Source organism: Bradyrhizobium sp. CFUWI (assembly GCF_056429085.1).
Genome location: NZ_JBWJZE010000003.1, coordinates 455047 through 566515, shown reverse-complemented (window position 1 = coordinate 566515; position 111469 = coordinate 455047). Strand labels below are relative to the sequence as shown.

Genomic DNA, 111469 nt, shown 5'->3' with positions numbered 1-111469 from the left:
TGTGTCATGCCCGCCAATCAGCTCGCCGTCGTCACCGGCGCCTCAACCGGCATCGGCCTGGAGCTCGCCAGGTGCTGTGCCAAGGACGGTTTCAACCTCGTCATCGCCGCGGATGAACCCCAGATCGAACGGGTGGCCGTCGATCTGCGCCGGCTCGGCGGCAGCGTAGAGCCGGTCGAGGCCGATCTTTCCACCACCGAAGGCGTCGATAAGCTGTGCGCCGCGGTCGGCGACCGGCCGATCGATGCGCTGCTCGCCAATGCCGGGGTCGGCCTCGGCAAGGCCTTCCTCGACCAGGACTTTGCCAGGGTGAAGCACCTGATCGACACCAACATCACCGGCACGCTGTATCTGATCCACCGCGTCGGCAACGAGATGCTCCGCCGCAAAGCCGGGCGCATCCTGATCACCGGCTCGATCGCCGGCTTCACGCCGGGCAGCTTCCAGGCCGCCTATAATGCCAGCAAGGCGTTTCTGGACTCGTTCTCGTTCGCGCTGCGTGAGGAGCTGCGCGACAGCGGCGTCACCGTCACCTGCCTGATGCCGGGCGCGACCGACACCGAGTTCTTCCGCCGCGCCGGCATGATGGACACCAAGGTCGGCGCCGAGAAGAAGGACGGCGCCTACGATGTCGCCAAGGCCGGTTTCGATGCGATGCTGCGCGGAGAGGCCGACATCGTCACCGGCCTGAAGAACAAGATCCAGACCACGGTCGCTAACATCACGCCGAACGAGATGCTGGCCAGGCAGCATCGCAAGATGGCCGAGCCAGGCACGGCGAAATCGTGACGTAGCGCTCCGCTGCTATCCGTGGCGGCAGGTACGGCCCTCGGCATTTGACGAAAAAGCGCCGGGGGCCGATTCACATACCCTAATGCGGTCGGGCCCCGAGCCGGTCAAGCTGCACCCGCCGGATAGGGGCCGGGGCAATGGATCGCATCGAACAGGCCTTTGTCGCGACCGCAATTACGGGCTTTCTCGTGATGATGGGCGCGCTCGTCTGGATGATGATGAGTTAAAGCATGATCCGGAAAAGTGCGCAGCGCTTTTCCGGAAAGATCATGCTCAAGCAATAACCTGGAGCGCGATGACTAGTCTCCTCATCCCATCGCGCTTAAGGGGCCGGGAGGCTGTCTTGCGCGTTGCGCTGCCTTACGCCGCGGTTCTCCTGTGCCTGGCGGTCACCGCCTGGCTCGCCTTCGCGCGGCTGTTCTGACTGCCAAGTCTCATCCAAATCTTTCTCATCCAGGTCTTCAAGTCTTATCCAGGTCTTATCGTGCCCGGGCCTTGTTCGTCCCGGCGATCGGCAATCAGCGCCGCCAGCTTCCGCGCCATCGCCGCAAGGTCGATCGGCTTTTCAATCAGCGGCACGTCGTGAAATTCCGGGCCGACGTTGATCCTTTCATATCCCGTGGTGAACACGAACGGCACCTTGCGTGCCCTTAGCTCGCGGGCGATCGGAAAGATCATCTCGTTGTGAATGTTCACGTCCAAGACCGCGGCATCCAGCGTGCTGCCGTCGCGCAGGATCTTGAAAGCGTCCTCGATATGCCCGGCGGGACCTGCCACCTCAGCCCCCAGCGCCCGGAATGTCTCGCTGATGTCGTCGGCGAGAAAATACTCGTCCTCGACCACGAAGACCCTGCGCCCGGCGAGAGGCGCAGGCTGCCCGGATGATTTACGCAACATCGTTAGGATGCCTCAGCCTCCGCTTCGCCCCGTAGGAACATAAAACGGGGCGCCGCCTTGGTTGCAAAACGACGCAATCGAAAACGGGTTCCATGAGCAACCGCGATATCATCGTGATCGGTGGCTCGGCGGGAGCGACCCAGCCGCTGAAGCAGATCCTGAGCCGCCTGCCGCCGGATCTGCCGGCATGGCCGGAGCCCTGAAGGCCGCGCGCCGCCCCAGCCGGCGAGATGCCACGCGGCTCCACCCCAGGGCTGAGAGGTCGCGAAACATCGAAGGAGGCTCTGTGCCCTTGTTATCTTTGAACTGTTGGGATCCCGCTGATTTCTGCTATTTGCAGGCACCGGGCACCCGTTGGTGCCGGCCAGTGAGAGAGCTACCCGGTCCATGACTGAAGTGGGCGAGCAAGCAGCCGAAGGAGAGCGCCAGACCAGGTCCCCACTTGTCATCGGCGTTGGCGCCTCACCGGCCGCGCTGGACAGCATCGAGCGCTTCTTCGCCAAGCTGACCCTGGGCACCGACCAGGCGGTCGTGCTGGCGCTTCAGCACCACGAAGCGTTCGACGAGGCTCGGCTGCGCCGGATCGTGCAAAGCTCAAGCGGCGGCAGGCTGTCCGATCCCGGCCATGGTGATCCGATCGAAGGCGGCAGGATCTATCTGTGCCCGCCTGGCACGATCACCACGATCCAGGGCGGGCGTTTCGCGATCCGCAAGGCCGAGCAGGCGCCCGGCGAGCGCGCCTCGATCGACAGCTTCCTGCTGTCGCTGGCGGAGGAGCGCGCCGAGAAGTCCGTCGGTGTGATCTTGTCCGGCACCGGCGGCGACGGCGCGCTGGGCACGGCCACGCTCAAGGACCACGGCGGCCTTGCCATCGCCGAGAAGGTCGCGAGCGAGACGTCGGACCCTTTCAATGCCAACACGCCGGCGGCGATTGCGGACTACGTGCTGCCGCCGGAAGACATTCCCGAGCACATCCAGGTCTATGCCCGCCATCTGCGCCGCCTGGAGGAGAAGCAGGGGTTCGACGAGGTGCCCGCGGCCGCTGCGACCTCGCTGTTCGAGAACGGACCGGCCCCATCGGTCGCGGACGACAACAGCAAGCCCAACACCGTTATTCGCACCGAGCATGTCGAGCGGCTCGAGAGCGAGCTGCGCGCGACGCGTGAGCGGCTCCAGGCCACCATCGAGGAGCTCGAAAGCACGAACGAGGAGCTGAAATCCTCGAACGAGGAATACCAATCGCTCAACGAAGAGCTTCAGTCCGCCAACGAGGAGCTCGAGACGTCACGCGAAGAGCTGCAATCTGTCAACGAAGAGCTGACGACCGTCAACGGCGAGCTGGCGCACCGCGTCCGGCAATTGACCCGCGCCAGCAGCGACCTCAAGAACTTCCTCGAGAGCACCCAGATCGCGACCGTGTTCCTCGACAACGATCTGCGGGTGATGACCTTCACGCCCGCGATCACGCAGGTCTTGCACCTGGTGGAAACCGATGCGGGCCGTCCCATCTCTCACATCAAGGCGCGCGTTCCGATCGAGGAGCTCTATGACGACGTCCGCCGCGTGATGCGCACCCTGGCTAGCGCCGAGCGCGAGCTGACGGCGCCTGACGACGGCAAGAGATATATCGCGCGGGTCTTGCCCTACCGCAGCGTCGACGATTTCATCGCGGGCATCGTCATCACCTTCATCGACGTCACGGCGATGACCCGCGCCGAGGAGCGACAGCGGCTGCTGCTGGCCGAGCTTCAGCATCGGGTTCGCAATACGCTCGGCGTGGTCCGCTCGATCGCCCGCCGCTCGGCGGAGACGAGCTCCACGGTGGAGGAATATGCCTCGCATCTCGACGGCCGGCTGAATGCTTTCGCCCGGACCCAGACGCTGGTCACCCGCGATCCCGATGGCGGCGTCGACCTCGAATATCTCGTGGTCGAGGAATTGCTGGCCTATGATGCGCGCGAAGGCGAACAGATGCGGGTCTCCGGCCCGAAGGTGCGCTTCCAGCCCAAGGCCGCCGAAACGTTCGCACTTGCCATTCACGAACTTGCGACCAACGCGCTGAAATACGGTGCGCTGAGCCAGCCGTCGGGCCGCATCGACGTTTCCTGGCGCATTGACGAAAGCACGGCGCCGGCACAATTGATGTTCGAATGGCGGGAGCGTGGAGGGCCCGAGGTGCCGCCGCCACCGCGAAAGGGTTTCGGCATCGAGCTTCTCGAGCGTACGCTGGCGTTCGAGTTGAAGGGCGAAACCAAGTTGGCCTTCAATTCGGGGGGGCTGCAATGCACGATCGCGATTCCATTGAGCAAGGGCTCCTTCCACACCCCTTCTGCGGTTGACTGATGCCCTTATCGACTGCCGATCGCAGCGTGTTGGAACCGGCGATTCGCCGGTTGAACGCGCTGAGACCGCTGTCGCCGGAAGCGCGCGCCTCGCTTGAATATGCGATGCTCGAGGGCTTGCAGCGCGCTGGAGCCGGCGAGGACCTGATCTCCGAGGGCGATCCTGTCGACAGCGTCCGCATCGTGCTGTCGGGCTGGCTCTGCCGCTACAAGACGCTCGAGGACGGCCGGCGCCAGATCGTCAACTTCATCTTTCCCGGCGAGAGCTGCGACTCTCATGCGTTCCTGCTCTCGACCATGGACCATTCCATCGCCACGTTGACTCCGGTCGTCTACGCCGAGATCAAGCGCGCGCGCTTCGACAGCCTGCTGGCCGCCGACCGTTCGCTTGCCGAAGCATTCTTGTGCGAGATGCTCGTCAACGAGGCGATCCAGCGCGAATGGGTCATCAATCTCGGCCGTCGCGCCGCGCTCGAGCGCGTCGCGCACCTGTTCTGCGAGATCTTCGAGCGGCTTCGCCCCGTCGGAATGGTCGACGGCAACAGCTGCGCGATGCCGGTGACGCAGACGGATCTGGCGGACGCCACCGGCCTGTCGGTGGTTCATCTCAATCGCACGCTGCAGGAGTTGCGCGCCTCAGGGCTGATCGTGCTGCGCGATCGTACGCTGGTGATCAGGGATATCGACGCGCTCAAGAGCACGGCCCTGTTCTCGCCGAGCTATCTGCGACTGTATCGGGGCGGCCGAGAGCACGGATGATGGCGCTGATCGGCGGGAGCGGGCGCCGGCGCGGCCGGATTCTCCGGTCTGTGCACTAGCAACAGAGGCTGACCAGAGCAATCGACGCTGAAGATATAGGGCCTCATCGCGCTCATTTTCAGCCGGTGGCTCAATTTGAGTAACTTGCTTAAATGCGCGCTTCTGCTGGCATGTCAGTATGGCGCCATGCCTGATGCCCTGATATCTCGCGCAACTCGCGCGATCGATGACAGCCGCACGCTGCGGGAGCAGCGTCGGCTACTCATGGAGCGTCACGATCAAATCCTCGGCGATCTGCGTCTGGCTGTCATGGAAAGCGCCATGGTCCGTACGGAGATCAGGGCTCACCGCGACAATCAGGACAAATAGCTCTCGGCAGCTGCGTGAGACGGCGGGACGACGGCTTTTTCGCGGAACGCAGGCAACCGTTCCGCCTCGGGAACGTTGTCGGTTCGCCGCGCCGAACCGGCGTGGCGTGACCGAACCGAGAACGCAACGGCGCGCTCCGACGAACAGGGAGAACGTTCATGTTGACGCGGCGCAAATCCAGGCACACGGATCCGCTCGAGGCGCGGTTGGCTGCTGAGGCTGAGCGGCTGCGCGAAGAAGCAGATTCGCTTCCGCCAGGGGCGGCCCGTGACGAGATGTTGCGCAAGGCACGTCAGGCCGAGACCGGTTCTCAGATGAGCGAATGGCTGCGCTCACCCGGCCTGCAGCCGCCGGACTGACTGACGTCGCGTGTTGCGGCGCGGAAAAGCCGTAGCACGCGCGGGGGTGTGAGGTGCACGCGCCGGGAACGGGTTAGATGTCGGCGCGTACCGATGCGCTGATGTCGTGGGCAGAAACCGGAAAAATGAGCGCCACGTCCATCGTTCCCCGTTGTGTCCGGTTGTCACCCGGCGGTGCCTGTCGTCAACGCCGCTTCGCCGCCTTGGTTCGGCGGTTGTAGGGCGAACGGTTGGCGGGCCGCAGCGAGATGCCTTCGCGCTGTGCCTTGCTGCGGATGGCCGCGACCGGGCGCTGAAGCTTGATGCTCATCACGCCGGTGGGCGTGTTGCCTTTCGCAAGCTGCTTCAACTTGCTCACGTCCGCGGGCGTCCAGGGCTGCCGCGCGCGGCGCTTGTACGCGGGATCGGCCTTGCGTGGTCCCTTGCGGCCGATCGGTGAGCCCGGCCGCTTCCGTGCTACTTTCGCCATCATGATCCTCCTTCAGGTCGTTCTTGAACATACGAATCAGCATTTCGGTTCCGGCGCAGTGCAAAGCGGCGGTCATAAGCGGGGGCGTTCCGCAAAATCACGCAGCGTTAACTTATTGAAATGCTGGAACCGGTTCTCGCGGCGGAAGCTGCGAGGCCGATTTCCTCCATCCGAAATCCGCTGTGAAAGTCCGATGAGCGTCAAACGTAACCGTAGGAAACAGACCCAATCGCTTCAGGAGCGGTTGGCAGCCTTTGCCGAAAGCGCCCGCGAGCGCGCTCGCAGCCTGCCACCGGGCAGGGAGCGCGAGATGCTGCTGCAACGCGCCAAGCAGAACGAGATCACCTCGAGCCTGACGGACTGGCTGAGCGCGCCGGTCTCCCCGAGACGAGGACCATCCTAGTGGGGAGCCTCAAGCATTACCGCGCCTTCCAGATCGATCCGGACGGGCGCGTGTTCGGATGCATCAACCTGGTCTGCGACGACGACGAACAGGCCAAGCGGGAGGCCGCCGCGCTCGTGCTGGTGCATCGCATCGAGCTGTGGCGGCTGGACCGGCGCATCGCGAAGTTCGATGCGCCACCGGACGTGGTTCGTCAGTAGCGTTTCGGGAACCGCACGCTGCGCGCCGGGTTGGTCGGAAAGCCGACTTTGCCGGAGCACGCATGAGGGACGCCGAAATTCGCAAGGGAATGCCGCCCGTCAAGCTGTCGCGCGATGAGTTCGAGCGGCGTTACAAGGGGCAGTTCGTCGATCCCGCCTTTGCGCCGCTCGGGCGCGAGCTCGATGCCATCACCGCTGCGGCCTGGGACGCCTACAGCCATTCGCGCAAGGCGCCGCTGACGCGGAAGGCGGGCCCGGGCTTTGCCGATCCCGACTATGACATCGCCATCGACTGGCTCGATGCGCGCGCAAGAATTCTCGAAGCGCAGCGACGGCACGACGATGCGGACGAGACGCCGCGCATCCTCCTCATCAACGGCTCGGCCCGCAGCGAGCACACCTGTCCCGGCGAGATGTCCAAGACCTGGCGGCTGGTCAAGCTGGCCGAGCCTGTTTTCACCGAGATGGGGTTTGCCGTCGACATCCTCGACCTGTCGCGCCTTGCCTCGGAGTTCGGCAAGACGATTCATCCCTGCAAATCCTGCGTCGGCACCGCGATGCCGCTCTGCCATTGGCCGTGCAGCTGCTATCCGAACTATTCGCTCGGGCAGACCCACGACTGGATGAACGAGATCTATCCGCTGTGGGTCGCCGCTCACGGCATCCTGATCGTGACACCCGTGAACTGGTATCACGTGCCATCAGGCCTCAAGGCGATGATGGACCGCATGGTCTGCGCCGACGGCGGCAATCCCGATCCGACCTCGACCCATGGCAAGAAGGCCGATGAGGCCAAGGCGATGGAGCTGAAGGGCTGGCCCTATCCGCGCCATCTCGCCGGCCGTCATTTCGGCGTCGTCGTTCACGGCGATGCCGTCGGTGCCGAAGGCGTGCGCCGCGCCCTGTCGGACTGGCTGACCGACATGCAGCTGATTTCGGCGGGCCGCTTCGCCGAGCTCGACGGCTATGTCGGCTACATGGAGCCATACGCCACCTCGCATCGCGAACTCGATGAAGACGGAGAATTCCAGCAGGAGGTGCGCAACGCGGCGCATGCGCTCGGCAACGCCGTCCGGCTGGCAAGGAGCGGGCGCCTTCAGGATCCCGGCGACGGTCTTGCGGATCCGAATCCCAAATGAAGCCGGCGCAGTTCGATTGCCTGATCGTCGGGGGCGGCCCCGCCGGATTGATGGCCGCGATCTATCTGGCGCGCTTCCGCCGCAACGTCTGCGTCGTCGACGCCGGCGCGAGCCGGGCCGCGTTGATCCCGCGCAGCCACAACGTTCCCGGCTTCGTCCACGGCCTGTCAGGCGCGGATCTGATTGCCCGCATGTCGGCGCAGCTGGACGAGCTCGCGGTCACGCGCGCGGAAGCAGAGGTCACCGCGTTGCGGCGGCACGATCATGGTTTTGAGGCGAGCTGGAACGGCGATGCGCACGCCGCCGCCACCGTCATTCTCGCCAGCGGCATCGTCGACACCCATCCGCCATTCCGGGAGTGGCGCGGTGCCATCGCGGACGGGGTGCTGCGCTATTGTCCGGTCTGCGATGCCTTCGAGGCGACCGGCCTTCGCATCGCAATCGTCGGCCCGCTTCAACGCGCCGCCGGCAAGGCGCTGTTCCTGCGCGGCTATTCACGTGACGTGACGCTGCTCGCGATCGGACCGGATGACGACCAGAGCGCAACCTCGGAGCTGCTGGATGCCGGCGTCGAGGTCGTGTTCGCGCCCGACCTGCATTTGCGGCGTCGCGGCGGGGGCGTCGCGGCTGTCTTGGCCGACGGCCGGACGCTGCAATTCGACACGGTCTATCCTGCGATGGGGGCCGAGGTGCGTTCGCAGCTCGCGGTGGCGCTGGGCGCCGAACACACTCCCGACCGCTATCTGAAGGTCGACGAGCATCAGCGCACCTCGGTCCGTGGGCTCTACGGCATCGGCGACGTCGTCACCGATCTGCACCAGATCTCGGTCGCGTTCGGCCACGCCGCGGTCGCCGCCTGCAACATCCATCACAGCCTGCCGCGGCGGCTTGCGTGAGGGAACGAAGGGCGCGGCTTTGCCTTGAGTGAGAGGAACGCGCGCGAAGGACGAAGCCCATGCTGGAAGAAAAGCTCAAGGACGCCATCATCGGCGAGCTGCAACGGCAGGCCGCCAACCGGCCGCAAGCGCTGAAGATCGCGGGCGCCCAGGATGCGAAAGGCTCGGAAGAGCTCACTGTCGACGGCAAGATCGATCTCGGCGCGCTGGTCATGGCGATCGCGGGATCGGTTGCGGGCGGGCCTTAGCCTAAAACCGTCCCTTCAGCCGTATTCCTCGCCGATGCCGTACTCTCGGTAGATCTTCAGCGGATCGAGGTCGGGAAACAGGCGGCATTTGGCCTGGGCCAGGTGCAGGCTCACCGCCGCCGGCTCCTTGCCGCTCGAGAGCAGCTTGCGGATGTCGTCCATATGCGCGTTCGGCTGGTGCTTCGGTTCGAGCTGCTCCAGCGCGACCAGGGCGGTCGCGAGGGCCTCGGTCAGAACCCAGTCGTCGTGGCCGGTGATTCCCTTCTTCGGCATCGGCAGACCCCGCATGTGGCGACTGGACCCAGTCTATCGCGACTTCCGCCAGATCGCCATCGAGCCGTTGCGGTATCATGCGGGGCAGCGCCACCGGGCCATGCTCCGGCTTGCCTTATGTCCGTGTCAGGCTAAAAGGCGGCGGGGTGCGGGGCGACAGTATCTTTGTTGAAACGAACTTGGCGTAGACGGGCCGCTACCGCATCCAGGCCGGCCGTTCCGGTCCGGGTCCCCGATCCCGAATTTGCAGCACGATTTGGTTGCACTCCTCAAGGTCCGAGCCAGCATGGGCATTCTCAGCTTCGTCTACCGCTTCCTGACAAATTTTGCCTTCATGGCGGTGGTCTATTTCAGCCTGAACTTCATGGAGAAATATCCGAACCGGGCGACACTGGCGATCCTGGTGCTGGTTTACGCCGCCATGCGCGCGGCCTCGACGCTGCGCGCGTTCTACTTCTTCCAGAAGATCGAGAGACTGGAGGCCGAGACGCGGCGCCTTCAAGGCCCGATCAATGACGGCTCCGGAGGAACGAACACGCGCAAGCAGGTCATTACCGACGTTGCCCGGCTGCGGCGCGACGGCGAGCTCAAGTCCTACATGGACCTGTTCTTCCTGGCGCTGATCGTGCTGCTCTGCGTCGCCGCCATCCTGCGGCCGTAAAGCTCAAGCGCGTTTCTTCAGGCTGGCGACGCGGGTCGGGCGCGGCGGAGCGCTCTTGACCTGCGCGGCATGGTTCGGTGCGGCCGGTGCCGCAAGCGCGGTGTGCCGAGCCTGGGGCTTGGCGGTCTTGCTCTTTGCGACCTTGCTCCTGGCCGCATGCGGCGTCTCGGCCGCCATGGCCAGCCGCGTCGCGGCACGCCGCGACAATGTCGTCGACAGCAGCACCTCGACCGAGCCTTCCGGGATCGCAAAGAGAGCGCGGCCGGGCACGGGCAGGGTGGATGCGATATCCATCTGTCCCCTGGTCCGGCGCGGCAGCAGCGGCTGATGCTCGGTCCGTGCGTTGAGGTCGGCGAGCGAGGGCGCCGGCAGCGTCCGGCTTTCCGCGAACACGAAGTGCGGCACAGCCGGCCAGCGCGCGATCGGCACCGTTTCGGTCGGCGGATGCAGCAGCCACTCCACTGCATTAGTCGGCGTTGCGGGCCGGTCGGCGGTCGCCGGCACCACATGCACGATGCGATAGCCGCGCGCCTTGAGGTCGCGGATGATCTTCGGCAGCGCCGCCACCGTGCGGGCCTGGATGTCGTGCAGCAGCAGGATGCCCTTGCCCTTGGCCTCCAGCCGCTGGATCGCGAGCTGATAGACGCGGTCGGACGACACATGGCGCCAGTCGTCGGCCGGGAAGTCGGCGCTCCAGATCTGGATGCCGCGCGAGATCAGATGGTTCTCGACGCCCTCGGCGCGCATCAGGCCGGGAATGCGAAAGAACGGGGCGAGCTGGGACGGATCGGTCATCGCGGCCGAGGTCCATGCGATGCCGCCGTTGATCTCGGCCTCGGCCTTTTCGATCGGCATCCGGTCGAAGGTCAGCGGATGGTCCATGCTGTGCGTGCCGACGGTGTGGCCTGCGGCGACCAGCTTGCGGACGCCGTCCGGATTGGCCTTGGCCTGGTTGCCGACGATGAAGAAGGTCGCCTTGATGCACTCGTCGGCGAGGATCTTGAGCACCTGGTTCGAATATTTAGGAATCGGACCGTCATCGAAGGTCAGGACGACCTCGCGGTCCTTTAGCGGCAGCGTCTCGCGATACTGCATGGTGCCGATCAGCGGATGCTCGCGCGGATCGACCACGAGGGTGCGGGACGTGCCAAGGGCGTCGGGATTGCCGGGGCAGTCGGCCGCGAGCGCGGCCGGCGAAGCGATGGTCAGAATTCCCAGACAGAGGACGATCCACGATCGCGTCCGCAGAACAACGCTACTTCCGATCATGAACCTCGTCTGCCCCCATGCAATTGCCGCCTAGATAGGTCGGAGATGCCCCAAAACGGTTCAGCCGCAGCCGCCTCATCTTTGCACGGGGTAGCATGAACAGAGTGTTAATTGCCGCCAAATCGCCCCATTTTGCGCCGGCGTGACATTCCGGCATCAGCGCGCATCGGCGCTCTTCTGTGACGTGCCCGCCGGGACGACGTGGACCACCCGATAGCCGTTCTCCTTCAGATACCGCAGAAAGGCCGGCATCATTGCGGCCGTGCGCACCTTGTTGTCGTGGAAGAGGATGATGCCCTTGCCGCTCGCCGCCAGGCGGTCGGTGACGAGTTTCAATTCCTGCTCCGGCGTGATCTCCTCCCAGTCGCTGGCCCATAGATCGGCCCCGAACACGACGATGCCGCGCGACTGGAGCAGGTCGAGCTGTGCCTGCGTCGACTCGAAATAGGGAAAGCGGAAGAACGGCGTCGAGGGTGTCGTGGTCGAGGTGCCGTGCAGCGCCATCTCGTCGGCAGCGATGCCGCGGTCGATATCGGCCTTCGACTTGTCGAACGGGATCCGCGCCATGAACGGATGCGACCAGCTGTGGTGGCCGACGGTATGGCCCTCGCGCGCGATGCGTTTGACCATGTCGGAATGCTCGGCGGCGTGCTGGCCGATCAGGAAGAAGGTCGCGCGCACGCATTCGTGTGCCAGCGCCGCCAGCACCTTGGACGTCGTCGGCGGGAACGGGCCGTCGTCGAAGGTCAGCACGACCTCATGATCGGCCAGCTGCAGCGTCTGCGGAAAGCTCTTCAGGCCCACGCGCGGCGTGGTCCTGGCATCGACGCTCAGCACGCGGGAGGTGCCGAGCGCGTCCTTGCGCGGGCACTCGGCGGCATCCGCCGCGGCGATGCCGGCGAGCGCCGCAACGGCCGCGCCCAGCGACATCGAAGTCCACCTCAGTCGAAGCATCTTTGTCATTGCGCTCGGAGTTGCCTTGTGGGTATTGCCTGAACATCAGCTCAGACCACTGGTTCCAACCTGTCAACCGGCGAGGCGCGCCATGGATGAAAATATGGACGTTGCCCCGCCCGCTGCCGATTCGGTACTCGACCACGTGCCGATGCGCAATGAAGACGGCGATATCAGGCACGAATTCGTCGAAGAAATTGCCCGGGCGATCGAGGCCGGCGACAGCGCATCGCTGCGCGCCTGCGTCGCCGAGTTGCACGAGGCCGATCTCGGCGATCTGATCGGCGCGCTGGAGCCCGACGACCGTGTCCGCCTGGTCGAGCTCACCGGGCGCGATTTCGACTTCTCCGCGTTGAACGAGGTCGACGAGGCCGTCCGCGAGGAGATCCTGGACGAGCTGCCGCCGGAGACGGTTGCCGAGGGCGTCCGCGAGCTCGAATCCGACGACGCGGTCGAGCTTCTGGAAGCTCTCGATGCCGAGGAACAGGAGGAGATCCTCGAGAAGCTGCCGCTCAAGGAGCGCGTCGCGCTCGAGCGCAGCCTGCTGTATCCGGAGAATTCCGCCGGCCGCCGCATGCAGACCGAGTTCATCGCGGTGCCCCAGGATTTCACCGTGGGCCAGGCGATCGACTACATGCGCGAGACGCCGGACCTGCCCGACCGCTTCTACGAGATCTATGTCGTCGACAAGGACCAGCATTGGCAGGGCGCGGTGCCGCTCGACGTGCTGTTGCGCGCGCGCCGGCCGGTGGCGCTGACCGAGCTGACCGACGAGGACCGCCGCCGCGTCTCCGTCCTGGAGGATCAGGAGGAGGTGGCGCGCATGTTCGGCAAGTACAATCTCGTTGCCGCGCCCGTGCTCGACACCCAGGACCGCCTGGTCGGCGTCATCACCGTCGACGACGTCGTCGACGTCATCGAGGAGGAGGCGGACGAGGACCTCAAGGCGCTCGGCGGCGTCACCAGCGACGAAGAGCTGTCGGACACCTTCCTGACCATCGCGCGCGGCCGCTTCAACTGGCTGCTGGTCAATCTCGCCACCGCCTTCCTCGCATCCTCCGTGCTCGGCCTGTTCGAGGGGCAGCTCGAGAAGATGGTCGCGCTCGCCGTGCTGGCGCCGATCGTGGCGAGCCAGGGCGGCAATGCGGCGACCCAGACCATGACGGTGGCGGTGCGGGCGCTGGCGACGCGCGAGCTCGGCGCCTCCAATGCCTGGCGGGTGGTGATGCGCGAGGCCCTGGTCGGCCTCGTCAACGGGCTCGCCTTCGCGGTGATCACGGGGATTGCGGCGGTGGCCTGGTTCAAGATTCCGGGCCTTGGCATCGTCATTGGCCTCGCGATCATCTGCAACCTCGTCGCCGGCGCGCTCGGCGGCATCCTGATCCCGATGGCGCTCGAACGCGTCAGGGTCGATCCGGCGGTGGCGTCGGGAACGTTCGTCACCACCGTCACCGACGTCGTCGGCTTCTTCTCCTTCCTCGGCATTGCGACGCTGTGGTTCGGGTTGAGGTAGGTCTCACCCGCCGTCATTCCGGGGCGCGCCACTTGGCGCGAGCCCGGAATCCATTTGTCGACATTCTCCGGTGCACGATGGATTCTCAGGTGCGCAATTGCGCACCATAGCTCGCGCTTCGCGCGCCCCGGAATGACAGCAACCCATCTTTAATCCGAACTTAAGCGACCTGCCGCATCATCGCACGCGCTTGGGGGACTGGACATGCGGTTGCGGCTGAAGGCGGACGGACGGGTCGTTGAGTTGCGGGACGGACAGGAATTTCCGGTCCAGCCGTCTGCGGTCGAGCCCACGGCCACAATCGCGCCGGCGGACACCTCTTCGCTCGCGGTGCGCGATTTGCGCCGCCGCGCCTGCCTGACCCAGATGGAGTTCGCCGCCAAGCTCGGCGTTCCAGTCGAGACCATCCGCAACTGGGAGCAGGGCAAGCGGGCTCCGCGGGGGCCGGCCCGCGCGCTGCTCGCGGTGATCGCGCACGCCCCGGAAACGGTGTTCCAGGCGCTTGCCAAAGCCTGACGTGGCGGCGTGACGGGCCGACCAGCCCTGACGCAACCTCCCGTTAGTCTTGCGCCAAATATCCCGCCGAACTGCCACGGCCTCCGTTGGCAGTGTCCTGGGCCGGGTCCATAATGCCGTCTGATGGCGTTTGGGGCTGCCGCAACGGAAGGAGTCCTCATGCTGTTCGTCGAGGCCAATGGCGCAAAGATCCCGGCAATCGGGCTCGGGACCTGGGAGCTGAGCGGAAGGCTTGCCGCGCGCGTGGTCGAGCAGGCGCTGCGGTTCGGCTATCGCCACATCGACACCGCGCAGGTCTATGACAATGAACGGGAGGTCGGCGACGGCTTGCGCGCCTCGGGCGTGCGGCGCGACGACGTCTTCCTCACCACCAAGGTCTGGACCAACCATTTCGCGCCTCACGATCTCGAGCGCTCGGTCAAGGAGAGCCTGGCGCGCTTGCGGCTTCCCTCCGTCGACCTGTTGCTGCTGCACTGGCCCAATTCGCACGTGCCGCTGGCGGAGACGCTTGGCGCGCTCTCGCATGCGAAGACGATGGGCCTGACCCGCCACATCGGCGTCTCCAATTTCACGGTGGCGCTGATCGAGCAGGCGGTGGCGGCCTCGCCGGAGCCGCTCGTCTGCAACCAGGTCGAATACCATCCCTATCTCGACCAGGCGAAGGTGAGGGCGGCCTGCGACCAGCATGGCCTTGCCCTCGTCGCCTACAGCCCGATCGCCAAGGGGCGCATCAAGACCGACCAGACGCTGGCCGAGATCGGGCGCGCCCATCACAAGACACCGGCGCAGGTCTGCCTGCGCTGGCTGGTGCAACAGAATGTTGCTGCGATCCCGCGCACCTCGCGCATCGAGCGCCTGTCCGAAAACATCGAGATCTTCGATTTCGAGCTGTCGGACGACGAGATGAGCCGGATCGCCGCGCTCGCCAATCCGAAGGGCCGCCTGACCGACTTTGGCTTCGCCCCGAAATGGGATTGAGGGGAGACCGCGGTATGCTAACAGCAGGGCGGCAATCCAAGATCTGGCGATGGAACTGCGGACAATCATACGGACGGACGTTGCGGCGTCGGCGATCGCCCATCTGACGCTGGTGGCGCTGATCATCCTGATCAGCGAAGTCCATCCGTTCCACGCGACGCCGCCCGAGACCGTCACGGTCGACATCGTCACGCCCGAGGAGGTGAAGCAGGAGGAGGCCAAAGCGGAGGAGAAGATCAAGGAGGAGGTCAAAGACAAGACCCCGGAGCCGCTCGCCGATCTGAAGCTGCCGAAGCTGGATTTCACCGACAAGGCGCCCGCGGCGTCGAAGCCTGCGACCCCGCAGCCGGCCGCATCGCCAACGCCCGAACCGCAACGGCCGGCGCAGCAGCAACAGCCTTCGCCGAAGCCGCGCGAAGCTAACGCACAGCCACAGGCCCCGGCGATGCCGCCGCCGCCCCAAACCCCGCCACAGCAACAGGCCGCGCCGCCGCCGGCCTATCAGGCCCCGCAGCCTGACGTCACCGTCAAGTACGGCGTCATGCTGGGGCTGCCGCCTGAATTGCCGCTGCCGCTGCCGAAAGGCGGCGCCAAGGACGATGGCGGCGACGCCACGGACTCGATCGCAGCCAAGCTGCCGGCCGAGATCATCGCCGCGCTTCGCAGCCATTTGCGCAGCTGTGCCAAATTGCCGGCCGGACTTGCGCCCACCGACAACGTTCACATCAAGCTGCGCGCCGTGTTCGCGACCGACGGCACGCTGGCGCGCGAGCCGATCCTGCTCGAAGCCCCGCCGTCCACGAAAGGGGTCGCCCTCGTGAAATCGGCAACGAGCGCGCTTCAGAACTGTCAACCTTACAAGATGCTGCCCGCCGATTTGTACGAGGAATGGAAGGTGCTCGACCTGCCGTTCAGCCCGCGCGATTTGGGAAGCTAGCCCGTAGCGTAGCCCGGGTGAGCGCAGCGATACCCGGGACGTCACTGGCAAGGTCCCGGATGTCGCTGCGCTCATCCGGGCTACGGCACCCCTTGCTGTGTCGCCCTCTGTCAATCCCAGCTTGCGAAAATATTCCACTTTACCGAAATTCGGTTTTAGCGTATGCGTCGCCCATCCCGGCTCATCCAGGAGGGGCGATCTCGAGGTCGTCTTGTTCGCGAGCCGGGCTTGCGGTGGACGCGGCAGCGTCGGCACGAGATGGTGCGGGCAGGGCGGGTAGTCCCTGTGAGCCCGTGGCCGCGTGCAGACGAACGGCGCTGTTAGGTTTCGTCTCGCCTGTAAGTTTCCGGCTCCGTCGACAGGGCTGGGAAGACTGCGGCGACATGGCGGGCCGTGCGTACGGCAAAACCGTGTGGTCCTGGCCGTCGTTGCTACGGTCAAGCTTCCGCGAAGGTGCGAGCGAGCCCAACCGGGCAGACTGCATCATGCAATTCGCGGGGGCGAGGGAGGCCAGAAGGAAAGTTCGGCTCCCGGGAGAGCACGGCATAAGCCGTCCGACCACCGCGCAGGGAAGGCCGAGTGATTGGCCACACCTGTATGCTGCTGTGCGGTTCTTCCTGCGTGTGCATTTTCGCGCAGCGGACCGCGGGTGCGAGCTGGCACCCGGCCTTCCCTGCGCCCTCTTGGTTTGAGAGGGGCGAAGACGTAAGCAAAGCTCGGGCGAATTAAGCCGCGAGAATGCGAAGGCGTGTCCGCCTTCTAAAGGTCGACAATGCGAACTCAACTCTCTCACCCGTCACCCTGAGGTGCGCGCTCTGCGGCGCATCGCGCCGTAGAGCAAGCCTCGAAGGGCGACGGCCCGGCTGCATCCGGGCCGCTCATCCTTCGAGGCTCCCCATGGGACGCGTTGCGTCCCATGCCTCGCACCTCAGGATGACGGATTGAGCAGTTGCAGTAGGATGGGTAGAGCGAAGCGAAACCCATCACGCTTCCGCGAGGATGGGAGACGATGGGTTTCGCTTTGCTCTACCCATCCTACTTGCTGCGCAGCAACGCTTGCGCGTTGCAGCTTGTCCGGGACACGACAGCGAGGTCCCTAATTCAACACCCGCTTGCTGTCCGGGCTGTCCAGCGAGAACGCCGGCACGTCGATCTCGAAGCGCTCGCCGCTTTCGCTGACCATCTGGTAGCGGCCGGTCATGAAGCCGGAGGCGGTCGAGAGCGGGACGCCGGAGGTGTATTCGAAGCGCTCGCCGGGGGCCAGGATCGGCTGCTCGCCGACCACGCCCTCGCCCTTCACCTCCTGCTGGCGGCCGGAGGCGTCGGTAATGATCCAGTGCCGCGTCTTGAGCTGCACGGTCTCCTCGCCCGAATTGGTGATGACGATGGTGTAGGACCAGAAATAGCGCGAGCGGTCGGCCGACGACTGCTCCGGAACAAAGTTCGGCTCGACGGTTACTTCGATCTGGCGGGTCACGGCGCGGTACATGGTTGCTATAATAGCCAAATCCGTCCCGGGAACCAAACGCCACAGACGGCTTTGGCGACATCGTCCCGCCAGAATTCGAAGGGAAGGACACCCCAGAGGGAGATTCCCTTGAATGATCCGGGCCGCTTTGCGAGACGACGGCGGGACCCTTACATTCTCTCAACGTCGCGTTTTGCGGAAGGGTTTCTAGGCCCCGGATGACCATTGCCGACCAAGTGACGGGATCGACGATCGCGGGGACCGCGGAGGCCAGACCCGCAGGGACCAAGGCGCGCGCGCGGGCGCCGGCCATCACGCTGCCCGCCATCGGCGAGCGCGAGCTTCGGCTCGACCTGTTCCGCGGGCTCGCGCTGTGGCTGATCTTCATCGACCATCTGCCGTCCAGCCTGTTGACCTGGTTCACGATCCGCAATTACGGCTTCAGCGACGCCACCGAGATCTTCATCTTCATCTCCGGCTACACCGCCGCCTTCGTCTACGGCAGGGCGATGCTGGAGAGCGGCGTCGTCATCGCCACCGCGCGCATCCTGCGCCGGGTCTGGCAGATCTACGTCGCCCACGTCTTCCTGTTCACGATCTTCCTCGCCGAAATCTCCTACGTCGCGACCAGCTTCGAGAACCCGCTCTACACCGAAGAGATGGGCATCATGGATTTCCTCAAGCAGCCCGACGTCACCATCGTGCAGGCGCTGCTACTCCGCTTCCGACCCGTCAACATGGACGTGCTGCCGCTCTACATCGTGCTGATGCTGGCGCTGCCCTTGATCCTGTGGTCGATGAAATGGCGGCCCGACGTCACGCTCGGCCTCTCGGTCGTGCTCTACGCGGTGACCTGGGAATATGATCTCTATCTGTCGGCCTATCCGAACGGCTTCTGGGCCTTCAATCCCTTCGCCTGGCAATTGCTGTTCGTGTTCGGTGCATGGTGCGCGCTCGGAGGTGCGCGGCGGATGTCGCGCATCCTGGCTTCGCCGGTGACGATGTGGATCTCGATCGCCTATCTCGTCGCGGCGTTCTACGTGACGCTGACCTGGTACGTGCCGCAGCTCTCCCAGTTCATGCCGAAGCGAATCGAGCAGTGGATGTATCCGATCGACAAGACCGATCTGGACGTGCTCCGCTTCACGCATTTCCTGGCGCTGGCGGCGCTCACCGTGCGCTTCCTGCCCCGGGATTGGCCGGGCTTGAAATCCCGCTGGCTGCGACCATTGATTCTATGTGGGCAGCATTCCCTCGAGATCTTCTGCCTCGGCGTCTTCCTGGCCTTTGCCGGCCATTTCATCCTCGCCGAAGTCTCCGGCGGCGCGGCCATGCATGCCTTGATTAGTCTGTCCGGAGTGCTGATCATGTGGGGGGTGGCCTGGGTGATTTCGTGGTACAAGCGCGTGGCTGACAAGAGCGGTGCGAAGACCAAAAACGCCGTCGGCAATGCCGATCTGGCGGGAGGGGGCTGATGAAGGCGAAGGTTCTCCTGAGCCTGATCCTGCTATGCGGTAGCCTCGCCGCGCCTGTGGCGCGCGCGGGCGATGCTGCGCCTGCCGCCTCCAATGCGCCCGCAGCCTGCGAACTGCCGTCCTATCTGCTCACCAGCGAAAGCCGGCTGCCAAAGGTCGCCGACGTGCTCAAGGCCGGCAAGCCACTCGACATCCTGGTCATCGGCAGCCGCTCGACCACGATTCCGTCCTCGGAGAGCAGCTCCTATCCGGCGCGAATGGAGGCGATCCTCAAGGAGAAGCTGCCGGCGTCCGAGGTGGTGCACGTCTCCGTAGAAATACAGAGCAAGAAGACGGCAGAGGAGACCGCGTCCACTTTCGTTAAGCTGATGGAAGCAAAAACGCCTAATTTGGTGATCTGGCAGACCGGGACCGTGGATGCTATCCGATCCATCGATCCCGACGAATTTCGTAGCGCGGTGACCGAGGGGGTTGTTGCACTGCAAAAGGCAGGGGCCGACGTCGTCTTGATGAACTTGCAATACAGCCCGCGTACGGAGACCATGATCTCGGCGCCACCTTATCTCGACAACATGCGGGTGGTGGCGCAGGAGCACGACATCCCGCTGTTCGATCGCTTCGCGATCATGCGGCAGTGGAATGACCAGGGTCAGTTCGACCTGTTCAGCCCGTCCCGCGGGCCCGAGCTGGCGAAGCAGGTCCATGACTGCCTTGGCCGGGCGTTGGCACAGTTCGTGTTTGATGCAGCCCGTCTGGAGCCGGCCCAGCAGCAAAATTGAGGTCTAGCGTTAATGAGTTCTCTCCGCCCTTTTTGCCCGACGGCATGGCTGGCCGCGCCTGCAGCCGCAGCGCTGTTGTTGCTGATGCCCGCCTCGCCATCGCATGCCCAGACGGCAGCCGCACAGGCGACACCCGCCCCCGCGCAGTCGGCTGATCCCGCTCCCGCTTCCCCCTCCCAGACCACCGTCGCCGCGACCTCGCCCGAGCAGCGCGGCATCACGGCGCGCGCCATCGACAAGGTGAAGCAGGCCGCCAAATCCGCCAGCGACATCTTCAACCGTGTGCCCTGCCAGTCGCCGAAGGACGGTTCGAAGGCGATGGGCTCGCTGCCGCACGTTGCTGGCAAGCTCGTCGCGGGGCTGCCCGTCGTCATCGTCGCGTTCGGCTCGTCGTCGACTCAAGGGTTCGGCGCGAGCTCGCCCGAGTTCAATTACCCCAATCGTCTCGCCGCGCAGCTGCGCCGGCACTATCCGACCGCCGACATCAGCGTCATCAATGCCGGTGTCGGCGGCGAGGACGCGCCCGAGATGATGAAGCGCCTTCAGACGCAGGTGATCGACATGCATCCGGATCTCGTGATCTGGCAGGTCGGCACCAACGCCGTGTTGCGCAATCTCGATCCCGCCGAAACCGCCAAGATGGTGGAGGACGGCATCAGCCGCATCCAGGCCGCGGGCGGTACCGACATCGTGCTGGTCGATCCGCAATATTCGCCGGCCGTCAACCAGCGCGCCGAGAGCGCCGGCAAGATGGTGAAGCTGCTCGGCAAGGTCGCCGAGCTCCGCCACGTCGGAATCTTCCCGCGCTTCGAGGTGATGCGCGACTGGCACGAGAAGCAGGCCATTCCGGTCGAAGGCTTCGTGATCGCCGACGGCCTGCACATGAACGATTGGGGCTATGCCTGCTTCGCCCAGCTGCTCGGCGACGACATCATCCGCTCGGTCGGCCAGATCAGGCTCGGCGTCAACGTGCCGGTGGACGTGCGGACGTATCGGCCGATGTGACGAGGTGCCGTAGGGTGAGTTAGGCGAAGCCGTAACCCACCATGCATCAACGAGTGCCGAACGAAGTTGGTGGATTACGCCGTGCGAACTGCGCTTCGCGCAGTCGCAGGGCTAATCCACCCTACGAGACCTTCGCCGCCTACGCCTTCTCCAGCGCCGCCGTCAGATCCTCGATCAGATCATCGGCATGCTCGAGCCCCGCCGAGAAGCGAATGAAGCCTTCGCCGATGCCGAGGGCGGCGCGGTCTTCCGGCTTCAGGCGCTGATGCGTCGTGGTGGCCGGGTGCGTGACGAGGCTCTTGGCGTCGCCGAGATTGTTCGAGATCCTCGCAAGCTTGAGCGCGTTGAGCACGCGGAACGCGGCCGCCTTGCCGCCCTTGACCTCAAAGCCGACCAGCGTCGAGCCGCCGCGCATCTGCTTTTTCACCAGTGCCGCCTGCGGATGATCGGCGCGGCCGGGATAGACCAGCCGCGAAATCTTCGGGTGGCTCGCCAGCACCTCGGCGATGCGCCCCGCGGTCTCGGTCTGCGCGCGCACCCGCACGCCCAGCGTCTCCAGGCCCTTGAGCAGGACCCAGGCGTTGAACGGCGAGATCGACGGGCCGGTCTGGCGCATGAAATTGTGGATGTGCTCGGCGATGAAGGCTTCCGAGGACAGGATGATGCCGCCGAGGCAACGGCCCTGGCCGTCGATATGCTTGGTCGCGGAATAGACCACGACGTCGGCGCCGAGCGCCAGCGGGCTCTGCCAGATCGGGGTTGCGAACACGTTGTCGACGACGAGCCGCGCGCCGCCCTTGTGCGCGATCTCGGCGATCGAGGGAATGTCGAGCACGTCCAGCGTCGGGTTGGTCGGGCTCTCCAGGAAGAACGTCTTGGTGTTGGGCCGGAGCGCGCGCTGCCATTGGTCGAGGTCGAGCCCGTCGACCAGCGTGGTCTCGATGCCGTAGCGCGGCAACAGGTCCTGGATGACGTAGAGGCACGAGCCGAACAGCGCGCGGGAGGCGACGACGTGATCGCCGGCCTTGAGCGGCGCCAGGATCGCGGTCGTCACCGCGGCCATGCCTGTCGCCGCCGAGCGGGCGGCCTCGGCGCCCTCGAGCTCGATCATGCGGCGCTCGAACATCGCGATGGTGGGATTGGAATAGCGCGAATAGATGAAGCCGGGGTCCTCGCCCTTGAACCGCGCCTCGCATTGCTCGGCGGTGTCGTAGACATAGCCCTGGGTCAGGAACAGCGCCTCCGACGTCTCGCCAAATTGCGAGCGCAGGGTGCCGGAATGAACCAGGCGGGTTTCGGGGCGGTAAGCAGCAGGCGACTTCGACATAGGACCCTCCGACATGACCGTGAATGCGAAAACGGTCACAAAAATACCGGCCTGGATATCTCCACGGGCCGGGATCACAGAGGTCCCCGGCCTGTTTAGCGACTTATTTAACGTGGCTGCAAGCCGGCCGGCTCAAATCACCACGGGATAAGTGATGCTCATATTCGGCAATGCCCTTTCCGTCAAGGCGTCCATCGGATAGCCGTAAAAGACCTGTATTTCCGGCATGTCCGGATGCATTTGACCCTGATGAGGACCCCCCGGTTGACGTTCACGGTCGCGCCCGACGCCAATGGTATCCTGCCCGACCGCATGATCGCGGCGATGGCGGAGGCAGGCCTCATCCTGCCCGCCTATGACTTCGTCGAGAGCCAGATCCAGCCGGCGAGCCTCGATCTGCGTCTCGGCGACATCGCCTATCGCGTCCGCGCCAGCTTCCTGCCCGGTCCCGGCGCCACTGTCGCCGAGCGCATCGACGAGTTGAAGCTGCACGAGTTCAGCCTCGCCGACGGCGCGGTGCTGGAGACCAACTGCGTCTACATCGTGCCGCTGCTGGAAAGCCTCGCGCTGCCGCCGGAGATCGTCGCGGCCGCGAACCCCAAGAGCTCCACCGGCCGGCTCGACGTCTTCACCCGCGTGATCGCCGACGGCACCCGCCGCTTCGACATGATCGGCGCCGGCTATCACGGTCCGCTCTATGCCGAGATCAGCCCGAAGACGTTCCCGGTGCTGGTGCGCGAGGGCTCGCGCCTCAGCCAGGTGCGCTTCCGCACCGGCGATGCCATCCTCAACGCCGACGAGCTCGACGGCTTGCATGCCGCCGAGCGCCTCGTCGACATCGACGATGCCGATCTGTCGGGCGGCGTTGCCGTCTCCGTCGACCTGTCCGGCGAGAAAGCGAGCGGCTTCGTCGGCTATCGCGCCAAGCGGCATACCGGCGTGGTCGACGTCGACCGCCGCTCCGGCTACGCGGTGGAAGATTTCTGGGAGCCGATGTCGGCCCGTCCCGACGGCAGCCTGATCCTCGATCCCGGCGAGTTCTACATCCTCGCCTCCAAGGAAGCCGTGCAGGTGCCGCCCGACTACGCCGCGGAGATGGTGCCGTTCGATCCCCTGGTCGGCGAATTCCGGGTGCATTACGCCGGATTCTTCGATCCCGGCTTCGGCTATGCCGGCGCCGGCGGATTGGGCTCGCGCGCCGTGCTGGAGGTGCGCTCGCGCGAAGTGCCGTTCATCCTCGAGCACGGCCAGATCGTCGGCCGTCTCGTCTACGAGAAGATGCTGGCCCGCCCCGACGCGATGTACGGCCAGCGCATCGGCTCGAACTATCAGGCGCAGGGCCTCAAGCTGAGCAAGCATTTTCGGGTGTAGCCGCACACTCTACTGTCATGCCCCGGCTTGCCGCCTTCGCTGAAGCTTCGGCGCGCCGAGCAACTCCGTGGGCCTCGGCGTAGCCTTGGCGGAGCCGGGACCGGGGCATCCAGTACGCCGCGGCCTATCGGCTCAATCACTGCGGCCTCTGGAATACTGGATCGCCCGCCCCAGTGCGCAAGTGCGCACAAGGCGGGCGATGACACCGAATGTGTGTCGGAGTGCCAGACAAGCTCGCGGACTATGGCGAAGGAAATGACATGAGCAATCCATCCGAACTCGACGCAAGGATCGCCGAAAACGTCGCGGATGCGCTGATCTATTCGGATCGCTCGGGCACGATCATGCGCTGGAACGGTGCCGCGACGGCGCTGTTCGGCTTCTCCGCTGCGGAAGCGCTCGGCCAGAATCTCGATCTGATCATTCCCGAGCATCTGCGCGCCGCGCACTGGAAGGGGTTTGAGGCCGCGCTCGCCAGCGGCAGCATGAAGCTTGCGGGCAGGCCAACGCTGACCCGCGCGCTGCACAAGAGCGGACGCAAGCTCTACATCGAGATGACGTTCGCCCTGGTGCGGGATTCCGGCGGCAACGTCCTCGGGTCCGTGGCGATGGCGCGCGATGTCACCGAACGGGTCGAGCGTGAGCGCGCCGCCAAGGCGCCGCCGCAAACTTCGTGATGCGGAATTGGTGGGCGGCCGCGCAGGGCGCCCTGCATGGGCGTGATGTTGCCTGCCGCAAGGTGTGGTGACACACTCGATCGAAACAACGATCGGGAGCGAACATGGCCGCCGCTTTGGACGCCGCGCCGGAAGCCCAATGGCAGCGCTGGCGCGCGGTCGCCGACCTCTATCACGCTTATTTCACCGGCCTCATCCTCACCGTCGTCACACGGCTCGGCACGGCTGACGCCGCCGAGTTCGTCTTCCGCGTGTTTCGCCGCCAGCAGCAGGAGCGTTTCCTGCCGGGCCTGAGGAAGCTCGGGATCGATCATCTGCCGCCGGCGGTGGCGGCCGCGCAATATCACTACCTCTCCAACTGGATCGGCGGCGTGCATGTCGAATACATGTACGAGAGCGACACCAAGGCCTGGATCCGCTATCCGCCGCCGCGCTGGATCTGGAAGGGCACCGCGATCTGCGGCGTGCCCGGCGAGGTCTCGCGTGCGATGCTGCGCGGCTGGCACGCCAACAATGGCGCAGCCCTCGGCGATCTCAGGCTCGGCTTCGTCTGCACCAAGCAGAGCGTCGACGGCCAGGACGGGCTGGAAGGATACTACCACCAATACGATCATCCGCTCGAGCTGGACCAGCGGCTGGTGTTCGCGCGCCACCTCGAAGCGCCGCTGTTCGATGCGAAGACCGCGCCGGCGCTTCCCGTGGCGAGCTGGCCGAGACCGCGCCTGGAAAAAGCCTATCGCAATTACGCGATGGAATATGTGCGCACCGCGGCGCCCGTGATGGTGCAGCTGTTCGGTCCTGAAGACGCCGGCTACCTGCTGCACCTCACCGGCAAGCTGATCGGGATGCAATACTTTGACGACGTCGCCGCCGCGCTGGCGATGAGCCGCGGCGGGGCAAGCGAATTCGCCGCGTTCCTGAATGCGCTGCTTGCTGCGCAGGATGATGCGGTTGAGACCGCACGATCCGAAAGCGCCTTCGAGGTTCGTCAGGAGACGTGGAAGCTGATGGACGACGTTGCCGACTATCATCCGGCCTGCGCCAAGGTGCTGGAGGGGCTGTTCGAAGGCCTCGCCGCAGGCTGCGGGCGGCATATCGCCGTGCATATGCGCCCCGCCGCTGGTTGCCGCCCGCCATTGGTCTGGACGATCGGATAGACGGCAGTGCCGCAGCGGTTACCACCTCGCCCCGCTTGCGGGGAGAGGTCGGATTGCATCGAAGATGCAATCCGGGTGAGGGGGACTCTCCGCGAGCCCAACTCTCACCGTCCTCGCGGAGACTCCCCCTCACCCCAACCCTCTCCCCGCAGGCGGGGAGAGGGAGATGAGAGAGCCGCAATTCCATCCATCGAAATGCGCTGCCGCAGGGCACGCCTGCATCAGGCGCAGGAGGAATCGGCCATGGCCGTGCTAACAAGCCTCCCGGCGCGCCCCGCGCGAACAAATTGATTGCCACACCCAAGCATTGCCACGCCGCCAAGGGCGCCCGAGCCCGGAGAGGACATGTCCGACATCGCCGAAATCCCGGTCGATGAGCAAGAGCGTCCGCTGCCGCCGCCGCCGGTGCGAAGCGCGCTGACCGACGGACCGATCCTGCGCACGCTGCTCGGCCTCGCCTGGCCCAACGCGATCGCGCTGTCGGCCGGCACCTGCACGGTGATCGCGGAAACCTCCTATATCGGCCGGCTCGGGGTCGAGGCGCTGGCGGCGATGGCGCTGGTGTTCCCGACCATCATCCTGACCATGACCATGTCGGGCGGCGCCATGGGCGGCGCGGTGGCGTCCGCCATTGCGCGCGCGCTCGGTGCCGGCGATCGCGAGCGCGCCGGCACGCTCGCCGCGCACGCGATGCTGATCGGCATCAGCTTCGGCCTCGTCTTCATGCTGGGTATGCTGATCTTCGGCCCCAAAGTGCTCGAGATGCTCGGCGGCCGCGGCGATGTGCTGACGCATGCGGTCGCCTACACGCAGGTGTTTTTCGGCGGCGCCGTGCTGCCCTGGCTGCTCAACACCATGGCCGGCGTGCTGCGCGGCACCGGCAACATGAAGCTGCCCTCGTTCCTGATCCTCAACTCCGCGGCCTGGCAGATCGTGCTCGGCGGCGCGCTCGGCCTCGGGCTCGGCCCGGTGCCGCAGTTCGGCATGCGCGGCGTCGCGGCCGGCGCGCTGATCGCCTATTCCATGAACATCTGCATCATGGGCTGGTACCTGTTCTCCGGCCGCGCGCGCGTCACACCGAAGCTGCGCGGCCTGCGCATCCAATGGGCGATGTTTTTCGACATCCTGAAGGTCGGCGCCATCGCCTGCTTCTCGCCGCTGCAATCGGTGCTGACGATCTCGATCTTCACCCACATGCTGGCGCAGTTCGGCACCACGATCCTGGCCGGCTACGGCATCGGTGCGCGGCTCGAATTCCTGCTGACCTCGATCGCGTTCTCGTTCGGCATCGCCTGTGTGCCGATGGTCGGGATGGCGATCGGCGCAGGCAACATCACGCGCGCCCGGCGCATCGCCTGGATTGCCAGTGCGGCAGCCTTCGTCGCCGTCGGCGCGCCGGCCTGCGTCGTTGCGATGTTCCCCGATCTCTGGATCGACATGTTCACCGACAGCGCGGCCGTGCGCGCGGCGAGCCATCAATATCTCTCGACGGTCGGGCCGTTCTACGCCTTTTTCGGCATCGCCACGACGATGTATTTCTCCTCGCAAGGCGCGGCCAAGGTGATCGGGCCGGTGCTGGCGCAGACGGCGCGGCTGGTCTACATCTCGGCCGTCGGCTGGTGGCTGTCGACCCATGAGGCCACCGCGCAGAGCTTTTTCTGGCTGGCCGCGAGCTCGATGGTCGTGCTCGGCCTGCTCTCATCCTCCAGCGTCGTGCTGACGCGCTGGGGACCGCGCGCGAGCACGCCCGCGATCAGACCAGCGCTATCGGGTGCCACCGACTAAAGCGCGATGCGATTAGGATGAATCGTCATCGCGCTTTAGGTTGCTGTTTGAGCATGATCTTTTCGGAAAACCGCTGCGCACTTTTCCGGATCATGCTTTAGCGATGCCTGTGGCGGCGATGGCCGCTGCCGCCGCCGGCATTGGCGAGCCGCATCAGTTGCGGGATCATTGCCATCATGTCGCCGCCGCCGGCACCGCCGAGCATGCCCATGATGTCGCCGCCGCCCATGCCGCCGAGCCCGGTCGGCATATAGCCGCTACCGCCCATCGGCATGTAGCCGCCGTAGTTCGGCGCGCCGAAGCCGCCGCCCATCATGCCACCGAGCCCGCCGCCGCCGTTCTCCATCATGCGGCTCATCATCGGCCCCATGGTCTGCATCATCATGGCGAAGCGGCGCTTACCCATCTTCGCCTTCATCATCTCCAGCATCGGCGCCATCTGGGTCATCATGTCCTCGCCGCCGGCCCCGCCTCCGCCGAATCCTGCGAGCTGCGCCTTCGCAGGCGTGCTTGCGGCGGAAAACAGCAGCAGCACGGCGGCTGCCTGGCAGATCACCTTGTCCGCACCTCTCATGACGTTCTCCTCGCGTGCGCAGCCCGCCGGGAGAGCGGAGCCAACCGGACGCACGCGACCATGATTGCGGCCGGCGAGGGCGGAGCTCTGTGAGAAAACTCACAGAGGGCAGTCAGGCCGCGGCAGGTGGAAATGCCTTTCGCATCGCGCTGACGGCGTCCCTGGTCTGTCCCTGAACGTAAGACGCAAGCTCGTTCGGCAGCATGTCGATGGTCCAGACCAGGCGGCAACGCGTCTCGCCGTCGGCGATCACCTGCACCGAGGCGCTGTAGTGCTTCAGCCGCTCGTTGCTGATGGCGTAGACCAGACGCCGCCGCGCGTCGTCGCAATCGACCAGCAGCTCCCGCGCCACCGAGCCGTTGGCGAAGGTGACGATGCGCGCATCGCCGTCGAGCGTGCAGGCGGTGACGAAGCCGGGCACCAGCCGTTCATGCAGCGCGCCGAAGTCGCGCACCGCGTCCCAGACGTCGCGCGCGGGGGCGGGTAGGGGGATATCATTGTGGATGGAGGCCATGGGAAGTTCCCTTGATGATGTCGGGGGGTGCCACACACGCCGTCGTTGCGAGCGCAGCGAAGCAATCCAGAGATGTTTCCGCGGCGACAGTCTGGATTGCTTTGTCGCAAGAGCTCCTCGCAATGACGGAGCCAGCGGTCAGAGCGCTTAGCTACAAACCGCCTCGACATTGTTGCCGTCGGGATCGATCAGGAACGCGGCGTAATAGGTCGGGCTGTAATCCTTGCGCGGTCCGGCGCCGCCATTGTCGCGGCCGCCGCTCTTCAGCCCTTCACTGTGGAACGCCTTGACCGCGTCATGGCTGCCGGCGCGAAACGCAATGTGCGCGCCGTCGGCCTTGCGGCCCTTGTCGAGGTGCAGCCACAGCGCCGGTGCGCCCTTCGGCCCGAAGCCGGCATAGCCGTCGCCGCTCGAGCACAGGACGTAGCCGAGCGGCGCCAGCACCGCGGTGTAGAAGCGCGTCGCGGCGTCGAGGTCGGCAACGCGAAGTCCGATGTGGTCGTACATGTTCGTCTCCATGTGCAAAGCGCGCCGAAACTGGCGCGCGCCGGAGACGAAGCTAGTCAGTTGAGGGCAAGCTGCTCTTGGAGAATCTTGCGCATCCCCTTCGAGGCCTGGCGGAACCTGGTCGGCGATACGCCGGCGGCGCGGTGGAAGGTGCGGACGAAGTTGGAGAGATCGCCGAAGCCGACGTCATAGGCGACATCGGTGACGGCGATGTCATCGTCGGCGAGCAGCCGTGCCGCGTGCCGCAGCCGCGAGCGTACCAGATATTGATGCGGGGTGACGCCGAGCACGCTCGAGAACAGCCGCAGGAAGTGGAACGGGCTGAGGCCCGCCTGCTTTGCGGCCTGTTCGAGATCGACCCCTTCATGCGAATTGTCGTCGATCCACAGTGCGGCCTCCACCGCGCGGCGGCGGTCGCGCGCATTGGGCGTGGCCGGCTTGCGCGGCTTGCCCGAGACCAGGTCGACGAAGCGGCCGGCCAGGATCTGGCCGACTTCGTCGAGGCCGATGTCGCTGTTGCCATCTGCCGCCGTCTGGGCGAGCTCGCCCAGCACCATCAGTTCGGGCAGCGGCGGCGTGGCGCCGACCTGCCAGATCTCGCGCCGCCCATTGAGGGCATCGACCATGTCTTCGCTGAAGAAGAATCCCAGGCAGACGTCGCCGCTGACATGCTCATGCGTGCAGGTGTATTCCTCGCCGGGCGCGCCGACCAGCATCGAGCCCGCCACCAGCTCGAAGAACCCGGCGCGGCAATGGCAGCCAAAGCTGCCCGAGCGGACATAGGCGATGGAATGCCCGGTGCGGCATTCGGCAAACGGCGTGTCCTCCGGTCCCGCGTCGCAGCGGAACTCGCAGACCGTGATCGATTGTGACGTCAGCAATGTGGTCGCGTCCATGCCGCCTTATCTAGGTGGACGGCCTCGGCGGAGCAACGGGCAGCAGCACCTCGAACAGCGTCTTGCTGGCGACGGGATGGGCGCCCTCCAGCGCCAGCAGCCGCCGCTTGGAGATCACCCCGCCAAAGGGCGAGAGCCGGTCGGTGTAACTGCCGGCCTCCAGCACCCGGTGGCAGGGCACGATCAGCATGTAGGGATTTTTTGCGATCGCCTGCGCCACCGAATGCGCGGCGCCTGAGGCGCCCAGTGCCTTGGCCACCTCGTGATAGGTGCGCGTTTCGCCGCGCGGAATCGAGCAGGCGAACTCATAGACCCGCCGGTTGAAGCCGGACACGCCGCCGGCATCGAGGCTGACCTCGGAAAAATCGGGATCGCCGCCCTGCAGCAGGGCTGTGATGCCCTCGATCGCCAGCTCGGCGTTCTCGCACGGCCGCTGTTCGCGCGCCTCGGGATGGACCTGGAAGATCCGGCGCCGGGTGTCGATCTCCCGCGCTTCCGGCAATTGCACGGCGACGACGCCGGTAGCACTCCAGATGATGCCGCAGCGGCCTATGGCCGTGTCGAATATCGAATAGCCGCGCCCCACCATGCACACGCCCCACTCAGTGCACGTTTCGCCCCAGACATCCGATCATAACACCGCCACAATCCGGCGCACCTGGAATCTTATCAGGACGTTAACAACCGCCCGGCCGGGCGCGCCAAACCGCTTGGCGGCAGGCGCCGTCTCGGCTAATCAAGACGGGCGCGAGGCGCATCCGCGGGCGTAGTTCAATGGTAGAACGGCAGCTTCCCAAGCTGCATACGAGGGTTCGATTCCCTTCGCCCGCTCCAAGTTTCCCCGATGGCGTTTGCATTTGATCAGGCCGTGGACCGCTCAGGTCCTGCGCAAAGATTCTAATATGTTAGCCTCTGGCTTCCGGCACGCATGCCGCGCCCGCCGTAAGCTCCTCATGCTTGGTGATGCGGTCCCTGCACCGGGCTTAGTTCGGATGAGAGCCGATGGACCAGCAGAAACTCGACCGTGCGATCGGTCGCCGCTTGAAGACGCTGCGGACGCAGGCGGGCATGACGTTGAACGAGCTCGCAAGCCGCTCCGGCGTCAGCCGGGCCATGATCGGGCGGGTCGAGCGCGCCCAGAGCAGCGCCACGGCCGCGCTGCTCGGCAGGCTCTGCGCCGCGCTCGACGTCTCGCTCAGCGATGTCGTCGCGCTCGCCGAGAAGCCGCCGGAGCGGCTGGTGCGGCTCGCCGACCAGCCGCACTGGCGCGATCCCGACAGCGGCTATCGAAGGCGGCACGCATCGCCGCCGGATGCGGCCAGCGGCATCGAGATCATCGTCGTCGACCTTCCGGCCGGCGCCCGCGTCTCCTACAGCCCCTGGGGCCGCAACGCCTTCACCCAGCAGCTGCTGATGCTGGAGGGCGCGATCGCCGTGTACATCGACGCCAAGACGGTACGCCTGCGCGAGGGCGACTGCCTGGATTTCGACGTGATGCGTGCGGTCACCTTCGAGAACGAAACCAAGCAGGACGCGCGCTACGTCATCATCACGCGGCGCGGCTCCTCCTACGGGAAGATGTGATGTCGATGATCGCGGGCGCCCGCGGACGAAACTTGAAATGAGGCTGGCGATGCAGATTCGCACCGGCGACACCTTCGATCCGCGCGTCGTCGCGCTGCTCGATCATCACGTCACGTCCGCGCGGGCCCAGACCGCGCCGGGCAGCGCGCATGCGCTCGACCTGGCGGGCCTTCGCGCCAGCGATGTCGCATTCTGGACCGGCTGGGACGGCGAGCTGCTCGTCGCCACCGGCGCGCTGAAGACGCTCTCGGCCGTCCATGGCGAGGTGAAGTCGATGCATACGCTTCAGACCACGCGGCGGCGCGGCTTTGGCGGCCAGATGCTCCGCCACATCATCGTGGAGGCCCGCGCGCGCGGCCTGACGCGGCTGAGCCTCGAGACCGGCTCGTGGGATTATTTCAAGCCGGCGCATGCGCTTTACCGGGCCCACGGTTTCGTCCCTTGCGGCCCGTTCGAAGGTTATGTCGAGGATCCCAATAGCCTTTTTCTGACGTTGGATCTGACGCAGGGCTGACTGCCGGCGCGGTGCTTGGGTCAACCGAGCTCGAAATTGCAGTCCTGTTCTCAAAATGAGTTGCGTACCTCAAAACACCTCTGCTAGCCTTCAACCATGGCCGAGACCCTGACCGCGAGCGCGCTGACGCTGAAGGACATCGCCCGCGAGGCGGGCGTCAGCCTCGCGACGGTCGACCGCGTCCTGCACAACCGGCCGGGCGTGCGGCCCGAGACGGTGCGGCGCGTCAAGGCGGCGATCGAGCGCAATTCGTTCCAGCCCCACGTCGCCGCCGCCGAGCTCGCCCGCGGCCGCGCCCGCCGCTTTGCCTTCGTGATGCCGTCGGGGCCGAACCCGTTCATGCAGCAGATCGAGGCCTATCTCGGCGAGATGTCCGGCTGGCTCTCGGCCCGCCGCCTCGGCGTCGAGATGGTCGCAACCGACGTGTTCGACCCTTCCGTGCTTGCGGCCTCGCTCGAGGCGCTTTCGGGCGATTACGACGGCGTCGCCGTGGTGGCGCTGGATCACCCCAGCGTTCGCGCCGCGATCAACGACCTCGTCGATGCCGGCACCCAGGTGGTGACGCTGGTGTCGGACGTGCCGTCGTCGCGCCGCCACCATTATGTCGGCATCGACAACATCGCGGCGGGCCGCTCCGCCGGCGCGCTGGTCGGACGACTGGTCGGCCAGAAGTCCGGCAAGGTCGCGATCGTCGCGGGCTCGCAGGGCCTGCGCGACCATGCCGAACGCATCTTCGGCTTCAACCAGGTGATGGCCTCGGAATTCCCTGGTCTCGGCGTCCTGCCGGTGCTGGAAGGGCGCGATGAGGACGATCGCTCCGAGCAGCTGTTGGCGCGGCTGCTCGCCAGGCATGCCGACATCGTCGGCCTTTATAACGTCGGCGCCGGCACGCAAGGTGTCGCCAAGGCGTTGAGCGATGCCGGCCGCGACAAGGTGGTGTTCGTCGGTCACGACGTCACCGTGCTGACGCGCCGCCTGCTGCTGCAAGGCGTGATGGATGCCGCGATCTCGCAGAACCCCGGACATGAAGCGCGCGCCGCCGTGCGCGTGCTGCTCGCGCTCGCCCGCGGCGAGCCGATCTTGCGCGAACAGGAGAAGATCAGGATCGACATCGTGATGCGGGACAATCTGCCCTAGCTATCGAAGGGCCGTGGCGTAAAGCGCGACGTCAAGATCGCGCAGCGCAAATGAGGAAAGAGGGAGGACGATTTGTATCTCGGACTGGACATCGGCACGTCCGGCGTGAAAGCGGTGCTCGTGAGCGAAGCCGGCGCGGTCGTCGCGACCGCCGCGCGCGAGCTCGCGCTGTCGCATCCGGCGCCGCTGTGGTCCGAGCAGGACCCCGATTCCTGGGTCGATGCGACGATCGGCGCGGTCGACGATCTCGCAAGCCGCCATCCGCGCGAGATTGCGCAGGTGGCCGGCATCGGCCTGTCCGGCCAGATGCATGGTGCGACGCTGCTCGACGAGGACGGCAAGCCGCTGCGCCCGGCGATCCTCTGGAACGACGGCCGCTCGCAGGCCGAATGCGCGGTGCTGGAGCGGCGCTGTCCATCGCTGCACGCGATCGCCGGCAATCTGGCCATGCCCGGCTTCACTGCGCCGAAGCTGCTGTGGATCGCGCGGCATGAGCCGAAGATTTTCGAGCGCGTCGCAAAGGTGCTGCTGCCCAAGGCCTATGTGCGTTATCGCCTCACGGGCGAGATGGTCGAGGACATGTCCGATGCCGCCGGCACGCTGTGGCTCGATGTCGGCGAGCGGCGCTGGTCGGCCTTGCTGCTGCACGCCACTGGGCTCGACCTCCATCACATGCCGCGCCTCGTCGAGGGCAGCGCGGCGAGCGCAGTGCTCGCGCCGGATTATGCGCAGCGCTGGGGCATGAGGAAAGACGTCGTAGTCGCGGGCGGCGCCGGCGACAATGCCGCGAGCGCGATCGGGCTCGGCGCGATCGCGCCCGGCGATGCCTTCCTGTCGCTGGGAACATCCGGCGTTCTGTTCCGCGTCACCGATCGCTTCGCGCCGGCGCCGGCCTCGGCCGTGCACGCGTTCTGCCACGCATTGCCCGGCCTCTGGCATCAGATGGGCGTGATGCTGTCGGCTGCCGCTTCGCTGGCCTGGCTCTCCGGCGTGATGGAGGTGCCGGCCGCAACGCTGCTGGCGCCGCTTGGCGAGCGCGTCGATGCGCCCAGCCCGATCAGATTCCTGCCCTATCTCGACGGCGAACGCACGCCGCACAACGATGCCGCCGCGAGCGGCGCCTTTGTCGGTCTGCGCGGCGCCACCGGCCGCAGCCAGATCGTGCAGGCCGTGCTCGAAGGCGTCGCCTTTGCCGCGCGCGACAATCTGGCGGCGCTGAGCGCGGCGAGCGGGCCGATTGCCGAGGTCGATCTCGTCGGCGGCGGCTCGCGCTCGCCGCTATGGGCGCAGATCTGCGCCGACGTGCTCGGCATTCCCGTTCACCGCGTCGAAGAGGGCGAGGTGGGAGCGGCCCTCGGCGCCGCGCGGCTCGGCAGGCTCGCTGCCACCGGCGAAAGACCGGTGGCGGTCTGCACCCGCCCGCGGCGGCTCGCGAGCTTCACGCCCCGCGCTTCCCTCGCTGCCGCCTATGACGAAGCCTATCGGCGGTGGCGCGAGCTTTATCCCGCATTGAAGGAGTCTCCCTAAAGTGAATGCGTCAGCCAAATTCTTCGATGCAAGCGCACCTGTCGCCTTTGCCGGCCAGGACGCGGGACCGGCGCCCGCGTTCCGCTGGTACGACAAGGACCGCATGGTCCATGGCCGCAGGCTCGAGGATCACTTGCGCTTTGCGGTCTGCTATTGGCATTCGTTCTGCTGGCCGGGCGGCGACCCCTTCGGCGGCGAGACGTTCCTGCGGCCCTGGCATCACGGCACCGATGCGATGGCACAGGCGCGGGCCAAGGCCGATGTCGCGTTCGAGCTGTTCCGCCTGCTCGATGTGCCCTACTTCACCTTCCACGACGTCGACGCGGCGCCGGAAGGCGCTTCGCTCGCCGAGTCCGTCGCCAATCTCAACGCGATTGCCGATCTGTTCGAAGCGAAGATGGCATCGAGCAAGGTCCGCCTGCTCTGGGGCACTGCGAACCTGTTCACGCATCGCCGCTACATGGCCGGTGCGGCGACCAATCCCGACCCCGAGATCTTCACCTATGCTGCCGGCCAGGTCCGCGCCGCGCTGGAGGTGACGCACCGGCTCGGCGGCCAGAACTATGTGCTGTGGGGCGGGCGCGAGGGCTACGAGACGCTGCTCAACACCGATCTCAAGCGCGAGCTCGACCAGCTCGGCCGCTTCGTCTCGCTAGTCGTCGAGCACAAGCACAAGATCGGATTCAAAGGCCCGGTCCTGATCGAGCCGAAGCCGAAGGAGCCGACCAAGCATCAATATGATTTCGACGTCGCCACCTGCTACGGCTTCCTCGAACGTTACGACCTGCTGAAAGACGTCAAGCTCAACATCGAGCAGAACCACGCCATCCTCGCCGGCCACTCCTTCCACCACGAGGTCGCGCTCGCCGAGGCGCTCGGCGTGTTCGGCTCGCTCGACATCAACCGCGGCGACGATCTGCTCGGCTGGGATACCGACCAGTTCGCGATGAACGTGCCGGAGCTGGCTCTGGTGTTTCACGAAATCCTGAACCGCGGCGGCTTCACCTCGGGCGGGCTGAATTTCGACGCCAAGATCCGCCGCCAGTCGATCGACCCCGACGATCTGATCCACGCCCATGTCGGCTCGATGGATGCCTGCGCGCGGGCCTTCCTCGCCGCGGCCGACATGGTCGACGCCGGCGTGCTCACCACACCGCTTGCCGAGCGCTACGAAGGCTGGTCCGGCCCCGAGGGCCGGGCGATTCTCGCCGGCCAGCGTTCGCTCGCCGATCTCGCCGACCGCGCGCTTCAGCCCGGCTTCGACCCGCAGCCGCGCTCGGGTCGGCAGGAATATCTGGAATCGCTGGTCAATCGCCATGTCTGAGGGAGAAAGACCGCTGATGGCACATGCTGACACGACACCGGTCCTCGAGCTCACCGGCATCGGCAAGGAATTCGGCGCCATCCGCGCGCTGCACGACGTCGACCTGCATGTCATGCCGGGGGAGGTGGTCGGCCTGATGGGCGACAACGGCGCGGGCAAGTCGACGCTGGTCAAGATCATCGCCGGCAATTTCCGCCCCAGCCATGGCGAGATCCGGTTTGGCGGCAGCGCGGTGCATTTCAGCCGGCCCGTCGATGCCCGCGCGGTCGGCATCGAGGTCGTGTATCAGGACCTCGCGCTCGCCGACAATCTGACGGCGGCGGCCAACGTGTTCCTCGGCCGCGAGCTGAAGCGGAGATTCGGGCCCGTCGCGCTGCTCGACCACAAGGCGATGGCGGCACGGGCGCTGGAGCTGTTCGGCGAGCTGCGCTCGGAGACGCGCCCCGACGATCTCGTCAAGCAGATGTCCGGCGGCCAGCGCCAGGCGGTTGCGATCGCGCGCACCCGGCTCTCCAACGCGCGGCTGGTGATGATGGACGAGCCGACCGCCGCGATCTCGGTGCGTCAGGTCGAGCAGGTGCTGGGCCTGATTCACCGGCTGAAGGAGCAGGGGGTTGCCGTGATGCTGATCTCGCACCGCATGCCCGACGTGTTCGCGGTGTGCGACCGCGTCATCGTCATGCGCCGCGGCGAGAAGCGGGCCGACAAGCCGATCCACGAGACCTCGCCAGAGGAAGTCACCGCCCTGATCACCGGCGCGAAGGAGGCGGCGTGATGGCTATGCCCATGGAATCCCCGATCAGCTTCACCAATGTGGGCCGGATCAAATGGTGGCAGCGCGGCATCTTCGCCTCGCAGACCGGCTACGTGCTGCTCGCACTGGGGGTGCTGCTGGTGATCATGCATTTCGCCAGCCCGTATTTCTTCACTGAAGGCAACATGCAGAACGTGGCGAAGAACTTCTCCTTCATCGCCATCGCCACGCTCGGCGTCGCCTTCGTGATCATCACCGGCGGCATCGACCTCTCGGTCGGTTCGATGATGTGCTTCTCCGCCATGATCACCTCGATGGTCATGACCGAGCTGTCGGCGCCCGGCTCGCCCGCAGGCGCCCTGTTCGTGCACATGGCGGCCGACGGCAAGACCGTGCTGGCCAACGTGCCCGGGCTGATCCTGCTGGTCTCGGTCATGGCCGGTCTCGGCGTGGCGCTGATCGCCGGGCTCGTCAACGGCTTCTGCATCGCCGTGCTCGGCCTGTCGCCCTTCGTCACCACGCTCGGCATGCTCTCGATCGTGCGCGGGCTCGGCTATGTCGTCTCCAACGGCCGCGGCAGCTTTCCGGGCGGGCCGGATGCCGATTATTTCTACGCCGCGACCTCGGGCGACGTGCTCGGCGTGCCCGTGCCTTTCATCTATCTGATGATCCTCGCGCTGACGATGGCCGTGGTGCTGCACCACACCTCGTTCGGCCGCCACGTCTTCGCGCTCGGCGGCAACGAGAAGGCGGCCGAGCTGACCGGCATCCCGGTCGTGCGGGTGAAGATCGAGGTCTATGTGATCTGCGCGCTCGCCGCCGGCCTGCAAGGCATCATCATCTCGGGCTGGCTCGGGTCGGCGCCGGCCAACATGGCGACCTCCTACGAGCTCAACGTGATCGCGGCCGCCGTCATCGGCGGCGCCAACCTTGCCGGCGGCATCGGTGGTCCGCTCGGCGCCATCGTCGGCTGCGTGCTGCTGGAGGTGATCCGCAACGGCCTCGTGCTGGCGCAGGTGTCCTCCTACTGGCAGCAGACGCTGGTCGGCGTGATCATCATCCTGGCCGTGCTGGTCGACCGCATCCGCTCGCGGATGACTTGAATTGACGTCGTTCTCGGGAAGGCAACGAAAACGCCGCCCGTCCGCTTCCCGGACGAATTTGAAAAGGACGGGCACCAAACAAGAGTGGAGGAAACAATGAGGAAACTTCTTCTTGCCGGCATCGCGGTTGCGATGATGGCGACGCCGGCATTCGCCGCGAACTACCGCTTCGTCATCGTGCCGAAGGCGATGAACAATCCGTTCTTCGACTTCGCGCGCGACGGCTGCCTGAAGCGAGCCAAGGAGCTCGGCAACATCGAGTGCATCTACAAGGGGCCGGTCGAGCACGAGCCGGCGACGCAGGCGCAGATCATCCAGGACTTCGTCACCCAGAAGGTCGACGGTCTCGCCATCTCGGTCGCCGACGTCGCGGCCATGACCAAGTCGATCGAGGCGGCGACCGCCGCCGGCATCCCCGTCATCACCTTCGATGCCGACGCACCCGGGTCCAAGCGCCTCGCCTATATCGGCACCAACAACAAGGAGTTCGGCGTCGCGCTCGGCAAGCAACTCTTGAAGATGCGGCCCGACGGCGGCAAATACGCCATGGTCTCCGGCGGGCCCGGCGCCAAGAATCTCGCCGAGCGCGTCGACGGCGTGCGCGAGGCGCTGAAGGGCTCGAAATGGACCGAGGTCGCGGGTTCCCCGACCTTCTGTAACGACGATCCCGCGCTGGCGGTGCAGCAGATGACGGACATGCGCACCGCAACTCCCGATCTCGCCGCGATCGTACCCATCGGCGGCTGGCCGATGTTCGCGCCCGAGGGCTTCAAGGCTTTCGCCAGCAGGAACAAGAAGGATATCGATTCCGGCAAGTTCACCCTTGTCGTCGCCGATACGCTGAAGATGCAGCTCGAGCTGCTGCGCGACGGCTATGCCAATGCGCTGGTCGGCCAGCGTCCGTTCGAGATGGGCGAGAAGGCCATGGATACGCTGCTCGCCATCAAGAAGGGCGAGAAGGTGCCGGAGATCGTCTACACCGGCCTCGATCTCGTCACCAAGGACAACGTCGCGCAGATGTTGAAGTAGGAGCGCCCGCCAGCCCCGGGCGCCTGCGTGCCTCTCCCGCTTGCGGTTTCCGCAAGCGGGAGAGATGATTTGGACTGTTGGAATGAAGACAAGGCAATGGGAATGAAACGGTCGCGGCTCGGCTCGCTCGACGTCACCTCAATCGGCCTCGGTTCCGCCCCGCTCGGCGGATTGTTCAGTCCTGTGAGCGATGCCGATGCGGAGGCGACGATCGCGCGTGCCTGGTCGCTCGGGGTACGCTTCTTCGATACCGCGCCGCTCTACGGCTTTGGCCTCGCCGAACGGCGGCTCGGGGACTTCCTGCGGCAACAGCCGCGCAACTCCTACGCCATCTCGACCAAGGTCGGCCGCCTGCTGCGCGTGCCCGAAGGCGCGGCCGCCGAGGACGAGCACTACAAAGGCACGCCGCGCGAGCGGCCGATGTTCGATTTCAGCTATGACGGCGTGATGCGCTCGGTCGAGGAGAGCCTGGGCCGGCTCGGCCTCGATCGCGTGGACGTCCTGCTGGTGCACGATCCCGACGATCAGTATGACGAGGCGGTCGCCGGGGCCTTCCGCGCGCTGCAGCGGCTTCGCGAGGACGGCACGGTCAAGGCGATCGGCGCCGGCATGAACCAGTCGGAGATGCCGGTTCGGTTCGCGGAAGCCGTGCCGGTCGACTGCTTCCTGCTCGCCGGGCGCTACACGCTGCTCGACCAGGGTGCGCTGGATGCGTTGTTTCCGGTCTGCACGGCCAAGAACATCGGCATCCTGCTCGGCGGCATCTACAACAGCGGCATCCTGGCCAACCCGCACACGAGCGCAAAGTTCAATTATCAGGACGCCGATGCCTCGCTCGTCGCGCGGGCGCTGGAGCTCGACGGGCTCTGCCGCAAGCACGGCACCGAGCTGAAGGCCGCCGCGCTCCAGTTCTGCATGGCGCATCCGGCGGTGACGGTCGCGGTGATGGGCGCGCGCAACGCCGGCGAGGTTGCCGACAACATCGCGATGTCGGAGAAGGCCGTGCCGGCCGCGTTCTGGCAGGAGCTGCGTGCGCAAAACCTCGTCGATGCGCGCGCGCCGCTGCCGACTGGAGCTAAGGCATGATCATCGACGCCCACCAGCATTTCTGGGATCCGGCGCGCGCCGACTATCCCTGGATGGCGGCGGACGAGCTCGCGCCGATCCGTCGCGCGTTCGGTCCGGCTGATCTGGCGCCATTGCTGAAGGCGAACGGCATCGATGCCAGCATCGTGGTGCAATGCCGCTCCTCGCTCGAGGAGACCGAGGAATTCCTGCGCATCGCCCATGCCATGCCGTCGGTGATCGGCGTCGTCGGCTGGGCCGACCTGACCGACGGCGCGCTCGGTGACACGCTCGACCGGCTGCGCGGCTTGCCGGGCGGAGACAAGCTCGTCGGCGTCCGCCACCAGGTGCATGACGAAGCCGACCCCGATTGGTTGCTGCGCGAGGACGTCCAGCGCGGGCTCACGGCATTGTTCGCGCATGATCTTGCCTACGATTTTCTCGTCCGCACCCGCGAGCTGCCCGCCGCGATCGCAACCGCGCAGGCCTTTCCGCAAGCGCGCTTCGTGCTCGACCACGCGGCCAAGCCGCCGATCGCCGACGGCGGCAGCTCTGAATGGTCCGGCCGCATCAAAGCGCTCGGGACCTGCGGCAATGTCTGGTGCAAGATCTCGGGGCTCGCGACGGAGGCAGTCTGGAACGACTGGGATGCGGAGCGCCTGTTTCCGTTCGTCGCCCACGCCGCAAGCTGTTTCGGCGAGGACAGGCTGATCTTCGGCTCGGACTGGCCGGTGTGCCTGCTTGCGGGAAGCTACGGCGAGATCAAGAGCGCGCTGGAAGCCTGCTTGGCGAAGCTTGGCCCGCAGGTGCGGGACAAGGCTTTTGGTGTCAATGCGGCGCGGGCCTATCGACTGGCGATCGCAGCGTAGGGCCTGAGCGCGCGCCTCGTCCTTCGAGACGCGCGCAAGGGCGCGCTCCTCAGGATGAGGCTAAGCGGCATTGCCGCCTGTTGAAGCGACCGACGCGCACTCCGTTCCTCATCCTGAGGAGCCCGCTTAAAGCGGGCGTCTCGAAGGATGGCCGCAGGGCAACCTGGCTCAAATGCGATCGCCCTGCAGCGAGCGGACGGGAGGAGCAGTAGATCCGCGCTATCGCTTACTCCGACATCGGCTTGTCGGAGATGTCCCAGTCCTTGCCGGTGAAGGTGGAGATGAACAGCGTCTTCATAGGCGTGTAGTCCTCGGGCGTGTAGCTGTAGGTGACGCCGTCGAGGAAGTAGGGCGAGTGGAAGCCCGCGAGCGTCGAGGCCTGCTTCAGCACGTTGGCGCGGGTGAGATCGTCACCGCAGCGGCGCAGGATCTCGCCCATGGTGGCGGCCTGGCCGTAGCCGGCAAAGGCGATGGTGTTGTCGGGATCGATCGCCGGCGTGTATTTCTTGCGCAATTCCTCGAACGCCATCACGTCGGGGTCTTTCTCCCATTTTGGCAGGCCGACCTCCTTGTTGTAGCGGATGGCGACGATGCCGGTGGCGTTCTCGAGGCCCGCCGCGCTCAGGATCGAGCGGCCGGTCGAGCCCGCCGACAGCAATTGCAGCGGCTTCCAGCCGAGCTCGGCGACTTTGCGGATCGACTGCGACGAGGCCTTGCCGGTGGAGATGTTGTAGAAGACGTCCGCGCCGGACTTCGAGAGGTTGATGAGCTGGGAATCGACGGTCGGCTCGGTGAGATCATAGGTCTGCTCCATGATCACCTGCGCGGTGCCGCCGGCATCCGCCAGCACCTTCTTGAAGGGACCGAGGAAGTCGCGGCCGAAATCGTCGTTCTGGTAGAGGATGCCGATCCTGGCGTTCGGCTTCACGCTGACGACGTGGCGGGCCAGGATGCGCGCCTCGGTCGGATACAGCGGCAGGCCCGCCATCGTCCATTTGAACTCTTTCGGATTATTCCATTTCGACGCGCCGGTATTGAGCAGCAGCTGCGGCACGCCCTTGGAGTTCAGGTATTTGTGCACGGCAGTCTGCGGCGCGGTGCCGAGCGAGCCGTACAGCGCGAGCACCTCCTCCTGCTCGACCAGACGCCGCGTCGCCTCGACGCATTTCGGCGCGCTGTAGGCATCATCCATGGTGAGAAACTTGATCTTGCGCCCGTTGATGCCGCCCTTCTCGTTCAGCATCTGGAAATAGGCTTCGCCGACGCGCCCCAATACGCCGTAGAGCGAGCCGGGGCCGGAATGCGGCACGGTCTGTCCGATCTTGATCTCGGTGTCGCTGGCACCCGCATCGTATTTTTTCTCGGCGGCCCAGACATAGGGCGCGGGCAAGGTGGATGCGGCGATGGTGGCGAGCGCGGCAGTGCTGAAATCGCGCCGCGATGGATTCTTCGTCATTATTTGTTTCTCCCTGGTGCGCGCATTGTGCTGGGAACGCAGCACGGCTCGCAAGTGGGAAGTCACGGCTTTGCGACGCAATGACGCTTAAATCGCCAGTCTAGCGCCTAGACTCAAGTTTTCTCGGCGATGACGACGAGACCGCGCACCGGCTCGTTGTTCTCGTTGCGCGGCGAGGCCGGCTCCAGCGTCAGCAGCTTCAGGCCCGTTTTGGCGATGGCGCCGCGGACATATTCCGCCGAATGGGCATAACGCAGGCCGTCGCCGAGCACGATGCCGCTGCCGTCATGCGTCTCCAGCGTGAAGGCGAGCACGCCGCCCGATGCGAGCACGCGCTTTGCTTCGGTCAGGACCGGCGCGAGATCGGCGAGATAGACGAATGCATCCGCGGCGACGATCAGGTTCGCGCTCGCGTCACTCTTCGTACGCAGGCCCTCGATCATGTCGGCGACTTCGAGCTCGGCGTAGAGGTTGGTGGCGCGCGCCTGCTTGATCATGCCGGGCGAGAGGTCGATGCCGATGAAATGATCGACCTGCTTGGCGAAGGCGGCGGCCGCAAGGCCGGTGCCGCAGCCGAGATCGATGGTGCGCTTGAAGTAGGCCGGCTTCTTCGCAGCGACGCGTGCGGCCAGCACCGCCTTGAAGATCAGGCTGGGCGCGCGGTAGCCGAGATCGTTGATCAGCGTGTGCTCGAAGCGCGGGGCGTACTGGTCGAACAGCGCCTGCACATAGGCCTTCGGCATCTCCGCCATCTCGGCGTCGCCGAGCCGCATCAGGTGCAGGCCGGCGCCGTGCTGGTCGCCGGGATCGGACCTCCGCGCTTCTCGAAACGCCGCGATGGCCTTGTCGCGCTCACCGAGCTGCTGCCGGATCTCGCCGAGCGTGAACCAGGCCGAGGTGAAGTCAGGCGCCAGCTCGATCGCCTGCTCGAGCAGGTCGGCGGCCGCGGGCAGATCGCCCTTGAGCTGGAGGTCGCGCGCGAATTCGAAGCGGCGGTCGGCCATGAGATCGCCAGAGGTCAGGAACAGACGGAGGGGCATGGGAACCAGGAAGCGCAGGGCGGAATGACTCGAAGCGACGGTAACGCGGCCTATATATCAGGCATGCGACCCCAAGACATCCTGTTGCCAGCTGCTGCCGGCCTGTGCTGCAAGCCCGGCGGCTTCCATATCGACCCCGTCCGCCCGGTCGAGCGGGCCGTGATCACCCACGGCCATTCCGACCATGCCCGCGCCGGCCATGGCGCGGTGCTGGCGACGCAGGAAACGCTGGACATGATGCGGCTGCGCTATGGCGAGAACTTCGCCGGATCGACCCAAGCCATCCGCTATGGCGAGGAGATCCGGCTCGGCGATGTTCGCGTGAAGTTTCACCCGGCCGGCCATGTGCTGGGCTCGGCGCAGATCGCGGTCACCTGCAAGGAGACCTGCATCGTTGCCTCCGGCGACTACAAGGACGCATCTGATCCGACCTGCACGCCGTTCGAGCTGGTGCCCTGCGACGTCTTCATCACCGAGGCCACCTTTGGCCTGCCGGTGTTCCGGCATGGCGATGCCGCCGATGAGGTCAGGAAGCTGCTCGCCTCGGTCGCGCTGTTTCCCGAGCGCGCGCATCTCGTCGGCGCCTATTCGCTCGGCAAGGCGCAGCGCGTGATCAAGCTGCTGCGGCAGGCCGGCTACGACGCACCGATCTACCTGCATGGCGCCATGGAGACGATCACGCATTACTACCAGAGCCGCGGCATCGAGCTCGGCGAGCTCAAGCCGGTGAAGGGCGTGAAGAAGGCCGCGCTCGCCGGCACCATCACGCTGGCTCCGCCCTCGGCGACGTCAGACCTGTGGACGCGGCGCTTTCCCGATCCGGTCACGGCGTTCGCCTCGGGCTGGATGCGTGTGCGCGCCCGGGCGCGGCAGCGCGGCGTCGAGCTGCCGCTGGTGATCTCCGACCACGCCGATTGGGACGGCCTCACCGCCACGATCGGTGCGACCGGCGCCGGCGAGATCTGGGTCACGCATGGCCAGGAAGACGCGCTGGTGCATTGGTGCCGCAGCAAGGGCCTGAAGGCGCAGCCGCTCGACCTCGTCGGCTATGGCGACGAGGAGGAGAGCGAGACGCCTGTTCAAGGTGAGGCTGAGGCATGAACCGCTTCGCCGAACTCCTGGACCGTCTCGCCTACGAGCCCGGCCGCAACAACAAGCTGCGGCTGATCACCGGCTATTTCCGCGAGGTCGGCGACCCCGACCGCGGCTACGCGCTGGCCGCGCTGACCGGCGCACTCAGCTTCAAGCACGCCAAGCCGGCCCTGATCCGCGACCTCATCGCGTCGCGCACCGATGAGGTGCTGTTCGGGCTGAGTTACGATTACGTCGGCGATCTCTCGGAGACGGTGGCGCTGATGTGGCCGCGGGCCGAGCTCGCCGCCCACAACAACCCGCCACCCCCAACCCTCACCGAGGTCGTCACCACGCTGCGCACGCTCGGCAAGACCGAGCTGCCGAAGCAGCTCGAGCGCTGGCTTGACGAGCTCGACGAGACCGGACGCTGGGCGCTCTTGAAGCTCGTCACCGGTGCGCTTCGTATCGGCATCTCGGCGCGCCTCGCCAAGACCGCGGCGGCCGCGCTCGGCGACAAGGATCCGCATGAGGTCGAGCTGATCTGGCCGGGTCTCATCCCACCCTATCTCGACCTGTTCGCCTGGCTGGAAGGCCGCGCCGACAAGCCCGTCAACCGCGATCCCGCGCCATTCCGGCCCGTGATGCTGGCGCATGCGATCGAGGACGCGGATTTCGCCGCGCTCGATCCCGCCGACTACATCGCCGAATGGAAATGGGACGGCATCCGCGTGCAGGCTGTCGCCGGCCGCGACGAGCGCGGCCATATCACGGCGCGGCTCTATTCGCGCACGGGCGAGGACATCACGGGCAGCTTTCCGGACTTCGTGCCGTCGCTGCACCTGCCGGGTGCGATCGACGGCGAGCTGTTGATCCTGCGTGAGGGCCGCGTGCAGAGCTTCAACGTCCTGCAACAGCGGCTCAACCGCAAGGTCGTCTCGCCAAAGCTGATCAAGGAGTTTCCGATCCACCTTCGCGCCTACGATCTGCTCGGCGACGACGAGAACGATCTGCGCGAGCTGCCGTTCGCGGAGCGGCGCGAGCGGCTGGAGACCTTCATCAAGAAGCTCGACGATCCCCGCATCGATCTGTCGCCCACCGTGCCGTTCGCAAGCTGGGAAGCATTGACCGCCGCGCGCGCCGATCCCGCCAGTGCCGGCGCCGGCGAGGATGCGGACGCCGTCGAAGGCGTGATGCTGAAGCGGCGCGATGCGCCCTATCTGCCGGGACGGCCGAAGGGCCAATGGTGGAAGTGGAAGCGCGATCCGCACATCATCGACGCCGTGCTGATGTATGCGCAGCGCGGTCACGGCAAGCGCTCGTCCTATTATTCCGATTACACCTTCGGCGTCTGGACCGCGGGCGAGGGCGGCGACGAGCTGGTGCCGGTCGGCAAGGCCTATTTCGGCTTCACCGACGAGGAGCTGCTGCAGATCGACCGCTTCGTCCGCCGCAACACCACGGAGAAATTCGGTCCCGTGCGTCATGTCGTGCACGAGGGCGACAAGGGATTGGTGCTGGAGGTGGCGTTCGAGGGCCTGCAGCGCTCACCGCGTCACAAATCCGGCGTCGCCATGCGCTTTCCCCGCATCAGCCGCCTGCGCTGGGACAAGCCGCCGAAGGAGGCGGACAGGCTGGAGACACTGGAGCGGATGCTGAAGGTGGAGGCGGCGGAGATTGAAGTGTGAGGCACCTCGATCTCGCCGCGATGGCGGTGCGCTCCCTCTCCCGCTTGCGGGAGAGGGTTGGGGAGAGGGTGTTTCCGCATTGGGACAGTCCCCTAGAGGAGAAAGCCCTCACCCGCACCTTCGGCGCGACCTCTCCCGCAAGCGGGAGAGGTTGGCAACCCGCGGCACGCGCCTGCCCGAATTAAACTCCGGTAATCCGATTGACGCTCGCTTGCGGGTTCCCCATGTGCCTCGCCGTGCCCTATAATGGGGTCGAATCCGCCTGAGGAGTTTGCGATGGTCCAAGACGTCAGAGATTTGCCGGCCGGCCGCAGCGACGGGCTGAACCGTTTTCTCGGCGGCTCGCCGCTGGCGGTCGCGTTTCGTCTGGTCCTGCTCTCGATCCTGGTCGGCGTCGTGCTGGCCGCAATCGGATTCGATCCCTGGAACATCATCTATAGCATCCGCCTCCTGTTCCAGCGTCTGTGGGATCTCGGCTTCGATACCATCAACTGGCTGTGGCGCTATTTCCTGCTCGGCGCGGTCATCGTGATCCCGATCTGGCTGCTGTCGCGCGTGTTCGGCGCGCCGCGCGGCCGGTAAGGCTGGGAGTCCGCAGCCGATGCAACTGCGTTTCGTCGGCTGCGGCGACGCCTTCGGCTCCGGCGGCAGGCTCAACACCTGCTTCCACGTCTCGGGGCGTGCGGCGAATTTCCTGATCGATTGCGGCGCGTCGGCCTTGCCGGCGCTGAAGCGGCTGGAGATCGCGTGCGACGAGATCGATCTGATCCTGATCACGCATTTCCACGGCGACCATTTTGCCGGGCTGCCGTTCCTGCTGCTCGATGCGCAGTTCTCGCGGCGGACGCGGCCACTGACGATCTCTGGCCCGCAAGGCATCGAGAGGCGGCTGCGCGAGGTGATGGAGGCGCTCTTCGAGCATTCCTCGAAGACCAGGCAGCGCTTCGAGCTTGATGTCGTCGAGCTCGCGCCCGGGCAAAGCCGGACTTTCGGCGCCGTGACGGTGATGCCTTATCCTGTCGTGCACGGCGAATCCGGTGGTCCTTTCCTCGCCTACCGCATCGAGGCCGAGGGCCGCACGCTCGCCTACAGCGCCGACACCGAATGGACGGAGACGCTCATTCCGCTGGCGCATGGCGCCGATCTTTTCATTGCCGAGGCCTATATGTACGAGAAGGTGGTCAAGAACCATCTCAGCCTGAAGACCTTGGAACAGCATCTGCCAAACATCGGCGCCAAACGGCTCGTCCTCACCCATATGAGCGACGACATGCTGTCGCGCCTCGAGACGTTGCCCTACATGGCGGCCGAGGACGGCATGGTCGTCGTATTCTGACCATGCACGCGCCCGTCCATCCCAGGGTTGGCACGCGAGACGTGTTCGCCATCGCAGGTCCTGCGATGGTCGCCAACCTGACCACGCCGCTGATCGGCGTGGTCTCGACCACGGCGATCGGCCGCCTCGACGATGCCGCGCTGCTCGGCGGCGTCGCGATCGCGTCGATCATCTTCGACTGCCTGTTCTGGCTGTTCGGCTTCCTGCGCATGAGCACGCTCGCCTTCACCGCGCAATCGCTGGGCGCGGGCGAGGTGCGTGAGCCGACCGCGATCCTGGCGCGCGGCTTCATCGTTGCCGGCCTGATCGGCGCCGCGCTGATCGTGCTGCAATTGCCGCTGGCCGCGGTGCTGTTCGACCTCATGGGCGGCAGCGAAGGTGTGACGCGGGCAGCTCAGACCTACTTCAAGATCCGGATCTGGTCGTCGCCGTTCACGCTGGCCAATTACGTCATCCTCGGCTGGCTGATCGGCCAGGCCCGCGCCAATTCAGCCTTGCTGCTTCAGGTCGTCGTCAACCTCGTCAACATGGCGGCGACGATCCTGCTGGTGCTGGTCTACGACACCGGCATCGCCGGGGCCGCGATCGCCGCGCTGTTCTCGGAAGCGGTCGGGTTCGCCCTCGGCGTGATCGTCTGCCGTCATTACGCCGAAGGCGGCTTCGCGGTGCCGTACAGGACCCTGCTCGACCGCGACAAGCTGCTGCGGATGCTGGCGGTGAATTCCGACATCATGATCCGCACCGCGGCGCTGATCGCGGTATTTCTGTTCTTCACCGCCAAGGGTGCGCAGGCCGGCGACGTCACGCTGGCGGCCAATTCCGTGCTGAACAACTTCCTGTTCATCAGCGCCTTCTTCCTCGACGGTCTCGCCAACGCGGCCCAGCAGCTCTGCGGCCGCACCCTCGGCGCACGCGACGCAAAAGGCTTTGCCGCCTCGACCCGGCTGGTGCTGTTCTGGGGGCTCGGCTTCGCCATCGTCGTCGCGGCGCTGTTCGCGTTGTTCGGGCCGGCCTTGATCAATTTCATGACGGCGAGTGATGACGTGCGCCGCGCCGCGCGCGAGTTCCTGCCCTTCGTCGTGCTCGCGCCGATTCCCGGCGTGTTCGCGTTCGGGTTCGACGGCATCTATATCGGCGCGACCTGGGCGCGCGAGATGCGCAACCTGATGCTGGTTTCGCTCGCGGTCTTCCTCGGCACGTGGTGGGCGCTGCAATCGTTCGGCAATGCCGGGCTGTGGTGGGCGCTGATGGCCTCCTACCTCTCGCGCGGCGGCTTGCAGGCGGCGCGCTATCCGGCGCAGTTCCGGGCGACGTTCTCTTCTCCCTCGCCCCGCTTGCGGGGAGAGGGTCGGGGTGAGGGGGAGTCTCGACAAGGGAAGTGAGAGTTGGGCTCGTGGAGAGTCCCCCTCACCCGGAATTTGCTCTCGCAAACTCCGGCCTCTCCCCGCAAGCGGGGAGAGGCGAAGAGCACCGCCTTACATCCCCGGCCAGTCTTCCGCCGTGAGCGTCGCCGCATCGGCGCCGACGATCTCGGACAGCGAATCCCGCCCGGTGCGGAGCAGCGTCGAGGTGAGGTCGCGCTTGATCTCGTCGACCAGGCCGAGGCCCTTGTAGACCAGCGACGAATAGAGCTGGATCAGGCTCGCGCCGGCGCGGATCTTGGTCAATGCGGCGCCGCCGGAGTCCACGCCGCCGACGCCGATCAAGGGGAACGCGCCCTCGACGCGCACATAGGTCTCCGCGACCATCCGCGTCGACAGGCGGAACAGTGGCCGGCCCGACAGGCCGCCTTGCTCCTTGGCGCGCGTCTCCTCCCGCAGCGTGCTCGGCCGCGCGATCGTCGTGTTCGACACGATCATGCCGTCGACCCGGCGCGAGCGCGCGACCTGCACGACGTCGTCGAGCTGGGCAAGACTCAAATCCGGCGCGATCTTGAGCAGCACCGGCGTGTCGCCGGCCTTCTGCCTGACGCGCTCGCGCGCGTCGATCACGCGGGCGAGGAGATCGTCGAGCAGCGCGCCTTCCTGCAAATTGCGCAGACCCGGCGTGTTCGGCGAGGAGACGTTGACGGTGAAGTAGCTTGCGACCGGCGCAAAGGTCTCGATCAGCTTGACGTAATCGGCGACGCGATCGGCTGAATCCTTGTTGGCGCCGACATTGACGCCGACGATGCCGCCGTGCTGCGCGCGCGCGGCGAGCCGGCGCAACGCGACGTCCGCGCCGTCATTGTTGAAACCCATGCGGTTGATGATGGCCTCGTCGCGCTCGAGCCGGAACAGCCGCGGCCGCGGATTGCCGGCTTGCGGCTTCGGGGTCACCGAGCCGATCTCGACGAAGCCGAAGCCGAGCCGCAGCAGCGCGTCCGGCACCTCCGCGCTCTTGTCGAAGCCCGCGGCCATGCCGATCGGGTTGGGAAAGTTGAGCCCGAAGGCGCGCATCGCGAGCTTGGGGTCGTCGGCGCGCGGCTTGACCGGCGGCAGGAAGCGCAGGCCCTGGATCGCCAGGCGATGCGCGTCTTCCGGATCGAGCCAGCGCAGCACCGGCAGGGAAAAGGCGTCGAAGGCGCGGATCACGGGGCAAGCTCCGGGACGTCGTGGCCGCCGTCGGAGCGGGTGTTGAGGTTCATCACCGCGATCACGGCGCCGAGATCGAGCTCGCCATAGAGATGTGGAAACAGCTCCTCGTTGCGCGAGCGCTCCCAGCGCAGCTCGCTGCCGAGCGCGTCGCCATCGACCTCCACCAGGAACAGCGCGCGCTGCCCGAAATAGTGCTTGCGCAGGGTTTCGGGAACCTGTTCGGCGGTCGAGAAATGGATGAAACCGTCGCGCGCATCATCTGCGCTGCCCCGGTAGACACCCTGCCGTTCCGCCTCACGCCAGGCCGAGGCCGGACAGATTTTGTAGATCTTGACCACCGCTTGCGCAGTCCTGTTTGCTCTTTGAGTCTTTTGGGTTTTTTCGTCTCGTGCGGGTCCGCCAAACCCCCGGCGCGACCGTAAAGGCCGCCCCTGCCGAACTCAAGACCTCAAGACTTTCCGGTCCGATGAAATCGGAACGGAAGGCTCCGGAAGCTTGTTTTGACGCGTTCTTGACGCGAACCAGGACCCACCTCGCTTGAAAACGCTTTCTTTCGCCGCCACTTGCGCGAAAAACGGAAAACCGGTTGATTTGAGGACAATTTTCCTGAGTTGCGACGGGCTGGACCTTGCATGGTCAGACAGGCCAAAGCGCAGAGGATACTCACTCACGACCAGATCTGGATCGCGCTGGATCGGCTGGCGGCGCGCGCCGGTTTGTCGCCGTCCGGCCTTGCCAAGCGCGCCGGGCTCGATCCCACCACCTTCAACAGGTCCAAGCGTGTCACTTCGGACGGCCGCGAGCGCTGGCCCTCGACCGAATCGATCGCCAAGGCGCTGGCGGCGGCAGACGCCTCGTTCGACAGCTTTGCGCGGCTGGTCGACGATGACGCCGGCGACGGCCGCTCGGTCCCGCTGCTCGGTTTCGCGCTGGCCGGCGCGAGCGGGGCCTTCGACGAGTCCGGCTTTCCTGCCGGCAAAGGCTGGACCGAAACCGCGCTTCCGGCCACCGAGGACAGCCACAGCTTCGCGCTGGAGATTTCCGGCGATGAGTTTGCCCCTGTCTACCGCCATGGCGACATCGTGCTGGTTTCACCGGGCGCGCCGATCCGCAAGGGCGATCGCGTGGTGGTGCGAAGCAGGACGGGCGAAGTGACGATCGCAGCGCTGAAGCGCCGTACCGCGAAGGCCCTGGAGCTGCAATTGCTCAATGCATCGCAAGCCGTGCGCACGATGGCGGCGGGCGAGGTGGGGTGGATCGCGCGGATTGTGTGGACGAGCCAGTGACTGCGGCGGCAGTTAGGCGACTTCCGTTGCATCGACACGACGCAACTGAGTGAGCGCATCCACGGCGAGCCTCACAGCACTTCGAAGATCTTGTAGGCGACGGCGCCCTCGACGAGATAACCCTTGCCGACACAGACGATGTCATTGAGCCAGGCGTAGGTCTGCGAGCCGGTTTCGAACAGCGGATTGGTGCGGAAGTAATATCCGGCGGGATCGATCCTGGTGCGCCGCGCCGGGTCCGCCATCTCGGCGCGCAGAGCCTGCGGCGTCACCCAGCGACCGCCATAAGGTCATATAGATCAGCTCGCCGTCATGCGTCCGCAGCGACAGGCGGACATCGAGCGTCATGGCTCCATCGGCGCGAAACAACGCCCAGTCGCCGCCGCCCCGCAGCACCTCGCCGCGCAGGCGTGGGCCTTCGAACGAGCCCTTGGCGGCGCCGAACAGCACGCGCTGCCCGACCGGCCCGGCGCCGAAATTGAGGCGCGGGTCGAGATCGACGACGATGTCGAAGAGATGTCTGGTCTCGAGATCGCCGACGGATTTGACGCGGGGGTCGGTCATGGTCTGGCACTCCTTGATGCCTGGATGGAATTTGCCGGCGGCTAAGCCGCCTGTGTCGCATCGCCAAACAGCTTGCGCCTCGAGAGGCCGGATTGGGCGCACAGCTCGGAGAGATCGAAGACGAAGCGTTCATGCGCGATCTTGTCGTCGCGGAAGGCGAAGGCGATGAACACGGGCAACTCGGCACGGCGCCCATTGGGCGCGCCCCCGAAGCGATCACCCGTCATCGTCATCCGGGCGGTGCCCCAGCAGACCAGCGTGTCGGCGGAATTGGCGTGGCCATCCAGCGTGACGTGATAGTCCGGGAACGACTTGAAGAAGCGCGTCAGGACGCGCTCGTTTTCGGCGAGACCCTGCGCCCTGGTGCCGAAGGCCGGCGTCTCCAGCACCATGTCCGGATGCAGGACCTCCAGCGCCGCAGCGACATCCTGCCGGCTCTTGGCGACCGCCAGCCTTTCCGCCAGCTCGAACATCCGCTTGCCATCCATGGCCTGTCTCAGAGCATTCTACATGAATAATACATACATCGTGTATGTTATATGCGGTTTGATACAAACGCGTCAAGCTTTTAAGTTGCGCGCGATGCGGGCGAAGGATCCTCCGAGAAGTCGTCGGGAAGAGTACAGCGAAGCCACCAGGCAGGCGCTGATCGATGCCGGACGCGAAGCGTTTGCCGCCAATGGATTTCAGGCGGCGGGCATGGAGGCGATATCGCGGGCGGCGCGGGTCACGCGCGGCGCGTTCTACCATCACTTCGAGGACAAGAAGGCGCTGTTCGACGCCGTGGTGGTTGCCATGCAGCGCGAGGCGGCCGCCCGGATCGAGGCCGCGGCGCGGAACGAGCGCAAGATCTGGGATCGTCTCAGCGCCGGCATCGACGCCTATCTCGACGCCTGCGAAGAGCCGGCCTATGCGCGCATCGTCATCCAGGAAGCGCAGGCCGTGCTCGGCGAACCGCGCTATCGCGAGATCGAGGAGACCTACCCGACCGCGCTCCTGATCGCGACGCTGCGGGCGCTGAAGCGCGATGGCGAATTGAACGCGGACGATGTCGATCTGCTCAGCCGGATGATCGACGCGATGATCTGCAAGATCGGGCTGTTGCTCCCCTACGCGGACGATTCCAGAAAGCTGCGCAGAGACGGACAGACGATCGTCGCGGCGGTGCTGGACACCTTTCGCCACAAGGCGTGAATCTTCCTCGATCCCGCGAGCGCCCTCGATGGCCAAATGGGGCGATCTCGACGCGGCCAACAAGGCTTGCGCGGTCGGCCTGCAGCAATCGCCGATCGAGATCGAGGTTCGCAAATCCGATGAATGCGCGCCCGGTGTAGAAGGATAACCGCGCTACGTGCTGAAGTCGATTTGAGCTGGAGTTCTGTAACCCGGATGTCGCTTCGCTCATCCGGGCTACGCATTTTTTGCTGGCCTCACGCGCTCCGCGCCAGCGCCCCGTCGATCATGTTCACCGCGTTCTGCACGCCGTACACGGCGACGAAGGAGCCGAAGCGCGGGCCCTTCTCCTGGCCGAGCAGCACCTGGTAGAGCATGTTGAACCAGTCCAGCGTGACGCCGGGACGGCCGTCCTTGCCCTTCTTGACCTGGTCGAGGAACGGCTCGCGGCGTCCGATCTCGTAGACGACGTTCTGGATCTCCTCGGCCGAGGCGTCCGGCGCAAGCTGCGACAGCGCATCGCGCAGATCCTGCAGCGCCGCACGCTCGGTGTCCGTCGGCACGCGAAACTGCTTCGTGGGCGCGACGAAGTCGCGGTAATAATTGATGGCATAGCCGACCATCGCGTCCAGCTTGGGGTGCGTCTGCGGCGACACGCCGGGGCGATAGCGGCCGATGAAGCCCCACAGCGTCTCGGCATTCTCCGCATTCGACGACGACACCAGCGTCAGCAGCAGCTGGAAGGTCACGGGCATGTCGCCCTTCGGCGGCTTGCCGTTGTGGATGTGCCAGACCGGATTGCCGAGCTGCTGCTTGCCGTCCTGCTTGGCGAAGCCGTCGATGAATTGCTGATAGTCGTCGACGTTGCGCGGGATGACGTCGAAATACAGCCGCTTGGCCGCCTTCGGCTCGCGATACATGAACAGCGACAACGATTCCGGCGAGGCATAGCGCAGCCATTCGTCGATAGTGAGGCCATTGCCCTTCGACTTCGAGATCTTCTGGCCCTTCTCGTCGAGAAAGAGCTCGTAATTGAAGCCTTCGGGCGGCGTGGCGCCGAGCGCCCTGGCGATCGCGCCGGACAGCTTCACGGAATCGATCAGGTCCTTGCCGGCCATCTCGTAGTCGACGCCGAGCGCGACCCAGCGCATCGCCCAGTCGGCCTTCCACTGGCACTTGACGCTGCCGCCGGTGACGGTCGTCTCGACCTCCTCGTTCGTATCAGGGTCGACATAGGTCACCGTGCCGGCAGCGACATCGCGGCGGATCATCGGCACCTGCAGCACGATGCCGGTGGTCTTGCTGATCGGGAGGAACGGCGAATAGGTGGCGCGGCGGTCGGGGCCCAGCGTCGGCAGGATGATCTCCATCACCTTGTCGTAGGCGGCGAGCATCTTGAGCAGCGTCGCGTCGAAGCGGCCCGACGTGTAATAATCGGTCGAGCTCGCGAACTCGTAGTCGAAGCCGAAATGATCGAGGAAGGCGCGCAGCCGCGCATTGTTGTGGTGCCCGAACGAGGGGTACTCGTTGGAGAACGGATCCGGCACCCGCGTCAGTGGCTTGCCGAGATGCGCGGTCAGCATCTCCTTGTTGGGGACGTTGTCGGGCACCTTGCGGAAGCCGTCCATGTCGTCGGAGAAGGCGAGCAGGCGCGTCTTGACCTTGTCCTCGGTGAGCACGCGAAAGGCGTGCCGCACCATCGAGGTGCGCGCGACCTCGCCGAACGTGCCGATATGCGGCAGGCCGGACGGGCCGTAGCCGGTCTCGAACAGCACCTCGTCCTTCGGGCTCTTCTTCAGCCGCGCGACGATGGCCTTCGCCTGCTCGAACGGCCAGGCGTTGGATTGTTCGGCGAGCGCACGCAGATCGCTCGGACTCATGCTGGGATCGATAACGGACATCAATACGGGCCTCCGGGCCGCGGAAAATAGCGATTTCCGGGCAGAATGCAATTTTGCGGGGCGACAGCCACCTCCGCCGTCATTGCGAGCGAAGCGAAGCAATCCAGACTGTTTCCGCAGCAGCAGTCTGGATTGCTTCGTCGCTGCGCTCCTCGCAATGACGGCGAGGAAACAGCGAAACTAGAATCGTAGGGTGGGCAAAGCGAAGCGTGCCCACCATTCATAAGACGTGGGCACGGCGCTTGCGCGCCTTTGCCCACCCTACGGCAGCTCGCGTGCCGCAAGAGCGCGCAGCTAAAACGGGCTCACCGAGAAATAGCGCAGCCACAGATCGGTGTAGCGGCCCTTTTCCCAGACGCGGAACAGCGCCCAGTTCAGGGCCTGGCGCAGTACGTCGTTGCCCTTGCGCACGGCGATGCCGATGCCTTCGCCGAAGAAGCGGCTCTCGACGAAGGGGCCGCCGGAGAAGGCGCAGCAATCGCCGGAATCGGTGCCGTTGATCCAGAACGCCAGCGAGATGGCGTCGCCGAAGATGAAATCGACCTCGCCCTTGCGCAAGGCGGCGCGCATCGCCTCGTCACTGGGATAGGCATGCAGCTCCGCATCGGTGAACATGGCCTTGAGATAGGCCTCGTGCGCGGAGCCGGCGATGACGCCGACCTTCTTGCCCTCGAGATATTCGGGCCGGATTTCCGGCATCACCGCGTCCTTGCGCGAGGCGAAGCGCGCCGGCACGCGATAATAGGGATCGGTGAAGTCGACGCGGGCGCGCAGCTGCGGGCTCACCGCCATCGAGGCGATAATGGCATCGCCGCGGTTGGAGGAGAGCGCATCGACCAGCGTCTCGAAGCGGCGCATCTGCACGGTGCAGGTGACCTTGATCTCCTCGCACAGGCTGCGGGCGAGATCGACGTTGAAGCCGGCCGGGTTGCCGTCGGCGCCGGTGTAGTTGAAGGGCGGATAGTCGGTCTCGGTCAGGAAGCGGATCACGGTCAGGCGCGACAGGTCCGGCCGTTCCGGTCGCCGCCGCGGGTCCCAGAAGCCGGGCACCGCCTGCGGGGCGGCCTGAGGTGTGGCCTGGACCTGCGGCGTGGCCTGGGGTGCCGCCGGGGGGCGCTTGGCGGGAGCCTGGGCCTCGGCGGCGGGGAGGCTCGCGAGCAGGCACGCGGTCGCGGCCAGCCCGGTCAGCAAGCCACGGGCAGATTTGGTCGATTTCGCCTGTTGCGATGGAGCCATCGGCCGGAAATGAACGAATTTCGTTGGGATCGGAGGGCGTTATAGACCATCCCGCCGGGAACGCGAGCGCGGAATGTGGCTGGGTGAAGGTCCCTCGGCCATCATGCCCGGGGCTGTCCCGGCCATGACGATGGGGAAGCAATTGGGCCCGAACGCAGCCTTCAAAGATACTTCTTCAAATCGGCCGCCGCCTCTTCCGGCGTCCGCTTCAGATTGAACGGCGAGACGAAGCGCCCGTCGCGGTCCATCAGGTAGATCAGCGCGGTGTGGTCCATGGTGTAGTCGCCGTCCTTGGTCGGGATCTTCTTGGCGTAGACCCGGTAGGAGGTGATGACCTTGGCGATCTCGGCGGGGTCGCCGGACAGGCCCTCGAGGTGCGGATCGAAGCTCGACAGGTATTCCTTCATGGTCGCCGGCGTATCGCGCTCGGGATCGACCGAGATGAAGACGGCATTGACCTTGTCGGCATCCTTGCCCATGACGCGCAGCACTTCCGAGATCTCGAACAGCGAGGTCGGGCAGACGTCGGGGCAATGGGTGTAGCCGAAGAAGATCAGGGTCGGCTTGCCCTTGAGGCTCTTGTCGGTGACGGCCTTGCCGTTCTGGTCGGTGAGCTGGAACGGGCCGCCGATCGCAGCCGGCTGCGCCACCTTGCTGATGCCGCCCATGGCCCAGAACATGATCAGGAGCCCGACAACGAGGCTTGCCGCGAAGGCGGTCGCGATCACCAGCGGACGGGTGGCGGAGCTCATGAGCGGGAAACTTCCTGTCGCGGATCAGAAGCAGGCGGCGAAGCCGGTCCTGATCATTTCGAAGAACATTTGCGTGCCGTAGTGGAACCACAGCGCCAGCGTGCCGAGCACCAGCAATCCGCCGATCGCCGCACCCGCCCACAGCAGCACGGACGGCGTCCGGCCGGCAGTGGACGAATTGTCCTGTAACGGATGCGTCGGGTGCAGTGGTTGAGCCATGACAACGATCGAGACAACGATCGAGGGCGAAGGCCCCCGGTTCCCAAGCCTTCAGATAGGCTCTGGCCCGCCTGCGGGCAAGACGCCGCCGGCGGGCCAGAACGATCCAGTCAGGTCGAGAACGTCAGTGCAGCAGCTGGCCCCGGGCGGATTCGATCTGGTCCGCTTGCGGGAGAGGCCGGCGCGACGGCTTGATGGTCGAGGCCTGCGCGTCCATGTAGCAGGGCTTGTACATGGCCTGGAGCTGCTTGCCCCTCAGGAACAGCATATTCGGGGTGAGGCCGCCGCGCTGGCTGATCCAGCGCCTCACGTGCGAGGGATACATCGCATAGAGCATCTGGGTCGCCTCGGGATTGGTGACGGCGCGGCCATTGCGGCCGAAATCCCAGGCGGCGTGGAAGCCGAGCGTCGCGCTCGAGGTCACGCAGATGCGGTCATGCGGGATGGCACCGAGGACGATGGTACAGGCGGATGCGCAAAGGCCGTCGATGATGACGGTCTCGCCTGATTGACGCAGGTCCTGGTACTTGTCGACGTAGGTTCCAATCCGGCCACCGCGGTCATCCGCGATCCGAACCACCGCGTGAGAAGCCCCCATGCCAGCGATCAACAGAACCGCCGCAAGCAACCCCGTCAGAAACTTCATTGGCCCCCGCCCCAGTCGAATTCGAATCTGCGTGTCAGGTGGTGATGCACGGCTAGCGTCCGTCGTAACCGAGGTTTTGTCTAGGCAGGCTGGCTGACTCAAAACAAATTCAAATCCAGTGTTGCGTCCGCGCTGCACCCGGTGGGTCTCCATCCCAAAGTGGAACAAGTTAACGAGGTCTTACGCGCCGCACCCTTGATCTCAGTTGCAACCGCCGGCTTCAATCCGGGCAACTACAGGGGGGAAACTCATGGAGGGGGAAGTGCATGGCTGAGGAAACAGACGTCATCGTCGTCGGGGCGGGACTGTCGGGTCTGGTGGCCGCCACCGAGATTGCCGACGCGGGCAAGCGCGTCATCGTGGTCGACCAGGAAGGCGAGCAGTCGATTGGCGGCCAGGCATTCTGGTCGTTCGGCGGCCTGTTCCTGGTCGATTCGCCGGAGCAGCGCCGGCTCGGCATCAAGGACTCCTTCGACCTCGCCATGCAGGACTGGATCGGCGCCGCCGGCTTCGACCGCGACGAGGATTTCTGGCCGCGGCAATGGGCCGAGGCCTATGTCGCCTTCGCGGCCGGCGAGAAGCGCGCCTGGCTGCGGGCGATGGGCCATCGCTTCTTCCCCGTGGTCGGCTGGGCCGAGCGCGGCGGCTACGACGCGATGGGGCACGGCAATTCGGTACCGCGCTTTCACGTCACCTGGGGCACCGGGCCCGGCATCGTCGAGCCGTTCGAGCGCCGCGCGCGCGAGGCGATGAGGAGCGGCCGGCTGAGCTTCAGGTTCCGCCACCGCGTCGACGCGCTCTCGATCACCAACGGCACGGTGGACGGCGTCAGCGGCGCCGTCCTCGCCCCCGACGCCGTCGAGCGCGGCAAGAGCTCTTCGCGCCACGTGGTCGGCGAGTTCGCGCTGAAGGCACAGGCCGTGATCGTGGCCTCCGGCGGCATCGGCGGCAATCACGAGCTGGTCCGGCAGAACTGGCCGAAACGGCTCGGCGATCCCCCGAAATTCATGATCTCCGGCGTGCCCGAGCATGTCGACGGCCGCATGATCGGCATCACCGAGAAATCAGGCGCGCGGCTGATCAACCGCGACCGCATGTGGCATTATGTCGAGGGCATCCAGAACTGGTCGCCGATCTGGCCGCGCCACGGCATCCGCATCCTGCCCGGGCCCTCCTCGATGTGGTTCGACGCAACCGGCACGCGGCTGCCGGCGCCGCTCTTCCCCGGCTCCGACACGCTCGGCCAGCTCAAATACATCATGTCGACGGGCTACGATTATTCCTGGTTCATCCTGACCCAGAGCATCATCAAGAAGGAGTTCGCGCTGTCGGGCTCGGAGCAGAACCCCGACCTCACGGGAAAGAGCTGGCGCATGACCTTGCGCCGCGCCACCAACAAGGGCGCGCCGGCGCCGGTGGAAGCATTCAAGAGCCATGGTGTCGACTTCATCGTACGCGACAAGCTCGAGGACCTCGTTGCGGAGATGAACAAGCTCGCCGGCAGCGACCTCCTCAAGCACGCGCATATCAGGACGCAGATCGAGGCGCGCGACCGCGAGATCACCAATCCTTACGTCAAGGATGCGCAAGTGATGAACATCCACAATGCGCGCCGCTATATCGGCGACAGGCTGATCCGCACCGCCTCCCCACACCGCATCCTGGATCCCGCGCAGGGGCCGCTGATCGCGGTCAAGCTCAACATCCTCACCCGCAAGACGCTGGGCGGCTTCGAGACCGACCTCGAGTCCCGCGTGTTCGGCAGCGAGGGCAGCGTCATTCCCGGCCTCTATGCGGTCGGCGAAGCCGCCGGCTTCGGCGGCGGCGGCGTGCACGGCTATCGCTCGCTCGAAGGCACCTTTCTCGGCGGCTGCCTGTTCTCGGGCCGCAATGCGGGCCGCTCGGCAGCAAAGGCGGTGGGCTGAACCGCACCCTGCGTTGCATCGCTCGCCTCGGATGTAGATCTGCCCGGAAATGCATGCGCGTTCGGCACGCATGCGTGCCGGGCAACGCATGCGTGCCGGGGGTGGCAGAGTGCGAGGTGCTGGGCTAGACAGGGCCGCCATTCCAGTGAGGAGATCCCAATGAGCATCCAGCGTTTCGAAACCGGCCCGCGCATGAGCCAGGTCGTCGTGCACGGCAACACCGTCTATCTCGCCGGCGTCGTCGCCAACAAGGCCGCCGGCGAAAGCGTGACGAAGCAGACCCAGGACATCCTGGCGACCATCGACGGCCATCTCGCCAAGGCCGGCACCGACAAGTCGAAGCTGCTCTCGGCCACGATCTACATCACCGACATGAAGACCTTCGGCGAGATGAATGCGGTGTGGGACGCCTGGGTATCGCCCGGCAACACCCCCGCGCGCGCCACCGTCGAGGCCAAGCTGGCGGCGCCGCAATACACCGTCGAGATCATGGTGACTGCCGCGAAGTAGTCTTCACAACAACTCGCATGCGAGATGGAGCGCGATGACAACATCATCGCGCTCTTTTTTGCGCAACGATGACCTGCGAGGTAATCGATCCTCGCGCGTGAACCTTCGATAGTGCGGTCAGCCGGACAACACGGCGCCATCGAAGGAGAGCATCATGACCGATCCCAACACCATCGCCCGCCGCTACATCGAGCTCTGGAACGAGCGCACGGCCGGCCGGCGCCGCGAACTGCTCAGCGAAAACTGGACGAGTGATGCGAGCTACGTCGATCCCTTGATGAAGGGCGACGGCCGCGACGGCATCGAGGCCCTGATCGCCGGCGTGCAGCAGCGCTTTCCCGATTTCAAATTCCACCTGATCGGCGAGCCCAACGGCTACGGCGATCGCATCCGCTTCTCGTGGGGGCTTGGTCCCGACGGCGACGACAGCCCGATCAAGGGTACGGATTTCGCCGTGCTGAAAGGACGGCCGCATCAGCAGCGTGACCGGATTTCTCGATCAGGTCCCGGCCGGGGCGTGAGACTGCTGGCCTTCCTCGTGCAGGCGGGGAGGGCGGTCGTATCCGGTTCTGAGCGGCATCGGAGCGCACGCCTCGTCCTTCGAGACGACCGCTTTGCGGTCTCCTCAGGATGAGGCTCAGCGGCATCGCGGGTTGTTGAAAACTGCTACCGCGCACTCCGTCCTCATCCCGAGGGCCCGCCAGAGGCGGGCGTCTCGAAGGATGGCCGCAGAGGCAGTCTTCGAGTGCGATAGCTCTGCCGCAGGCGGGGAGGGCGCACCCCCTCGACGAAGCGTTCCCCACGGCTTACCTGTCATGCCGTGCCGCCCCGTATCCTCAAAGCATCGGCCGAGCCCGCCGCACTGCTGCCAAGCCGCTTCCAGCAATGGTTCGCAGGCCGCGGCTGGTCGCCGCGCGCGCATCAATTGGCGCTGCTGGAAAAGGCACGCGAGGACGCCAGCGCGCTGCTGATCGCGCCGACCGGCGCCGGCAAGACGCTGGCGGGATTCTTGCCGACGCTGGTGGAGCTGTCGACGGAGGCGGCCAAACGGACCGCGGGTGCGAAGCAAAGCCTCGTCTCCACCGGCCGCAGCGTGCAACGAACCGGCGGCCTGCACACGCTCTACATCTCGCCCCTGAAAGCGCTCGCCGTCGACATTGCGCGCAATCTGGAGCGGCCGATCGCGGAGATGGCGTTGCCGATCAAGGTCGAGACCCGCACCGGCGACACGCCGGTGTCGCGCCGGCAGCGGCAGCGGCGCTATCCGCCGGATGTGCTGCTGACGACGCCGGAGCAGCTTGCATTGCTGCTGTCCTCGGACGACGCACCGTTCCTGTTTTCCTCCCTGAAGCGCATCGTGCTCGACGAGCTGCATGCGCTGGTGACCTCCAAGCGCGGCGATCTGCTCTCGCTCGGCCTCGCGCGGCTGTGGCGGCTCGCACCGCAGCTGCGTGCGATCGGCCTGTCGGCAACCGTGGCCGAGCCGGAGCAGCTCGCGCGCTTCCTGGTGCCGCAGCTCGACGGCAAGGAGCGAGCAGCCGACATCGTCGTCGCCGGCGGTGCCGCGCCGCCTGTGGTCGAGATGCTCGATACGCGCGAGCGGCTGCCCTGGGCCGGCCACAGCGCGCGCCACGCGCTCCCCGAAATCTACGAGCTGATCAAGGCGAACAAGACCACGCTGGTCTTCGTCAACACGCGCAGCCAGGCCGAGATGCTGTTCCAGAATCTCTGGAGCATGAACGACGACGGCCTCGCGATCGCGCTGCATCACGGCTCGCTCGACGTCGCCCAGCGCCGCAAGGTCGAGGACGCGATGTCGGCAGGAAAACTGCGCGGCGTGGTCTGCACCTCCTCGCTCGACCTCGGCGTCGACTGGGGCGATGTTGATCTCGTCGTCAATATCGGCGCGCCCAAGGGCTCCTCGCGCCTGATGCAGCGCATCGGCCGCGCCAATCATCGCCTCGACGAGGCCTCGCGCGCGGTGCTGGTGCCGGCCAACCGTTTCGAGGTGCTGGAGTGCCGCGCCGCGATCGACGCCATTGCCGAGAACGCGCAGGACACGCCGCCCCTGCGCACCGGGGCGCTGGACGTGCTGGCCCAGCATGTGCTCGGCTGTGCCTGCGGCGAACCGTTCCTTTCCGACGAGCTTTATGCCGAGGTTCGCACCGCAGCGCCTTACGCCGAGCTGTCGCGGCAGGATTTCGACGATGTCGTCGATTTCGTCGCCTCCGGCGGCTACGCGCTCAAGACCTATGAGCGCTTCGCCCGCATCAAGCAGGACAAGGAGGGGCGCTGGCGCGTCGCCAATCCCAAGGTGCGGCAAAGCTACCGGATGAATGTCGGCACCATCGTCGAGGACGACATGCTGAAGGTGCGGCTGGTGCGCTCGCGCGGCGGCGGTAGCGGATCGACCGGCGTGATCGCCCGCGGCGGCCGGCTGCTCGGCGAGATCGAGGAGGCCTTCATCGAGGGCCTCAGCCCCGGCGATACCTTCGTGTTCTCGGGCGAGGTGGTGCGCTACGAGACCCTGGTCGAGGACCAGGTCTACGTCTCGCGCGCGCATGACAAGGACCCGAAGGTGCCGTCCTATATGGGCGGCAAGTTTCCGCTCTCGACCTATCTCGCCGAACGCGTGCGCCGCCTGCTCGATGACGGCCGCGCCTGGGGCGGCCTGCCGGAGCAGGTGCGCGACTGGCTGTCGCAGCAGAAGGACGTCAGCAAAGTGCCGGCGGTGCGCGAGCTGCTGGTCGAGAGCTTCCCGCGCGCCAACAAGCATTATCTGGTCTGCTACCCGTTCGAAGGCCGGCTCGCGCACCAGACCCTCGGCATGCTGCTGACGCGGCGGCTGGAGCGCGCCCGCGCCCGGCCGCTCGGCTTCGTCGCCAATGAATATGCCATCGCGGTCTGGGCGCTCGGCGACATGTCCTTCATGATCCGCGACGGCCGGATCGACCTTGATGCGCTGTTCGACCCCGATATGCTCGGCGACGATCTCGAAGCCTGGCTCGCCGAGTCGGCCTTGATGAAGCGCACCTTCCGCAATTGCGCGATCATCTCGGGCCTGATCGCGCGCCGGCATACGGGCGAGGAGAAGAGCCGCCGCCAGGTGCTGTTCTCGACCGATCTCGTCTATGACGTGCTGCGCAAGCACCAGGCCGATCACGTCCTGTTGCGCGCCGCGCGCGCTGATGCTGCCACCGGCCTGCTCGATCTGCGCCGCCTCAGCGACATGCTGATGCGCATCCAGGGGCGCATCACGCTCCGGGAACTCGACCACGTCTCGCCGCTCGCAGTTCCCGTGATGCTGGAAATCGGCCGCGAGTCAGTTTATGGCGAAGCTGCAGACGAGCTCCTGGCCGAAGCGGCTGACGAGCTCGTCAAAGAGGCGATCTCGTAGACTGCTGCAGCAATGTTTTTTGGGGGCTCAATTCTCTCCACGTCATGCCCGGGCTTGACCCGGGCATCCACGTCTTTGTCTTCGCGGCAAGAACGCGGATGGCCGGGACAAGCCCGGCCATGACGGAGAGTGTGGCGGTATCGATAACTTCGACGCGGCACGTTGACGTCGCAGGCATCGCGCTGCACGCCGATCTCTCCGGCGCGCTGTTCTGGGAAGAGCAGCGCCTGCTCGTCGTCTCCGACCTGCATCTGGAAAAGGGCTCCAGCTTCGCCACGCGCGGCGTGCTGCTGCCGCCCTACGATACGCTGGCGACGCTGAGCCGTCTTGCCGCCGTCATCGCCCGCCACGATCCCCGAATGGTGATCGCCCTCGGCGACAGCTTTCACGACCGCACGGCGCATGAACGGTTGTCGCCGGACGATCGCGAGGCCGTCGGCGCGCTGCAGAGCGGCCGCGACTGGATCTGGATCTCCGGCAACCACGATCCGATGCTGCCGCCTGATCTCGGCGGCACCGTCGCCGAGGAGGTCGCGATCGGCCCGATCACCTTCCGTCACGAGCCGACCGGCGCGCACGGCGAGATCGCCGGCCATCTTCACCCCAAGGCGCGCGTGTCCGCGCGCGGCCGCTCCATGGAGCGCCGCTGCTTCGCCTCCGACGGGATGCGCGCGGTGATGCCGGCGTTCGGTGCCTATGCCGGCGGCCTCAGCATCCGCGACGCCGCATTCGCGAAGATCTTCCCCGCCGATGGCTTCGTCGCCCATCTGCTTGGCGACCGCCGCGTCCACGCCATTGCCGCCTCGCGCTGTTCCTGAGATTTCCGGGTCGTCTCAGAACAAATTAAGAACACTTTAGCAAGTCTTTGATATATCATTGTGATTCGGCGCATCGCCGGCACAATATCTAGCGTCTGTCAGACTTTGCGAGGACTAGATGTCCACCATCGCCTTCGATCAATTCGCCCTCACCCGGATCGCCGATTTCGCGCGCTCGCTGTCGCGGCTGCATCAGGCGGCGCGGCGCCAGCGCATCGACGACGACCAGTTCGACCGCGAGTTCAACGCGGTGTGCCAGTCGATCTGGGGCTATACCATCGACGACATCAGCGACGATCTGTTCTCGACCGAGGATCATCTGTTTCTCGACACGCTGGACGAAGCGCAGGCGCGCAACTTCGCGGCCGAGCAGGGCTACGACCTCGTCGGCGATCACGGCATGCTGACCGACTGGTGGGGCTTCTGCTGGATGATCCTGGCCGAGAAGCGCGGCCTGTTGACGCCGGACAACCGCGCCGCCGCGCGCGCGGCGATCGAGGAGAAATATCTGGCGGCGCCGAACGTGATCGGGGTGATCATCGGGAGGTGATCGCCGTCCTCCGTCATTGCGAGGAGCACTTGCGACGAAGCAATCCAGAGTGCCTCCGTCGAGGGATTCTGGATTGCTTCGCTACGCTCGCAATGACGGCGTGGTGAGAGCTTGGGCTAATCCAACCCCGCCCGCTTCGCCGGTTTCTGCGCCGTCGTCTTCGGCACGGTCACGTCGGGCAGCGCCTCACGCACGATCTCTGCGGCAGGGGCATCTGCCGACACCGTCTCTGCCCGCACCGGGGCCACCTTCATTTCGCCGAGGCGGGCGCGGACCTGGGCGGTGAGGCCGGGATAGGACGCAACCGGGGTGAAGTCCGCGGCCTGGTCGTTGCCGACGCGGATGCCGGTATAGGCAACGAGGCCGTCGGTGGTGGCGATCACGTCGCCGGCCTTCAGCGACGAATCCAGTGCAAGATCGACCGGGGCGAGGCCAACCGGATCACGGCCGTTGCAGGTGCAGTCGGCGCGCAGCGCCTTGCGATAGGCGAACGCGTTCTCGCTGTCGGCGTAGCGCTCGCCGGTCTGCGAATAGGCACCGTCGATGCTGGATCCAAAATAGACCTTTGTCGCGGTGGCAGGGCAGAAGGCCTGACACATCTGCACTGGTGAGACCATGCCTCGCATCAGCGGGAAATACTTGCCATCGCAGCTGCGCACGCAGAAAGCCGGGCCCGAGCCACCGGCTGCGGCCGAGCGTGCCGGCGGTACATATTGCGGATTCTGCTGGCCTGTGGAGGGATCGGAGTAGGAGTTCGGCTGCTGTGGTTGCGGCCGCTGCATTCCGCCGAACAGGAAGTCGAACAGGCCTTCGGCCGAAACCGGGGCCGGGGCCACAAGCATGGGAACCGCAACCATGACGGCTGCGAGCATCACGCGACGCCGCGTATGGGACAACTCTGTACGCACAGCTCACTCCACCCGACGCTACGGAACCGGTCAGGACCGTTCGATGTCTCCAGCACACGATTCACCGTAATGCGCGATGGTAAATGAGCGGTTGCGTGGAGGCGGTTTCAAGACGAGGCGGTGATCTCTTTATGGCCGCGCGCAGCTTCACGGACGGCGTTGCTGCCGGGGCACGCTCGGGCATGCCGACGGAGAAGCAATCGTCCTCTCTTACGCCTTCAAGAATTCCGAGGCCTTGTAGAGCGAGCGGAACGGCAGGCCGGCCGCGCCGAACGTGTCGGTGGCGCCTTCCTCGCGGTCGACCATGGTCAGCACCAGCACCACATTGGCGCCGGCCTCGCGCACGGATTCCACCGCCTTCATCGCCGAGCCGCCGGTCGTGGTGACGTCCTCGACGATCACGACGCGCTTGCCTGCGAGCGTCTCGCCCTTCGGCAGGCCCTCGATCGCGAGCTTGGCGCCGTGCTCCTTTGGCTTCTTGCGCACGAAGAACGCTGCGATCGGATGGCCCTTGATCCAGGAGATCTGCGCCAGCGCACCGGCAAGCGGCACCGCGCCCATCTCGAGGCCGCCGATGAAATCGAGATTGTCGTCCTTCAGCGCCTCGTAAGTCAGCTCGGCGAGCAGGGTCGCGCCCTCGGGGTCGAGCATGGTCGGCTTCAGGTTGAAGTAGAAATCGCTCTTGCGGCCCGACGCGAGCGTCACCTCGCCGCGGCCGAATGAGCGCCGGCGGATGATTTCGAACAGGCGGGCGCGGGAGGCAGATTTCGACACGGCGGTCCCTCGAACAGCTTTTTGGAGGAGGCGGAATTTATCCGCGACGGGAGCGACATTCCAGAGGGTGTGTCCCTCGTCAACAGGGATCGGCCATCCCCGGCCGCCGGTTGTGGGGCCGCGACCTTCTGGAGTAGTTGAGAGCCCGGATCGGGCGCGACGCCTCCTCGGGAAGGAAACGGGATGACCATCGAGCTGCACACCTGGAACACGCCGAACGGCCGCAAGATCTCGGTCGCGCTGGAGGAGATGGGGCTGCCCTACAAGGTGATCCCGGTCAACATCACCAAGGGCGAGCAGATGGCGCCGGAGTTCCTCAAGCTGTCCCCGAACAACAAGATCCCCGCGATCGTCGACCCCGAAGGGCCGGACGGCAAGCCCGTCAGCATCTTCGAATCCGGCGCGATCCTGCTCTATCTCGGTGAAAAGACCGGCAAATTCCTGCCGAAATCGCTTGGTCAGCGGATCCCCGTCTACGAATGGCTGATGTGGCAGATGGGCGGCTTCGGTCCGATGCCGGGCCAGGTGCACCATTTCATTGCGCTCGAGAACGAGCAGGATCGCGCCTACGGCCTGAAGCGCTACATGGCGGAGACGCGCCGGCTCTACGGTGTGCTCGACCGCCGCCTGGACGGACGCGACTTCGTCGCCGGCGAGCTCTCGATTGCCGATTTTGCCATCCTGGGCTGGGCCTGGCGCCACCCTCGCCACAAGGTTGATCTGGCCGACTTCCCCAACGTCAAGCGCTGGTACGAGGCCCTGATGGCCCGGCCCGGGGTGAAGCGGGGGATGGAGGCGAAGCTGGATTGAGCTTCGCTTACCCTCCCCTGGAGGGGGAGGGTCGATCGCGCGAAGCGCGAGCGGGGTGGGGTGATCTCTCCACGCGGGCACTGTTGGACGGGGAGAGACCGTCACCCCACCCCGTCACGCAATCTCGCTCCGCTCGATCGCGCGCCGACCCTCCCCCTCCAGGGGAGGGTGAAGAAAGCGCCTCACACCTTCTTCGCCTCCACCGCCATCCGCACCGCCAGCCCGGCCAGCACGGTGCCCATCAGCCAGCGCTGCACCAGCATCCAGCTCGGCCGGTTCGCCAGGAACAGCGCGATCGAGCCGGCCGCCAGCGCGATCATCGCATTGACGCTGACGCTGATCGCGATCTGGATTGCGCCCAGAATGATCGACTGCGTCAGCACGCTGCCGGCGGCGGGATCGATGAATTGCGGCAGCAGCGCCAGGTACAGCATCGCGATCTTCGGATTGAGCAGGTTGGTGACGAAGCCCATCGCGAACAATTTGCGCGGGCTGTCGATCGCGAGCTTCCTGACCTGGAACGGTGATCGTCCGCCCGGCTTCACCGCCTGCCAGGCGAGCCAGAGCAGATAACCTGCGCCGGCAAAGCGCAGCGCGTCATAGGCAAAGGGAATGGCGAGCAGCAGCGCCGTGATGCCGAACGCCGCGCACAGCATGTAGAACACGAAGCCGAGCGCGACGCCGCCGAGCGAGACGATGCCGGCCGCCGGCCCCTGCGTGATCGAGCGCGAGATCAGATAGATCATGTTCGGTCCCGGCGTGAGCACGAGGCCAAGGCTGACGAGGGCGAAGCCGAGCAGGGCGGAGGTGTGGGGCATGGCTGAACCGGTGCGGGAGATGCACTGGTTCTAATATGCGAGGCCGTGCCGGACCATCGCGCAATTGCTCGGAGGACAATTCAGCATCTCGCTACGCATTCGGCGGTGGGACCTGTACCCCCTCACCCGGATCGCAAGAGCGATCCGACCTCTCCCCGCAAGCGGGGAGAGGTGAAGGAAGAGATCAATGCGCCTCGTCCCAATTGTTCGCCGCGCGCGCGTCTACGTGCAGCGGCACCGAGAGCAGCACCGCTGGGAACGGCGCGTCCTGCATCACGTGCTGCACGACGGGGAGCGTCGCCTCGACCTCGGCGTCGGGCACCTCGAAGATCAACTCGTCATGCACCTGCAGCAGCATCTGCGCCGACAGCTTCTTCGCGGCGAGCGCGTCCTCGACCCGCGTCATGGCGCGGCGGATGATGTCGGCGGCGGTGCCCTGGAGCCGCGCGTTGATCGCAGCGCGCTCATTGAAGGCGCGCACCGAGGCGTTGGAGGCCTTGATGTCGGGGTAGTGGCACTTGCGGCCGAACAGCGTGGTGACGTAGCCGTGGTTGCGGCAGAAGTCCCGCGTCTCGTCCATGTAGGCGCGGATGCCGGGGAAGCGCTCGAAATATTTCTTGATATAGGCCGAGGCTTCCTCGCGGGCGATGCCGAGCTGGTTGGCGAGGCCGAACGCCGAGATGCCGTAGATGATGCCGAAATTGATCGCCTTGGCGCGACGGCGGATCTCGCTCGGCATGCCCTTGATCGGCACGCCGAACATCTCCGACGCCGTCATGGCGTGAATGTCGAGGCCGTCGCGGAACGCCTGCTTCAGCACGGGAATGTCGGCGATCTCGGCGAGCAGCCGCAGCTCGATCTGCGAATAATCCGCCGAGACCAGCTTGTGTCCTGGCGTCGCAATAAAGGCGCGGCGGATCTTTCGGCCGTCCTCGGTGCGCACCGGAATGTTCTGCAGGTTCGGCTCGTTCGAGGACAGTCGGCCCGTCGTGGTCGCCGCCAGCGCGTAGGTCGTGTGCACGCGATGGGTCTGCGGATTGACATAGGTCGGCAGCGCGTCGGTGTAGGTCGATTTCAGTTTCGAGACCTGGCGCCACTCCAGGATCTTCTTCGGGAGGTCGTGGCCCTGCTCGGCGAGTTCGTCCAGCACCTGCGCGGTGGTCGACCACGCGCCGGTCTTGGTCTTGGTGCCGCCTGATAGTCCCATCTTGCCGAACAGGATATCGCCGATCTGCTTGGGGCTGCCGACATTGACCGGCTCGCCCGCGATCTCCTGGATCTCGGCCTCGACGCGCGCGGCGGTCTGGGCAAAGTCGCCGGACAGCCGCGACAGCACCTGGCGGTCGATCGAGATGCCGCGCCGCTCCATGCGCGCGAGCACCGAGACCAGCGGCCGCTCCAGCGTCTCATAGACCGTGGTCATGTGCTCGGCGACGAGGCGCGGCTTCAGCACGCGCCAGAGCCGCAAGGCGACGTCGGCGCCTTCGGCCGACAGCGCGGCGGCCTTGTCGATCGGCACCTGGTCGAAGGTGATCTTGCCCTTGCCGCTGCCGAGCAGCTCGTTCTCCTTCATCATGGCATGACCGAACCAGCGCTCGGACAGCGATTCCGGCGCTTGGGAGCCGCGGCCGGCATCGAGCACGTAGGAGATCAGGAGCGCATCGTCGATGTTGCGCAGGGTGACGTCGTGCTGCGCCAGCATCACGGCGGTGAATTTGACGTCGAAGCCGATCTTGAGGATGCCGGCCGATTCCAGCACCGGCCGCAGCGCTGCGATCGCATCCGCATGCTTGACCTGGTCTGGCGCGAGGCCCGCGTCGAACAGGCCGGCGCCGCCGCCGGACTGCTTGTGCGCCAGCGGCACGTAGCAGGCATCGTTCGGCGCCAGCGCCAGCGCGATGCCGCAGAGATCGGCCTGCATCGGATCGATCGAGTTGGCCTTGAGCTCGATCGCGACATGACCGGCATCGTGGACGCGCGCGATGAAGGCGTTGAGCTCCCCGAGCGTCTTGATCGCCTGGTATTTGCTGCGATCGACTGGAAGCTTGCGCAGCGCCTCTTCACGCGCGGCGGCGAGCGAGATCGGCGCGCCCTTCGGGCTCGCAGCCTTGTCCTCCTTGCTTGCCGACTTGTTGGGGCGGCCAGGTGCGGCTTGCGCCGGCGTGCCGGTCCCCGGTGCGGGCACGACGTCCGAGGGCGGCAGCGGCGTGAACACACTGGCGCCGCGGGCATAGCCCGGGTCGGCATCGACATTGGCGGGATCGATCTGCGCATATTCGGCGACGCGCCGCGTCAGCGTGGTGAACTCCATCGCCTTGAGGAAGGCGATCAGCTTGCGCGCGTCCGGCTCGTGGACGGCGAGGTCGTCGAGCGGCACCTCGAGCTCGACCTTGTCGTCGAGCAGCACGAGTTGCCGCGAGATGCGGGCCTTCTCCGCATTCTCGAGCAGCGCCTCGCGCCGCTTCGGCTGCTTGATCTCGCCGGCGCGGAACAGCAATTGGTCGAGGTCGCCATATTCGGTGATCAGCTGCGCCGCAGTCTTGATGCCGATGCCGGGCACGCCGGGCACGTTGTCGGTGGAATCGCCGGCTAGCGCCTGCACCTCCACCACCTTGTTCGGCGGCACGCCGAACTTCTCGATCACCTCCGGGATGCCGATGCGGCGGTCCTTCATGGTGTCGTACATTGTGACGCAATCGGTCACGAGCTGCATCAGGTCCTTGTCGGAGGACACGATGGTAGCGCTGGCGCCGCGCTCGCAGGCCTGCCGCACATAGGTTGCGATGAGATCGTCGGCCTCGAAGCCGGTCTGTTCCAGGCAGGGCAGGTCGAAGGCGCGCACCGCCTCGCGGATCAGCGCGAATTGCGGGATCAGGTCGTCAGGGGCGGGCGGCCTATGCGCCTTGTATTCGGGATAGATCTTGTTGCGGAACGTGATCTCCGATTTGTCGAAGATGATCGCCAGATGCGTCGGCCGGTTGTCCTCGGGCATCTCGCGGAGCAGCTTCCACAGCATGTTGCAGAAGCCGAGCACGGCGTTGACCTGCAGCCCGTCGGATTTGCGGTTCAGCGGCGGCAGCGCGTGGTAGGCGCGGAAGATGTAGGAGGAACCGTCGACCAGGAACACGTGGTCGCCCTTGCCGGCGGACTTGGCTGCAACCGGCTTGGCAGTAGGTTTGGCAGCAGGTTTGGCAGAAGCGGGCTTGGTATCGGCGGCGGCTTTGGGCGCGGCCTTGGTGTCAGCTTTGGCGGTGGTCTTCGGAGAGGTTTTGGGCATGGCCGCAATGTATGAATTTTTGCGGGCTTTGACAGCCTCAGACAGCGAGTTTTTAAGGCGTCGGCGCAGCTATCCCCACTGTCATTCCCCGGCTTGACCGGGGAATCCAGTACGCCGCGGTGCATCGGTCAATAATTGCTGTCTCTGGAATACTGGGTCGCCCGGTCAAGCCGGGCGACGACACTGAGATCGCGGCTACTCCGCCGCCTGCAACATCGGCGCCGCCTTCTTCGGTGCGATCCAGAACGCGTCGGGCCGCTCGAACAGGAAGCGCGCATTGAGCCGCAGCGCAGCCTGCCAGATCGCGAGCGCACCGATCACCCCGGCGACGGTGACGATCAGCGACACCGTGCCGATGTCAGGGATGATCCCGCTGCGCAGCAGCAGCGTCCGGGTCGCCGCCATCGGCAGGAAGAAGGCGAGATAGATCACGATCGAATGTTCGCCGCAGAAGCGCAGGACGTTCATCCACCGGGCGCGTGCGAGCAGCGTGCCCATCGTGATGATCGCGCAGGCACCGGCAAAGCCGAGCAGCAGCGAGACGAGCGTCCATTCGCTGGCCCCCGACGCGACGAGGCCGGCATTGACCAGCGCCCAGGTCGCGAGCGCCGCGAGCGCAAGCGCCGGATGCTTGCGCGCGCGATCCGACAGCGCGAACACGTAAGGCGCGAACAGATAACCCGAATAGAAATAGATGAAGCGCGCGCAGATCTCGTCGATGACGGTCCAGCCGGTCGTGATGCGGGCCGTCTCGAGCGCGGCGGCGACGAGCCAGATCGCGAGCGGCGGGAGCTTGCGTGTCAGTTTTGTGACGACGAAGAAGATCGGCAGCAGATAGATGAACCACAGCGTGCCGAACGGCTCGATGAAGGATTCGAGATACAAGAGGCCAACGTTGTGCCAGCCCGCCTCGGCCGCGAAAGCCGGCGCCTTGAAGCCGAACTGGATCGTCACCCAGACGACATAGAAATAGGCGAAATGCACCACCTTGCGGTCGAGATAGGTCCGCCAGTCGCGGTCGATCACAAGCGCCAGGAACAGGCCCGAGATCAGGAAGAAATCCGGCATCCGGAACGGCTTTGCGAAGGCTACGAGCACGTGCATGAAACCGGTCTCGCCGGCGGCGAGCTCGACCCCCAGCACCGAATGCATCATCACGACCATGATGATGCAGATGCCTTTGGCATAGTCGACCCAGTCGACCCGCGCGGCAGAAGGGGCCTTGATGCCCCCGCTCCCTGCGATTGCGCCTGATGGTGCCATAGTGTCCCTTTTCGAGGCGCCTTTTCGCCCGTCCTGTCCGGGTGTGGGGCAGTGTGGGCCCCAGCGGTTTCGGACTTCTTTACCGGTTCAATTCCCATGCCGCTTTTTTGCATGCGGACTGTTCCTTCCCCGCGGGAAAATGCTAAACCGCACCGCGCCGGGGTTTCGTTTTCATTAACCAAACTAGAACAGGGATTTTCATGCGTATCGCGATGATCGGCACGGGCTATGTGGGACTGGTGTCCGGAGCCTGCTTTGCTGATTTCGGTCACGACGTCACCTGCGTCGACAAGGACGAGAAGAAGATCGCGGCGCTCCACCGCGGCGAGATCCCGATCTACGAGCCCGGCCTCGACGAGCTGGTTGCGACCAACGTCAAGGCCAAGCGGCTCGACTTCACCACCGATCTGAAGAAGCCGGTCGCGGACGCCGATGCCGTGTTCATCGCGGTCGGCACGCCCTCGCGCCGCGGCGACGGCCATGCCGATCTGTCCTACGTCTATGCGGCCGCGAAGGAGATCGCGCAGTCGCTTTCCGGCTTCACTGTCGTGGTGACGAAGTCGACCGTGCCGGTCGGCACTGGCGACGAGGTCGAGCGCATCATCCGCGAGGCCAATCCCAACGCCGACGTCGTGGTCGCCTCGAACCCTGAGTTCCTGCGTGAGGGCGCGGCGATCCGTGACTTCAAGTTTCCCGATCGCGTCGTCGTCGGCACCTCCGACGAGCGCGGCCGCAAGGTGATGGGCGACATCTATCGGCCGCTGTCGCTGAACCAGGCGCCGCTGATGTTCACCGCGCGCCGCACCGCCGAGATGATCAAATACGCCGCGAACGCGTTCCTGGCGACCAAGATCACCTTCATCAACGAGATAGCGGACCTGTCCGAAAAGGCCGGCGCCAACGTGCAGGAGGTCGCGCGCGGCATTGGCCTCGACAACCGCATCGGCACCAAGTTCCTGCATGCCGGTCCCGGCTTCGGCGGCTCCTGCTTCCCGAAGGACACCAAGGCGCTGATCAAGATCGCGCAGGATTACGACGTCTCCTTGCGCATCGTCGAATCGGTGCTGGCCGTGAACGAAAACCGCAAGCGCGCGATGGCGCGCAAGGTGAGCCAGGTGCTTGGCGGCAATTTGCGCGGCAAGACCGTCGCCGTGCTCGGCCTCACCTTCAAGCCCGATACCGACGACATGCGCGATGCACCGTCGATCCCGCTGGTCACAGGCCTGATCGACATGGGCGCGACGGTCAAGGCGTTCGACCCTGTCGGCATGGAGCAGGCCAAGGGCGAGCTGCCTGACATCACCTATTGCGAGGACGCCTATTCCTGCGCGCAAGGCGCCGATGCGCTCGTCATCGTCACCGAATGGGTGCAGTTCCGCGCGCTCGATCTCGACCGGCTGAAGAGCGTCATGGCGCAGCCCGTCGTCGTCGACCTGCGCAACATCTACCGCCCCGAGGACATGGAAGCGGCCGGCTTCGTCTATGAAAGCGTCGGCCGCCCGCCGGTGCAGGGCTGATTGCTGCACATTCTCTTTGAACGAAACCGTCATGGCCGGGCTTGTCCCGGCCATCCACGTCTTGTTCACTGCCAGATGAAAGAACGTGGATGCCCGGCACGAGGCCGGGCATGACGGGTTGATAGATCTTGCCCCGCAGTTTCGACACGCCCCTCCCGATCGATGCCGTGCTCGACGAGCTCTCGCGCACGCTGGAGGCGCATAATGCCGCCGTGCTGGTGGCGCCGCCCGGGGCCGGCAAGACCACGCGCGTGCCGCTGGCCTTGCTCGATGCGCCCTGGGCCAGGGGCAAGAAGATTATCGTGCTGGAGCCGCGCCGTATCGCGGCGCGTGCCAGCGCCGACCGCATGGCCAAGTCGCTGGGCGAGCGCCCTGGCGAGACCGTCGGCTACCGCGTCCGCTTCGGCTCGAAGATCTCGCGCACGACGCGCATCGAGGTGGTGACCGAGGGCATCTTCACCCGCCAGATCCTCGACGATCCCGAACTGTCAGGCGTTGCCGCCGTGCTGTTCGATGAATTCCACGAGCGCTCGCTCGATGCCGACATGGGCCTTGCGCTGGCCCGCGACGCGCAAACCGGCCTGCGCGAAGATCTGCGCATCCTCGTGATGTCGGCAACGCTCGACGGTGCGCGCGTGGCAAGGCTTCTGGGCGATGCGCCCGTCGTCGAGAGCGAGGGCCGCGCCTTCCCCGTCGAGACGCGCTATCTCGGCCGCAAGGCGGATGCGCCGATCGAGCGGCAGATGGCGGACGCGATCGCAACCGCGCTGCGGGCCGACAGCGGCTCGGTGCTCGCTTTCCTGCCGGGCGCCGCCGAAATCCGCCGCACCCAGAATTTCCTTTCCGAGCGCGTGCAGGACGCTTCGATCGAGATCGTGCCGCTGTTCGGCGCGCTCGACGCCGCCGTGCAGGACCGTGCCATCGCGCCGGCGCCCAAGGGCACGCGCAAGGTGGTGCTGGCGACCTCGATCGCGGAGACCTCGCTGACGATCGAGGGCGTGCGCATCGTGGTCGATTCCGGGCTCGCCCGCGTGCCGCGCTACGAGCCCGACATCGGCCTGACGCGGCTCGAGACCGTGCGCGCCTCCCGCGCGGCGGTGGACCAGCGCCGCGGTCGCGCCGGCCGCACCGAGCCCGGTGTCTGCTACCGGCTCTGGGACGAGCCGCAAACGGCTTCGCTTGCGCCCTACACCCAGCCGGAAATCCTCAGCGCGGATCTATCCTCGCTGGTGCTCGATCTCGCGCAATGGGGCGTCAGCGATCCCGCCACGCTGTCGTTCCTCGATCCGCCGCCCGGGCCGGCCTGGAAGGAAGCGAAGAGCCTGCTGACCGAGCTCAACGCGCTCGATGGCGACGGCCGCATCACCGCGGAGGGCAAGAGCCTGCGCGCACTGGCGCTGCCGCCGCGGCTGGCGCGCATGATCGTGGATTCGCATCGTGCGGGCGAAGGCGAGGCCGCCGCCGAGATCGCCGCCATCATCACCGAGCGCGGGCTTGGCGGCGACAGCGTCGATCTCGAGCACCGGCGGGATCAGTTCCGCCGCGATCGCTCGCCGCGCGCGTCAAGCGCGCGCGACCTCGCGCGGCGCTGGGCCGCGCAGGTGGCGGCTTCCGAGCAGGCCGGGCCGCAGGAAGATCTCTCGACCGGCCTGATGCTCGCCTATGCCTTCCCGGACCGCGTCGCGCGCAATCGCGGCAACGGCAGCTTCGTGCTCGCCAATGGCCGCGGCGCCGCCGTCGAGCAGACCTCCTCGCTCGCCCGCGCGCCCTATATCGCGATCGGCGAGATGACCGGCACGGCGGCGAGCGGGCGGATCCTGCTCGCCGCGCCAATCACCGAGGACGAGATCGAGCGGCATTTTGCCGAGCACATCGAGACCGCCGACGAGATTTCGTTCGACCGCGGCGCGATGGCGCTGCGGGCGCGGCGCAAGCGCGTGCTGCATGCGATCACGCTGTCGGAAGCCACCCTCGCACTGTCGCCCTCCGAGGACACCGCGCGCATTCTCGCCGACGGATTGATCGCCGCCGGTCTCGACCGGCTGCCGTGGTCGAAGGCCGCCAAGCAATGGCGCGACCGCGTGATGTTCTTGCGCAAGGCCGAGGGCGACAGCTGGCCCGATCTGTCCGATGACGGATTGATCGCGCGGCGCGACGACTGGCTGGTGCCGGCGCTCTACGACAAGATCGCGCTCAAGGACATTTCCCCCGGCGATCTCTCCGACGCGCTGATGGCGCTGCTGCCCTGGGAGATGCGCGCGCGGCTCGACCGCGAGGCGCCGACGCATTTCGAGGCGCCCACAGGGAGCGTGCTCGCGATCGACTACGAGGCCGAGCAGGGGCCGACCATCGCGGTGCGGCTGCAGGAATTGTTCGGCCTCAACACCCATCCCTCGATCGCGGCCGGCAAGGTGCCGCTGGTGCTGGAGCTGCTATCGCCGGCACAGCGCCCGGTGCAGGTGACGCGTGATCTCCCAGGCTTCTGGCGCGGCAGCTACAGCGCGGTGCGCTCCGACCTGCGCGGCCGCTACCCGCGCCACCCCTGGCCCGACGATCCGGCCAATGCGCTGCCGACCCGGCGGGCGAAGCCGCGCGGGACGTGACAGAAGCAGACCCTCATGGTGAGGAGCGCGGAACGCGCGTCTCGAACCATGCAGGCCCGGATCTCACGTGGGTCCATCCTTCGAGACGCCCGCTTTCAGCGGGCTCCTCAGGATGACGACCTGGAATGGTTGCGAGCCGCCGCGTTAACCGTCCGCTCATCCTTTTCGCCAAAATGACAGCGCTCCGGCCGCAGCGTCGCTCGCGGTCGGGCGTGCCGCGTGGTGAAATCGGGCTTTCGGCTCGGAAGTGGTGTAATGCGTAACATTATGATCTTCGCGGCCGTCATGATCGGCCTCGGCACCTTCATGGCGCAGATGGCGGACAAGATGAGCTCGGCTTCCGCCACGTCAGCCCCGCGCACCACGGTCGCGGTTGCGTCGACCGCGCCGACCGGCGGCCGCAGCCTCGCCATTACCCGCGACGGCCGCGGTCATTTCCAGACGGAGGGCCGGATCGACGGCCAGCGCATCGGCTTCATGGTCGATACCGGGGCCTCCGTGGTCGCGCTCAATGAGACCTCGGCGGCTCGCTTTGGCCTGCGTCCCTCGCGCGGCGAGTACAACGCCACCGTCTCCACCGCCAACGGCACCATCAAGGCCGCGCGCGCCCGCATCGCCATGCTCGATGTCGGCGGCCTCATTGTGCGCGACGTCGACGCCATGGTGCTGCCCGACGCGGCGCTGTCGGAGAACCTGCTCGGCCTCTCCTTCCTGTCCCGCCTGAAGCGGTTCGAGTATTCCAACGGCCAGATGGTGCTGGAGCAATAGGCAGAGCCGGTTGCGATCAGCCGCAGTTCATTTCAAAAGAGATTTCTTGCCTCGGCCGCCCCGGCGGTAACGTTTCTTCGTTACCAAACTGCCGCAATTATCCGCCATAAGCCTGTATTCCCGCCTTCCGCCGCGGCCTGGCATTCGCTAAGGCTGCCTCATTTCCTGCCCTTTCGCGAGACCGTCTCAATGTTCCCGAAGCCGAAATCCGTACTGTTGCCCAACACCTACGCCTTCGAATCCGAACCGATGGTGAAGCCGACGGGGTTTCGCGAATACGACGCGCGCTGGTTGTTCCAGAAGGAAATCAACCTGATGGGTGTGCAGGCGCTCGGCATGGGGCTGGGTGCGTTGATTGCCGAGCTCGGCGTCCGCCAGGAGATCGTGACCGGCCACGATTTCCGCGGCTATTCGGCCTCGATCAAATATGCGCTGATCTCCGGCCTGATGGCGGCGGGCTGCAAGGTTCACGACATTGGCCTGGCGGTGACGCCGATGGCCTATTTCGCGCAGTTCGATCTCGACGTGCCCGCTGTTGCCATGGTCACGGCCTCGCACAACGACAACGGCTGGACCGGCGTGAAGATGGGCGCCAACCGTCCGCTGACTTTCGGTCCCGACGAGATGACGCGGCTGAAGGAAATCGTGCTCAATGCCGAATTCAAGAACAAGGCGGGCGGCTCCTACCAATTCCACGAGAACTACCCGGCGCGCTACATCGCCGACCTCACCTCTCGTCCGAAGCTGACGCGCAAGCTGAAGGTGGTCGCGGCCTGCGGCAACGGCACCGCCGGCGCCTTCGCGCCGCAGGTGCTGGAGGCGATCGGCTGCGAGGTGATCCCGCTCGACACCGAGCTCGACCACACCTTCCCGAAATACAATCCGAATCCGGAAGACATGGAGATGCTGCACGCGATCCGCGATGCGGTGCTGCACCACAAGGCCGATGTCGGCCTCGGCTTCGACGGCGACGGCGACCGCTGCGGCGTCGTCGACAACACCGGCGAGGAGATCTTCGCCGACAAGGTCGGCGTGATGCTGGCGCGCGACATGTCGGCGATCCACAAGGACGCGCAGTTCGTCGTCGACGTGAAATCGACCGGCCTGTTCGTCACCGATCCGGTGCTGCAGAAGCAGGGCGCGAAGGTCGCCTATTGGAAGACCGGCCATTCCTACATGAAGCGCCGCACCAACGAGATGGGTGCGCTCGCGGGCTTCGAGAAGTCAGGCCACTTCTTCTTCAACAAGCCGTTCGGCCGCGGCTATGACGACGGCCTGGTCTCGGCGATCGCGATCTGCGACATGCTCGACCGCGCGCCCGGCAAGTCGATGGCGGATCTGAAGGACGCGCTGCCAAAGACCTGGTCGTCGCCGACCATGTCGCCGCATTGCGCCGACGAGACCAAATACGGCGTCATCGACAAGGTCGTGAAGCACTTCGAAGGTCTGCAGGCCAAGGGCGCCAAGATCGGCGGCCAGTCGATCCGCGATCTCGTCACGGTCAACGGTGTCCGCGTCACGGTCGAGGACGGCAGCTGGGGCCTGGTGCGCGCCTCCTCCAACAAGCCCGAGCTCGTCGTGGTGGTGGAGAGTCCGGTCTCCGAACAGCGCATGCACGACATGTTCGAGATGGTGAACAGCGTGCTGCGCACGCATCCCGAGGTCGGCGAGTACAATCAGAAGATTTGAGCGCCTGCGCGCGCTCAGCCTCCGGGCGGGCCGAACAGGGTGCGGAGCTTCGCGGCCGCGCCCCGTGCCTTCCGGGCGTCGCCCAGCATCGCAATCCATTCGCCGAGCGCGATCCGGATCGGGTTGAAGGATGGTATGCCGCCGACGAGGCCGAAGCGGAGCGGCTGGTCGGAGGGCTGTTCGGCAAAGGTCCCGAACAGGCGGTCGAACACGATCAGGATGCCGCCATAGTTCTTGTCGAGGCACGGCTCGTTGCAGGCATGATGCACGCGATGGTGGCTCGGCGTGTTGAGCACCCATTCCAGGACCCCGAGCTTCGGCCCGAACTGGCTGTGGATGAAGAACTGATAAAGCAGATTGGTGCCGAGCATTGCCACGATCGCGAACGGATGAAATCCGATCAGCGCCAGTGGCAGGAAGAACAGGAAATTGCCCGAGACGTTTCCGGTCCAGCCGAGCCGGATCGCCGCGGTCAAATTCAGCCGCGTCGTCGAGTGATGCACCGAATGCGTCGCCCACATCCAGCGAATGCGATGCGAGGCGCGATGCTGCCAATAATACAGGAACTCGCTGCCCACGAATAACCCTGCGAGTGCAAGCGGACCGGTCTGCGCGAAGTCGAACAGGCGGTGCTCGTACAGGAACGCGAACGGCATCGCGAGAATGCCTGCCTCGATCGCGCGCAGCAGGTTCTGTCCGAGGGCCACGCCGAAGGAGGCAACGCTCTCGCGCCAGTCGTGGGTATCGCGATGCGCGAGGCGGCCGATGCCGTACTCGAGCAGCATCAGGCCCAGCGCGGTTGCGAGGATCATGCGCCTGAGCGCCGGATCGAGCAGGAGTGAAGCGTAGCCCACGGCATCCTCCTACTTCGGCGCCACGCCGGCACCGTCGCGCAGCGCCTGGGCACGGGGCAACGTTTGGGCGCAGGAGGAGGAGAGCTGGCCGGCTTGGGATTGCAGGCAGGCGAGGACGCGTCCGCCGCCCGGCGTGACGTTGCTGCAAAGCTTGTCGAAGTCGGTGCGGCAGGCCTGCATCAGACGCCTCGCTTCGCTGCGCATCTGCGGCGTGATCTGGGTTTGCAGCTGGGTCTGGGCAAGCGCGAAGGTCGCGGTCGCGGTCGCGACGCCGAGGGCGACGATGGCTGCAAGTCGCGACAGCGCGATGGGATGGAAGATCGATGACACGGCGATGGTCCTTTCTGATCGGGGCAAGTCTCGCCGTCGCCGCGCGGGGCTGACGCGGCGACGGCGGCGCTGCGTCAGCGCGAGATCGTGCCGGTGCGGGTGTAGCTGTTGCCGGCAGGACCGGTGCGCGTCACGCTGCGCGTGCAGCTTCCGTAGGCGCAGCTTCCCGTCGCGGTGACGTGGGAGGTGCCGCGCGGTCCGGTTGCCGTCGCCGACCTCGTCCAGGCGTTGGCGTCGGCCGCCGCGGCGACCGACAGGGTGCCGATGACGAGGGAGGTGAGGAAGAGCTTGGTCATGTCGTCGTCTCCTTGTGGGGGCTGCCGTGAGCGGGAGCCGTACGGGGAGACTGGAGCCGCGGCGTCTGCGCCGCATTGCCCGGACGAAACGATTGTTAGGGCTTTGTCGGCACCATGTAACACTATGTAACAGCGGCGCCGATGCCCTTGCGCGGAACGCGTGGTCGTCCAAAATGCGGGTGATGAACGCGCATTCGGCCACGATCCTCATGGTGGAGGACGATCCCGAGATCAGCCGCCTCGTCGCCGACTTCATGCGGCGCGAGGGGTTCGAGGTCGCCTGCGTCGCCGACGGCAAGGCGATGGATTCGATGCTCCAGCGCCTGCGGCCCGACCTCGTCATTCTCGACCTGATGCTCCCGGGCGAGGACGGGCTTTCGATCTGCCGCCGCTTGCGCGCCGACGATTCCCTTCCGATCCTGATGCTCACCGCCAAGAGCGACGAGATCGATCGCGTGGTCGGCCTCGAGATGGGCGCGGACGACTATCTCACCAAGCCGTTCGGTCCGCGCGAGCTGCTGGCGCGGGTTCGCGCCATCCTGCGCCGTGCCAACGGGACTCCGGCAAAGCCGCTGGTCCGGCGTTTCGCCTTCGACCGCTTCGTGATCGATCTCGATGCGCGCAGTGTCGAGACGCTCGAGGCCGAGTCGCCGGAACTGCAATTGACCAGCGCCGAGTTCGACCTGCTCGGTTGCTTCGTGCAGCGGCCCCGCCGGGTGCTCACGCGCGACCAGATCCTCGACTGGACGCGGGGACGTTCGGCCGAGCCGTTTGATCGCACTGTCGACATGCTGATCTCGCGGCTGCGCCGCAAGCTCGATGGCGCCAGCCCCGGCTCCAACCTGATCACGACGGTGCGCAATGGCGGCTATCTGTTCACCGCGTCCGTCAAGCAGGTGTCGTGATGCTGCGCGTGACACTCGCGGCGCGGCTCGCCCTCATCGGGCTGGTGGGATTCATCCTGGTGAGTACCGTTGTCGTCGCGATCTTCTATCGGACGACCCTCCGCGAAAACGAGCTGACACGGCCTTCGCCGGCGCGCCTCGACGCGCTGGCCACGCTCCTGGAGCGAACGGACGCCGGTTCACGGCAGGCCGTGCTTGATGCGGTGTCTTCGCCGCAGTTTGCGGTGCGCATCGCGCCGTCGGGCGCGCCGGTCGGCGGGGAGACCCCGCCGCAGCAGCAGGAACTGCGCGACACCTATGCGGCCGGCCTTGCGGGCCGTCCGGTCGAGATCGTGTCGCCGCCGAACCATCGCGCCAGTCGATGGTTTCCCCGCCTCGCGCGATTGATGGCCAACGCGGTCGAATTCCGCATCGGTCTGCGCAGCGGCGAGTTGCTGATCATCGATGCCTATACCCGCCTGCCGGTCACCCCGTTCGGCCTGCCCGTCGGCTTCGGGGCAGGCCTGTTCGGGTCGGTCGTGGCGCTGCTGGCGCTGCTCGTCATGCAACGCGAGACGCGGCCGCTGGCGCAACTCGCCGCCGCGGTCGATCGCGTCGACCTGTCGGCCGATCCGCCGCCATTGCCGGATGCGCGACGCAGCGCGCCGGAGATCCGCGCCGTCATCGCCGCATTCAACCGCCTGCAGGGACGGCTTGCCGAGATGCTGCGTGCACGCATGACGCTGGTTGGCGGCATCGCCCACGACGTCAGGACGTTTGCGACACGGTTGCGGCTGCGCGTCGAGCATATCCCTGATGATGCCGAGCGGCAGCGGGCCGTGGCCGATATCGACGACATGATCCGGCTGCTCGACGACGCGCTACTGTCGACGCGGGCGGGCGCCGGCGGATTGTCGCAAGAAATGATCGAGCTCGCCGCGCTGGTGGGGGGCGACGTTCACGACCGCCGCGTCCAGGGCGCAGTCGTCGATCTGGTCGCGGACGAGCGTGCGCGCAACGTCGTCGTGCTCGGCGACCGGCTCGCCCTGCGGCGGGTCTTCGCCAACATCATCGACAACGCGCTCGCCTATGGCCATGCCGCGCATGTGCGCACGGCCCTGAAGGACGGTGCCGTCGTCGTGTCGATCGACGATGAGGGCCCGGGCATCCCCGCCGATCAACGCCAGACCGTGCTGGAGCCGTTCCATCGGATGGAGAAGTCGCGCAATCGCGCGACCGGCGGTGCCGGCCTCGGCCTCGCGGTCGTCCGCAACCTGGTCGAGGCCCATGGCGGAACGATCGAGATCGGCGCGTCACCGGGCGGAGGCACGCGCGTCAGCGTCACCCTGCCGCTGTTTCAGCCGGCTTGAACCGTTTTCGAGCGAAGTGGATACCGGTTCGCGCGAAGAAAACGCGTCAAATGAGGATCGGCGTCAGGCCGCCACCACCGCGGGAATCGGCAATGCGGTGACGGACTTGATCTTCTCCATGGCGAAGCGCGAGGTGACGTTCTTCAGCGGCACGGCGCTGATCAGCTTCTTGTAGAACACGTCATAGGCCTGCATGTCCGCCACCACGACGCGCAGCATGTAATCGACGTCGCCGGCCATGCGATAGAACTCCATCACCTCAGGCATGGCGCTGACGGCTTCGGCGAATTTCTTCAGCCAGGCGTCGGAATGGTCGGAGCTTTCGACCGACACGAACACGGAGATGCCGAGGCCGATCTTGTTCTGGTCGACGAGGGCGACGCGCTTGATGATGACCCCGTCGGCCTCCAGCCGCTGGATTCGCTTCCAGCAGGGGGTCGAGGACAGGCCGACGCGGTCGCCGATCTCGGCGACGGACAGCGAGGCATCCTCCTGAAGCACCATCAGGATCTTGCGGTCGATGGCATCGAGGCGGCGGCTGGTCTCGGGGATCTGCACGGCGACATCAGTCATTTGAAGAACTTTGTTCCATTTCAGGGGCCGATTTTCCTGATATAGAGAAAATCCTTCCACGGCAAGCCTATAATCTCGGCCCATCCCTGGAATTGCTCCAGGGTTAGCTGCGCAAAAGTTGTTCAACTTCAATGCGTTGTGGGGCGGCTTGGCCGCCGCCACGGCGGATGCATTTCAGAGCTGCGGCGACCGCCGCGAATCGCAGTGCCTCCCGTACCTCCGCGCCCTCGGCCAGGCGAAGCGCGAAAGCGCCATGGAAGACGTCGCCGGCGCCAAGCGTATCGACCGCCTCGACCGGGAAGGCCGGCGTCTCCTCGAGCGCGCCTGTCTCGTTCAGCCAGATCGTGCCATTCGGACCGCGGGTGGCGGCGAGGAAGGCGGGCGTCAACCCGGCCAGGCGCCTCAAGGCCGCGCCGTCATCGGCGATGCCGGCGGTCTCCTGCACCTGCTCGCTGGCGAACAACAGATGCGAGGCGGTCGTGAGCAGGCCGTCCTGCAATGACATCGCGCGGTCGACGCCGACGATGACGGGAATGCCGCGCCGCCGTGCCTCGGTGCAGAGGGAGATCGCGAACGCGGCGCAGCGGCTTTCGACCAGCAGTGCCCGGCAATCGGCGAGCAATATGTCGGCGTCGGGCAGCTCCACGGTCCACAGACGGGGATCGCGATAGATCGTGAGCGTCCGCTCGCCCGAGGGCTCGATCATGATCGCGGAAACCGGCGTGGTCACATCGGGCATGCGCACGATGTGCGTGGTGTCGATGCTCTCCTGCGCCATCTGCGCGAGAATAAAGCCGCTCGAGGTCTCGCGAACGTCACCCATCGGTCCCGCGAACGCGACGCGGCCGCCAAGTCGCGCAACGGCGATGGCGGCATTGAGCGCATTGCCCCCGCAGATCTCGGCGAGATGCGTGGCGTTGGCCTTGCTGCCGCGCGCAGGCACGGCCGCGATCCGAAAGGTGAGGTCGCGCACGGGAATGCCGATGCAGAGGATGCGCGGCGCGGCGTCGGATTGCGCCATCGGCGGTCAGCTCTTGTCGTGGACCCAGCGGCCGAGCAGGTGGTGGGCAATGGCGAAGGGATGCGGGCCGGCGAGTCCGTCCGGATGCGTCCGCGTCAGCATCAGGGCGGCCTCCTCGCGCGTGAACCAGCGTGCGTCCTCCAGCTCCATGCGATCGACGACGATGTCCTCGCTCACGGCCCGCGCGCTGCAGCCGATCATCAGCGACGATGGATAGGGCCAGGGCTGGGTCATGTAATATTGCACGTCGGTGCAGCGAATGCCGGATTCTTCCAGGATCTCGCGGCGCACCGCGTCCTCGATGGTCTCGGCTGCCTCGACGAAGCCGGCGAGGCAGGAATACATGCCGGGCGGAAACTGCTTCTGGCGGCCGAGCAGGCACTTGTCGCCTGACGCCACCAGCATGATCACGACCGGGTCGGTGCGCGGAAAGTGCTCGGCCTTGCACGCCGGGCAGTCGCGCTTCCAGCCGCCTTCCTTCATCGCGCTGCGCGTGCCGCAATTGGCGCAATAGCCGTGGCGCTGGTGCCAGCTCACCATCGACTTCGCCATCGCGATCGCCGAAAGCTCGTCGGGGGGGATCGCGCCTTGCATCGCCAAGCCGCGCAGCTCGGTCAATGTGTAGTCCTCGCGTCCCACCAGCTTCTCGGCGCCGGCCTGCGACAGGCCCATGCCGAACATCGCGGCGCCGTCGCGAAGCCCAAGGAAGATCGTGCCGGGATTGGCGCCGCACTTCAGCGCCTCGTCGATCGTGAGCAGCGCGCGGATCTTGTCGCCCTCGCGCCTCACCAGCAGCGAGTCGCGGTGGACGACATAGGCGCGCGAGGTCGGCTTCTGCTCCATCGCGAACAGCTTCTCCTCGTCGCGGCGCAGATGCGCGGCGCGGTCGAGGATGTTGGTGACGAAGGCCGGCTGCCCCAGCGGAAACGCGTCGAATGCTGACATTATCGTTCTTTCAACCCAACCAGATCTTGCGGCGAAGCGCGCTGATGAAATTCTGAACCTCTGCGGCGTCGTGCGCCAATGGCGGCATCACGCCCCAGACCGGCCGCGGCCAGGCGGCGTCACTGGTGCGGCGCGCGATGATGTGGACGTGAAGCTGCGGCACGAGGTTGCCGAGCGCGGCGATATTGAGCTTGTCGCATTTGGTGATCTCCTTCAGCGCGCGCGAGACGCGGGAGATCTCCGTCATCAGCTGCGCCTGCTGCACCTCGTCGAGATCGATGATCTCGACCGCATCGGGGCGCCGCGGCACCAGCAGCAACCAGGGATAATGCGCGTCCTTGATGACCAGCACCTTGGACAGCGGCAGGTCGCCGATGTCGATGGTGTCATCTTTCAGGCGGGAGTGCAGCGACCAGGCGGGTTCGGGCATATGCGTTTCCGGATTGCCCGGCGGGGAACGGGCTTGTTGGTCGCGAGCATACGATAGGGAATTAGCAAGGGGAAGGTTAGCAGCTGCATACGCGGTCGTCGTCCCCGCGAAGGCGGGGACCTATAACCACAGGGAATAGCTGTTGCGCGAGTCGGCGGCTCCGAGTCCTCGCCAAATTCGATCCTGTGGTTATAGATTCCGGGCTCGCGCTGCGCGCGCCCCGGAATACGGAAGATTACGCCTCCGCCAGCACCTTTGCATTGGCGCGGACCGAGGCTTCACTGACGCGAATGCCGAGGCCCGGTCCATCCGGCACCACGACATGGCCGTTGCGATTCGCAACTCGCTCTTCCAGCACGTCCTCGGTCAGCACGTGATGCGGCATGTAGAACTCGCAGCCGAGCGAGATGCCGGGTGTGGCCGCGATCAGCTGCGTGCCGGCGGCAAGGCCAATGCCGCCTTCCCACAGCGTGCCGCCATAGCCGGGCAGGCCGGCGATGTCGGCAATCGCCATGATCGCCTGCGCCTCGAAAAGGCCGCCGGCCTTCATCAGCTTGATCGAGACCGCGTCCGCCGCCTCGCGCCGCACCACCTCCATCATGTCGCGGCGGTCGAAGCAGCTTTCGTCGGCGAGCACGGGCGTTTCCAGCGCCGCGGTGAGCTGCGCCATCACGTCCAGATATTTGCGCGGCACCGGCTGCTCGATGAAGGTCGGCGCAAATTCCTCGACATCGCGCAGGATCTTGATGGCGCCGAACGGCGCCAGCGCCTGGTTGTAGTCGACGCGCAGGTCGACCTTGTCGCCGAACTCCTTGCGGATCGCATCGAGATGATCGAGGTCTTCACGATGCGGCTTCACGCCGGTCTTGACCTTGTAGATGACATTGCCGTCCGGAACCATTTTCCGCATGCGGTCGAGATCGGCGGCAAAATCCGGATCGGCGATCGAGAAGGAGAGCGGGATCGTGTCGCGCACCCGGCCGCCGAGCAGGTCGGCGACCGACAGCCCCGACGACTTGCCGACGATGTCGAGCAGCGCCATCTCGATTGCGACCTTGGCCTCGGCATGCCCCACGAGCGCGCGGTCGAGCTCGGCCATCAGCGCGCGGATGCGGCGGACCGGCTTGCCGAGCACGACCGGGCGCAGATAGATATCAAGCGCCGAGAAGGCCGCTTCCGGCGTTCCCGTAAAGACCTCCCACGGCGCGGCCTCGCCCCAGCCGACCACGCCGTCGCTGGACGTCAGCTCGATCAGCACGCGCTTGACGGTGCCCTTGACGTTGCCGACGCCCTGCAGGCGCGCCATCTTGATCGGGCTTTCGATCAGGAACAGCCTGATGCGTTCGACGGTTGCTTCGGTCATGTCAGGCCTCCATTGACGTGCCAGACCTGGCCGGTGACGTAGGACGCCTTCGGTGACGCCAGGAAGGCGATGATTTCGGCAACTTCCTCCGGCCGCCCGCGGCGGCGCATTGGAATCAACGCCTCGGTGGCAGCGATCTGCTCGGGCGAGAGCCGGCTCTCGCTGGGCTTGTCCTTGACGATCAGGCCCGGCGCGACCGCGTTGACGGTGATGCCGTCGCTCGCGAGCTCGATCGCTGTGAGGCGCACCAGCGCTTCCAGCGCGGCTCGGCTCGCGGCGGTCGCGGCGAACGGCGCGAATTCGGGCCGGATCGCATGTGCGACGAACGACGACACCGCGACGATGCGCGCATCCTGTCCGGCCCGCAATTGCGGAAGCGCTACCTTGACGAAACGTGTGAAGGCGAGGGCGGACTCGTCCATTGCCTGATGGAATTGATCTGTCGGCGTGCCGATCGAACTGCCGCGTCGGGCGTGGCCACCGACCAGGATCAATCCGTCAAGCCGGCCAAAATCGAGATGCGCGGTCGCGCATGCGAGCGTCACAGCCGCTTCATTGCCGAGATCGCCGAGACATGTTGCAACGGCCGCACCCCGCGCTTTGACGTCCGCCGCGGTCGCCCTAAGCCCGTCCTCGTTCGAGCGCGTATGCAGAACGAGGCCAATGCCGGGCGCGGCGAGAAGTTTTGCGGTGGCACGGCCGATGCCGCTGGCGGCACCGGTGACGAGATAGACGCGGTTGATATCAGGCATCACGATGTCGCGTTGGCCGGCGGCAGCGCGCCGGTGCGGTGGAAATGGCTGAGGAAGGCGCGTGTGGCGGCTTCCCTTGGATTGTCGATCAGCTGCCGCGCCGGGCCCTCTTCGACCACGACGCCGTCGCGCATGAAGATCAGGCGGTCGGCGACCTCTCGGGCAAAGGCGATCTCGTGGGTCACGATCACCATGGTCATGCCTTCGGACGCCAGTTGCTGGATCACGTTCAGCACCTCGCCGACCAATTCGGGGTCGAGCGCCGAGGTCGCCTCGTCGAACAGCATGACGTCAGGCTCCATGGCGAGCGCCCGCGCGATGGCGACGCGCTGCTTCTGGCCGCCGGACAGAGTCGCCGGATATTGGTCCGCCTTTTCGGCGAGGCCGACCTTGGCCAGCTGCGCCCGCGCGAGCTTCTCGGCATCGGCCCTGGCCATGCGACGCACCGTGACCGGCCCCTCCATGACGTTCTGCAGCGTCGTCATGTGCGGGAACAGGTTGAAGTGCTGGAACACCATGCCCGTGGTGGCGCGGAATTTTGCCAGAGTCTTCGTGTCAGGAAGCCTCGTACCATCACCGAACGCGAAGCGGGTGTTGCCGACGCGGACGCTGCCGCCGTCCGGCACCACCAGCAGATTGATGCAGCGGAGCAGGGTCGATTTGCCCGACCCCGACGGGCCGATCAGCGCCACGACGCCGCCCTTGGCGACGTCGAGATTGATGTTCTTCAGGACCTCGTTGCTGCCAAAGCGCTTGCGCAAGGCCCGGATCTGGATTTTCGAAGTGCTAGATGACTCGCTCATTCGCTCACCGCCAGTCGCTTCTCGCCGCGGCGGACGATGATGGTGAGCGGGATCAGGATCGCGGCATAGGCGACCGCGACCGCGGTGTAGGTCTCCAGCGGCCGGTAGCTGTCATGCGCCGCGACCTGGCTCTGGTAGACGAGGTCGGGCACCGCCAGCACCGAGACCAGCGAGGTGTTCTTGAACTGGATGATGGACTGGTTCATCAGCGCCGGGATCATGCGCTTGATCGCCTGCGGCAGCACGATGCGCCGCATGCTCTGTCCCGGCGTCATGCCGAGGGCGGCGCCGGCCTCCGACTGGCCCTTGTCGATCGAGATGATGCCGCCGCGGATGATCTCCGAATAGAACGAGCCGCCATAGAGCGAGAGCGCCAGCGCCGAGGCCGTGATCGGCGTCATCTCGACGCCGGCGAGGATCGGCAGCGCGTAATAGAACCAGATCAGCTGCACCAGGATCGGCGTGCAGCGGAACGCCTCGATGAAGGTGAGGGCGAGAAGGCGCAACGCCTTGAAGCGCGACAGGCTGCCGAACGCCCCCAACAGGCCGAACAGCAACCCGCATACGACGATGACGATAGTAAAGCCGACGGTGACGCCGAGCCCGTTGAGAAAGAGCCAGCGATAGCTCCAGAGGATGCCGAAGTCCCACTGATACATGCGTGTGTCTTACTCGTCGTGGGTGCCGTTGGCACCGTCATTCCGGGGCGCCCGAAGGGCGAACCCGGAATCTCGAGATTCCGGGTTCTCGCTGCGCGAGCCCCGGAATGACAGTGGAGAATTACAACGAAACGCCCGGCGGAATGTCCGCCTCGGTCACGCCCACCAGCTCCATGTTGGTGATGATCGCGTTGCGGATGAAGCCGAGGCCCTTGTTGAAGTCGATCCAGGTGTTGACGTAATCGCGCCAGGTCTTGTCGGCCTCGCGGCGGAAGCCGGCATTCGACGTGGTGGCGAAGATCGGCGTGGGCAGCACGAGCTGGCCGAGCGAGGGGTTCTTCTTCAGCACGGTCAGCGACAGCATGGTGATCAGGCATTGCGCATCGACGCGGCCGGTTTGCAGCGCGGCTGTCGCGTCGTCGGCGGTCTTCAGCCGCGTGATCTGCGCCTTCGGCGTCAGGCGGCTGATGACCTGGTCGTGCGAGGAGCCCTGGTCGACCGCGATCTTGATGTCGGGCGAGTTCAAATCGGCCCAGCTCTTCGGCTTGAAGTCCTTCTTGCAGAGGATGGCGAAGGCGTTGTTGAAGACCGGCACCGAGAAGTCGATCACCAGCGCGCGCTTCGGGGTCGGGTTGAGGCCGAAGAAGATGTCGATCTTGTTGGCCTGCAGATCCAGCACCGAATTGCCCCACGTGGTCTCGGTGATCTCGAGCTCGGCCTCCATGTCGTCGGCGAGCCCCTTGGCGATGTCGATGTAGAAGCCCTTCCACTGGCCGCTGGACAGATCCTTCATGTAATACGGCGCGCCGCCGCCGACCGCGCCGATCCGCATCTTCTTGGTGCGGCGGATGCGGGCGAAGGTCGATTCGTTCGGATCGGCGGTCTGCGCCACGGCTGGGGTAGCCAGTGCGGCCGCGGTTACCGCGCCAAGTCCGACAATCGATGCAACATCACGACGTGTAACCATTGGGATCAATCGCTTTTCTGGTTGGGTGGAGTTCCGCATGCGTTTTTAGCAAGGCGGTCCCACCGACGAAAGCACAGCCTATCGGCTGGGCAGACCGGTAATTGCCCGGATGCTGGGCAGGATCAAGTCGTTCGAGCCGATAGCCGCTTGCTTTCCGGCCCTTTTGGCCCCAAATAGGGACCGGGAGATTGGCGGTGGACGAGCCACTCGCCAACCGGGTCAGGTCCGGAAGGAAGCAGCCCTAACGAGGTCCGGATCGGGTCGCTCGTCAGTCTCCTACCTGTTTTTCGAGCGAACCAGCGCCGGCGGCACAGCCGCCAGCGCGCTCCTTTCCGCAAAAGCCGGCCAAGAGACATTTCATTGCGGATCGACCGATGACCGACGCTGGCGCCCCTCCCAATCCCGACAGCGCCGGTCCGGCCGGCAACGCGCCGTACCGGGTGCTGGCGCGCAAATACCGTCCTTCCTCGTTCGACGATCTGATCGGCCAGGAGGCCGTGGTCCGCACCGTCTCCAATGCGTTCGAGACCGGGCGCATTCCGCAGGCCTGGATCCTCACCGGCGTCCGCGGTGTCGGCAAGACCACCACCGCGCGCATCCTGGCCCGTGCGCTCAACTACGAGATGCCGGACGGCTCGGTGAAGGGCCCGACCATCCACATGCCGACCCTGGGCGTGCATTGCCAGGCGATCATGGAAAGCCGGCACATGGACGTGCTGGAGATGGACGCGGCCTCGCACACCGGCGTCGACGACGTCCGCCAGATCAATGACAGCGTGCGCTATGCACCGGCCAGCGCCCGCTACAAGGTCTACATCATCGACGAAGTCCACATGCTGTCGACGGCGGCGTTCAACGCCTTCCTGAAGACGCTGGAGGAGCCGCCGGAGCACGCCAAATTCGTGTTCGCGACGACGGAGATCCGCAAGGTTCCGGTCACGGTGCTGTCGCGCTGCCAGCGTTTCGACCTGCGCCGCGTCGACGCCGACGTGCTGATGAAGCACCTCGCCAGCATTGCCGCGAAGGAAAACGTCGAGATCGAGCCGGAGGCACTCGGCATCATCGCCCGCGCCGCGGAAGGTTCGGTGCGCGATTCGCTGTCGCTGCTCGACCAGGCGATCGCGCATGCGGCAGGCACCGTGAAGGCCGATGCGGTCAGGCAGATGCTGGGCCTTGCCGACCGGACCCGCGTCATCGACCTGTTCGATTCGCTGGCGCGCGGCGACATCGCGGCTGCCTTCAAGGAGTTCCGCGACCAGTACGACGTCGGCGCCGATCCGATCGTCGTGCTCTCGGATCTCGCCGAATTCGTCAATTTCGTCACCCGTGTGAAGATCGTGCCGGCGACCGCCGACAACGTCGCCTATGGCGAGACCGAGCGCGTGCGCGCGAAGGATTTCGCCTCGAAGATCTCGATGCGCGTGCTGTCGCGGATGTGGCAGATGCTGCTCAAGGGCATCACCGAGGTGCAGGCCGCGACGCGGCCCGCGGCGGCCGCCGAGATGGTGCTGGTGCGTATCGCCTATGTCGCCGACCTGCCGACGCCCGATGAAGCCGTCAAGATGCTGGAGCAGAACGGCGGCGGCTCGCCGGTCGTGAGCGGCGGAGCTGCGCGCAGCAGCGCGCCGGCCGCGCCGGTGTCGTCCGCGGCGCCAGTTCGCATGCCGACGTCGTCACCGCCTTCGTTTGGGGGTGGTGGAGCGCGGCCGCAGATGGCGGCGCCGGCGCCGGACCCGCAAGGGGCGGCGCCGCAGCTGCGCATCACGAGCTTCACCCAGCTCGTTGCGCTGGCCGGGCAGAAGCGCGATCTCATGACCAAGGGCGCGCTCGAAGGCGATATGCGCCTCGTCCGTTTCGAGGAGGGCCGGCTGGAAGTCGCGCTCGAGCCGAACGCCTCCAAGACCATGATCTCGGAGCTTGCGAAGAAGTTCGAGCTGTGGACCGGCCGGCGCTGGACGATCGTCGTCTCCAACGAGCAGGGCCAGCCGACGCTGCGCTCGGTGAACCAGGCCGCCAAGCAGGAGCATGCGCGTACCGCCGAGGCCGATCCGCGCGTGCAGGAGGTGCTGTCGCGCTTCCCCGGCGCCAAGGTCGTCGAGGTCCGCAGGCTTGCCCCCGAGACGCCGGAATCCAATATAAACACTGACTATGGCAGTGACGATCCGCCCGACGGTTCCGACGGCGACGATCTCTGAGCCGACCTTTTCAAGGACAGACACCGATGGCTGATTTTCTCGGCATGATGAAGCAGGCGGCGCAGCTGCAGTCCAAGATGCAGGAGATGCAGGAGCAGCTCGCCAACGTGGAAGTCGAGGGCATCTCCGGCGGCGGCCTCGTCGCCGTGCGCATGACCGCGAAGATGGACGTGAAGGGCATCAAGATCGATCCGTCGCTGATGAAGCCGGAAGAGCGCGAGGTGCTGGAAGATTTGCTCGTCACCGCGCTCAGTGATGCCCGCCGCAAGGCGGAGGCCGCCATGCAGGAGAAGATGCAGGCTCTCACCGGTGGGCTCGGCCTGCCGCCGGGGTTGTTCGGCCAATAATATGGGCGCTGTTGCAGGTCCCGAGATCGAACGGCTGGTGCAGCTGCTCGCACGGCTGCCGGGCCTCGGTCCGCGCTCTGCGCGGCGCGCGGCGCTGCATCTGATCAAGAAACGCGAAGCGTTGATGATGCCGCTGGCCTCGGCCATGCAGGTGGCGCTGGACAAGGTCCAGGTCTGCAAGACCTGCGGCAACATCGACACGCAAAATCCCTGCACCGTCTGCACCGATCCGAAGCGCGATCCCGCCATCATCGTCGTCGTCGCCGACGTCGCCGATCTCTGGGCGTTGGAGCGGGCCAATGCGACTCAAGGGCGCTATCATGTGCTGGGCGCGACATTGTCGCCGCTCGACGGCGTCGGCCCGCAGGATCTGACCATCGACGCACTGGTAGCCCGCGCCCATGCTGCCGAGGTGCACGAGATCATCCTGGCGCTGAATGCGACGGTCGACGGCCAGACCACGGCGCACTACATCACCGACCTGCTTCAGGACGCCAATGTGAAGGTGACGCGGCTCGCCCATGGCGTTCCCGTCGGCGGCGAGCTTGATTATCTCGACGAAGGTACGCTATCGGCAGCGATGCGGCAGCGCACCCTGTTCTAGCCATTCACAGATCACGGAACGGACGACATGACGAAACTTTTCGCCACACGATTGGCTTTGGTCGCGACGATGGCGATGCTGGTGACCCCGGCCATCTCCGCGCAGCCGGGTGACGAGGCCCCGCCGCCGTCGAAGCCCGGCAAGCCGATCAACAATGGCGACGTGCTGTCGGGCGAGCTGAACGCCATGAAGGTGCGCGACGTCAAGAACGGCAAGCGGGTTCCGATGTATCAGATCACCTCCGAGCCGCGTCGCCTGCCGGCGCCGAACGGGCTGTGCAATCTCGAGACCGGCCCCGAGACCTTCCAGCTCGTCACCTCCAGCGACGCGCAGGCCACGCAGCTGAAATCGTTCGTCGGCAAGGAAATCTCGGTCAAGGTCGACGAAATCGCCTGCGCCAGCGATGCCGGCCAGATGAGCGAAGCCGTGATCACGAAGTGGAGCATCATCAAGAAGCAGTAGGGCGATATCGCCGGGCCGGTGACGAGGACCGCGCCTTGATCTCCGGTTGTGCGTCGAGCATAGTGCAAGCGATCGAACCGCGGAGAGGTCGCTCAGCCGTGCGTGGAATAGCCCTTGCCGTCCTGCTGGTCTTCGCCGGCGCTGCTCTCTGGCCGGTCTCGGCCGCCCAGGACACCGCGTCTTATCCGACGGCCGCAGCTGCGCTCGAGTCGCTGCGCGCCAAGCCGGGGGTGAAGACGTCCATTCAATCCGGCTGGACCGTGATCGAGGACGCGGCCGCTCTGAGCCTGTGGTCGTTTCCGCCGAAGGGACATCCGGCCTATCCGGCAGCCATTCAGCGCCGCGTCGTGCAGGACGGAAGCGAAGTCGTCATCCGAATGAACGTCCTGTGCGAAGCCTCCAAGGCCGCTTGCGATGCGCTGGTCGCCGATTTCGAGGGGCTCAACGGACGCGTTCGGAAAGAGATGCAGCGCTAAAGCATGATCCGGAAAAGTGCGCAGCGGTTTTCCGAAAAGATCATGCTTGAACAACAACCTAAAGCGCGATGACGCTTCATCCTGATCGCATCGCGCTTTAAGCTTACACTCGCACCTGCTGCTCCAACGTTTCGAAATGGCCACGCTTTTGCAGCCACGCCAACAGCATCAGGCTCGGAATGGCGACGAGGACGGAGATCGCGAAGAACATCGGCCAGCCCGTCGCCTTCGCCAGATAGCCCGCGCCCGATGACAAATAGGTGCGCCCCACGGCGGCGAGCGCCGTCAGCAGCGCATACTGGGTCGCGGTGTGCAGCGGGTTCTGGCACAGCGCCGACAGATAGGCGACGAAGATCACGGTGCCGATGGCGTTGCAGAAATTGTCGGAGGTGATCGCGAGGGTCAGCGCCCATTCATTGACGCCGACCAGTGCCAGCCACGAGAACGACAGGTTGGAGATTGCCTGCACGATGCCGCCGATCCACAGGCTCGTTGCGAGCGAATAGCGCCGTGCCACGAAGCCGCCGGCAAAGCCGCCGGCCAAGGTCGCTGCGATGCCGACGCCCTTCACGATCACCGCGTAGTCGTTCCGCGTGAAGCCGATGTCGATCACGAACGGCACGGTCATGTTGCCGGAGAACGCGTCGGTGAATTTGAACAGCACGACGAAGGCAAGCGCCGCCCACGCTTCCTTTCGCTGCAAGAATTCCGAGAATGCGCCCAATGCGGCATGCAATACCCGCATGAGCGCGTCCTCGTTCTGCGTGGCAGCCTCTGCGCGCTTGGATTGTGCCGGCTCGGTGGCGGCCAGCGCCGTCACCGTGCCAATCAGCACCAGAGCCGCCATCACCACATAGCCCCACATCCAGGCGGCGCCACGAGGGACGATCGTCTCGAAGCCGGTGACGATGAACAAGGCGCCCGCGGTCGATATCAGCATGCCGATGCGATAGGCCGCGACATAGGCGGCCATGCCGGCCGCCTGCTCGCTTTCGGGCAGGCTCTCGACGCGGAATGCATCGACGACGATGTCCTGCGTCGAGGACATCGTCGCGACCAGGAGCGCGCCAAGCGCGACGAACAGCGGCGAGCGCGCCGGATCGGTCAGCGCCAACAGCAGGATCGCGCCGATCAGCAGCAGTTGCGAAAACACCAGCCACCCACGCCGACGGCCAAAGGCGCGCGTGAAGAACGGCACATGCAGCGCATCGACCAGAGGCGCCCACAGGAACTTGAGCGTGTACGGCGTTCCAACCAGTGCAAAGAGCCCGATCGTTCCGAGATCGACCCCCGCCTCGGCCATCCACACCAGCAGCGTGGATCCCGACAGCGCCAGCGGCAGCCCCGAGGAGAAGCCGAGAAACAGCACGATCAGCACCCGCGGCTGCAGGTAAACGGCAAGGCTGTCGCGCCAGGAGGCAGCGGGAGCGCCGGCGGAGGAAGTCGCGTCGGGTGCGGTCATGGGGTGGTGTTAGCAGATTCTGGCCGTGATGCCTCGTCTCCCTCTCGCCGTTCTTACGGGGAGAGGGTTGGGGTGAGGGGCATCTCTCCGCACGGGAGGTCGACGATGGACCTGTACCCCCTCACCCGGATCGCGCCGGACGATGCTCCGCATCGCCGGGGCGATCCGACCTCTCCCCGCAAGCGGGGAGAGGTGAAGACGTCACTCCCCCGCCTGGAGCTTCCGCGGAAACAGCTCGCCCGCATCCGTGGCCACCAGCCGCGGTCCCTCCGGGGCGTCGCTCTTGCTGAAATCCAGCTCCTCGATGCGTCCCGCGCGCTTTTCGATCTTGTCGGCGGAGATCAGCACCTGGCGGACGTCCTCGTTCACGTCGGCGAAATGCTTCTGCAGCTTGAGCACGCGGTCGCGCAGGCGGCCGAGATCGTCGCCGAGCTTGATCACCTCGGTGCGGATCTGGTCGGCGGCATCGCGCATGCGCGCGTCCTTCATGATCTGCTGCATCACCTGGATCGCGAGCATCAGCAGCGACGGCGACACCAGCACGACGCGGGCGCGATAGGCCTTCTGGATCACGTCGTCGAAACCGTCGTGGATCTCGGCGTAGACCGATTCCGACGGCACGAACATCAGCGCCATCTCCTGGGTCTCGCCGGCGACGAGATATTTTTCGGCGATGTCGCTGACATGCTTCATCACGTCGCCGCGCAGCCGCTGCGTGGCGATTCGCCGCTCCTCGTCGGTGCGGGCGTCGTGCAGCGCCGTCATCGCCTCCAGCGGAAATTTCGCGTCGATGCAGAGTGGGCGCTGGTCGGGCAGGAACACGACGCAATCCGGCCGCTTGCCGGTCGAGAGCGTGAACTGGAACTCGTAGGCCCCCTTGGGGAGGCCGTCCTGGACGATCGCCTCCATCCGCGCCTGACCGAAGGCGCCGCGCGACTGCTTGTTGGAGAGCACGTCGCGCAAGGTGGTCACCTGGGTGGTGAGGTCGGTGAGGTTCTTGTGCGCGCTGTCGATGATGCCGAGCCGCTCATGCAGCGCGCGCAGGCTCTCCATGGTGTTGCGGGTCGAATGTTCCATGGACTGGCCGACGCGATGGGTCACCGAATCCAGCCGTTCGTTGACCGCCCGCGCCATCTCGGCCTGGCGGCCGGCCAGCGCCTGGGTCATGGCGTCGACCCGGCCGGAGGATTCGCTCTGGGCCCGCAGCACCTCACTCAGGCGTTCCTCGAGCTCGTCGGCCCGGATCGCGTGCGCCATTGCGAGTTCCGCGCCGCGCCGCCCGGACCGCGCGATGACGATGGCGATCACCACCAGCAGGACGAGGACAAGCGCACCAAAGCCGATCAGCGCGTGGAAGGTGCGCACCGGCCAGTCGTCCAGCATGAAAATGATCTCGTTCATGGCGACCGTTCTAGCCGATTCGCCGGTGCTCGCGAACGAATAGCGAACGTTCAGGGTTAATCGCCCGCTTATTTCTATGGTTAACGGAAAGCGAATTTTTATGGTTAGCGAGGGGTTAACAGGGTTCCGGGCCGCATTGACCGTATCCGGCATGGGGCTTAAATCGCGGCCATGGCCCTCAGAGAAATCATCATCCTGCCCGACAAGCAGCTGCGCCTGGTCTCCAAGCCGATCGAGAAGGTCACCTCGGAGATCCGCAAGCTTGCCGACGACATGTTCGAGACCATGTACGACGCGCCCGGCATCGGCCTCGCTGCGATCCAGGTCGCGCAGCCGCTGCGGCTGATCACCATGGACCTCGCCAAGCGCGACGAGAACGGCGAGACCAAGCCGCTGCCGCGCGTCTTCATCAACCCCGAGATCATCGCCTCCTCCGAGGAACTGTCCATTTACGAGGAAGGCTGCCTCTCGATTCCTGAATATTACGAGGAGGTCGAGCGCCCTGCGAGGGTGCGCGTGCGCTTCACCGATCTCGACGGCAAGGTGCACGAGGAGGACGCCGAAGGCCTCTTTGCCACCTGCATCCAGCACGAGATCGACCATCTCAACGGCGTGCTGTTCGTCGATTACCTCTCCAAGCTCAAGCGCGACCGCGTGATGAAGAAGTTCGAGAAAGCCGCCAAGCGCGCGGCGGAGTAGGCCACGTCCTCCGCCGTCATGCCCGGCCTTGTGCCGGGCATCCACGTTCTTTGCCGCCCCGAGCAGGAAGAACGTGGATGGCCGGGACAAGCCCGGCCATGACGAGTACCTTGCTCGTTGTTCGAGGATTGTCTCGTCACATGCCCCTCCGCCTGATCTTCATGGGCACGCCCGATTTCTCCGTGCCGACGCTGCTCGAGCTGGTCGCGCATGGCCACGAGATCGTCGCCGTCTACACCCGTGCGCCGAAGCCGGGCGGGCGGCGCGGGCTGCAATTGCAGCCGACCCCGGTCGAGGAAGCCGCGCGAAAGCTCGGCGTGCCCGTGCTGACGCCGAAGACGCTGAAGACCCAGGAAGCGCTCGACGAATTTCGTGCCTTCGAGGCCGATGCCGCCGTCGTGGTCGCCTACGGCATGATCCTGCCGCAGGCGATCCTCGATGCGCCCAAGCTCGGCTGCTACAATCTGCACGCTTCGCTGCTGCCGCGCTGGCGTGGCGCCGCCCCGATCAACCGCGCGATCATGGCCGGCGATGCCGAGAGCGGCGTGATGGTGATGAAGATGGATGTCGGCCTCGATACCGGCGACGTCGCGATGGCCGAGCGTCTTGCCATCACCGACAGTATGACAGCGCTCGATCTGCACGACCGGCTCTCGCGTCTCGGTGCCGATCTGATGGTACGGGCGATGGCCGCGCTCGACCGCGGCGGGCTCCAGCTCAAGAAGCAGAGCGCGGACGGCGTCAGCTACGCCGCCAAGATCGACAAGGCCGAGGCGCGGATCGACTGGCGCAGGCCGGCGCGCGAGGTGCTGCGCCACATCCACGGCCTGTCGCCGTTCCCCGGCGCCTGGGCCGAGCTTGAGAACGCGCGCGTCAAGATCCTGCGCTGTGAGCTGGCGCAAGGCGCCGGCGAGCCGGGCGCGGTGCTCGACGATCAACTCACCATCGCCTGCGGCGAGGGCGCGATCCGCATCATCGAGCTCCAGCGCGAGGGCAAGGGCCGGATGCAGGCTGCCGACTTCCTGCGCGGCGTGCCGTTGAAGGCGGGAGCCAAATTCACCTGACACTGTCATACCCCGCGCAGGCGGGGTATCCAGTAAGCCGAGGCTTCTCGGTCGAACCGATAGGCCGCCGCGTACTGGATCGCCCGGTCAAGCCGGGCGATGACAGCAAACTGGAAACCGATGCCCCGCTACAAGCTCACCATCGAATATGACGGCGCGCCGTTTTTCGGCTGGCAGGTGCAGGACACGCTGCCCTCGGTTCAGGGCGCGCTGGAAGCGGCCGTGAAGGCGATGACGGGGGCGGACCTGCGGGTGCATGGCGCCGGCCGCACCGATGCCGGCGTGCACGCGCGCGGCCAGGTCGCGCATGTCGACGTCGACAAGCAATTCCCGCCGGGGCGTTTTCGCGACGGGCTCAACGCGCATCTGCGCCCGAATCCGATCGCGGTGTTAGAGGCCGAGATCGTGCCCGACAGCTTCGAGGCGCGCTTCTCGGCGGTGAAGCGGCACTACCGCTATCGCGTCATCAACACCCGCGCCAATCTCGCGCTCGATGCCGGCCACGCCTGGCGCGTGCCGCGCAAGCTCGATGCCGAGGCGATGCATGCGGCAGCCCAGCGCCTGCTCGGCAGGCACGATTTCACCACCTTCCGCGATACCGAGTGTCAGGCCAAGTCGCCGGAGAAGACGCTCGACCAGCTCGACGTGATGCGCGACGGCCGCGAGATCATAATCGTCACCTCGGCGCGCTCGTTCCTGCACAGCCAGGTCCGCTCGATGGTGGGATCGCTGGTCTGGGTCGGCGAGGGCCGCTGGACCGCCGACGATCTCTCCGCAGCGCTCGCCGCCCGCAACCGCGCCGCCTGCGGCATCGTCGCGCCGCCCGAGGGCCTGTATCTGATGAAGGTGGACTATTGAACGAGAGGCGCGCGCTCACGCTACACCCACCGCCGTCATGCCCCGGCTTGACCGGGGCATCCAGTACGCCGCGGCTTCTCGGTTCAATCACTGCTGTCTCTGGAATACTGGATCGCCCGGTCAAGCCGGGCGACGACAGCGGAATGTGAGGCCGCAGTCGGGCCTCACCCGAAATACCGCGTCAGTATCCCGCGATACACCTTCGTCAGTTTCTCCAGATCGGCAACCGGCACCCGCTCGTCGATCTGGTGCATGGTCTGCCCGACCAGCCCGAACTCGATCACCGGGCAATAGCTCGCAATGAAGCGCGCATCCGACGTGCCACCCGACGTCGACAGCTCCGGCTTGCGCCCGGTCACCTCCTCGATCGCGGCGACGGCGAGATCGGTGAACGGCCCTGGCTTGGTCACGAACACGTTCGAGTTCGAGGGCTCCCAGACGATGCGGGCCTTGATGCGGTTGCCGCAGGCTTTGGCGAGGCGCGTCTCCACCAGCTCGCGCAAGCTCGCCTGGGTGTGATTGTCGTTATAGCGGATGTTGAACCTGGCGCGGGCTTCGCCGGGGATGACGTTGAAGGCCTTGTTGCCGACGTCGACCGAGACGAATTCGAGATTGGAGGCCTGGAACTGCGCACTGCCATGGTCGAGCGGCTCGTCGGAGATCGCCACGATCAGCCGCGAAATGTCCGGCACCGGATTGGAGGCGCGATGCGGGTAGGCGACGTGACCCTGCACGCCGTCGACGACGAGCGTGCCGGATTGCGAGCCGCGGCGACCGACCTTGATGGTGTCGCCGAGCGTCTCGACATTGGAGGGCTCGCCAAGCACGCAATGATCGAACTTCTCGCCGCGCTCGGCGGCCCATTTCAACAGCTTGATGGTGCCGTTGATCGAGACGTCTTCTTCATCGCCGGTGATCAGGAACGAGATCGAGCCCGAGCCTGATTTTTGGCCGTCGGCACGCGGCTTGCCGCCGTTGGCGGCGAGATGCTCCAGCACCGCTGCGACCGAGCAGGCAATGCCGCCCTTCATGTCGACCGCGCCGCGGCCGTGCAGGATCCCGTCCTTCACTTCGCCGGAGAACGCACCGACGCTCCAGGCGCTCTCCTCGCCCGGCGGCACCACGTCGGTGTGGCCGGCAAAGGTGATGTGCGGCCCTTCGCTGCCGATCCGCGCGTAGAGATTGTCGACGTCGGCCGTGCCCGGCTCGCTGAATGTCACGCGGTGACAGGTGAATCCGGCAGCGCCGAGGACTTTTTCGAGCACCCCGAGTGCACCGGCATCGACCGGGGTTACTGAGGGGCATCGGATGAGGTCGCGGGCAATGGAGAGAGCATCGGTCATGCGCCCCGCTTAACATGCATGCCGCCGGGTGGGCTAGCATGAGGCGGGACAATTTCAATCTCGCGGCTCTGGTCCCAGCCTTTTGCGGAGGTCGCCGCGGGCGTGGAATCGTCCTCGGCTTTCGGATCGGGACCGAACCGGTTGGGCCCCTGGGTGCCGCGCAAGAATCCGGTCTCGACAAAAGCGGCGACGGAGAGGATCACGCCTCCCAGCGCGAGCGGCAGCATCCAGTAGGCGTCCGGAAGGCGGTCCTCGAACTGATTGTAGAGGCCCGGAAGCACGAAATAGGCGAGCAGCCACCATGCGCTCTTGTCGCGGTCATGCAGGCGCTTCACGACGATCGCGAGATAGGTCCAGAGCATCAACGCGGTTGCGGCCAACTTGAGCAGCAGCAGCGGCAGATTGTCCAGCAGCGACCATCGGTAGGCTCTGGGATCGACGATCTTGAAGACGTCGTCGGCATTCAGATCGAAGGATCCGACCTCGCCGCCGAGCACGGAGATGATTCCTACGTAGAGCGAGACCAGCAGGATCATGCCGAACAGGACAGAGATCAGGCTGCACCAGAACCCGGTGCGGCGCATGCGGCCGTCGAAGCGGAAGAGATACCAGGTCCAGTGCATCCGAGGGGCTCCGGGCGGGACGGGCCGCCCGAAGATAGGTCGCGATGCAGGGAGGGTGGGTTCGATACAGTACAAACCCGTCATCCCCGCGCAACGGCGAAGCCGTTGTCGCTGGAGGTGCGAGTGGCGCAATGCGAAGCATCGCGCCGGGAGCCTCGAAGGATGAACGGTCTAAAGCGCGATGCGATTGGGATGAATCGTCATCGCGCTTTAGGTTGTTGTTTAAGCATGATCTTTTCGGAAAACCGCTGCGCACTTTTCCGGATCATGCTCTAGGTGTTGCGGCAGCCGGGCCGTCGCCCTTCGAGGGCCGCCGAAGGGGCGGCCACCTCAGGGTGACGGGGATAGATGTGGGTGCGTGGCGCCTATCAGTCCCGCAGCAGCTCGTTGATGCTGGTCTTCGACCGCGTGCGCTCGTCGACGCGCTTGACGATGACGGCGCAGGCGGTGCTGGGGCCGATCTGGCCGTTCTTCATCGGCTTGCCGGGCAGGGCGCCGGGCACCACCACCGAATATTCGGGCACTTCGCCCATGAAGACCTCGCCGGTCTCGCGGTCGACGACCTTGGTCGAGGCGCCCAGGAACACGCCCATCGCCAGCACCGCGCCCTTGCGCACGATCACGCCTTCGGCGACCTCGCTGCGCGCACCGATGAAGCAATCGTCCTCGATGATCACGGGCTCGGCCTGCAGCGGCTCGAGCACGCCGCCAATGCCGGCGCCGCCGGAGATGTGCACGCGCTTGCCGATCTGCGCGCAGGAGCCGACGGTGGCCCAGGTGTCGACCATGGTGCTCTCATCGACATAGGCGCCGAGATTGACGAAGGACGGCATCAGCACGACGTTCTTGGCGATGAAGGCCGAGCGGCGCACCACGGCGCCGGGCACCGCGCGAAAACCGGCATCGCGGAAACGGTTCTCGCCCCAACCCTCGAACTTCGAGGGCACCTTGTCCCACCAGGTCGCCTTGCCCGGGCCGCCATTGATGACGCCCATGTCGTTGAGGCGGAACGAGAGCAGCACCGCCTTCTTCAGCCATTGATTGACCTTCCACTTGCCGTCAGCGCCGCGCTCGGCAACGCGCGCCTCACCCTTGTCCAGGGTCTCCAGCGCCTGGTCCACGGCCTCGCGCACCTCGCCCTTGGTCGAGGTCGAGATGGTCTCGCGCGCGTCGAAGGCGCTGTTGATGGTGGATTCGAGGGCTGCAAGGGACATCGGGATTTCCTCTGGGGAAGGCGTGGTTTCGCGTGAATTGGAGCGCTTTTTCGGGATTTGGGCCGGGAGAGTCAAGCTTGGTTCGGTGTCATCACCCGCGAAAGCGGGTGATCCAGTACGCCGCAGCCGTCGTGATGAATCGAGATGCTGGTGATTACTGGATACCCCGCCTTCGCGGGGTATGACGGCTACGTTGGGTGGGACAACCCAGCCAAAAACCCCGCCAGATCATCCGTGACGTAGTCGACATGGGCGGCGTCCCGCCCCTCCAGTTCCCAGTCCTCGCGCACCACCTCCTTCGTGCCGTCCGGCACCACCAGCACCGTGGTCATGCCGAGCGCGTGCGGGACGGTGAGGTTGCGGGCGAGGTCCTCGAACATGGCGGCCCGGGTCGGGTCGACCGAATGATCGGAGAGGAATTTCCGATACGTCTGCGCCGCCGGCTTCGGCTCGAATTCGGCGGCAATGATGTCGAACACGCCGTCGAAATGCGAGGCGAAGCCGAGTCGCGCCAGCACCGCATCGACATGGTCGACCGAGCCGTTGGTCAGGATCAGCTTGCGCCCCGACAATTTTGCGATGGCTTCGCCGAGTGCCGGGTTCGGCTCCAGCGGCGAGTGGTCGATCTTGTGGACGTAGGCGAGATAGTCGTCGGCGGAAACGCCATGCAGGGTCATCATGCCGCGCATGGTGGTGCCGAAGCGACGGTAATAGTCCTTCTGGATGTTGCGTGCTTCGTCCGGGCCGACATTCAGCCAGTTGCAGACGAACTCCCCGATCCGCGCATCGACCTGCTGCCACAGGTTGACGTGATGCGGATAGAGCGTGTTGTCGAGGTCGAACACCCAGGTGTCGACATGCGCGAAGGTGCGGGGCAGGGTCATTGCAACTCTCTCGCTCACGGCGCGGCAAACCGCAGCGTCTTGCCGCTGCTGGACATGTCGACCGCGCTAAAGCCCGTCGCCGAAAATCCGCGCGCGCCGCAATCGGTCTGCTCATTGGTCTCGAACTTGGTCTCGCGCGTGCACAGCTGCCTGTCGCCGCCCCAGTTCAGCGGTCTGTCCTTCAGCTTGACGGTGCGGTTGTCGGCGTCGACCGCCTCCGCGAAGCTGAAGATCTGTTTCGGCTGGCCGGTCACGTCGGGATGCAGGCAGGTCTTGGGATCGATGCGATACCAGCCGCGGCTGGTCACGGACTTGCCGTCGTCGGTCGCGATCGCCGCCATCACCTTGTGCGGCGTGTCGTTGCACCAGGTGAGGCCGGTCGCAGACGGCGTCTGCAACGCATCGACCATGGTCTTGAAGAAGCCTGGCGAGCCCACGACGTCCGACGACAGGCCGCGGCTCTTCAGGAACGCGGCCAGCGCGGCCTGCGTCTTCGGCCCGTCGACGCCGTCGATCGGCGCGGCGTCATAGCCTGCGATCACCAGCAGCCGCTGGATGCCGGCAAGCCGCGCCTGCTCGTCGTCATATTCGGAATCCTCGGCGAGGTAGGCAACGAGGTTGCCGTCCGCGCCTTGCGTCGGCGTCACTTGCGTGAATGAGGCCTGGGCCTGGCCGGTGCGGCATTGCCGGGCCGCCGCAATGACGAAATTGTCCTGGGCGACACAGAGCATGTCGCTGCCGCTCTGCGGGATCGGGGAGGCGCCATAGACGCCGAGGGCGCGGGCGTTGAGCAAGATGCGGTCGGCGGTCAGCGTACCCTGCACCACCACGCGGCAGGTGGCGGGGTCGATCCTGAACCAGCCGCGCGTTGCGGTCGCCGCCTTGTCGTCGATGCCGATCGCGGCCTCGACCACATAGGACATGCGGTTGCAGATCTTGAGGTCGGCGAAGGCGGGGGCGGAGGAAACGACGAACGAGACGGCCGCGGCCGGCAGCGTCATCAGGAAGCGGGTGAGGCGGGAGCGGCGAGCCCTCGATCCGTCATGCGCGGCCTTGTGCCGGGCATCCACGTTCTTGGCTCCGGACGAAAGATCGTGGATGGCCGGGACGAGCCCGGCCATGACGCCCGTCTGTGTCCGCTCCCGCATCACTTGTGGATCAGCGTTCCCGTGCCCTGGTTGGTGAAGAGCTCGAGCAGCACTGCGTGCTGCATCTTGCCGTCGATGATGACGACGCCCTCGACGCCCTGCTCCAGCGCGTAGATGCAGGTCTCGACCTTCGGGATCATGCCGCCGGAAATGGTGCCGTCGGCGATCAGCTTGCGCGCGTCCTTGACCGACAATTGCGGGATCAGCTTCTTCGACTTGTCGAGTACGCCCGGCACGTCGGTGAGCAGCAACAGGCGCTTGGCCTTCAGCGCGCCGGCGACCGCACCGGCAAAGGTATCGGCGTTGACGTTCAGCGTCTGGCCTTCCTTGGAGGTCGCGAGCGGCGCCAGCACCGGGATCAACTCGTAGCCGATCAGCTGGTTGAGCAGCGTGAGATCGACCTTCTCGGGGTCGCCGACGAAGCCGAGATCGATCGCCTTCTCGATGTTCGAGCCCGGATCGACGATGGTGCGCGTCGTCTTCGACGCCTTCACCATGTTGCCGTCCTTGCCCGACAGCCCGACGGCCTTGCCGCCGGCCTCGTTGATGTAGCCGACGATCTGCTTGTTGACCGAGCCGGCGAGCACCATCTCGACGATCTCGATGGTCGCGGCATCGGTGATGCGCAGGCCGGCCGCGAATTCCGACTGAATGCCGAGGCGCTTGAGCATGGTCGCGATCTGCGGTCCGCCGCCATGCACCACGACGGGATTGATCGCAGTCTGCTCGAGCAGCACGATGTCGCGGGCAAAGTTCTTGGCGGTCTCCTCGTCGCCCATGGCATGGCCGCCATATTTGATGACGATGGTTTCCTCGTCATATTGCTGCATGTGCGGCAGCGCTTCGGACAGGATGCGGGCCTGGTCGAGCGGGGAGATGTCGGTCATGTCGCGGTCTCGCTGGCGGAACGGTCGGTGCGCGTTCTATCCGATTGGCGGGCGCGGCGCAAAGTGTGGTGTTCGCTCTTACCCTCCCCCTCCAGGGGAGGGTAAGAGAGCGTCACTTCCTCGCCACCACCGCGGCCAGCGTCACCGCCAGCCAGCCCGCGATCATCACCGTTCCGCCTGTCGGCGCCGCCATCGGAAACAGCGCGTGTCCGGCATATTGCCGCAAGGTGAGGTCGCCCGCGAACAGCGCGGCGCCGCTCGCCAAGCCGAACGCGGCGACGAGGCCAATTCCGCCGTGCAGAAGGCCGCGGGCGAGTACGGCGATCACGGCGAGTATGGCGGTTGCATGAAACAGCAGCATGGCGCTCGCCGTGGCCAGCCGGCTCGCATCCGCGCCATGGGCAGAGGCCGCGGCCAGCGCGACGCCGGCGGCGCCCATCAATCCGGCAAGCCCAATCAGGAGGCGATGGGCCGCCATTACTTGCTCCGCTCTTCCAGCAGCTTCGCCATCGCGGCGCGCAGGCTCTCCATGCCGGTCGAGCTGCGCGACGATGTCGCGAGCACGTTCGGGAACGCGGCCGGATGTTTGGCCAGCGCGGCCTCGGTCTCGGCGATGCGCGCTTGCAACTCGGACGCCTTCACCTGATCGGCCTTGGTCAGCACGACCTGGTAGCTGACGGCGGAGCGGTCGAGCGTGCCCAGGACTTCGAGATCGACGTCCTTGAGTCCATGGCGTGCGTCGATCAGCACGTAGACGCGGGCGAGCGAGGCGCGTCCGAGCAGGAATTTGTGGATCAGCTCGGTCCAGGACGCGACCTGGCTCTTCGGTGCCTTGGCATAGCCGTAGCCGGGCATGTCGATGAGACGCAGGTCGGACTTCCCTGGGACCTCGAAGAAGATCAGCTCCTGGGTGCGGCCCGGCGTGTGCGAGGTGCGCGCCAGCGCGTTGCGCCCCGTGAGGGCGTTGATCAGGCTCGACTTGCCGACATTGGAGCGGCCGGCAAAGGCGACCTCCAGCCCCGCCATCGGCGGCAGCGTCTGGATCGAGGGCGAGGCCCAGATGAACTGCCAGTCGCGGGCGAATAGCTTGCGCCCGGCCTCGATCAGCTTCGCATCTTTGTCGTCGGTCATGCGAAGCCTCGCTGCTTCCCCGCGTCATTGCGAGCGAAGCGAAGCAATCCAGACTTTCTCAGCGGAAACAGTCTGGATTGCTTCGTCGCTTCGCTCCTCGCAATGACGATTACGTCGCCTTCCGCGCGAACGTCGCCTTGAGATTGTCGAACAGCTCCACCTTCACGCCGTTGCGGCGCATGATGTAGCTCTGCTGGATCACCGAGAGCAAATTGTTCCAGGCCCAGTAGATCACGAGGCCCGCGGGGAAGCCCGCCAGCATGAAGGTGAAGATCAGCGGCATCCAGTTGAAGATGATCTGCTGCGTCGGATCCGGCGGCGTCGGGTTCAGCTTCATCTGGAACCACATCGTGATGCCCATGATGATCGGCCAGATGCCGAGCGCGAGGTAATAGCCGAACACCGGAATCGTGGTCGGATCGAACGGGATCAGCCCGAACAGGTTGAAGAGGTTGGTCGGGTCCGGCGCCGAGAGGTCCTTGATCCAGCCGTAGAACGGCGCGTGCCGCATCTCGATGGTGACGAACAGCACCTTGTAGAGCGCGAAGAATACCGGGATCTGGATCAGCACGGGAAGACAGCCGGCGACCGGATTGATCTTCTCCTTGCGGTAGATCTCCATCATCTCCTGCTGCTGCTTCACCTTGTCGTCGGGGAAGCGTTCTTTCAGCGCCTGGAGCTGCGGCTGGACCGACTTCATCTTCGCCATCGAGGCGTAGGACTTGTTCGCCAGCGGGAAGAACAACAGCTTCACGATCACGGTCACGAGCAGGATCGAGATGCCGAAATTGCCGAAGAAGCGGAAGAAGAAGTCGAGGCCGAGGAACATCGGCTTGGTGAGGAAGTGGAACCAGCCCCAGTCGATCAGCAGATCGAAATGGTTGAGGCCGAGCTCCTTGTTGTAGCCGCCGTGGCCGGCGAGCGGGAAGTTGATGCCGACCACGCCGGCTTCCTTGGCGCCCGCGAACAGCCGCGCGTTCGCCGTCGCGGTGCCGCCGATCGCGACCGTGACGGGGTCGAGCAGATAATCGGTCTGATAGGTGTGAACCTTGCCGACGGGGTTCGACGAGAACCGCGCCTGCAGCCGCGCATTGGTGTCGGGCAGCAGCGCCGAGGCCCAATACTTGTCGGTGATGCCGAGCCAGCCATTGGTGACGTTGTTGAAATTCACCTGCTTGGCTTCGTCGACCTGCTTGTAGGCATATTCCTTCAGCTTCTCGTCGCCGAGATAGCCGATCAGGCCTTCATGCAGGATGTAATAGCCGGAAACTTGCGGCGCGCCGTGGCGCGAGATCAGCGCGAACGGATAGAGCGTGACAGGCGCATTGCCGACGTTGCTCACCTCGTCCTTGACCGTGAAAAGATAATGGTCGTCGACGGCGATGGTGCGGCGGAAGGTGAGGCCGTCGCCATTGTCCCATTTCAGGGTCACGGGCGTCGACGGCGTCAGGCTGCCGCTGCCCTCCTGCTGCCAGACGGTCTGGGCATCCGGCATCTTTGCCGTCACGCCCGTCGCCGCAACCCAGCCGAATTCGGCGTAATAGGGCTCCGCCGTGCCCGAGGGCGAATAGAGGACGATCGGCGGCGATTTGGGATCGACCGTCTCGCGATATTGCACCAGCGCGATGTCGTCGATGCGGCCGCCCTTCAGCGAGATGCTGCCGACGATCCGCGGCGTCTCGATCTTCACGCGCGGGCTGGCTGCAATGGCGGTCTCGCGGGCGACGACCGGCTGGACCTGGTTCACCGCCGGCGTCGACGGCTGGGCCGCGCCGGGCTGCGGCGCGCTGCCGGGCGTCGCCGGCGCGCCGCCTGGCGTCGCGGACGCGCTCGGCTGGGGCGTGCTGCCCTTCTGCAGCTCGGCCTGCGTCTGCTGCTGGGCGCGCTGCTTCTCCATCTGCGGCACGTTGTAGAAATACTGCCACGCGATCAGCACCAGGCCGGACAGAATGACGGCGAGGATGGTATTACGATTGTCGGTCATCTCGATTGTCTCGTCATCAATCTGGTTTGCGGCTGGTCGCTGCGGCGGGACCAGGCCTGTGGCCGCGCGCCTTGGCCGTATGCCGCGCGGGCTTCGTAAACGCTATGCGCAGATCGTCGAGCATGGTGGCGAAGGGGCGCGAGAGCGCGTCCTTTCGGCCAACCAGCACATAATCATGATGGGGCGGGATCGATACCGGATCGAGCCGCTTCACCAATTCGCGAAGCCGGCGCCGGATGCGATTGCGCTCGGGGGCGTTGCCGTTCTTTTTGGTGACGGTGAAGCCGATCCGGATCGGGCCGCCGTCATCGCGGGGACGGCTTTGCAGGACGAACGCAGGACCGTTCACCCGCGCGCCATTGGCAACGGCGAGGAAATCCGCCCGCTGCCTCAGCCGATCCATGATGAAATCCCAAAAGGGGGTCTGGCTCAGGCGCTCAGACGCTTGCGACCGCGCGCGCGGCGGGCGGCGAGAACCTTGCGGCCGCCGGCAGTGGCGAGACGGGCACGGAAGCCGTGACGGCGCTTGCGCACCAGTTTGCTGGGTTGATAAGTCCGCTTCACGGGTTTTTCTCCGCTGACCGGGCAATTTGCCTGTAGAATTGATGGTAAAGTCCGGAAGATGCGGCCCAAAACGGGCCCTTTTCCGGCCCCAAGAGAGCCGCTCCCGGCGTCGCACCGGGTCATCGCGGACAATTTGCGCGGCTTATAAGCGAGCGCCTTGTTTTCGTCAACGCCGCACAAGCGCGCGATTCTGGTGAATATCGCTGTTTGTGCGGGGTTTTTAACCCTTGAGGTGGCGACTCGCGATATCAGCGCTTACATCCCACCTCGGCAGATTAGCGATCTGTAATTTGACCGGACCGGGGCCGGGTCGCATCTTCATTCCGCCAATCCTTCACCCGCCAGGCAGCGAGGGCGAATTTCGTGGCAGTGACAGACCGCCAGCCGATCCAGGATCAGGATCAGCCGGAGCAGCCGGTGATGCGCTCCCGCGGCGGGCTCGGGCTATCGGGCAAGCTGCTGCTGCTGACCGTGCCATTGGTGATGATCGCGGCCGTCCTGCTCTATGTGCCCGCCATTGCCAACTTCTGGGTCAACCGGCTGAACGACCGTGTCGCGGCGGCGAACACGGCGGCGCTGGTGCTGGATGCGGCGCCGCTCGGCATGGTTCCCGATTCGCTGTCGCGCCAGATTCTGAAGAGCATCAATGCCCGCGCGGTTGCCATCAAGATGGGCCAGCAGCGCCGGCTGCTCGCCAGCGACAACATTCCAGCCACCATCGAGCATGACATCGACCTGCGCGACATGACGGCGTGGGAGGCGATCACCGGCTCGTTCCGGATGATGCTGGAGACCGGCAACCAGGCCATCCGGATCGTCGGGCCCGGCGTCGGCACGGCCCAGTTCATGGAGATCGTCACCGACGAGCTGCCGCTGCGGCAGCAGATGTACCGTTTCTCCCGCAACCTCGTGGTGGTCGCGCTGATCATCGCGGCGCTGACCGCCGGCCTCGTCTATCTCGCGCTTCACTATCTCTTCGTGCGCCCGATGCGGCGGCTGACCGCGAGCCTGGTCGGCTTCCACGAAAACCCCGAAAGCTCGGCGGGAATCATCGTGCCGAGCCAACGCAGCGACGAGATCGGGGTCGCCGAGCGCGAGTTGTCGGATATGCAGCGCGATCTGATGTCGATGCTGCATCAGAAGAGCCGGCTCGCCGCCCTCGGTCTCGCCGTGTCCAAGATCAACCACGATCTGCGCAATCTGCTGGCTTCGGCCCAGCTGCTGTCGGACCAGCTCGCCAGCGTGCCGGATCCGCGGGTGCAGCGCTTTGCGCCCAAGCTGGTGCGCTCGCTCGAACGCGCCATCGCCTTCTGCCAGTCCACGCTGTCCTACGGCCGTGCCCAGGAGGCCGCGCCCGACCGCCGCATGATCCTGATCGAGCCGGTCGTGCTGGAGGTGCGCGAGACCGCAGGCCTCGCCTCCGATGCCTCGATTGCCTGGGTCGCCGCGATCGAGCGCGGGCTGGCGGTCGATGCCGATCCCGATCAGCTGTTCCGGGTGCTGCTCAACCTCGTTCGCAACGCCGCCCAGGCGCTGGAGAGTCATGCCTCCGGCGACGGCGGCCCGCAGCAGATCCGGATCACCGGAAAGCGCGAAGGCGCCGTCGCGATCATCGAGGTCTCCGACACCGGTCCCGGCGTGCCCCAGAAGACCAGGGAGCACCTGTTCGAGGCGTTCCAGACCTCCGGGCGTCCCGGCGGCAGCGGGCTGGGCCTCGCCATCGCCGCCGAGCTGGTCCGCGCCCATGGCGGCGATATCCACCTGGTCGAAGGCACCATCGGCGCCACCTTCCGCATCGTCATCCCCGACCGCCCCGTGGAGCTGCTCTCCATCCGCAACGAGCGGGCGAGGGCCTAGTCGGCCAGCGGCCGAGTGATGACGGGGCGATTC

At 65.8% G+C, this 111469-nt stretch carries 111 protein-coding genes, 1 tRNA gene, 1 other RNA gene, 5 pseudogenes and 1 riboswitch; of the genes and pseudogenes, 64 read left to right on the top strand and 54 right to left on the bottom strand.

What is annotated here, in order from left to right; genetic code table 11:
- The first annotated feature begins 6 nt into the window (after positions 1-6).
- Entirely contained in the window at positions 7-789 is a 783-nt protein-coding gene (locus tag AC066S_RS10045) for an SDR family NAD(P)-dependent oxidoreductase (RefSeq protein ID WP_126258654.1), read from the top strand.
- Positions 790-1260: 471 nt separating this feature from the next.
- On the opposite strand, the gene AC066S_RS10040 is transcribed toward AC066S_RS10045, so the two are convergent.
- The gene (locus AC066S_RS10040; RefSeq protein WP_126258653.1) at positions 1261-1689 is read right to left on the bottom strand and encodes a response regulator; all 429 of its coding nucleotides are present in this window, start codon (positions 1687-1689) and stop codon (positions 1261-1263) included.
- 387 nt (positions 1690-2076) lie between these two features.
- Here AC066S_RS10040 and AC066S_RS10035 point away from each other — a divergent pair.
- The 4 genes and pseudogenes from AC066S_RS10035 to AC066S_RS10020 all read left to right on the top strand — a co-directional run.
- Positions 2077-2652: pseudogene (locus tag AC066S_RS10035) on the top strand (chemotaxis protein CheB); the annotation flags it as partial.
- 126 nt (positions 2653-2778) lie between these two features.
- Positions 2779-4032: pseudogene (locus AC066S_RS10030) on the top strand (sensor histidine kinase); the annotation flags it as partial.
- On the top strand, positions 4032-4790 hold the full coding sequence (locus AC066S_RS10025; protein WP_126258651.1) for a Crp/Fnr family transcriptional regulator: 759 nt from the start codon (positions 4032-4034) through the stop codon (positions 4788-4790). The pseudogene AC066S_RS10030 and the gene AC066S_RS10025, both read left to right, overlap by 1 nt.
- Before the next feature lie 527 nt (positions 4791-5317).
- Positions 5318-5518 (top strand): hypothetical protein, encoded by a 201-nt coding sequence (locus tag AC066S_RS10020; protein ID WP_126258649.1) that lies wholly within the window; start codon positions 5318-5320, stop codon positions 5516-5518.
- 184 nt (positions 5519-5702) lie between these two features.
- Here AC066S_RS10020 and AC066S_RS10015 read toward each other — a convergent pair whose 3' ends face one another.
- Positions 5703-5987 carry a hypothetical protein gene (locus AC066S_RS10015; RefSeq protein WP_478269549.1) on the bottom strand — a complete coding sequence of 95 codons (285 nt, stop codon included), beginning with the start codon at positions 5985-5987 and terminating at the stop codon, positions 5703-5705.
- Positions 5988-6180: 193 nt separating this feature from the next.
- Here AC066S_RS10015 and AC066S_RS10010 point away from each other — a divergent pair, with 193 nt between their 5' ends.
- The 5 genes from AC066S_RS10010 (at position 6181) to AC066S_RS09990 (ending at position 8873) form a co-directional block, all read left to right on the top strand.
- Complete coding sequence (locus AC066S_RS10010) at positions 6181-6390, top strand: hypothetical protein (protein WP_126258647.1); 210 nt, start codon at positions 6181-6183, stop codon at positions 6388-6390.
- Positions 6390-6590, top strand: a complete 201-nt coding sequence (locus tag AC066S_RS10005; RefSeq protein ID WP_478269548.1) for a hypothetical protein — start codon at positions 6390-6392, stop codon at positions 6588-6590. Before AC066S_RS10010 ends, AC066S_RS10005 begins: the two co-directional genes overlap by 1 nt.
- Before the next feature lie 62 nt (positions 6591-6652).
- Positions 6653-7729: a flavodoxin family protein gene (locus tag AC066S_RS10000; protein ID WP_126258646.1), complete on the top strand. Its 1077-nt coding sequence runs from the start codon at positions 6653-6655 to the stop codon at positions 7727-7729.
- A complete protein-coding gene (locus AC066S_RS09995) occupies positions 7726-8625 on the top strand; it encodes an NAD(P)/FAD-dependent oxidoreductase (protein WP_478269547.1) in 900 nt (299 codons plus the stop codon). Before AC066S_RS10000 ends, AC066S_RS09995 begins: the two co-directional genes overlap by 4 nt.
- Positions 8626-8684: 59 nt before the next feature.
- The gene (locus tag AC066S_RS09990; protein ID WP_126258644.1) at positions 8685-8873 is read left to right on the top strand and encodes a hypothetical protein; all 189 of its coding nucleotides are present in this window, start codon (positions 8685-8687) and stop codon (positions 8871-8873) included.
- A 15-nt stretch (positions 8874-8888) separates the two neighbouring features.
- Here the strand turns inward: AC066S_RS09990 and AC066S_RS09985 are convergent, their stop codons facing one another.
- A complete protein-coding gene (locus AC066S_RS09985; protein WP_235885026.1) occupies positions 8889-9146 on the bottom strand; it encodes a hypothetical protein in 258 nt (85 codons plus the stop codon).
- 286 nt (positions 9147-9432) lie between these two features.
- Between AC066S_RS09985 and AC066S_RS09980 the strand changes: the two genes are divergently transcribed.
- Positions 9433-9807 (top strand): hypothetical protein, encoded by a 375-nt coding sequence (locus AC066S_RS09980; protein ID WP_126258643.1) that lies wholly within the window; start codon positions 9433-9435, stop codon positions 9805-9807.
- Between the two features lie 3 nt (positions 9808-9810).
- Here AC066S_RS09980 and AC066S_RS09975 read toward each other — a convergent pair whose 3' ends face one another.
- Both AC066S_RS09975 and AC066S_RS09970 read right to left on the bottom strand, forming a co-directional pair.
- Positions 9811-11076 (bottom strand): polysaccharide deacetylase family protein, encoded by a 1266-nt coding sequence (locus AC066S_RS09975; RefSeq protein WP_478269546.1) that lies wholly within the window; start codon positions 11074-11076, stop codon positions 9811-9813.
- A 156-nt stretch (positions 11077-11232) separates the two neighbouring features.
- A complete protein-coding gene (locus AC066S_RS09970; RefSeq protein ID WP_478269545.1) occupies positions 11233-12006 on the bottom strand; it encodes a polysaccharide deacetylase family protein in 774 nt (257 codons plus the stop codon).
- 115 nt (positions 12007-12121) lie between these two features.
- Between AC066S_RS09970 and mgtE the strand changes: the two genes are divergently transcribed.
- The 4 genes from mgtE to AC066S_RS09950 all read left to right on the top strand — a co-directional run bounded on the left by mgtE (position 12122) and on the right by AC066S_RS09950 (position 15974).
- Positions 12122-13543 carry a magnesium transporter gene (mgtE, locus tag AC066S_RS09965; protein WP_126258640.1) on the top strand — a complete coding sequence of 474 codons (1422 nt, stop codon included), beginning with the start codon at positions 12122-12124 and terminating at the stop codon, positions 13541-13543.
- 198 nt (positions 13544-13741) lie between these two features.
- Positions 13742-14059, top strand: coding sequence for a helix-turn-helix domain-containing protein (locus AC066S_RS09960; protein ID WP_126258639.1), 318 nt, complete (start codon positions 13742-13744; stop codon positions 14057-14059).
- 159 nt (positions 14060-14218) lie between these two features.
- Positions 14219-15037, top strand: coding sequence for an aldo/keto reductase (locus AC066S_RS09955; protein WP_126258638.1), 819 nt, complete (start codon positions 14219-14221; stop codon positions 15035-15037).
- A gap of 49 nt (positions 15038-15086) precedes the next feature.
- Entirely contained in the window at positions 15087-15974 is an 888-nt protein-coding gene (locus AC066S_RS09950; RefSeq protein ID WP_126258637.1) for a hypothetical protein, read from the top strand.
- 1096 nt (positions 15975-17070) lie between these two features.
- Here the strand turns inward: AC066S_RS09950 and apaG are convergent.
- Complete coding sequence (gene apaG / locus AC066S_RS09945; protein WP_164718924.1) at positions 17071-17463, bottom strand: Co2+/Mg2+ efflux protein ApaG; 393 nt, start codon at positions 17461-17463, stop codon at positions 17071-17073.
- Positions 17464-17660: 197 nt separating this feature from the next.
- Here apaG and AC066S_RS09940 point away from each other — a divergent pair, with 197 nt between their 5' ends.
- The 3 genes from AC066S_RS09940 to AC066S_RS09930 are packed head-to-tail and all read left to right on the top strand — an operon-like array spanning position 17661 to position 20701.
- Positions 17661-18917: an OpgC domain-containing protein gene (locus AC066S_RS09940; protein WP_126260157.1), complete on the top strand. Its 1257-nt coding sequence runs from the start codon at positions 17661-17663 to the stop codon at positions 18915-18917.
- On the top strand, positions 18917-19696 hold the full coding sequence (locus AC066S_RS09935) for an SGNH/GDSL hydrolase family protein (protein WP_126260158.1): 780 nt from the start codon (positions 18917-18919) through the stop codon (positions 19694-19696). The genes AC066S_RS09940 and AC066S_RS09935 overlap by 1 nt, the downstream gene beginning before the upstream one ends.
- 12 nt (positions 19697-19708) lie before the next feature.
- Positions 19709-20701, top strand: a complete 993-nt coding sequence (locus tag AC066S_RS09930; RefSeq protein ID WP_126260159.1) for an SGNH/GDSL hydrolase family protein — start codon at positions 19709-19711, stop codon at positions 20699-20701.
- A gap of 139 nt (positions 20702-20840) precedes the next feature.
- Here the strand turns inward: AC066S_RS09930 and AC066S_RS09925 are convergent, their stop codons facing one another.
- Positions 20841-22028: an O-succinylhomoserine sulfhydrylase gene (locus tag AC066S_RS09925; RefSeq protein WP_164718893.1), complete on the bottom strand. Its 1188-nt coding sequence runs from the start codon at positions 22026-22028 to the stop codon at positions 20841-20843.
- Positions 22029-22102: 74 nt separating this feature from the next.
- Positions 22103-22182, bottom strand: a riboswitch (SAM riboswitch).
- 95 nt (positions 22183-22277) lie between these two features.
- On the opposite strand from AC066S_RS09925, the gene AC066S_RS09920 reads away from it, so the two are divergent.
- From AC066S_RS09920 to AC066S_RS09905, 4 genes are all read left to right on the top strand, one after another.
- Positions 22278-23399, top strand: coding sequence for a 2'-deoxycytidine 5'-triphosphate deaminase (locus AC066S_RS09920; RefSeq protein WP_478269544.1), 1122 nt, complete (start codon positions 22278-22280; stop codon positions 23397-23399).
- A 260-nt stretch (positions 23400-23659) separates the two neighbouring features.
- Positions 23660-24076 carry a PAS domain S-box protein gene (locus tag AC066S_RS09915; RefSeq protein WP_478269543.1) on the top strand — a complete coding sequence of 139 codons (417 nt, stop codon included), beginning with the start codon at positions 23660-23662 and terminating at the stop codon, positions 24074-24076.
- A 104-nt stretch (positions 24077-24180) separates the two neighbouring features.
- Positions 24181-25233, top strand: a complete 1053-nt coding sequence (locus AC066S_RS09910) for a hypothetical protein (RefSeq protein WP_478269542.1) — start codon at positions 24181-24183, stop codon at positions 25231-25233.
- A gap of 345 nt (positions 25234-25578) precedes the next feature.
- Positions 25579-27018: an MATE family efflux transporter gene (locus AC066S_RS09905; protein WP_478269541.1), complete on the top strand. Its 1440-nt coding sequence runs from the start codon at positions 25579-25581 to the stop codon at positions 27016-27018.
- 97 nt (positions 27019-27115) lie between these two features.
- On the opposite strand, the gene AC066S_RS09900 is transcribed toward AC066S_RS09905, so the two are convergent.
- From AC066S_RS09900 to AC066S_RS09880, 5 genes are all read right to left on the bottom strand, one after another.
- Positions 27116-27592 (bottom strand): hypothetical protein, encoded by a 477-nt coding sequence (locus AC066S_RS09900; protein WP_135168945.1) that lies wholly within the window; start codon positions 27590-27592, stop codon positions 27116-27118.
- A gap of 112 nt (positions 27593-27704) precedes the next feature.
- Complete coding sequence (locus tag AC066S_RS09895) at positions 27705-28106, bottom strand: SRPBCC family protein (RefSeq protein WP_135168944.1); 402 nt, start codon at positions 28104-28106, stop codon at positions 27705-27707.
- 147 nt (positions 28107-28253) lie between these two features.
- Entirely contained in the window at positions 28254-28613 is a 360-nt protein-coding gene (locus tag AC066S_RS09890) for a VOC family protein (protein WP_478269540.1), read from the bottom strand.
- A 56-nt stretch (positions 28614-28669) separates the two neighbouring features.
- On the bottom strand, positions 28670-29509 hold the full coding sequence (locus AC066S_RS09885; RefSeq protein WP_478269539.1) for a helix-turn-helix transcriptional regulator: 840 nt from the start codon (positions 29507-29509) through the stop codon (positions 28670-28672).
- Positions 29510-29519: 10 nt separating this feature from the next.
- Positions 29520-30098, bottom strand: coding sequence for a methylated-DNA--[protein]-cysteine S-methyltransferase (locus tag AC066S_RS09880; protein ID WP_135169098.1), 579 nt, complete (start codon positions 30096-30098; stop codon positions 29520-29522).
- A 171-nt stretch (positions 30099-30269) separates the two neighbouring features.
- Here AC066S_RS09880 and AC066S_RS09875 point away from each other — a divergent pair.
- From AC066S_RS09875 to AC066S_RS09825, 11 genes are all read left to right on the top strand, one after another.
- Positions 30270-30343 (top strand) — tRNA-Gly (locus AC066S_RS09875).
- 168 nt (positions 30344-30511) lie between these two features.
- On the top strand, positions 30512-31093 hold the full coding sequence (locus tag AC066S_RS09870; protein WP_478269538.1) for a helix-turn-helix domain-containing protein: 582 nt from the start codon (positions 30512-30514) through the stop codon (positions 31091-31093).
- Positions 31094-31142: 49 nt separating this feature from the next.
- Positions 31143-31607 (top strand): GNAT family N-acetyltransferase, encoded by a 465-nt coding sequence (locus tag AC066S_RS09865; protein ID WP_164718896.1) that lies wholly within the window; start codon positions 31143-31145, stop codon positions 31605-31607.
- Between the two features lie 96 nt (positions 31608-31703).
- Positions 31704-32744 (top strand): LacI family DNA-binding transcriptional regulator, encoded by a 1041-nt coding sequence (locus AC066S_RS09860; RefSeq protein WP_126260172.1) that lies wholly within the window; start codon positions 31704-31706, stop codon positions 32742-32744.
- Between the two features lie 72 nt (positions 32745-32816).
- Positions 32817-34271: a xylulokinase gene (xylB, locus tag AC066S_RS09855; protein ID WP_478269537.1), complete on the top strand. Its 1455-nt coding sequence runs from the start codon at positions 32817-32819 to the stop codon at positions 34269-34271.
- A 1-nt stretch (position 34272) separates the two neighbouring features.
- The gene (gene xylA, locus AC066S_RS09850; protein WP_135168939.1) at positions 34273-35595 is read left to right on the top strand and encodes a xylose isomerase; all 1323 of its coding nucleotides are present in this window, start codon (positions 34273-34275) and stop codon (positions 35593-35595) included.
- 16 nt (positions 35596-35611) lie between these two features.
- A complete protein-coding gene (locus AC066S_RS09845; RefSeq protein ID WP_126260175.1) occupies positions 35612-36370 on the top strand; it encodes an ATP-binding cassette domain-containing protein in 759 nt (252 codons plus the stop codon).
- Positions 36370-37452 (top strand): ABC transporter permease, encoded by a 1083-nt coding sequence (locus AC066S_RS09840; protein ID WP_478269536.1) that lies wholly within the window; start codon positions 36370-36372, stop codon positions 37450-37452. The genes AC066S_RS09845 and AC066S_RS09840 overlap by 1 nt, the downstream gene beginning before the upstream one ends.
- Before the next feature lie 96 nt (positions 37453-37548).
- Positions 37549-38481: a sugar-binding protein gene (locus tag AC066S_RS09835; RefSeq protein ID WP_164718898.1), complete on the top strand. Its 933-nt coding sequence runs from the start codon at positions 37549-37551 to the stop codon at positions 38479-38481.
- A 102-nt stretch (positions 38482-38583) separates the two neighbouring features.
- Positions 38584-39567, top strand: a complete 984-nt coding sequence (locus AC066S_RS09830) for an aldo/keto reductase (protein ID WP_478269535.1) — start codon at positions 38584-38586, stop codon at positions 39565-39567.
- On the top strand, positions 39564-40415 hold the full coding sequence (locus tag AC066S_RS09825) for an amidohydrolase family protein (protein ID WP_478269534.1): 852 nt from the start codon (positions 39564-39566) through the stop codon (positions 40413-40415). The genes AC066S_RS09830 and AC066S_RS09825 overlap by 4 nt, the downstream gene beginning before the upstream one ends.
- A 226-nt stretch (positions 40416-40641) precedes the next feature.
- Here AC066S_RS09825 and AC066S_RS09820 read toward each other — a convergent pair whose 3' ends face one another.
- Positions 40642-41871, bottom strand: coding sequence for an ABC transporter substrate-binding protein (locus AC066S_RS09820; RefSeq protein WP_164718899.1), 1230 nt, complete (start codon positions 41869-41871; stop codon positions 40642-40644).
- Positions 41872-41984: 113 nt separating this feature from the next.
- Positions 41985-42911 (bottom strand): class I SAM-dependent DNA methyltransferase, encoded by a 927-nt coding sequence (locus AC066S_RS09815; protein ID WP_126260180.1) that lies wholly within the window; start codon positions 42909-42911, stop codon positions 41985-41987.
- A 63-nt stretch (positions 42912-42974) separates the two neighbouring features.
- Between AC066S_RS09815 and AC066S_RS09810 the strand changes: the two genes are divergently transcribed.
- The 5 genes from AC066S_RS09810 to AC066S_RS09790 all read left to right on the top strand — a co-directional run bounded on the left by AC066S_RS09810 (position 42975) and on the right by AC066S_RS09790 (position 48388).
- Complete coding sequence (locus AC066S_RS09810; RefSeq protein WP_478269600.1) at positions 42975-44012, top strand: ligase-associated DNA damage response exonuclease; 1038 nt, start codon at positions 42975-42977, stop codon at positions 44010-44012.
- Positions 44009-45670 (top strand): ATP-dependent DNA ligase, encoded by a 1662-nt coding sequence (locus AC066S_RS09805; protein WP_478269533.1) that lies wholly within the window; start codon positions 44009-44011, stop codon positions 45668-45670. Before AC066S_RS09810 ends, AC066S_RS09805 begins: the two co-directional genes overlap by 4 nt.
- A gap of 276 nt (positions 45671-45946) precedes the next feature.
- A complete protein-coding gene (locus AC066S_RS09800) occupies positions 45947-46252 on the top strand; it encodes a DUF6460 domain-containing protein (protein WP_018644944.1) in 306 nt (101 codons plus the stop codon).
- A gap of 19 nt (positions 46253-46271) precedes the next feature.
- A complete protein-coding gene (locus AC066S_RS09795) occupies positions 46272-47006 on the top strand; it encodes an MBL fold metallo-hydrolase (RefSeq protein ID WP_135168935.1) in 735 nt (244 codons plus the stop codon).
- Between the two features lie 2 nt (positions 47007-47008).
- Positions 47009-48388: an MATE family efflux transporter gene (locus tag AC066S_RS09790; RefSeq protein WP_478269532.1), complete on the top strand. Its 1380-nt coding sequence runs from the start codon at positions 47009-47011 to the stop codon at positions 48386-48388.
- A 93-nt stretch (positions 48389-48481) separates the two neighbouring features.
- On the opposite strand, the gene AC066S_RS09785 is transcribed toward AC066S_RS09790, so the two are convergent.
- Together AC066S_RS09785 and AC066S_RS09780 are read right to left on the bottom strand one after the other, a co-directional pair.
- A complete protein-coding gene (locus AC066S_RS09785; protein WP_135164729.1) occupies positions 48482-49579 on the bottom strand; it encodes a quinone-dependent dihydroorotate dehydrogenase in 1098 nt (365 codons plus the stop codon).
- Positions 49576-49920 (bottom strand): DUF952 domain-containing protein, encoded by a 345-nt coding sequence (locus AC066S_RS09780; protein WP_135164728.1) that lies wholly within the window; start codon positions 49918-49920, stop codon positions 49576-49578. Before AC066S_RS09780 ends, AC066S_RS09785 begins: the two co-directional genes overlap by 4 nt.
- A 294-nt stretch (positions 49921-50214) precedes the next feature.
- Between AC066S_RS09780 and AC066S_RS09775 the strand changes: the two genes are divergently transcribed.
- Positions 50215-50868, top strand: coding sequence for a S24 family peptidase (locus AC066S_RS09775; protein WP_478269531.1), 654 nt, complete (start codon positions 50215-50217; stop codon positions 50866-50868).
- Positions 50869-50939: 71 nt separating this feature from the next.
- On the opposite strand, the gene AC066S_RS09770 is transcribed toward AC066S_RS09775, so the two are convergent.
- From AC066S_RS09770 to AC066S_RS09760, 3 genes and pseudogenes are all read right to left on the bottom strand, one after another.
- On the bottom strand, positions 50940-51140 hold the full coding sequence (locus AC066S_RS09770) for a DUF3237 family protein (RefSeq protein WP_478269530.1): 201 nt from the start codon (positions 51138-51140) through the stop codon (positions 50940-50942).
- A gap of 73 nt (positions 51141-51213) precedes the next feature.
- Positions 51214-51432, bottom strand: a pseudogene (locus tag AC066S_RS09765) (DUF3237 family protein); the annotation flags it as partial.
- Between the two features lie 41 nt (positions 51433-51473).
- The gene (locus tag AC066S_RS09760) at positions 51474-51920 is read right to left on the bottom strand and encodes an ester cyclase (RefSeq protein WP_478269529.1); all 447 of its coding nucleotides are present in this window, start codon (positions 51918-51920) and stop codon (positions 51474-51476) included.
- A gap of 94 nt (positions 51921-52014) precedes the next feature.
- On the opposite strand from AC066S_RS09760, the gene AC066S_RS09755 reads away from it, so the two are divergent.
- Both AC066S_RS09755 and AC066S_RS09750 read left to right on the top strand, forming a co-directional pair.
- On the top strand, positions 52015-52626 hold the full coding sequence (locus tag AC066S_RS09755) for a TetR/AcrR family transcriptional regulator (RefSeq protein ID WP_478269528.1): 612 nt from the start codon (positions 52015-52017) through the stop codon (positions 52624-52626).
- A gap of 25 nt (positions 52627-52651) precedes the next feature.
- Positions 52652-52732: pseudogene (locus AC066S_RS09750) on the top strand (carbonate dehydratase); the annotation flags it as partial.
- A gap of 130 nt (positions 52733-52862) precedes the next feature.
- Here the strand turns inward: AC066S_RS09750 and AC066S_RS09745 are convergent.
- From AC066S_RS09745 to AC066S_RS09725, 5 genes are all read right to left on the bottom strand, one after another.
- Positions 52863-54506, bottom strand: a complete 1644-nt coding sequence (locus AC066S_RS09745; protein ID WP_478269527.1) for a lysine--tRNA ligase — start codon at positions 54504-54506, stop codon at positions 52863-52865.
- A 294-nt stretch (positions 54507-54800) separates the two neighbouring features.
- Positions 54801-55742, bottom strand: coding sequence for a transporter substrate-binding domain-containing protein (locus AC066S_RS09740; RefSeq protein WP_478269526.1), 942 nt, complete (start codon positions 55740-55742; stop codon positions 54801-54803).
- Between the two features lie 161 nt (positions 55743-55903).
- Positions 55904-56494 carry an SCO family protein gene (locus tag AC066S_RS09735; RefSeq protein WP_478269525.1) on the bottom strand — a complete coding sequence of 197 codons (591 nt, stop codon included), beginning with the start codon at positions 56492-56494 and terminating at the stop codon, positions 55904-55906.
- A gap of 24 nt (positions 56495-56518) precedes the next feature.
- Entirely contained in the window at positions 56519-56713 is a 195-nt protein-coding gene (locus AC066S_RS09730; RefSeq protein WP_126260194.1) for a hypothetical protein, read from the bottom strand.
- Positions 56714-56837: 124 nt separating this feature from the next.
- Positions 56838-57359: a hypothetical protein gene (locus tag AC066S_RS09725; RefSeq protein ID WP_164718901.1), complete on the bottom strand. Its 522-nt coding sequence runs from the start codon at positions 57357-57359 to the stop codon at positions 56838-56840.
- 266 nt (positions 57360-57625) lie between these two features.
- On the opposite strand from AC066S_RS09725, the gene AC066S_RS09720 reads away from it, so the two are divergent.
- The 6 genes and pseudogenes from AC066S_RS09720 (at position 57626) to AC066S_RS09695 (ending at position 64559) form a co-directional block, all read left to right on the top strand.
- Entirely contained in the window at positions 57626-59284 is a 1659-nt protein-coding gene (locus tag AC066S_RS09720; protein WP_478269524.1) for an FAD-binding dehydrogenase, read from the top strand.
- Positions 59285-59443: 159 nt separating this feature from the next.
- On the top strand, positions 59444-59794 hold the full coding sequence (locus AC066S_RS09715; RefSeq protein WP_027575148.1) for a RidA family protein: 351 nt from the start codon (positions 59444-59446) through the stop codon (positions 59792-59794).
- Positions 59795-59948: 154 nt separating this feature from the next.
- A pseudogene (locus AC066S_RS09710) lies at positions 59949-60315 on the top strand (nuclear transport factor 2 family protein).
- Between the two features lie 299 nt (positions 60316-60614).
- Positions 60615-63191: a ligase-associated DNA damage response DEXH box helicase gene (locus AC066S_RS09705; RefSeq protein ID WP_478269523.1), complete on the top strand. Its 2577-nt coding sequence runs from the start codon at positions 60615-60617 to the stop codon at positions 63189-63191.
- A 119-nt stretch (positions 63192-63310) separates the two neighbouring features.
- Complete coding sequence (gene pdeM / locus AC066S_RS09700; RefSeq protein WP_126260199.1) at positions 63311-64009, top strand: ligase-associated DNA damage response endonuclease PdeM; 699 nt, start codon at positions 63311-63313, stop codon at positions 64007-64009.
- A 118-nt stretch (positions 64010-64127) separates the two neighbouring features.
- Complete coding sequence (locus AC066S_RS09695) at positions 64128-64559, top strand: hypothetical protein (protein ID WP_478269522.1); 432 nt, start codon at positions 64128-64130, stop codon at positions 64557-64559.
- A 116-nt stretch (positions 64560-64675) separates the two neighbouring features.
- Here the strand turns inward: AC066S_RS09695 and AC066S_RS09690 are convergent, their stop codons facing one another.
- Together AC066S_RS09690 and pyrE are read right to left on the bottom strand one after the other, a co-directional pair.
- Positions 64676-65431: a DUF2865 domain-containing protein gene (locus AC066S_RS09690; protein ID WP_164718925.1), complete on the bottom strand. Its 756-nt coding sequence runs from the start codon at positions 65429-65431 to the stop codon at positions 64676-64678.
- A 246-nt stretch (positions 65432-65677) separates the two neighbouring features.
- Entirely contained in the window at positions 65678-66241 is a 564-nt protein-coding gene (pyrE, locus tag AC066S_RS09685) for an orotate phosphoribosyltransferase (protein WP_126260201.1), read from the bottom strand.
- A 183-nt stretch (positions 66242-66424) separates the two neighbouring features.
- Here pyrE and AC066S_RS09680 point away from each other — a divergent pair, with 183 nt between their 5' ends.
- Positions 66425-67051: a glutathione S-transferase family protein gene (locus AC066S_RS09680; protein ID WP_126260202.1), complete on the top strand. Its 627-nt coding sequence runs from the start codon at positions 66425-66427 to the stop codon at positions 67049-67051.
- A gap of 182 nt (positions 67052-67233) precedes the next feature.
- Here the strand turns inward: AC066S_RS09680 and AC066S_RS09675 are convergent, their stop codons facing one another.
- From AC066S_RS09675 to AC066S_RS09665, 3 genes are all read right to left on the bottom strand, one after another.
- Entirely contained in the window at positions 67234-67869 is a 636-nt protein-coding gene (locus AC066S_RS09675) for a LysE family translocator (RefSeq protein ID WP_126260203.1), read from the bottom strand.
- Between the two features lie 184 nt (positions 67870-68053).
- A complete protein-coding gene (polA, locus tag AC066S_RS09670) occupies positions 68054-71146 on the bottom strand; it encodes a DNA polymerase I (protein WP_478269521.1) in 3093 nt (1030 codons plus the stop codon).
- 195 nt (positions 71147-71341) lie between these two features.
- Complete coding sequence (locus tag AC066S_RS09665; protein WP_478269520.1) at positions 71342-72409, bottom strand: acyltransferase family protein; 1068 nt, start codon at positions 72407-72409, stop codon at positions 71342-71344.
- A gap of 200 nt (positions 72410-72609) precedes the next feature.
- Between AC066S_RS09665 and AC066S_RS09660 the strand changes: the two genes are divergently transcribed.
- The 4 genes from AC066S_RS09660 to AC066S_RS09645 all read left to right on the top strand — a co-directional run bounded on the left by AC066S_RS09660 (position 72610) and on the right by AC066S_RS09645 (position 78986).
- Positions 72610-73926 (top strand): UDP-glucose dehydrogenase family protein, encoded by a 1317-nt coding sequence (locus tag AC066S_RS09660; RefSeq protein WP_478269519.1) that lies wholly within the window; start codon positions 72610-72612, stop codon positions 73924-73926.
- A 128-nt stretch (positions 73927-74054) separates the two neighbouring features.
- Positions 74055-76529, top strand: a complete 2475-nt coding sequence (gene hrpB / locus AC066S_RS09655; RefSeq protein WP_478269518.1) for an ATP-dependent helicase HrpB — start codon at positions 74055-74057, stop codon at positions 76527-76529.
- A gap of 255 nt (positions 76530-76784) precedes the next feature.
- The gene (locus AC066S_RS09650) at positions 76785-77297 is read left to right on the top strand and encodes a TIGR02281 family clan AA aspartic protease (protein ID WP_478269517.1); all 513 of its coding nucleotides are present in this window, start codon (positions 76785-76787) and stop codon (positions 77295-77297) included.
- A gap of 189 nt (positions 77298-77486) precedes the next feature.
- On the top strand, positions 77487-78986 hold the full coding sequence (locus AC066S_RS09645; RefSeq protein ID WP_478269516.1) for a phosphomannomutase/phosphoglucomutase: 1500 nt from the start codon (positions 77487-77489) through the stop codon (positions 78984-78986).
- 14 nt (positions 78987-79000) lie between these two features.
- On the opposite strand, the gene AC066S_RS09640 is transcribed toward AC066S_RS09645, so the two are convergent.
- The 3 genes from AC066S_RS09640 to AC066S_RS09630 form a co-directional block, all read right to left on the bottom strand.
- A complete protein-coding gene (locus AC066S_RS09640; RefSeq protein ID WP_478269515.1) occupies positions 79001-79840 on the bottom strand; it encodes a sterol desaturase family protein in 840 nt (279 codons plus the stop codon).
- Positions 79841-79849: 9 nt separating this feature from the next.
- Positions 79850-80170 carry a cysteine rich repeat-containing protein gene (locus tag AC066S_RS09635; RefSeq protein ID WP_478269514.1) on the bottom strand — a complete coding sequence of 107 codons (321 nt, stop codon included), beginning with the start codon at positions 80168-80170 and terminating at the stop codon, positions 79850-79852.
- A gap of 74 nt (positions 80171-80244) precedes the next feature.
- On the bottom strand, positions 80245-80466 hold the full coding sequence (locus AC066S_RS09630) for a hypothetical protein (RefSeq protein ID WP_126260212.1): 222 nt from the start codon (positions 80464-80466) through the stop codon (positions 80245-80247).
- Positions 80467-80648: 182 nt separating this feature from the next.
- Here AC066S_RS09630 and AC066S_RS09625 point away from each other — a divergent pair, with 182 nt between their 5' ends.
- A complete protein-coding gene (locus tag AC066S_RS09625) occupies positions 80649-81371 on the top strand; it encodes a response regulator (protein ID WP_126260213.1) in 723 nt (240 codons plus the stop codon).
- Positions 81371-82720: a sensor histidine kinase gene (locus AC066S_RS09620; RefSeq protein ID WP_126260214.1), complete on the top strand. Its 1350-nt coding sequence runs from the start codon at positions 81371-81373 to the stop codon at positions 82718-82720. The genes AC066S_RS09625 and AC066S_RS09620 overlap by 1 nt, the downstream gene beginning before the upstream one ends.
- 63 nt (positions 82721-82783) lie before the next feature.
- Here AC066S_RS09620 and AC066S_RS09615 read toward each other — a convergent pair whose 3' ends face one another.
- From AC066S_RS09615 to AC066S_RS09575, 9 genes are all read right to left on the bottom strand, one after another.
- Entirely contained in the window at positions 82784-83293 is a 510-nt protein-coding gene (locus tag AC066S_RS09615) for an Lrp/AsnC family transcriptional regulator (RefSeq protein ID WP_126260215.1), read from the bottom strand.
- 103 nt (positions 83294-83396) lie between these two features.
- Positions 83397-84314: a sugar kinase gene (locus AC066S_RS09610; protein ID WP_478269513.1), complete on the bottom strand. Its 918-nt coding sequence runs from the start codon at positions 84312-84314 to the stop codon at positions 83397-83399.
- 6 nt (positions 84315-84320) lie between these two features.
- Positions 84321-85259, bottom strand: a complete 939-nt coding sequence (nudC, locus tag AC066S_RS09605; protein ID WP_126260217.1) for an NAD(+) diphosphatase — start codon at positions 85257-85259, stop codon at positions 84321-84323.
- A 10-nt stretch (positions 85260-85269) separates the two neighbouring features.
- Complete coding sequence (locus AC066S_RS09600; protein ID WP_126260218.1) at positions 85270-85689, bottom strand: HIT domain-containing protein; 420 nt, start codon at positions 85687-85689, stop codon at positions 85270-85272.
- A gap of 235 nt (positions 85690-85924) precedes the next feature.
- Positions 85925-87052 (bottom strand): muconate cycloisomerase family protein, encoded by a 1128-nt coding sequence (locus AC066S_RS09595; RefSeq protein ID WP_478269512.1) that lies wholly within the window; start codon positions 87050-87052, stop codon positions 85925-85927.
- Positions 87049-87804, bottom strand: coding sequence for an SDR family NAD(P)-dependent oxidoreductase (locus AC066S_RS09590; protein WP_478269511.1), 756 nt, complete (start codon positions 87802-87804; stop codon positions 87049-87051). The genes AC066S_RS09595 and AC066S_RS09590 overlap by 4 nt, the downstream gene beginning before the upstream one ends.
- Positions 87804-88607, bottom strand: a complete 804-nt coding sequence (locus tag AC066S_RS09585) for an amino acid ABC transporter ATP-binding protein (protein ID WP_478269510.1) — start codon at positions 88605-88607, stop codon at positions 87804-87806. Before AC066S_RS09585 ends, AC066S_RS09590 begins: the two co-directional genes overlap by 1 nt.
- Positions 88604-89266 (bottom strand): amino acid ABC transporter permease, encoded by a 663-nt coding sequence (locus tag AC066S_RS09580; protein WP_135164700.1) that lies wholly within the window; start codon positions 89264-89266, stop codon positions 88604-88606. The genes AC066S_RS09585 and AC066S_RS09580 overlap by 4 nt, the downstream gene beginning before the upstream one ends.
- A gap of 121 nt (positions 89267-89387) precedes the next feature.
- Positions 89388-90233, bottom strand: coding sequence for a transporter substrate-binding domain-containing protein (locus tag AC066S_RS09575; RefSeq protein ID WP_135168911.1), 846 nt, complete (start codon positions 90231-90233; stop codon positions 89388-89390).
- A gap of 183 nt (positions 90234-90416) precedes the next feature.
- On the opposite strand from AC066S_RS09575, the gene ffs reads away from it, so the two are divergent.
- The 6 genes from ffs (at position 90417) to AC066S_RS09545 (ending at position 94317) form a co-directional block, all read left to right on the top strand.
- An RNA gene (gene ffs / locus AC066S_RS09570) (signal recognition particle sRNA small type) lies at positions 90417-90513 on the top strand.
- A 94-nt stretch (positions 90514-90607) separates the two neighbouring features.
- Complete coding sequence (locus AC066S_RS09565) at positions 90608-92428, top strand: DNA polymerase III subunit gamma/tau (RefSeq protein WP_478269509.1); 1821 nt, start codon at positions 90608-90610, stop codon at positions 92426-92428.
- Between the two features lie 26 nt (positions 92429-92454).
- Positions 92455-92775, top strand: coding sequence for a YbaB/EbfC family nucleoid-associated protein (locus AC066S_RS09560; protein WP_478269508.1), 321 nt, complete (start codon positions 92455-92457; stop codon positions 92773-92775).
- A gap of 1 nt (position 92776) precedes the next feature.
- Positions 92777-93379, top strand: coding sequence for a recombination mediator RecR (recR, locus tag AC066S_RS09555; protein ID WP_100174939.1), 603 nt, complete (start codon positions 92777-92779; stop codon positions 93377-93379).
- Positions 93380-93406: 27 nt separating this feature from the next.
- The gene (locus AC066S_RS09550; RefSeq protein ID WP_126260226.1) at positions 93407-93841 is read left to right on the top strand and encodes a hypothetical protein; all 435 of its coding nucleotides are present in this window, start codon (positions 93407-93409) and stop codon (positions 93839-93841) included.
- A gap of 98 nt (positions 93842-93939) precedes the next feature.
- The gene (locus AC066S_RS09545; RefSeq protein ID WP_478269507.1) at positions 93940-94317 is read left to right on the top strand and encodes a hypothetical protein; all 378 of its coding nucleotides are present in this window, start codon (positions 93940-93942) and stop codon (positions 94315-94317) included.
- A 103-nt stretch (positions 94318-94420) separates the two neighbouring features.
- Here the strand turns inward: AC066S_RS09545 and AC066S_RS09540 are convergent, their stop codons facing one another.
- Positions 94421-95779 carry an AmpG family muropeptide MFS transporter gene (locus AC066S_RS09540; RefSeq protein WP_135168909.1) on the bottom strand — a complete coding sequence of 453 codons (1359 nt, stop codon included), beginning with the start codon at positions 95777-95779 and terminating at the stop codon, positions 94421-94423.
- A 201-nt stretch (positions 95780-95980) separates the two neighbouring features.
- Entirely contained in the window at positions 95981-97180 is a 1200-nt protein-coding gene (locus tag AC066S_RS09535; protein ID WP_126260228.1) for a DNA recombination protein RmuC, read from the bottom strand.
- 171 nt (positions 97181-97351) lie between these two features.
- On the opposite strand from AC066S_RS09535, the gene def reads away from it, so the two are divergent.
- The 3 genes from def (at position 97352) to truA (ending at position 99801) form a co-directional block, all read left to right on the top strand.
- A complete protein-coding gene (gene def, locus AC066S_RS09530; protein WP_126260229.1) occupies positions 97352-97879 on the top strand; it encodes a peptide deformylase in 528 nt (175 codons plus the stop codon).
- Positions 97880-98019: 140 nt separating this feature from the next.
- Entirely contained in the window at positions 98020-98943 is a 924-nt protein-coding gene (fmt, locus tag AC066S_RS09525) for a methionyl-tRNA formyltransferase (RefSeq protein ID WP_478269506.1), read from the top strand.
- Positions 98944-99063: 120 nt separating this feature from the next.
- Entirely contained in the window at positions 99064-99801 is a 738-nt protein-coding gene (gene truA / locus AC066S_RS09520) for a tRNA pseudouridine(38-40) synthase TruA (protein ID WP_478269505.1), read from the top strand.
- 164 nt (positions 99802-99965) lie between these two features.
- Here truA and dapE read toward each other — a convergent pair whose 3' ends face one another.
- From dapE to rpmH, 11 genes are all read right to left on the bottom strand, one after another.
- Positions 99966-101144, bottom strand: coding sequence for a succinyl-diaminopimelate desuccinylase (dapE, locus tag AC066S_RS09515; RefSeq protein WP_478269504.1), 1179 nt, complete (start codon positions 101142-101144; stop codon positions 99966-99968).
- Positions 101141-101767, bottom strand: coding sequence for a DUF805 domain-containing protein (locus AC066S_RS09510; protein ID WP_478269503.1), 627 nt, complete (start codon positions 101765-101767; stop codon positions 101141-101143). The genes dapE and AC066S_RS09510 overlap by 4 nt, the downstream gene beginning before the upstream one ends.
- 368 nt (positions 101768-102135) lie before the next feature.
- Entirely contained in the window at positions 102136-102981 is an 846-nt protein-coding gene (gene dapD / locus AC066S_RS09505) for a 2,3,4,5-tetrahydropyridine-2,6-dicarboxylate N-succinyltransferase (RefSeq protein ID WP_126260235.1), read from the bottom strand.
- Between the two features lie 188 nt (positions 102982-103169).
- On the bottom strand, positions 103170-103865 hold the full coding sequence (locus AC066S_RS09500) for a pyrimidine 5'-nucleotidase (protein ID WP_126260236.1): 696 nt from the start codon (positions 103863-103865) through the stop codon (positions 103170-103172).
- A gap of 14 nt (positions 103866-103879) precedes the next feature.
- Positions 103880-104866, bottom strand: a complete 987-nt coding sequence (locus tag AC066S_RS09495; protein WP_164718926.1) for a DUF1036 domain-containing protein — start codon at positions 104864-104866, stop codon at positions 103880-103882.
- Between the two features lie 146 nt (positions 104867-105012).
- A complete protein-coding gene (gene argB / locus AC066S_RS09490; RefSeq protein WP_126260238.1) occupies positions 105013-105900 on the bottom strand; it encodes an acetylglutamate kinase in 888 nt (295 codons plus the stop codon).
- 112 nt (positions 105901-106012) lie between these two features.
- Entirely contained in the window at positions 106013-106378 is a 366-nt protein-coding gene (locus tag AC066S_RS09485) for a DUF423 domain-containing protein (protein ID WP_478269502.1), read from the bottom strand.
- Positions 106378-107031: a ribosome biogenesis GTP-binding protein YihA/YsxC gene (yihA, locus tag AC066S_RS09480; protein ID WP_478269501.1), complete on the bottom strand. Its 654-nt coding sequence runs from the start codon at positions 107029-107031 to the stop codon at positions 106378-106380. The genes AC066S_RS09485 and yihA overlap by 1 nt, the downstream gene beginning before the upstream one ends.
- Positions 107032-107140: 109 nt before the next feature.
- A complete protein-coding gene (gene yidC / locus AC066S_RS09475) occupies positions 107141-109015 on the bottom strand; it encodes a membrane protein insertase YidC (RefSeq protein WP_478269500.1) in 1875 nt (624 codons plus the stop codon).
- Between the two features lie 16 nt (positions 109016-109031).
- Positions 109032-109418 (bottom strand): ribonuclease P protein component, encoded by a 387-nt coding sequence (gene rnpA / locus AC066S_RS09470; RefSeq protein WP_478269499.1) that lies wholly within the window; start codon positions 109416-109418, stop codon positions 109032-109034.
- Positions 109419-109444: 26 nt separating this feature from the next.
- Complete coding sequence (gene rpmH, locus AC066S_RS09465; RefSeq protein WP_008542748.1) at positions 109445-109579, bottom strand: 50S ribosomal protein L34; 135 nt, start codon at positions 109577-109579, stop codon at positions 109445-109447.
- A 363-nt stretch (positions 109580-109942) separates the two neighbouring features.
- On the opposite strand from rpmH, the gene AC066S_RS09460 reads away from it, so the two are divergent.
- The gene (locus AC066S_RS09460; protein WP_478269498.1) at positions 109943-111436 is read left to right on the top strand and encodes an ATP-binding protein; all 1494 of its coding nucleotides are present in this window, start codon (positions 109943-109945) and stop codon (positions 111434-111436) included.
- Positions 111437-111469 lie beyond the last annotated feature (33 nt).

Excerpts from the sequence above, each read along its gene's own strand:
- AC066S_RS10045 (WP_126258654.1), top strand. The coding sequence starts at position 7 with ATGCCCGCCAATCAGCTCGCCGTCGTCACCGGCGCCTCAACCGGCATC.
- AC066S_RS10040 (WP_126258653.1), bottom strand. The coding sequence starts at position 1,689 with ATGTTGCGTAAATCATCCGGGCAGCCTGCGCCTCTCGCCGGGCGCAGG.
- AC066S_RS10025 (WP_126258651.1), top strand. The coding sequence starts at position 4,032 with ATGCCCTTATCGACTGCCGATCGCAGCGTGTTGGAACCGGCGATTCGC.
- AC066S_RS10020 (WP_126258649.1), top strand. The coding sequence starts at position 5,318 with ATGTTGACGCGGCGCAAATCCAGGCACACGGATCCGCTCGAGGCGCGG.
- AC066S_RS10015 (WP_478269549.1), bottom strand. The coding sequence starts at position 5,987 with ATGGCGAAAGTAGCACGGAAGCGGCCGGGCTCACCGATCGGCCGCAAG.
- AC066S_RS10010 (WP_126258647.1), top strand. The coding sequence starts at position 6,181 with ATGAGCGTCAAACGTAACCGTAGGAAACAGACCCAATCGCTTCAGGAG.
- AC066S_RS10000 (WP_126258646.1), top strand. The coding sequence starts at position 6,653 with ATGAGGGACGCCGAAATTCGCAAGGGAATGCCGCCCGTCAAGCTGTCG.
- AC066S_RS09995 (WP_478269547.1), top strand. The coding sequence starts at position 7,726 with ATGAAGCCGGCGCAGTTCGATTGCCTGATCGTCGGGGGCGGCCCCGCC.
- AC066S_RS09990 (WP_126258644.1), top strand. The coding sequence starts at position 8,685 with ATGCTGGAAGAAAAGCTCAAGGACGCCATCATCGGCGAGCTGCAACGG.
- AC066S_RS09985 (WP_235885026.1), bottom strand. The coding sequence starts at position 9,146 with ATGCCGAAGAAGGGAATCACCGGCCACGACGACTGGGTTCTGACCGAG.
- AC066S_RS09980 (WP_126258643.1), top strand. The coding sequence starts at position 9,433 with ATGGGCATTCTCAGCTTCGTCTACCGCTTCCTGACAAATTTTGCCTTC.
- AC066S_RS09975 (WP_478269546.1), bottom strand. The coding sequence starts at position 11,076 with ATGATCGGAAGTAGCGTTGTTCTGCGGACGCGATCGTGGATCGTCCTC.
- AC066S_RS09970 (WP_478269545.1), bottom strand. The coding sequence starts at position 12,006 with ATGTCGCTGGGCGCGGCCGTTGCGGCGCTCGCCGGCATCGCCGCGGCG.
- mgtE (WP_126258640.1), top strand. The coding sequence starts at position 12,122 with ATGGATGAAAATATGGACGTTGCCCCGCCCGCTGCCGATTCGGTACTC.
- AC066S_RS09955 (WP_126258638.1), top strand. The coding sequence starts at position 14,219 with ATGCTGTTCGTCGAGGCCAATGGCGCAAAGATCCCGGCAATCGGGCTC.
- AC066S_RS09950 (WP_126258637.1), top strand. The coding sequence starts at position 15,087 with ATGGAACTGCGGACAATCATACGGACGGACGTTGCGGCGTCGGCGATC.
- apaG (WP_164718924.1), bottom strand. The coding sequence starts at position 17,463 with ATGTACCGCGCCGTGACCCGCCAGATCGAAGTAACCGTCGAGCCGAAC.
- AC066S_RS09940 (WP_126260157.1), top strand. The coding sequence starts at position 17,661 with ATGACCATTGCCGACCAAGTGACGGGATCGACGATCGCGGGGACCGCG.
- AC066S_RS09935 (WP_126260158.1), top strand. The coding sequence starts at position 18,917 with ATGAAGGCGAAGGTTCTCCTGAGCCTGATCCTGCTATGCGGTAGCCTC.
- AC066S_RS09930 (WP_126260159.1), top strand. The coding sequence starts at position 19,709 with ATGAGTTCTCTCCGCCCTTTTTGCCCGACGGCATGGCTGGCCGCGCCT.
- AC066S_RS09925 (WP_164718893.1), bottom strand. The coding sequence starts at position 22,028 with ATGTCGAAGTCGCCTGCTGCTTACCGCCCCGAAACCCGCCTGGTTCAT.
- AC066S_RS09920 (WP_478269544.1), top strand. The coding sequence starts at position 22,278 with ATGAGGACCCCCCGGTTGACGTTCACGGTCGCGCCCGACGCCAATGGT.
- AC066S_RS09915 (WP_478269543.1), top strand. The coding sequence starts at position 23,660 with ATGAGCAATCCATCCGAACTCGACGCAAGGATCGCCGAAAACGTCGCG.
- AC066S_RS09910 (WP_478269542.1), top strand. The coding sequence starts at position 24,181 with ATGGCCGCCGCTTTGGACGCCGCGCCGGAAGCCCAATGGCAGCGCTGG.
- AC066S_RS09905 (WP_478269541.1), top strand. The coding sequence starts at position 25,579 with ATGTCCGACATCGCCGAAATCCCGGTCGATGAGCAAGAGCGTCCGCTG.
- AC066S_RS09900 (WP_135168945.1), bottom strand. The coding sequence starts at position 27,592 with ATGAGAGGTGCGGACAAGGTGATCTGCCAGGCAGCCGCCGTGCTGCTG.
- AC066S_RS09895 (WP_135168944.1), bottom strand. The coding sequence starts at position 28,106 with ATGGCCTCCATCCACAATGATATCCCCCTACCCGCCCCCGCGCGCGAC.
- AC066S_RS09890 (WP_478269540.1), bottom strand. The coding sequence starts at position 28,613 with ATGTACGACCACATCGGACTTCGCGTTGCCGACCTCGACGCCGCGACG.
- AC066S_RS09885 (WP_478269539.1), bottom strand. The coding sequence starts at position 29,509 with ATGGACGCGACCACATTGCTGACGTCACAATCGATCACGGTCTGCGAG.
- AC066S_RS09880 (WP_135169098.1), bottom strand. The coding sequence starts at position 30,098 with ATGGTGGGGCGCGGCTATTCGATATTCGACACGGCCATAGGCCGCTGC.
- AC066S_RS09870 (WP_478269538.1), top strand. The coding sequence starts at position 30,512 with ATGGACCAGCAGAAACTCGACCGTGCGATCGGTCGCCGCTTGAAGACG.
- AC066S_RS09865 (WP_164718896.1), top strand. The coding sequence starts at position 31,143 with ATGCAGATTCGCACCGGCGACACCTTCGATCCGCGCGTCGTCGCGCTG.
- AC066S_RS09860 (WP_126260172.1), top strand. The coding sequence starts at position 31,704 with ATGGCCGAGACCCTGACCGCGAGCGCGCTGACGCTGAAGGACATCGCC.
- AC066S_RS09845 (WP_126260175.1), top strand. The coding sequence starts at position 35,612 with ATGGCACATGCTGACACGACACCGGTCCTCGAGCTCACCGGCATCGGC.
- AC066S_RS09840 (WP_478269536.1), top strand. The coding sequence starts at position 36,370 with ATGGCTATGCCCATGGAATCCCCGATCAGCTTCACCAATGTGGGCCGG.
- AC066S_RS09835 (WP_164718898.1), top strand. The coding sequence starts at position 37,549 with ATGAGGAAACTTCTTCTTGCCGGCATCGCGGTTGCGATGATGGCGACG.
- AC066S_RS09830 (WP_478269535.1), top strand. The coding sequence starts at position 38,584 with ATGAAACGGTCGCGGCTCGGCTCGCTCGACGTCACCTCAATCGGCCTC.
- AC066S_RS09825 (WP_478269534.1), top strand. The coding sequence starts at position 39,564 with ATGATCATCGACGCCCACCAGCATTTCTGGGATCCGGCGCGCGCCGAC.
- AC066S_RS09820 (WP_164718899.1), bottom strand. The coding sequence starts at position 41,871 with ATGACGAAGAATCCATCGCGGCGCGATTTCAGCACTGCCGCGCTCGCC.
- AC066S_RS09815 (WP_126260180.1), bottom strand. The coding sequence starts at position 42,911 with ATGCCCCTCCGTCTGTTCCTGACCTCTGGCGATCTCATGGCCGACCGC.
- AC066S_RS09810 (WP_478269600.1), top strand. The coding sequence starts at position 42,975 with ATGCGACCCCAAGACATCCTGTTGCCAGCTGCTGCCGGCCTGTGCTGC.
- AC066S_RS09805 (WP_478269533.1), top strand. The coding sequence starts at position 44,009 with ATGAACCGCTTCGCCGAACTCCTGGACCGTCTCGCCTACGAGCCCGGC.
- AC066S_RS09800 (WP_018644944.1), top strand. The coding sequence starts at position 45,947 with ATGGTCCAAGACGTCAGAGATTTGCCGGCCGGCCGCAGCGACGGGCTG.
- AC066S_RS09795 (WP_135168935.1), top strand. The coding sequence starts at position 46,272 with ATGCAACTGCGTTTCGTCGGCTGCGGCGACGCCTTCGGCTCCGGCGGC.
- AC066S_RS09790 (WP_478269532.1), top strand. The coding sequence starts at position 47,009 with ATGCACGCGCCCGTCCATCCCAGGGTTGGCACGCGAGACGTGTTCGCC.
- AC066S_RS09775 (WP_478269531.1), top strand. The coding sequence starts at position 50,215 with ATGGTCAGACAGGCCAAAGCGCAGAGGATACTCACTCACGACCAGATC.
- AC066S_RS09760 (WP_478269529.1), bottom strand. The coding sequence starts at position 51,920 with ATGGATGGCAAGCGGATGTTCGAGCTGGCGGAAAGGCTGGCGGTCGCC.
- AC066S_RS09755 (WP_478269528.1), top strand. The coding sequence starts at position 52,015 with ATGCGGGCGAAGGATCCTCCGAGAAGTCGTCGGGAAGAGTACAGCGAA.
- AC066S_RS09745 (WP_478269527.1), bottom strand. The coding sequence starts at position 54,506 with ATGTCCGTTATCGATCCCAGCATGAGTCCGAGCGATCTGCGTGCGCTC.
- AC066S_RS09740 (WP_478269526.1), bottom strand. The coding sequence starts at position 55,742 with ATGGCTCCATCGCAACAGGCGAAATCGACCAAATCTGCCCGTGGCTTG.
- AC066S_RS09735 (WP_478269525.1), bottom strand. The coding sequence starts at position 56,494 with ATGAGCTCCGCCACCCGTCCGCTGGTGATCGCGACCGCCTTCGCGGCA.
- AC066S_RS09730 (WP_126260194.1), bottom strand. The coding sequence starts at position 56,713 with ATGGCTCAACCACTGCACCCGACGCATCCGTTACAGGACAATTCGTCC.
- AC066S_RS09725 (WP_164718901.1), bottom strand. The coding sequence starts at position 57,359 with ATGAAGTTTCTGACGGGGTTGCTTGCGGCGGTTCTGTTGATCGCTGGC.
- AC066S_RS09720 (WP_478269524.1), top strand. The coding sequence starts at position 57,626 with ATGGCTGAGGAAACAGACGTCATCGTCGTCGGGGCGGGACTGTCGGGT.
- AC066S_RS09715 (WP_027575148.1), top strand. The coding sequence starts at position 59,444 with ATGAGCATCCAGCGTTTCGAAACCGGCCCGCGCATGAGCCAGGTCGTC.
- pdeM (WP_126260199.1), top strand. The coding sequence starts at position 63,311 with ATGACGGAGAGTGTGGCGGTATCGATAACTTCGACGCGGCACGTTGAC.
- AC066S_RS09695 (WP_478269522.1), top strand. The coding sequence starts at position 64,128 with ATGTCCACCATCGCCTTCGATCAATTCGCCCTCACCCGGATCGCCGAT.
- AC066S_RS09690 (WP_164718925.1), bottom strand. The coding sequence starts at position 65,431 with ATGCTCGCAGCCGTCATGGTTGCGGTTCCCATGCTTGTGGCCCCGGCC.
- AC066S_RS09680 (WP_126260202.1), top strand. The coding sequence starts at position 66,425 with ATGACCATCGAGCTGCACACCTGGAACACGCCGAACGGCCGCAAGATC.
- AC066S_RS09675 (WP_126260203.1), bottom strand. The coding sequence starts at position 67,869 with ATGCCCCACACCTCCGCCCTGCTCGGCTTCGCCCTCGTCAGCCTTGGC.
- polA (WP_478269521.1), bottom strand. The coding sequence starts at position 71,146 with ATGCCCAAAACCTCTCCGAAGACCACCGCCAAAGCTGACACCAAGGCC.
- AC066S_RS09665 (WP_478269520.1), bottom strand. The coding sequence starts at position 72,409 with ATGGCACCATCAGGCGCAATCGCAGGGAGCGGGGGCATCAAGGCCCCT.
- AC066S_RS09660 (WP_478269519.1), top strand. The coding sequence starts at position 72,610 with ATGCGTATCGCGATGATCGGCACGGGCTATGTGGGACTGGTGTCCGGA.
- AC066S_RS09650 (WP_478269517.1), top strand. The coding sequence starts at position 76,785 with ATGCGTAACATTATGATCTTCGCGGCCGTCATGATCGGCCTCGGCACC.
- AC066S_RS09645 (WP_478269516.1), top strand. The coding sequence starts at position 77,487 with ATGTTCCCGAAGCCGAAATCCGTACTGTTGCCCAACACCTACGCCTTC.
- AC066S_RS09630 (WP_126260212.1), bottom strand. The coding sequence starts at position 80,466 with ATGACCAAGCTCTTCCTCACCTCCCTCGTCATCGGCACCCTGTCGGTC.
- AC066S_RS09625 (WP_126260213.1), top strand. The coding sequence starts at position 80,649 with ATGAACGCGCATTCGGCCACGATCCTCATGGTGGAGGACGATCCCGAG.
- AC066S_RS09620 (WP_126260214.1), top strand. The coding sequence starts at position 81,371 with ATGCTGCGCGTGACACTCGCGGCGCGGCTCGCCCTCATCGGGCTGGTG.
- AC066S_RS09615 (WP_126260215.1), bottom strand. The coding sequence starts at position 83,293 with ATGACTGATGTCGCCGTGCAGATCCCCGAGACCAGCCGCCGCCTCGAT.
- AC066S_RS09610 (WP_478269513.1), bottom strand. The coding sequence starts at position 84,314 with ATGGCGCAATCCGACGCCGCGCCGCGCATCCTCTGCATCGGCATTCCC.
- nudC (WP_126260217.1), bottom strand. The coding sequence starts at position 85,259 with ATGTCAGCATTCGACGCGTTTCCGCTGGGGCAGCCGGCCTTCGTCACC.
- AC066S_RS09600 (WP_126260218.1), bottom strand. The coding sequence starts at position 85,689 with ATGCCCGAACCCGCCTGGTCGCTGCACTCCCGCCTGAAAGATGACACC.
- AC066S_RS09595 (WP_478269512.1), bottom strand. The coding sequence starts at position 87,052 with ATGACCGAAGCAACCGTCGAACGCATCAGGCTGTTCCTGATCGAAAGC.
- AC066S_RS09590 (WP_478269511.1), bottom strand. The coding sequence starts at position 87,804 with ATGCCTGATATCAACCGCGTCTATCTCGTCACCGGTGCCGCCAGCGGC.
- AC066S_RS09585 (WP_478269510.1), bottom strand. The coding sequence starts at position 88,607 with ATGAGCGAGTCATCTAGCACTTCGAAAATCCAGATCCGGGCCTTGCGC.
- AC066S_RS09580 (WP_135164700.1), bottom strand. The coding sequence starts at position 89,266 with ATGTATCAGTGGGACTTCGGCATCCTCTGGAGCTATCGCTGGCTCTTT.
- AC066S_RS09575 (WP_135168911.1), bottom strand. The coding sequence starts at position 90,233 with ATGGTTACACGTCGTGATGTTGCATCGATTGTCGGACTTGGCGCGGTA.
- AC066S_RS09565 (WP_478269509.1), top strand. The coding sequence starts at position 90,608 with ATGACCGACGCTGGCGCCCCTCCCAATCCCGACAGCGCCGGTCCGGCC.
- AC066S_RS09560 (WP_478269508.1), top strand. The coding sequence starts at position 92,455 with ATGGCTGATTTTCTCGGCATGATGAAGCAGGCGGCGCAGCTGCAGTCC.
- recR (WP_100174939.1), top strand. The coding sequence starts at position 92,777 with ATGGGCGCTGTTGCAGGTCCCGAGATCGAACGGCTGGTGCAGCTGCTC.
- AC066S_RS09550 (WP_126260226.1), top strand. The coding sequence starts at position 93,407 with ATGACGAAACTTTTCGCCACACGATTGGCTTTGGTCGCGACGATGGCG.
- AC066S_RS09540 (WP_135168909.1), bottom strand. The coding sequence starts at position 95,779 with ATGACCGCACCCGACGCGACTTCCTCCGCCGGCGCTCCCGCTGCCTCC.
- AC066S_RS09535 (WP_126260228.1), bottom strand. The coding sequence starts at position 97,180 with ATGAACGAGATCATTTTCATGCTGGACGACTGGCCGGTGCGCACCTTC.
- def (WP_126260229.1), top strand. The coding sequence starts at position 97,352 with ATGGCCCTCAGAGAAATCATCATCCTGCCCGACAAGCAGCTGCGCCTG.
- fmt (WP_478269506.1), top strand. The coding sequence starts at position 98,020 with ATGCCCCTCCGCCTGATCTTCATGGGCACGCCCGATTTCTCCGTGCCG.
- truA (WP_478269505.1), top strand. The coding sequence starts at position 99,064 with ATGCCCCGCTACAAGCTCACCATCGAATATGACGGCGCGCCGTTTTTC.
- dapE (WP_478269504.1), bottom strand. The coding sequence starts at position 101,144 with ATGACCGATGCTCTCTCCATTGCCCGCGACCTCATCCGATGCCCCTCA.
- AC066S_RS09510 (WP_478269503.1), bottom strand. The coding sequence starts at position 101,767 with ATGCACTGGACCTGGTATCTCTTCCGCTTCGACGGCCGCATGCGCCGC.
- dapD (WP_126260235.1), bottom strand. The coding sequence starts at position 102,981 with ATGTCCCTTGCAGCCCTCGAATCCACCATCAACAGCGCCTTCGACGCG.
- AC066S_RS09500 (WP_126260236.1), bottom strand. The coding sequence starts at position 103,865 with ATGACCCTGCCCCGCACCTTCGCGCATGTCGACACCTGGGTGTTCGAC.
- AC066S_RS09495 (WP_164718926.1), bottom strand. The coding sequence starts at position 104,866 with ATGACGCTGCCGGCCGCGGCCGTCTCGTTCGTCGTTTCCTCCGCCCCC.
- argB (WP_126260238.1), bottom strand. The coding sequence starts at position 105,900 with ATGACCGACATCTCCCCGCTCGACCAGGCCCGCATCCTGTCCGAAGCG.
- AC066S_RS09485 (WP_478269502.1), bottom strand. The coding sequence starts at position 106,378 with ATGGCGGCCCATCGCCTCCTGATTGGGCTTGCCGGATTGATGGGCGCC.
- yihA (WP_478269501.1), bottom strand. The coding sequence starts at position 107,031 with ATGACCGACGACAAAGATGCGAAGCTGATCGAGGCCGGGCGCAAGCTA.
- yidC (WP_478269500.1), bottom strand. The coding sequence starts at position 109,015 with ATGACCGACAATCGTAATACCATCCTCGCCGTCATTCTGTCCGGCCTG.
- rnpA (WP_478269499.1), bottom strand. The coding sequence starts at position 109,418 with ATGGATCGGCTGAGGCAGCGGGCGGATTTCCTCGCCGTTGCCAATGGC.